This is a genomic window from Nanhaiella sioensis (genome assembly GCF_046557775.1).
Classification (GTDB): domain Bacteria; phylum Bacillota; class Bacilli; order Bacillales; family SM2101; genus Nanhaiella; species Nanhaiella sioensis.
Genome location: NZ_JBKAEG010000001.1, coordinates 57,672 through 173,014, shown reverse-complemented (window position 1 = coordinate 173,014; position 115,343 = coordinate 57,672). Strand labels below are relative to the sequence as shown.

94 protein-coding genes and 1 pseudogene (2 of these 95 cut by a window edge) are annotated in these 115,343 nt (G+C 33.6%); 64 read left to right on the top strand and 31 right to left on the bottom strand.

Annotation, left to right across the window (positions count from 1 at the left end; all coding sequences use genetic code 11):
- Both V1503_RS00760 and V1503_RS00755 read left to right on the top strand, forming a co-directional pair.
- Nucleotides 1-1,151: the 3' portion of an amidase gene (locus V1503_RS00760; protein ID WP_410624064.1), read on the top strand. It extends 337 nt beyond the left edge of the window; only the last 1,151 of its 1,488 coding nucleotides appear in the window; its start codon lies off the left edge, out of view; the stop codon is at nt 1,149-1,151.
- A gap of 317 nt (nt 1,152-1,468) precedes the next feature.
- Complete coding sequence (locus V1503_RS00755; protein ID WP_410624062.1) at nt 1,469-3,436, top strand: GTP-binding protein; 1,968 nt, start codon at nt 1,469-1,471, stop codon at nt 3,434-3,436.
- Between the two features lie 206 nt (nt 3,437-3,642).
- Here V1503_RS00755 and V1503_RS00750 read toward each other — a convergent pair whose 3' ends face one another.
- A complete protein-coding gene (locus V1503_RS00750; protein WP_410624060.1) occupies nt 3,643-4,647 on the bottom strand; it encodes a cytochrome D1 domain-containing protein in 1,005 nt (334 codons plus the stop codon).
- A gap of 1,031 nt (nt 4,648-5,678) precedes the next feature.
- Here V1503_RS00750 and V1503_RS00745 point away from each other — a divergent pair.
- Together V1503_RS00745 and V1503_RS00740 are read left to right on the top strand one after the other, a co-directional pair.
- Nucleotides 5,679-6,146, top strand: coding sequence for a hypothetical protein (locus tag V1503_RS00745; RefSeq protein WP_410624058.1), 468 nt, complete (start codon nt 5,679-5,681; stop codon nt 6,144-6,146).
- A 283-nt stretch (nt 6,147-6,429) separates the two neighbouring features.
- Nucleotides 6,430-6,618, top strand: coding sequence for a hypothetical protein (locus tag V1503_RS00740; RefSeq protein ID WP_410624056.1), 189 nt, complete (start codon nt 6,430-6,432; stop codon nt 6,616-6,618).
- A 410-nt stretch (nt 6,619-7,028) separates the two neighbouring features.
- Here the strand turns inward: V1503_RS00740 and V1503_RS00735 are convergent, their stop codons facing one another.
- From V1503_RS00735 to V1503_RS00715, 5 genes and pseudogenes are all read right to left on the bottom strand, one after another.
- Complete coding sequence (locus tag V1503_RS00735) at nt 7,029-7,547, bottom strand: hypothetical protein (RefSeq protein ID WP_410624055.1); 519 nt, start codon at nt 7,545-7,547, stop codon at nt 7,029-7,031.
- 130 nt (nt 7,548-7,677) lie between these two features.
- On the bottom strand, nt 7,678-8,706 hold the full coding sequence (locus V1503_RS00730) for a cytochrome D1 domain-containing protein (RefSeq protein WP_410624053.1): 1,029 nt from the start codon (nt 8,704-8,706) through the stop codon (nt 7,678-7,680).
- 497 nt (nt 8,707-9,203) lie between these two features.
- Nucleotides 9,204-10,082, bottom strand: a pseudogene (locus V1503_RS00725) (IS3 family transposase).
- A 403-nt stretch (nt 10,083-10,485) separates the two neighbouring features.
- Nucleotides 10,486-10,623, bottom strand: coding sequence for a hypothetical protein (locus V1503_RS00720; protein WP_410624051.1), 138 nt, complete (start codon nt 10,621-10,623; stop codon nt 10,486-10,488).
- A 506-nt stretch (nt 10,624-11,129) separates the two neighbouring features.
- Nucleotides 11,130-12,158, bottom strand: a complete 1,029-nt coding sequence (locus tag V1503_RS00715) for a YncE family protein (RefSeq protein WP_410624049.1) — start codon at nt 12,156-12,158, stop codon at nt 11,130-11,132.
- Between the two features lie 472 nt (nt 12,159-12,630).
- On the opposite strand from V1503_RS00715, the gene V1503_RS00710 reads away from it, so the two are divergent.
- Entirely contained in the window at nt 12,631-12,993 is a 363-nt protein-coding gene (locus tag V1503_RS00710) for a hypothetical protein (protein WP_410624047.1), read from the top strand.
- A 219-nt stretch (nt 12,994-13,212) separates the two neighbouring features.
- On the opposite strand, the gene V1503_RS00705 is transcribed toward V1503_RS00710, so the two are convergent.
- Nucleotides 13,213-14,247 (bottom strand): cytochrome D1 domain-containing protein, encoded by a 1,035-nt coding sequence (locus V1503_RS00705; RefSeq protein WP_410624045.1) that lies wholly within the window; start codon nt 14,245-14,247, stop codon nt 13,213-13,215.
- A 1,147-nt stretch (nt 14,248-15,394) separates the two neighbouring features.
- Between V1503_RS00705 and V1503_RS00700 the strand changes: the two genes are divergently transcribed.
- Nucleotides 15,395-15,781, top strand: a complete 387-nt coding sequence (locus tag V1503_RS00700; protein WP_410624043.1) for a hypothetical protein — start codon at nt 15,395-15,397, stop codon at nt 15,779-15,781.
- Nucleotides 15,782-16,442: 661 nt separating this feature from the next.
- Nucleotides 16,443-16,874 (top strand): hypothetical protein, encoded by a 432-nt coding sequence (locus tag V1503_RS00695; protein WP_410624041.1) that lies wholly within the window; start codon nt 16,443-16,445, stop codon nt 16,872-16,874.
- A gap of 86 nt (nt 16,875-16,960) precedes the next feature.
- On the opposite strand, the gene V1503_RS00690 is transcribed toward V1503_RS00695, so the two are convergent.
- Nucleotides 16,961-18,081, bottom strand: a protein-coding gene (locus V1503_RS00690; RefSeq protein WP_410624039.1) for an IS3 family transposase whose coding sequence is annotated in 2 segments (ribosomal slippage) — nt 16,961-17,832 and nt 17,832-18,081 — 1,122 coding nt in all. Because the reading frame shifts where the segments join, the coding sequence is not laid out codon by codon here.
- 531 nt (nt 18,082-18,612) lie between these two features.
- On the opposite strand from V1503_RS00690, the gene V1503_RS00685 reads away from it, so the two are divergent.
- The 4 genes from V1503_RS00685 (at nt 18,613) to V1503_RS00670 (ending at nt 23,229) form a co-directional block, all read left to right on the top strand.
- A complete protein-coding gene (locus V1503_RS00685) occupies nt 18,613-19,068 on the top strand; it encodes a nucleoside deaminase (RefSeq protein ID WP_410624037.1) in 456 nt (151 codons plus the stop codon).
- A 989-nt stretch (nt 19,069-20,057) separates the two neighbouring features.
- On the top strand, nt 20,058-21,092 hold the full coding sequence (locus V1503_RS00680; protein WP_410624035.1) for an alpha/beta fold hydrolase: 1,035 nt from the start codon (nt 20,058-20,060) through the stop codon (nt 21,090-21,092).
- A 597-nt stretch (nt 21,093-21,689) separates the two neighbouring features.
- Nucleotides 21,690-22,514 (top strand): pyrroline-5-carboxylate reductase, encoded by an 825-nt coding sequence (gene proC, locus V1503_RS00675; RefSeq protein ID WP_410624033.1) that lies wholly within the window; start codon nt 21,690-21,692, stop codon nt 22,512-22,514.
- A 313-nt stretch (nt 22,515-22,827) separates the two neighbouring features.
- Nucleotides 22,828-23,229, top strand: coding sequence for a hypothetical protein (locus tag V1503_RS00670; protein WP_410624031.1), 402 nt, complete (start codon nt 22,828-22,830; stop codon nt 23,227-23,229).
- A gap of 290 nt (nt 23,230-23,519) precedes the next feature.
- Here V1503_RS00670 and V1503_RS00665 read toward each other — a convergent pair whose 3' ends face one another.
- Nucleotides 23,520-23,951, bottom strand: coding sequence for a hypothetical protein (locus V1503_RS00665; protein WP_410624029.1), 432 nt, complete (start codon nt 23,949-23,951; stop codon nt 23,520-23,522).
- Nucleotides 23,952-24,864: 913 nt separating this feature from the next.
- Between V1503_RS00665 and V1503_RS00660 the strand changes: the two genes are divergently transcribed.
- From V1503_RS00660 to V1503_RS00640, 5 genes are all read left to right on the top strand, one after another.
- Nucleotides 24,865-25,800 carry a metal ABC transporter solute-binding protein, Zn/Mn family gene (locus tag V1503_RS00660; protein ID WP_410624027.1) on the top strand — a complete coding sequence of 312 codons (936 nt, stop codon included), beginning with the start codon at nt 24,865-24,867 and terminating at the stop codon, nt 25,798-25,800.
- 20 nt (nt 25,801-25,820) lie between these two features.
- Nucleotides 25,821-26,567 (top strand): metal ABC transporter ATP-binding protein, encoded by a 747-nt coding sequence (locus tag V1503_RS00655; RefSeq protein WP_410624025.1) that lies wholly within the window; start codon nt 25,821-25,823, stop codon nt 26,565-26,567.
- 12 nt (nt 26,568-26,579) lie between these two features.
- Nucleotides 26,580-27,962, top strand: a complete 1,383-nt coding sequence (locus tag V1503_RS00650) for a metal ABC transporter permease (RefSeq protein ID WP_410624023.1) — start codon at nt 26,580-26,582, stop codon at nt 27,960-27,962.
- A complete protein-coding gene (locus V1503_RS00645) occupies nt 27,959-28,843 on the top strand; it encodes a metal ABC transporter permease (RefSeq protein ID WP_320257352.1) in 885 nt (294 codons plus the stop codon). Before V1503_RS00650 ends, V1503_RS00645 begins: the two co-directional genes overlap by 4 nt.
- Before the next feature lie 255 nt (nt 28,844-29,098).
- Nucleotides 29,099-29,743 (top strand): hypothetical protein, encoded by a 645-nt coding sequence (locus V1503_RS00640; RefSeq protein ID WP_410624020.1) that lies wholly within the window; start codon nt 29,099-29,101, stop codon nt 29,741-29,743.
- 182 nt (nt 29,744-29,925) lie between these two features.
- Here V1503_RS00640 and V1503_RS00635 read toward each other — a convergent pair whose 3' ends face one another.
- Nucleotides 29,926-31,191: an S-layer homology domain-containing protein gene (locus V1503_RS00635; protein WP_410624018.1), complete on the bottom strand. Its 1,266-nt coding sequence runs from the start codon at nt 31,189-31,191 to the stop codon at nt 29,926-29,928.
- A gap of 20 nt (nt 31,192-31,211) precedes the next feature.
- Complete coding sequence (locus V1503_RS00630) at nt 31,212-31,799, bottom strand: TetR/AcrR family transcriptional regulator (RefSeq protein WP_410624016.1); 588 nt, start codon at nt 31,797-31,799, stop codon at nt 31,212-31,214.
- Between the two features lie 389 nt (nt 31,800-32,188).
- Here V1503_RS00630 and V1503_RS00625 point away from each other — a divergent pair, with 389 nt between their 5' ends.
- From V1503_RS00625 to bioC, 8 genes are all read left to right on the top strand, one after another.
- A complete protein-coding gene (locus V1503_RS00625) occupies nt 32,189-33,154 on the top strand; it encodes an NAD(P)H-dependent flavin oxidoreductase (RefSeq protein WP_410624014.1) in 966 nt (321 codons plus the stop codon).
- Between the two features lie 820 nt (nt 33,155-33,974).
- Nucleotides 33,975-34,382, top strand: coding sequence for a thiol-disulfide oxidoreductase DCC family protein (locus V1503_RS00620; RefSeq protein WP_410624012.1), 408 nt, complete (start codon nt 33,975-33,977; stop codon nt 34,380-34,382).
- An 884-nt stretch (nt 34,383-35,266) separates the two neighbouring features.
- Complete coding sequence (gene bioA / locus V1503_RS00615) at nt 35,267-36,628, top strand: adenosylmethionine--8-amino-7-oxononanoate transaminase (protein WP_410624010.1); 1,362 nt, start codon at nt 35,267-35,269, stop codon at nt 36,626-36,628.
- A complete protein-coding gene (gene bioD / locus V1503_RS00610) occupies nt 36,621-37,322 on the top strand; it encodes a dethiobiotin synthase (protein ID WP_410624008.1) in 702 nt (233 codons plus the stop codon). The genes bioA and bioD overlap by 8 nt, the downstream gene beginning before the upstream one ends.
- A 283-nt stretch (nt 37,323-37,605) precedes the next feature.
- Nucleotides 37,606-38,604, top strand: coding sequence for a biotin synthase BioB (bioB, locus tag V1503_RS00605; RefSeq protein ID WP_410624006.1), 999 nt, complete (start codon nt 37,606-37,608; stop codon nt 38,602-38,604).
- Between the two features lie 71 nt (nt 38,605-38,675).
- On the top strand, nt 38,676-39,881 hold the full coding sequence (bioF, locus tag V1503_RS00600) for an 8-amino-7-oxononanoate synthase (RefSeq protein ID WP_410624004.1): 1,206 nt from the start codon (nt 38,676-38,678) through the stop codon (nt 39,879-39,881).
- 1 nt (nt 39,882) lies between these two features.
- Nucleotides 39,883-40,620 (top strand): alpha/beta fold hydrolase, encoded by a 738-nt coding sequence (locus V1503_RS00595; RefSeq protein ID WP_410624002.1) that lies wholly within the window; start codon nt 39,883-39,885, stop codon nt 40,618-40,620.
- A complete protein-coding gene (gene bioC, locus V1503_RS00590; protein ID WP_410624000.1) occupies nt 40,617-41,459 on the top strand; it encodes a malonyl-ACP O-methyltransferase BioC in 843 nt (280 codons plus the stop codon). The genes V1503_RS00595 and bioC overlap by 4 nt, the downstream gene beginning before the upstream one ends.
- A gap of 83 nt (nt 41,460-41,542) precedes the next feature.
- On the opposite strand, the gene V1503_RS00585 is transcribed toward bioC, so the two are convergent.
- Both V1503_RS00585 and V1503_RS00580 read right to left on the bottom strand, forming a co-directional pair.
- The gene (locus V1503_RS00585; RefSeq protein WP_214482278.1) at nt 41,543-41,800 is read right to left on the bottom strand and encodes a DUF3006 domain-containing protein; all 258 of its coding nucleotides are present in this window, start codon (nt 41,798-41,800) and stop codon (nt 41,543-41,545) included.
- Between the two features lie 1,144 nt (nt 41,801-42,944).
- Nucleotides 42,945-44,318, bottom strand: coding sequence for a tryptophanase (locus V1503_RS00580; RefSeq protein WP_410623998.1), 1,374 nt, complete (start codon nt 44,316-44,318; stop codon nt 42,945-42,947).
- An 852-nt stretch (nt 44,319-45,170) separates the two neighbouring features.
- On the opposite strand from V1503_RS00580, the gene gshAB reads away from it, so the two are divergent.
- From gshAB to V1503_RS00525, 11 genes are all read left to right on the top strand, one after another.
- The gene (gene gshAB, locus V1503_RS00575) at nt 45,171-47,492 is read left to right on the top strand and encodes a bifunctional glutamate--cysteine ligase GshA/glutathione synthetase GshB (RefSeq protein WP_410623996.1); all 2,322 of its coding nucleotides are present in this window, start codon (nt 45,171-45,173) and stop codon (nt 47,490-47,492) included.
- A gap of 170 nt (nt 47,493-47,662) precedes the next feature.
- A complete protein-coding gene (locus V1503_RS00570; RefSeq protein ID WP_410629358.1) occupies nt 47,663-49,351 on the top strand; it encodes an AMP-binding protein in 1,689 nt (562 codons plus the stop codon).
- Nucleotides 49,352-49,499: 148 nt separating this feature from the next.
- Nucleotides 49,500-51,182: an AMP-binding protein gene (locus V1503_RS00565; RefSeq protein ID WP_214482281.1), complete on the top strand. Its 1,683-nt coding sequence runs from the start codon at nt 49,500-49,502 to the stop codon at nt 51,180-51,182.
- 250 nt (nt 51,183-51,432) lie between these two features.
- Nucleotides 51,433-52,962 (top strand): glycoside hydrolase family 30 protein, encoded by a 1,530-nt coding sequence (locus tag V1503_RS00560; RefSeq protein ID WP_410623994.1) that lies wholly within the window; start codon nt 51,433-51,435, stop codon nt 52,960-52,962.
- Nucleotides 52,963-53,096: 134 nt separating this feature from the next.
- On the top strand, nt 53,097-54,074 hold the full coding sequence (locus V1503_RS00555) for a LacI family DNA-binding transcriptional regulator (RefSeq protein WP_214482283.1): 978 nt from the start codon (nt 53,097-53,099) through the stop codon (nt 54,072-54,074).
- Between the two features lie 228 nt (nt 54,075-54,302).
- Complete coding sequence (locus tag V1503_RS00550) at nt 54,303-55,556, top strand: ABC transporter substrate-binding protein (protein WP_410623992.1); 1,254 nt, start codon at nt 54,303-54,305, stop codon at nt 55,554-55,556.
- A gap of 395 nt (nt 55,557-55,951) precedes the next feature.
- On the top strand, nt 55,952-56,860 hold the full coding sequence (locus V1503_RS00545; RefSeq protein WP_410623990.1) for a carbohydrate ABC transporter permease: 909 nt from the start codon (nt 55,952-55,954) through the stop codon (nt 56,858-56,860).
- 9 nt (nt 56,861-56,869) lie between these two features.
- Nucleotides 56,870-57,718, top strand: a complete 849-nt coding sequence (locus tag V1503_RS00540) for a carbohydrate ABC transporter permease (protein WP_320257333.1) — start codon at nt 56,870-56,872, stop codon at nt 57,716-57,718.
- A gap of 31 nt (nt 57,719-57,749) precedes the next feature.
- Complete coding sequence (locus V1503_RS00535) at nt 57,750-59,690, top strand: glycoside hydrolase family 2 TIM barrel-domain containing protein (RefSeq protein ID WP_410623987.1); 1,941 nt, start codon at nt 57,750-57,752, stop codon at nt 59,688-59,690.
- Between the two features lie 30 nt (nt 59,691-59,720).
- The gene (locus V1503_RS00530; protein ID WP_214482288.1) at nt 59,721-60,338 is read left to right on the top strand and encodes a YesL family protein; all 618 of its coding nucleotides are present in this window, start codon (nt 59,721-59,723) and stop codon (nt 60,336-60,338) included.
- Nucleotides 60,339-60,354: 16 nt separating this feature from the next.
- Nucleotides 60,355-62,496 (top strand): beta-galactosidase, encoded by a 2,142-nt coding sequence (locus V1503_RS00525; RefSeq protein ID WP_410623985.1) that lies wholly within the window; start codon nt 60,355-60,357, stop codon nt 62,494-62,496.
- 545 nt (nt 62,497-63,041) lie between these two features.
- Here the strand turns inward: V1503_RS00525 and V1503_RS00520 are convergent.
- Complete coding sequence (locus tag V1503_RS00520; protein ID WP_214482290.1) at nt 63,042-63,215, bottom strand: hypothetical protein; 174 nt, start codon at nt 63,213-63,215, stop codon at nt 63,042-63,044.
- Between the two features lie 581 nt (nt 63,216-63,796).
- On the opposite strand from V1503_RS00520, the gene V1503_RS00515 reads away from it, so the two are divergent.
- A complete protein-coding gene (locus V1503_RS00515) occupies nt 63,797-65,488 on the top strand; it encodes a phage head spike fiber domain-containing protein (RefSeq protein WP_410623983.1) in 1,692 nt (563 codons plus the stop codon).
- A gap of 465 nt (nt 65,489-65,953) precedes the next feature.
- A complete protein-coding gene (locus tag V1503_RS00510) occupies nt 65,954-66,742 on the top strand; it encodes a GNAT family N-acetyltransferase (RefSeq protein WP_410623981.1) in 789 nt (262 codons plus the stop codon).
- 128 nt (nt 66,743-66,870) lie between these two features.
- On the opposite strand, the gene V1503_RS00505 is transcribed toward V1503_RS00510, so the two are convergent.
- The 3 genes from V1503_RS00505 to V1503_RS00495 all read right to left on the bottom strand — a co-directional run bounded on the left by V1503_RS00505 (nt 66,871) and on the right by V1503_RS00495 (nt 69,547).
- A complete protein-coding gene (locus V1503_RS00505) occupies nt 66,871-67,314 on the bottom strand; it encodes a YtoQ family protein (RefSeq protein ID WP_410623979.1) in 444 nt (147 codons plus the stop codon).
- A gap of 373 nt (nt 67,315-67,687) precedes the next feature.
- Entirely contained in the window at nt 67,688-68,128 is a 441-nt protein-coding gene (locus V1503_RS00500) for an SRPBCC family protein (RefSeq protein ID WP_410623977.1), read from the bottom strand.
- Nucleotides 68,129-68,908: 780 nt separating this feature from the next.
- Entirely contained in the window at nt 68,909-69,547 is a 639-nt protein-coding gene (locus tag V1503_RS00495; protein WP_320257325.1) for a pyridoxamine 5'-phosphate oxidase family protein, read from the bottom strand.
- Nucleotides 69,548-69,834: 287 nt separating this feature from the next.
- Here V1503_RS00495 and V1503_RS00490 point away from each other — a divergent pair, with 287 nt between their 5' ends.
- From V1503_RS00490 to V1503_RS00480, 3 genes are all read left to right on the top strand, one after another.
- Complete coding sequence (locus tag V1503_RS00490; RefSeq protein WP_214482296.1) at nt 69,835-71,268, top strand: alanine/glycine:cation symporter family protein; 1,434 nt, start codon at nt 69,835-69,837, stop codon at nt 71,266-71,268.
- 720 nt (nt 71,269-71,988) lie between these two features.
- Nucleotides 71,989-72,927 carry a S8 family peptidase gene (locus V1503_RS00485; RefSeq protein ID WP_410623974.1) on the top strand — a complete coding sequence of 313 codons (939 nt, stop codon included), beginning with the start codon at nt 71,989-71,991 and terminating at the stop codon, nt 72,925-72,927.
- Nucleotides 72,928-73,378: 451 nt separating this feature from the next.
- Nucleotides 73,379-73,594, top strand: coding sequence for a DUF1272 domain-containing protein (locus tag V1503_RS00480; protein WP_214482298.1), 216 nt, complete (start codon nt 73,379-73,381; stop codon nt 73,592-73,594).
- 74 nt (nt 73,595-73,668) lie between these two features.
- Here V1503_RS00480 and V1503_RS00475 read toward each other — a convergent pair whose 3' ends face one another.
- Nucleotides 73,669-74,400, bottom strand: a complete 732-nt coding sequence (locus V1503_RS00475) for a WecB/TagA/CpsF family glycosyltransferase (RefSeq protein WP_410623971.1) — start codon at nt 74,398-74,400, stop codon at nt 73,669-73,671.
- A 742-nt stretch (nt 74,401-75,142) separates the two neighbouring features.
- On the opposite strand from V1503_RS00475, the gene tagD reads away from it, so the two are divergent.
- The 11 genes from tagD to V1503_RS00420 all read left to right on the top strand — a co-directional run bounded on the left by tagD (nt 75,143) and on the right by V1503_RS00420 (nt 90,240).
- Entirely contained in the window at nt 75,143-75,538 is a 396-nt protein-coding gene (gene tagD, locus V1503_RS00470) for a glycerol-3-phosphate cytidylyltransferase (protein WP_410623969.1), read from the top strand.
- A complete protein-coding gene (locus tag V1503_RS00465) occupies nt 75,538-76,710 on the top strand; it encodes a CDP-glycerol glycerophosphotransferase family protein (protein WP_410623967.1) in 1,173 nt (390 codons plus the stop codon). Before tagD ends, V1503_RS00465 begins: the two co-directional genes overlap by 1 nt.
- Nucleotides 76,711-76,779: 69 nt before the next feature.
- Nucleotides 76,780-77,586, top strand: a complete 807-nt coding sequence (locus V1503_RS00460) for an ABC transporter permease (protein WP_320257320.1) — start codon at nt 76,780-76,782, stop codon at nt 77,584-77,586.
- Between the two features lie 240 nt (nt 77,587-77,826).
- Nucleotides 77,827-78,543 (top strand): IspD/TarI family cytidylyltransferase, encoded by a 717-nt coding sequence (locus tag V1503_RS00455; protein WP_410623964.1) that lies wholly within the window; start codon nt 77,827-77,829, stop codon nt 78,541-78,543.
- On the top strand, nt 78,536-79,561 hold the full coding sequence (locus tag V1503_RS00450; protein WP_320257319.1) for a ribitol-5-phosphate dehydrogenase: 1,026 nt from the start codon (nt 78,536-78,538) through the stop codon (nt 79,559-79,561). Before V1503_RS00455 ends, V1503_RS00450 begins: the two co-directional genes overlap by 8 nt.
- Nucleotides 79,562-79,590: 29 nt before the next feature.
- Nucleotides 79,591-80,769: a CDP-glycerol glycerophosphotransferase family protein gene (locus V1503_RS00445; protein WP_410623962.1), complete on the top strand. Its 1,179-nt coding sequence runs from the start codon at nt 79,591-79,593 to the stop codon at nt 80,767-80,769.
- A gap of 28 nt (nt 80,770-80,797) precedes the next feature.
- Nucleotides 80,798-82,819: a CDP-glycerol glycerophosphotransferase family protein gene (locus V1503_RS00440; RefSeq protein ID WP_410623960.1), complete on the top strand. Its 2,022-nt coding sequence runs from the start codon at nt 80,798-80,800 to the stop codon at nt 82,817-82,819.
- A gap of 503 nt (nt 82,820-83,322) precedes the next feature.
- Nucleotides 83,323-83,598, top strand: coding sequence for a hypothetical protein (locus V1503_RS00435; RefSeq protein ID WP_320257316.1), 276 nt, complete (start codon nt 83,323-83,325; stop codon nt 83,596-83,598).
- A gap of 211 nt (nt 83,599-83,809) precedes the next feature.
- Nucleotides 83,810-84,631 carry a teichoic acids export ABC transporter ATP-binding subunit TagH gene (tagH, locus tag V1503_RS00430; RefSeq protein ID WP_214482307.1) on the top strand — a complete coding sequence of 274 codons (822 nt, stop codon included), beginning with the start codon at nt 83,810-83,812 and terminating at the stop codon, nt 84,629-84,631.
- Nucleotides 84,632-85,026: 395 nt separating this feature from the next.
- Nucleotides 85,027-87,381 carry an RNA polymerase recycling motor HelD gene (gene helD / locus V1503_RS00425; RefSeq protein WP_410623957.1) on the top strand — a complete coding sequence of 785 codons (2,355 nt, stop codon included), beginning with the start codon at nt 85,027-85,029 and terminating at the stop codon, nt 87,379-87,381.
- A gap of 924 nt (nt 87,382-88,305) precedes the next feature.
- Nucleotides 88,306-90,240 carry an endonuclease MutS2 gene (locus tag V1503_RS00420; protein WP_410623955.1) on the top strand — a complete coding sequence of 645 codons (1,935 nt, stop codon included), beginning with the start codon at nt 88,306-88,308 and terminating at the stop codon, nt 90,238-90,240.
- A 48-nt stretch (nt 90,241-90,288) separates the two neighbouring features.
- Here the strand turns inward: V1503_RS00420 and V1503_RS00415 are convergent, their stop codons facing one another.
- The 5 genes from V1503_RS00415 to V1503_RS00395 all read right to left on the bottom strand — a co-directional run bounded on the left by V1503_RS00415 (nt 90,289) and on the right by V1503_RS00395 (nt 94,428).
- On the bottom strand, nt 90,289-90,564 hold the full coding sequence (locus V1503_RS00415; protein WP_410623953.1) for a hypothetical protein: 276 nt from the start codon (nt 90,562-90,564) through the stop codon (nt 90,289-90,291).
- A 447-nt stretch (nt 90,565-91,011) separates the two neighbouring features.
- A complete protein-coding gene (locus V1503_RS00410) occupies nt 91,012-91,464 on the bottom strand; it encodes a GNAT family N-acetyltransferase (RefSeq protein ID WP_410623951.1) in 453 nt (150 codons plus the stop codon).
- 257 nt (nt 91,465-91,721) lie between these two features.
- Nucleotides 91,722-92,639, bottom strand: coding sequence for a DMT family transporter (locus tag V1503_RS00405; protein WP_320257310.1), 918 nt, complete (start codon nt 92,637-92,639; stop codon nt 91,722-91,724).
- Between the two features lie 176 nt (nt 92,640-92,815).
- Nucleotides 92,816-93,259 carry a DinB family protein gene (locus V1503_RS00400; RefSeq protein WP_214482312.1) on the bottom strand — a complete coding sequence of 148 codons (444 nt, stop codon included), beginning with the start codon at nt 93,257-93,259 and terminating at the stop codon, nt 92,816-92,818.
- A 248-nt stretch (nt 93,260-93,507) separates the two neighbouring features.
- Nucleotides 93,508-94,428, bottom strand: a complete 921-nt coding sequence (locus tag V1503_RS00395; protein ID WP_410623948.1) for a PhzF family phenazine biosynthesis protein — start codon at nt 94,426-94,428, stop codon at nt 93,508-93,510.
- A 107-nt stretch (nt 94,429-94,535) separates the two neighbouring features.
- On the opposite strand from V1503_RS00395, the gene V1503_RS00390 reads away from it, so the two are divergent.
- From V1503_RS00390 to V1503_RS00375, 4 genes are all read left to right on the top strand, one after another.
- Nucleotides 94,536-95,411 carry a LysR family transcriptional regulator gene (locus V1503_RS00390; protein ID WP_410623946.1) on the top strand — a complete coding sequence of 292 codons (876 nt, stop codon included), beginning with the start codon at nt 94,536-94,538 and terminating at the stop codon, nt 95,409-95,411.
- 550 nt (nt 95,412-95,961) lie between these two features.
- Nucleotides 95,962-96,384 (top strand): hypothetical protein, encoded by a 423-nt coding sequence (locus V1503_RS00385; RefSeq protein ID WP_214482315.1) that lies wholly within the window; start codon nt 95,962-95,964, stop codon nt 96,382-96,384.
- Between the two features lie 427 nt (nt 96,385-96,811).
- Complete coding sequence (locus tag V1503_RS00380) at nt 96,812-97,390, top strand: DUF6944 family repetitive protein (protein ID WP_214482316.1); 579 nt, start codon at nt 96,812-96,814, stop codon at nt 97,388-97,390.
- A 331-nt stretch (nt 97,391-97,721) separates the two neighbouring features.
- Nucleotides 97,722-97,886, top strand: a complete 165-nt coding sequence (locus V1503_RS00375) for a hypothetical protein (RefSeq protein ID WP_320257305.1) — start codon at nt 97,722-97,724, stop codon at nt 97,884-97,886.
- Between the two features lie 137 nt (nt 97,887-98,023).
- On the opposite strand, the gene V1503_RS00370 is transcribed toward V1503_RS00375, so the two are convergent.
- The gene (locus tag V1503_RS00370; RefSeq protein WP_410623943.1) at nt 98,024-98,194 is read right to left on the bottom strand and encodes an aspartyl-phosphate phosphatase Spo0E family protein; all 171 of its coding nucleotides are present in this window, start codon (nt 98,192-98,194) and stop codon (nt 98,024-98,026) included.
- Between the two features lie 239 nt (nt 98,195-98,433).
- Between V1503_RS00370 and V1503_RS00365 the strand changes: the two genes are divergently transcribed.
- The gene (locus V1503_RS00365) at nt 98,434-99,144 is read left to right on the top strand and encodes a DNA alkylation repair protein (RefSeq protein WP_320257579.1); all 711 of its coding nucleotides are present in this window, start codon (nt 98,434-98,436) and stop codon (nt 99,142-99,144) included.
- A 473-nt stretch (nt 99,145-99,617) separates the two neighbouring features.
- On the opposite strand, the gene V1503_RS00360 is transcribed toward V1503_RS00365, so the two are convergent.
- From V1503_RS00360 to V1503_RS00350, 3 genes are all read right to left on the bottom strand, one after another.
- Entirely contained in the window at nt 99,618-101,744 is a 2,127-nt protein-coding gene (locus tag V1503_RS00360; RefSeq protein WP_410623940.1) for a HelD family protein, read from the bottom strand.
- A 195-nt stretch (nt 101,745-101,939) separates the two neighbouring features.
- Nucleotides 101,940-102,146, bottom strand: coding sequence for a zinc ribbon domain-containing protein (locus tag V1503_RS00355; RefSeq protein ID WP_214482319.1), 207 nt, complete (start codon nt 102,144-102,146; stop codon nt 101,940-101,942).
- A gap of 177 nt (nt 102,147-102,323) precedes the next feature.
- Nucleotides 102,324-103,124, bottom strand: coding sequence for a DUF6597 domain-containing transcriptional factor (locus tag V1503_RS00350; RefSeq protein WP_410623938.1), 801 nt, complete (start codon nt 103,122-103,124; stop codon nt 102,324-102,326).
- Between the two features lie 129 nt (nt 103,125-103,253).
- On the opposite strand from V1503_RS00350, the gene V1503_RS00345 reads away from it, so the two are divergent.
- The gene (locus V1503_RS00345) at nt 103,254-103,712 is read left to right on the top strand and encodes an SRPBCC family protein (protein ID WP_410623936.1); all 459 of its coding nucleotides are present in this window, start codon (nt 103,254-103,256) and stop codon (nt 103,710-103,712) included.
- A 105-nt stretch (nt 103,713-103,817) separates the two neighbouring features.
- On the opposite strand, the gene V1503_RS00340 is transcribed toward V1503_RS00345, so the two are convergent.
- Nucleotides 103,818-105,044, bottom strand: a complete 1,227-nt coding sequence (locus tag V1503_RS00340) for an MFS transporter (protein WP_410623934.1) — start codon at nt 105,042-105,044, stop codon at nt 103,818-103,820.
- A 198-nt stretch (nt 105,045-105,242) separates the two neighbouring features.
- Here V1503_RS00340 and V1503_RS00335 point away from each other — a divergent pair, with 198 nt between their 5' ends.
- Nucleotides 105,243-106,823, top strand: a complete 1,581-nt coding sequence (locus tag V1503_RS00335; protein WP_410623932.1) for an FAD-dependent oxidoreductase — start codon at nt 105,243-105,245, stop codon at nt 106,821-106,823.
- A gap of 331 nt (nt 106,824-107,154) precedes the next feature.
- Here the strand turns inward: V1503_RS00335 and V1503_RS00330 are convergent, their stop codons facing one another.
- On the bottom strand, nt 107,155-108,597 hold the full coding sequence (locus tag V1503_RS00330; RefSeq protein WP_410623930.1) for a flavin monoamine oxidase family protein: 1,443 nt from the start codon (nt 108,595-108,597) through the stop codon (nt 107,155-107,157).
- A gap of 412 nt (nt 108,598-109,009) precedes the next feature.
- Between V1503_RS00330 and V1503_RS00325 the strand changes: the two genes are divergently transcribed.
- The 4 genes from V1503_RS00325 to V1503_RS00310 all read left to right on the top strand — a co-directional run bounded on the left by V1503_RS00325 (nt 109,010) and on the right by V1503_RS00310 (nt 112,049).
- Nucleotides 109,010-109,732, top strand: a complete 723-nt coding sequence (locus V1503_RS00325) for an AAA family ATPase (protein ID WP_410623928.1) — start codon at nt 109,010-109,012, stop codon at nt 109,730-109,732.
- A 628-nt stretch (nt 109,733-110,360) separates the two neighbouring features.
- Nucleotides 110,361-110,993, top strand: coding sequence for a phosphoribosylglycinamide formyltransferase (gene purN / locus V1503_RS00320; protein WP_410623926.1), 633 nt, complete (start codon nt 110,361-110,363; stop codon nt 110,991-110,993).
- 50 nt (nt 110,994-111,043) lie between these two features.
- Nucleotides 111,044-111,211, top strand: a complete 168-nt coding sequence (locus V1503_RS00315) for a hypothetical protein (protein ID WP_214482325.1) — start codon at nt 111,044-111,046, stop codon at nt 111,209-111,211.
- Between the two features lie 613 nt (nt 111,212-111,824).
- The gene (locus tag V1503_RS00310; protein WP_214482326.1) at nt 111,825-112,049 is read left to right on the top strand and encodes a hypothetical protein; all 225 of its coding nucleotides are present in this window, start codon (nt 111,825-111,827) and stop codon (nt 112,047-112,049) included.
- Nucleotides 112,050-112,083: 34 nt separating this feature from the next.
- Here V1503_RS00310 and V1503_RS00305 read toward each other — a convergent pair whose 3' ends face one another.
- Nucleotides 112,084-112,605 carry an ABC transporter substrate-binding protein gene (locus V1503_RS00305; protein ID WP_410623923.1) on the bottom strand — a complete coding sequence of 174 codons (522 nt, stop codon included), beginning with the start codon at nt 112,603-112,605 and terminating at the stop codon, nt 112,084-112,086.
- A complete protein-coding gene (locus V1503_RS00300) occupies nt 112,592-112,978 on the bottom strand; it encodes a TroA family protein (RefSeq protein ID WP_410623921.1) in 387 nt (128 codons plus the stop codon). The genes V1503_RS00305 and V1503_RS00300 overlap by 14 nt, the downstream gene beginning before the upstream one ends.
- Before the next feature lie 284 nt (nt 112,979-113,262).
- Between V1503_RS00300 and V1503_RS00295 the strand changes: the two genes are divergently transcribed.
- Together V1503_RS00295 and V1503_RS00290 are read left to right on the top strand one after the other, a co-directional pair.
- Entirely contained in the window at nt 113,263-114,654 is a 1,392-nt protein-coding gene (locus tag V1503_RS00295; RefSeq protein WP_410623919.1) for a hypothetical protein, read from the top strand.
- Between the two features lie 326 nt (nt 114,655-114,980).
- On the top strand, nt 114,981-115,343 hold the 5' end (the start) of the coding sequence (locus V1503_RS00290; RefSeq protein ID WP_410623917.1) for an esterase/lipase family protein. 975 nt of this gene lie beyond the right edge of the window; 363 of the gene's 1,338 nt are visible here — the first part of the coding sequence; the start codon lies at nt 114,981-114,983; its stop codon lies off the right edge, out of view.

Sequence of the window (115,343 nt, the reverse complement as noted above, 5' to 3'; positions counted from 1 at the left end):
GGTTAAAAGAAGCAGGAGCCATTATTATAGGTAAAACAAATGTCCCACCTTTACTAATGGATTTACAAACAGATAACGATATTTACGGAAGGACCAATAACCCTTGGGACTTGGAACGTACCCCTGGGGGAAGTAGTGGTGGTGGAGCTGCCGCAGTGTCAGCTAGTTTTAGCTATTTAGATATTGGAAGTGATATAGGAGGGTCTTTAAGAGTGCCTGCACATTTTTGTGGAGTGTATAGCTTAAAACCTACAGAGCACTCAGTGTCAGCTTTCGGCCACTTACCAATGGAAAATGTAAAAACGCAACCAAATTATCGTTCTTCAAGGCATTTAGCGTGTTACGGACCGATAGCAAGGTCTATTGATGACTTAATTTTATCTTATGGTATTATTGCTGGGACAGACAGTAATGACGTGAAGGTACCCAATTTAGTTACTGAAAAACAGGTTGATGTAAAGCTAGCAAACGTTAAGATAGCCTGGATGGATGAACTACCAGATGTTCCTGTCAGTAAGCAAGTGAAAACTTCCATCCATCAATATGTAAAAAAGCTAGAATCCGTAGGCATACAAACTGTTAAAATAGAGCAGTTTCCAGTCAGTACTATAAAAGTTTGGGAAACGTGGGGTAAAATCATCGATGCTGAACTGAATTCAAATCAACCTGTTTTACTAAGGATGCTTGAACACGTAATTACTAAAAAAATTCAACGGAAATACCCGACATCTAGTAAGTTGATGCCACTAAACTTTAAAAACTATATGAGAACGTTAACTCAAAGAGAAGATCTCATTACATCATTTGATATGTTTCTTGACCCTTATGATATGTTTATTTTACCTGTTAGTGTTACACCAGCATTCCAGCATATCACAAAAGAAAAAATGATAGGGTATCAACCGATATATAAAACACCTGTGTATGTTGATGACAAACCGATGGAATATTGGCAAGCAACAACTGCATATACGAATTTATTTAATGTTTTAGCAAATCCAGTAGTTACGATTCCTCTTCAGTTAAGTGATGAAAACCTACCGATAGGCGTACAGTGTGTGGGGAAAAGGTGGAATGATTATCAATTATTACACATCATAAAACAGCTTGTGATGGAGTTAAATATAGATATTCCCAGAGTTTCATTTTAGAACAAGGGATACACAGGTTAGGTTAATAGGAAGTTTAGAAGAGAAAAAATACCGATATGAAGCTGTTTCACAATGACATTGTCTACTAACTGCTGATACAATATGAAATGAAGATATATTAGTCAAAGGCTCTTTTCGTAAACTTTGTAGCTCTTGTTTCTATATTATAGGATTTGATGCAAGTTTCATCGTTTTAATGAAGAAAAGAGTCCACGATTTCTATTAAAGTATACGCTTTATACATTAATTTTCTTTTAAGAACAACGATACATGTGATAACAACGAAGTAATAAGATGATGAAATAGGTGATCTAGAATTGTTAACCTCTCAGAAAAGAAGAAATATCGGTATTTTTGCACACATTGATGCCGGGAAAACAACTACAACAGAACAGATGTTATATCAAAGTGGTCAAATCCGCTCCTTAGGGAGTGTTGATACAGGCACAACCCAAACTGACTGGCTAGAAGTTGAAAAAGCAAGAGGTATATCAGTTACTGCTGCAGCAACGGAATTGACTTGGAAAGATACGGTTATAAATATTGTTGATACTCCAGGTCACGTTGATTTTTTGTCAGAGGTTGAACGTAGCCTAAGAGTTATGGATGGAGCAATACTTATCATTTGCGCAGTAGAAGGTGTTCAACCTCAAACAGAAGTTGTTTGGCATGCACTTCGGAAGCTTAACATTCCAACATTAATTTATGTTAACAAACTTGACAGAATTGGAGCAAATCCTCGTCGAGTTATGGCTGAAATTCAACGTAACTTAACTAATTCTTGTGTACCTATACAGTTTGTGCAAGGGTATGAACACACTTTTACAGGTATCACCTCTTTGCTAATTAACCATAAACATGATTTTTATGAGCGGCTTGTTGAAGCAGTATCAGAACATGATGATTCGATCTTACATAAATTTTTAGAAGGAGAAGAAATAACAAACGACCTTTTAAAAGAGAAAATCAATTTGTTATCTGCACGCTGTGATTTATTTCCTATTTTGTTTGGTGCCTCAAATAAAGGTATTGGGATAAAGGAACTGATGGATGCCATGGTCGATTACCTACCTCAGCCAAAAGGATCAAAGGATGCCCCTTTGGCTGGGGTGGTATTTAAAATAGAAAGAGATAAGAAATTAGGCAGACTAGCGTACGTTAGGCTTTTTGAAGGAAGTATACAAAATCGGAATACGATCACAAATGTTACTCAAAATATTGAGGAGAAAGTGACTCAAATTCGTAAAGTCAGAGGTAACAAAAGTGAAGATTTACGAGAGCTTCAAGCAGGTGATATAGCTGCGCTCACTGGATTAAATCATGTGATGATAGGTGATATATTAGGGGATACAAAAGGGATTCCAGAACATCCTCGTATGGCGGTACCTCTTCTGACTGTAAAAGTTGAATGGGAAAAAGCGGAGGATTATCCTGCTGTTGTAAAAGCGTTTCAGGAACTTGTTGATGAGGATCCTTTATTAAATCTACAGTGGCAACAAGAGGATCGAGAGCTACATATTAAAGTGATGGGTAACATTCAGCTCGAGATACTTAAATCTATTATGGAAAACCGATATCAGCTGAAAGTTGGATTTGGACAGCCTGCTGTTATTTATCAAGAGACACCGAAAAATTCAGGTGAAGGACTTATACGCTATACGATGCCTAAACCATGCTGGGCTGTATTGCGTTTTAAAATAGAGCCAGGCGAAAGAGGAAGTGGGGTAACCTATCATTCAGTTGTGCGAAAAGAAGAGTTATTAGAACGCTATCAAAATGAGGTTGCCAGAAGAATTCCAGAGGCTTTGGAGCAAGGGTTATTTGGTTGGAATGTAGTGGATCTAAAAATTACCTTAATTGAAGGAGAACATCATGTTGTTCACACACATCCTCTGGATTTTGCTGTCGCGACACCTATGGGTATCATGCAAGGGTTAAGTAATACAGGTACGAAGTTACTAGAACCTATGTTGAACTTTAGAATATCTGTGCCAGAACAATTTGGAGGGAAGGTTCTTCATGATCTATCATTAATGCGTGCAACATTTGATTCACCAGATCAACTTGAAGATCGAATGATCATAGAAGGAATAATACCTTTGGCAACTTCTATGGAATATGCGGTTCAATTAGCGTCTTATACAAAAGGCCAAGGGACAATTACGACTAATTTTCATAGTTATCAAGAATGTCCCGAAGAAGTGTTAGCTACAAGAACTCGAAGAGGAGTCAATCCATTAGATCAGTCCAAGTATATTTTAAGTGTAAGGAAGGCATTGTCGTAACACGAAAAAGTAAGTTTCTTCTGCACAAGAGCCAGGTCGTAACAAGTATTTATTAATCATTTTGTAGATTTAAAATTGCAGGAATGTTCCTAAACCTAGACATGCTTAATTAACGTGCTTACACTTAAATAAAAAATTTCAAATCCCCTCTCCGTTACAGGAGGGGGATTTTAAAAATTCTATAAGACACAAGGACATTGTGTTCATTATTCAGTTACATAAGCGATTTTTCCGTCAGGTGTAAAAGCGACAATACATGGAAAAAGCCCAACTTGTATTGTGGCGATCACACTGTGTGTTTTCACATCAATGACAGAAACAGTGGCATCACCAGTATTCGTCACATAAGCGAGTTTCCCGTCTAGCGTGAAAGCGACATCGTTTGGATCTTCTCCAACCTGCACTGTATGAATAACAGAATGAGTTTTTACATCTATAACCGATACAGTAGCATCCCCAGAATTCGTTATATAAGCGAGTTTCCCATCTGGTGTGAAGGTGACTGATTTTGGTTGGTTCTCAACCTGGACAGTAGCAATAACGGAATGAGCTTTTACATCTATAACCGATATATTGGCATTACCTTCATTCGCTACATAAGCCAGTTCTGTGTTCGGAGTGAAAGCAACATCTGTTGCACCATTCCCAACCTGTACAGTAGTAATCACAATATGAGATTTTACATCTATAACCGATATTGTGGCATCATCAAAATTCGTCACATAAGCGAGTTTCCCGTTTGGTGTGAAAGAGATATTTTGTGGATTTACCCCGACTTGGACGGTAACTATAACAGAATGAGTTTTTGAATCTATAACCGATATAGTGGGAATATCAGTATTCGTCACATAAGCGAGTTTCCCGTCTGGAGTGAAATTCACATCGTTTGGAACTCCTCCAACCTGCACAGTAGCAATAACAGAATGAGTTTTTACATCTATAACTGATACATTAGCGATTGCAGTATTCGTCACATAGGCAAGTTTCCCATCTGATGTGAAAGCGACACGATTTGGAAGACCTCCAACTTGCAATGTAGCAATAACAGAATGAGTTTTTACATCTATGACTGAAATATTGCCACTAATATTTATCACATAAGCTAGTTTCCCATCAGGTGAAAACGCAACAGGAAAGGATTCATCTGTATCACCTACAGGCAACGTTGCAATCACGCTATGTGTTTTTACATCAATCACTGTTGTTGTCAATCAAAACCACCTCTTTTCAATACTTGTTATAACAAAGATATGGAAAAGTGAACTAGTTAATTCGCTCACTATGAAACTTAGGAATAATGTGATTACAACTTATTTAAAACCAACGAATATTTTTATAGAATACAAGTGAATTTAATGATGATGTAACTTCGATTACACGAAATTTATCAAATCCGCAATGAAATATGGATGCTTTCTAAATTCCTATATTTAAGAAGGGGAAATAATACGAGTTGTGATCTAATTACGTAAGATTAAAGAATGTATTAATGAGGGAATTATGGAGACACCTTCTGCAAAATGGCTCTGTTAAGTTAATATGGAGTAATACTAGATAAATTCATATCAGATATACAGTGTAAAGGATTTGATTTATATGTTTTTGACTGTTCAAATTGAGAATATAACGACTATCATAATGAACTTGCATAGACCCTAGACTATATGGGGGAATCCTAAATGCATTTAATGAGGGTTTATCAGAGATAGTGCCTGAAAGGACAGCCTTTTGAATAGAATAATGAAAAGTGGCTAAATAAAAATAGCGCATTATAAGCCATTCCTTATAGAGGGATATATAAAAGTGGATTATGTTCTATATACATCAACCATAGTTTATTTAAAATAGCTCCATTATCTAGGATTAGAGATTCTTCCCATAATTAATACACTCACGTATGAAAAAATAGTTCTTCTACAGAGCAATTAAAACTAGTGGATTTGCAATTATTACAGCTGCTACCAGCTTGTCTGGGAATTCTTCGTAGTCGTATACGTTATTTAAATCTACTTTAATGTTATCACTCATATTTCATTTTCAGCTTAAATTAACCTTTTTTTATCTTATTAGATAATTAAAGGTTAAGTGAGTTTCTTTTCTGATATTTTTCCATTTATGATCTAAGAAGTTAATCCAAGCATTGCGTATTTCTATGAATATCATATTCTGAGAACCTTTTCCAATGAATCAGTTTATACACTATGGAAATTTGTAAATTTTGAACGGGACAGGGGGTGGAAAAATGACAAAAAATCATTGTACAGAATTTCTCTCTACACAAGAGACCAAGCCCATAGAATTACCATTAGACGGAACTAGAGTTGAGTTACTAAGGTTAAGAATACCTAAATATTTATATGGAAGACAGACAAAGCTTGATGGTTTTTTTCAGTCTAATTTCTTTGTAGTTGGTTTGGAAAATACAGAGCAGTCAAGTCTATCATACAAATATGAAGTAGCTTATCAAGTTATGGTTGAATCAACTGAAGCAAACTATACACCGGCTTCTCCTTTATTATTGGACACTGTAAGTGGAGTACAACAGCCTGCTGAATTTAATGTAGAACATAACACAAATCCAAATTTTACAGTTTCAGTACCATGTGCAGCAGGAGACCTTGTGCTTATGGCATCTGTAGTTGAGACGCAGGGTGGTGTGGCTGGAGCATTTGTAAATAGTAGATCAATGAATGCCTTATTGCTTAATTAACTTTGTGATCAAGTGTAGAAGAAAAAACCTCATATTATTATAACTTAGGGAAAAAAGAAGAGGATTAAAAAATGAATAATCATCACATTATTGACCCTGCACAGTAAATTAAACATGCAATTTCAGCCTCAGATAAACAACTTACCTACCTGACCGATTAAGTTCATTTCACCTCTCTGATCAATTCTATAAAGAATTCTTAACAATCTAAATTTCATTTGAGCACACAACATATATTAACTTTCAGGATATCTTTGGTGAGGGCAAAACAGGAATGGTCTCTATGAAGAAAGATGGAGGGGATGCTATAAATCTAACTTTTGTCCCGACTGTTGGAATTGAAATACCTGTACGTTTAGCTAATGGTCAGTCAATAACAGTTCCTTTTGAAAATATAAAGGAAATCATGGTGTTTAATAACTCAGGGGGTAATGTAGAATTTAGGTACTCCATATGTTATGTGCTTTATTAGATCCCAACAAATCAATAAATAAACCATAAAAGTTTTTAATGAGATAAAGAAGTATACTATTGTATTAATTACTACTAAACACAAGTTAAGTTCTGTTTACTAATTAACTCAACAGAACTGGCGCATTTCTCTATGAGATGCGCCGTTATTTATGGTTTGGGCCATATTGTGGAATAATAAGTTTCTTTGATTAATTATTTTCTAGGTTATAAATTGCAGTATATTTAGCAGGATAATTAGCTTGTTCAGACTATAAAAAAATCAAATCCCATCTCGGTAATAGGGGGGAGGATTTTTAAGTTCTTTCCTCAGATTAAGCAGTCAAACTAGGTATATAAGTAACAGCTAAGACTTTGTGGATGAAGCCCTGAAGGATATGACTCATTTTGTATTGTGGTTACTAACAAAATTTATGTTTGGTGAGTAAATACCGAAGCATTTAGAGAACGGGTTCTAATCATGCGGGAAAGATCGGCGGGGGCCTGGATTATAAAGGTTTGTGCTGGTCCTTTGTCTATAAGAATTCTATATATATAACAACCTATTTCTGGTTTATCTACCCATGTAAGATTAGTAACTAGAGATCCACTATAGTTACTTGGTCCGGCGCCCGAAGCAGGTATTACATTGAGACTCTGTGCGGGAGTCATAGTTGCAAGGGTTGTGAAGTTACCACCGTTTGTTGATCGTTGAAGGATATATTCGTAAGAGAAAGATGCAAAACCGATATTATCTCGGTCACGATTGATAATACTTGTGAAAATTTCAACAGTTGAATCAAGTTTTACTTCAGTGTTCTTAGATTTAATCAATACGGGTAATTGGAGTAAATCAATTGGATCTATGGCCTCTTCGTAGTCAATTTCTTGATTGGATTGAACTTTAAATAACTCTGGGCATTTATCGTCTTTACATTTACAGTTAGTCATAGTTAATCAGTCCCTATACAGAATTAGTTGTTATTAGTAAATGCAGAAAGTATGAAGATGAAACTGATAAATGACCATTACAACAAACCTATTTATTTAAGGGTACTTGTGAGTAATTAAGGTTAAAAAACTAATTTCCTTCAACCACATAAGCAAGTTTACCATCAGGAGAGAATGCAATAGCTACAGGAGTGTTTACAATAATAGAGGAAGTTACGGAATGAGTTTTGGTATCAATGACCGAAATAGTGCTATCGCCAGAATTAGTAACATACGCCAATTTTCCCTCATTGTTGAACGAAACATCAATAGGACTCCCGCCGACTATAATAGTGGCTATCACGGAATGAGTCTTCACATCAATGACCGAAACAGTGCCAGATTCATTAGTGACATATATGAGTTTACCATCAGGGGAGAAGGCAACATCACGTGGAAAGCTTCCAACTGAAATACTAGTAATTAGAGACTGTGTTTTCGTATCAATAACTGAAACTGTACCAAGGTCATCGTTATTAACCGTATAAGCAAGTTTTTCTTTTGGAGATAACGCGATAGCAAGTGGAAAGTTTCCAACCGAAATAGTAGAAATTATTGAGTGAGACTTGACATCAATGACCGAAACAGTACCAAGGTCATCATTATTAGTGACATAAGCAAATTTTCCGTCATCTGAGAAAACTACATCTACTGGGGCATTATCAATCAATATAGAAGAAATAATAGAATGTGTTTTGGTATCAATGACCGAAACTATTCCACTTTCGGGATTAGTCACATAAGCGAATTTCTCTTCTTGGGAGAAGGATACAACAAATGGACTATTTCCCCCAACCAAAATGGTAGTAATAACGGAATGTGTTTTGGTATCAATGACCGAAACAGTACCAGGGTTATCTCCAGTATTAGTTACATAAACAAATTTTCCATCAGGAGAAAAGGAGATACCAGAGGGGTTGTTTCCGACAGAAATAGTAGCTATCACGGAATGAACTTTGACATCAATGACAGAAACTGTACGATCGTCATTATTAGTGACATAAACGACTTTTCCATCATGGGAAAAGGCAACAGACTGTACGAAAGAAAAGTCTGCAGTTCCAACTGGTAAAGTTGCTATCACATTATGGGTTTTTGCATCTATCACAGTAGTAGTCAAACCAAATCCACCCTCTTCAAAGTAATTATTAATACAAAGGTATGAGGAGTTTATTGGGATAATTCGAAAATATATTTTTAGGAAAAAATTTTATGAAACACAAGAGTAAATGGAGGTTACTTGATAACAAGCATGTATAACTGAATATGAAAAAGCCCATAAAATCAAATTATAGGCTTTTTAGTTCCTTGTCTTTTTTAACTAACAACTTTTTTATTTTTGAAAATATAAAAACCACTAGAAAAAATAATGAAACTAAACCAAATATGGGGTTAACGAATATAGGATAATTTGTTATCCCTAGGTTGAAAATGAATCCAATAATGATAACAATTCCCCACAGGCTAAGAAAAATGGTGGCTACTTTCTCGAGAGAATTAAACATTTTATAAAGTCCTTTCTTTACATTCATCACTATATAATTCTTTAAATGTTAAGAAATTCCTTTGAAATATTTTGGACTTGAGTCAATATCTTGGACACAAAAAGATTAAGTTTTATGCAGAGTCTTTGAATAGTTCTTCTATTGCTTGAGGTGTTTTATAAGCAATGCTACTATGCTTTCTTTTTCTGTTATACCAAGCTTCGATAAATTCAAAGATGGCGATATTGGCAGTATTATAGTCTAGATATTGAACATGATTTACTTCTTCTTTCTTCAATATAGCATGGAATGATTCAATACAGGTGTTATCATAAGGGCATCCTTTCTACCCACTTTTCATTAATTGATGAAGTTGAAAAATCTCTTTTCAAGATGTTTTCTCGATTTACAACTTTCTCATTTGAACTATATGGACGGAATTTCTTATTAACAATAGAGTGGATATCAGCTTTTTTCATTAAACCTTGGACACGATTCAAACTGATATGTATTCCTTCTTCTGTTAGTTGATGGTGAATTTTTGGAGCCCCATAACGTCCTTTACTCTCTTTATGGATGGCTGTCATTCGCTCAGTGATTTGTCTATTTTCTTTTTCACGTTTTGATTCAACCTTATTTAATGATTGATAATATGTACTGCGAGGTATATTCAATACCTCACACATAAGTGACACTGGATGTTCTGTCGTTTTCTCTTGGATGAAGCCCGTTAGCTCGTCTGGATTTACTTTTTCGCGAATATGGCCATAGCCTTATTTAAGATTTCATTCTCCTCTTGAAGACGAAGCATCTGCTTTTGCATCTTTGAAGTATCATCAGCCGTAAGGCTTGAACCATCTTCTGTTTCAATAGGAGAGTACTTCTTATTCCAGTTATAAAGGGTTACTTCCGATACGCCATATTCATTACTAAGTTCTTTGATTGAGCTACCAGAACGGTAAAGTTCAACAATCATTTTCTTGAAATCTTGGGTGTGTTTTTTGCCTTTTATAGGGTGTTATATGCAAAATTTCAATAAGTTGGAATAGGCATTTGTTAAAAAAACTATTAACTAATCATAATTAAAAAATACTCTCTACTCTGGACGCGGAAGATGAGTAGAGAGATGGTGTCCAATAAAAAGGACTTACTACACTATATGAAACTGTGCTAAAAAACAATTGTATTTATGTCATATCCCTTTTAAAAATATGTAACCTCCCTATTCCGGTCTGAGAAAGGAGGCTTGCCTTAGGGAGGTTCATATATGAGTGTAGATGGCCTTACAATATGTTATGCAAATAACTTATGTATGTACTAGATGAAACACACAAGTTTTATCAGACTTAATAGCAAAAATGTTTGATAAAAACACCTAAAAAAAATCTGAAGGTGAAAAAAACGCTACTTGTTTTCTATTTATTAATTTTTGATTCATTGATGGCGTTCTTAACAGCAAGTTTAATCACCCAATATAAAATAACCATTCCGACTATAAAAGAAAGGAAATTAAAAAAAAACCCAATCATTGGTGTAAATGCATCAAATCTCATTTTAAAACACACTCCTGTTAAAAAAGTTGATGTGAAAAATAAACATATTGTCTATTATAACAAAAGTACACTTGAAAAAGATGTACATTGAGTATACAAGCGCGATAATCCTGTATATAAAACTATTATTTTAATGGTTATGAAATTACCTACTCTCTAACATGAACTAAGTCAATTGTTGATGAAAGCCATACTGATCCTTACAAAAAGCTATGCTTCCTAAACAAAAAAATACACTAATGATTAATCTTCATAAACCTAGTCACTCAAAAGGAAAAAAATCAATAAAAAGGAAAAAACTAGAATCAAAACATAAGAAATAGACGAAGTGTTTGTAAGTTCCTCTATGTTAAGGTTCTAAATTTCTTTGTTAGGAGGTTTTTCTGACATAATACACCGCTATATGGATATTCATAACATGTTTAATAACACTTAGTAATTATAAGTTATTTCTAATTTGTTGATGGTTAGTCAACATAATGTAAATTATACCTGTTATTTATTTACTATGCTTCATCGGATAGTTCGACGACGTAGGCTAATTTATCGTCAGGTGTGAAGGAAATAAAACCAGATAATTCATTAAAAGGCATGTTAATGGTGGCAATAATTGAATGTGTCTTAGTATCAATGACAGAAACTGATTTACCTCTACTATTACTTACGTAGGCTAACTTGCCATCAGAAGTAAAGACGACAAATATCGGTTCGGTACCAACAGGTATTGTAGCAATAACAGAATGAGTTTTGACACTAATAACAGAAACAATACCAGTAAAATTACTTACAACATAAGCAAGTTTGCCATCCGGAGTAAAAGCAACATCGGTTTGATCACCATCGATTTGAACAGTAGCAATAACAGAATGAGTTTTAACATCAATGACATAAAGATTTTCATTAATGTTAGAAATAGCAATATAAGCTATTTTTCCATTGGGAGTAAAAGCAACTACATTCGGTTGCACACCAACAGTGGTAGTAGCAATAACCGAATGAGTAGTTACATTAATAACGGAAACTGTATTGGAGTCACGAATAGTCACGTATGCTAGCTGTCCATCAGGAGTGAAAGTAACACCAATAGGAATGTCACCAATAGATACAGTAGAAATAATAGAATGTGTGCTAACATCCATGACAATAATGGTACCGGCTGGATTAGAGTTAACAATGTAAGCTAATTTCCCATCTGGAGAGAAAACAATACCTTCAGGCTGTTCATCGGTTAAAACTGTAGAAATAAGAGAATGAGTTTTCAAGTTAATAACAGAAAGAGTATTATCGTCACGGTTAATAACATAAACCAGTTTTCCATCTTTAGTAATAGCTACTACTATTGGTATACTACCGATTGCAATGGAAGCAATAATTGAATGAGTTTTTGTATCTATAGCTGAAACAGAATTTGAATTAGAGCCATTAGCCACATAAAAAATTTTACCGTCAGGTGTAAAGGCAGATGAAGAACTAAACCCCGTTGGTATTGTAGTTATCAAACTATGGGTTTTTACATCAATTACAGCGGTTGTCAAAATAAAATCACCTCAATAAATTAATTCGTATAACAAAAATATGTAAAAATAACTCGTTTGATACAACGTTTTTAATAAACTAAAGATTATTGTGTTTGATAAGGGGATATTTAGATGATAAAAGAAGGGGAAGTATATCACGCAAAATGTCCATCATGTACATACACCTTAAAGTAATAAAATAATCGGATATCAAATTTGATGTAATTACTTTGATTGTATATCATGACTGTACAGTATAGCAGTATGTTATTTTCTAGTATTTATAATAGGAACCTCTAACAATTCCGAAAAAGTTTCAAGAGTTATACAACAATTATTTTATAAATGAAGGTAATTATGATGAATTTATGGAAGTTATAAAACAGCTAAATGAATCAAAAAGGATTCCTTTTCTGTGTATTAATTTAATACAGCAAATAGTGGTAAGACATCTGTTAGCTAAACTAATTATTAAAGGAGGAATTGAACTATGGCTTCAGAAAGTCATGTTCTCACACAAAAACAAATTGCAGAGTCGTTTTCTAATGGTAATTTTGAGCCTGCTTTTCCATTTCTAGCGAAAAAAATTGAATGGAATATCGTAGGTGACAAAACCTTGGTAGGTAGGGAGGCTGTATTAGATGAATGCAAGCAAACTTCAAATTATTTCAAAACGATTACCACTAAATTCACTACATTAAATGTAATTTCTGAAAAAAATTGCGTTGCAGTGAATGGAACAGCTGAATTTATTCGTAATGGTGAACAATTATCTTTTGTTTCAGCCTGTGATGTGTATATTTTTAATGATAAAAATGAACTGCAAAGAATTGATTCTTATTGTATCAAGTGAGAAGGTTGGATTTCTCCTGTAAATATACTGAAAAATAATGAAATCCCATCTTCGTTACAGAAGTGGGATTTTTAAAATTCTATACTTAGGAAAAGCAGCCAACACGGGCTATAAGAATTAGCTAAGACCTTGTGGATGAAGACGTGAATGATTTAGTTATAAGTCTTATTTTGTTTATTGTTTTAACAAAAATCAAGAGCAAAAAACAATAGCATTTAATTAAGAGGAACCCTCAACTACATAAGCCAGTTTTCCATCTGGAGTAAAGGCGACAACTCCTGGATTTTCTCCAACCTGAATAGTAGTAATCACACTATGCGTTGTTACATCAATAACCGACACAGTGCCAGGATCATCGTCCCGGTTGATTATATAAGCAAGCTTACCGTCGGGTGTAAAAGCGATAACACCAGGTTCTTCCCCTACCCTCACTGTAGTAATCACACTATGAGTTTTCACATCAATGACAGACACAGAGACATCGTCTCGATTGGCCACATAAGCAAGTTTCCCGTCTGGTGTTAGGGTGACAGTTCTTGGTTCTTCCCCAACCTGCACAGTAGCAATTACACTATGTGTTTTTACATCAATGACAGAAACAATGTTATTATTGAAAAGGCGGTTAGTCACATAAGCTAGTTTTCCATCAGGAGTGAAGGCGACATCTCTAGAGTCTCCCGCAGTTTGTACAGTAGCAATAACGCTATGCGTTTTCACATCAATGACGGAAATAAGTCCAGGATCTTCGTTCCGGTTAGTTACATAAACAAGCTTTCCATCAGGTGTTAGGGTGACAGTTCTAGGTTCATCCAAAACCTGAACAGAGGCAATTACACTATGTGTCTTTACATCAATGATAGAAACAGTGTTTTCATCCATGTTAGCCACATAAGCAAATTTACCATCAGGAGTGAAGGCGACATCTCTAGGTTCTTCTCCAACCTGCACCGTAGCAATTACACTATGAGTTTTCACATCAATAACAGAAACAGAGTTCCCCCGCTCATTGATTACATAAGCTAGTTTTCCATCGGGTGTAAAGTTTACAAGTTCTGGATTCTCTCCAACCTGCACCGTAGCAATTACACTATGTGTTTTCACATCAATGACAGAAACAGTTTCTAAATCATTATTAGCTATATAAGCCAGTTTTCCATCAGGAGTAAAGATAGGTTGGGCAGATACAACATTATCTCCAACAGGTATAGTAGTGATCACGTTATGTGTTTTGACATCAATTACCGTTGTCGTCAAAAAACCGCCTCTTTCTCATCGAGTATACTTTCTATATAGATATGAAAAAAGTTAGTTTGGGTGATACTTTTTATGAAACAATGGTGATATTATGTTTATAAAAAATTATAGAAAACATGGTGGTGCCAACATACAAGATAAGCCATTAAAGGTGCATTGGTATATGCATGAATTACCACTTCAATAAACAAAAATATTGATCCATTATTTTATCGTAAAAGAGGGATGTAAAATGTCAATTTTACATAGCAGACACATTATAGGGTTATTAATAATACTAGTAATCCTCATATTGGTAGTATCTTTTCTAATTATTTCATTTGGTTATTTTAATAGTAAGGAAATAAGTTTACTGACTTCAAAGTGCTATGAATCTGGTGGAGAAGTGGTACTAGAGATACACGAGTACATAACAAGTAGTTATTCTTTTGAGTGTAAAAAATAAAATGAAAACGGTTAAAAAATTAGGAGAATTAATTGAATTGTAAAAATAGAATTATTAATTAAGCACAATAGAAAAAATGTGTAACAGTAGAACTAATAGGGAGAGATGACATAAAGTATCATAGAAAAGATCAATCAGGTCAATCAGTAGAATTTGTAATACGTCAAAACGGGATGGCAATTCCTGAATCAGAAATCCAAGTTACTATTTAGTATGCTGAGAATTAATTCACACACATACGACTCATGTCTTTTCTTTAGCCGTGAGTTTTTTTCTTCTTTTGTATATTAATGAATATAAAATTTAAATCTAGTTTACATAATAGCAGCTAGAACCAATCAATTTATACAAACGTTGATATAACAGCACTCTTTTAGTTGGAATTTATGGAATATGAATGGCTGTGTATATTGTTAATATTTGATGATTCCTTGTATAAAATTAAAATTATATCCTCGTTTTTTTGTATAAAAACGTTATTGTTAAATTGGGTAGAAGTAAACACAAGTTGTGTTGTGTGTAATAATTAAATGCTACTTAATACTATGGATGGTGTCTGTAAAAAAGACGTGTTCTTTCTTTTCAAAAAGTGTCAATCCAACTTAATAAGCTGAATTGTTACTGGAATTTGTATTATTTTAGTCTGCCGGCTGAAGAATCTGAGTATTATAGGAAGTATAATATTTGGAGGAGGCGAATTTTATGGACGGGGATATTTTCTACGTATTATCCATTATTGTTGCTATAATGTTTGCTTTTATTGCTGTTTTTCAAGTGTTACTTGCACTAGGGGTACCGTTAGGCGAATTTGCGATGGGTGGATTTTATAAAGTTTTACCAAAAAAATTACGTTTAATAAGTTTTATCAATGCTATCATTCTTTTGTTTATGGGAGTTGTTTTTTTACAGCATACTAACTTTTTAAACTTTAATTTTTTACCTACAAGTATTTTAGTTTGGGTAATAACAGTTTATCTTGGCTTAAATACGATAAAAAATCTAATATCTAAGAGTAAAAAAGAAAGATATGTAATGACACCTTTATCAAGTATTGCATTTATATTATGTTTAATGGTTTCTTTGTCATAGGATAGGAGATTACCATATTTATATTTTGACAGTGTTGAAAAATATAATGACGTTCAATTATCGTGCACAAGAATGTAATACTATCTTGGCTACTTTTAGACTAATAGCTTAAAAGAATTTATAAACAGAAATGACTGACAGGCCTCATCTATTTAGTACTAAAATGAAAAAAAGTAAGCCTCTTTTTCATTTTAGTGATACATATGGGGACAAGAAGTAATACACTGTTTCCAATGAAGCATACTTAAATTTAGGTATAGATAATAGCCCAATATTTATTGAGGATGGAAACTGGATAATGAAGAACCTTAGAGTTCTATGAGAAAGAATAAATTATTAAGATATTTGGTTTTTTAGTAGAACGTTTGATTATGGTCTATTAGTTTGACGTTATGGAGGATATTTAGAGCACGACCCAAATACGAAAGAAATTTCTTTTACCGTAACTAAATGGATTGATAATTGAGTTTTAGCAAAATGGAAGGAATGACCTAACATTGCGCTTTTTACGAAATGGCGTCTTTTTTGGAGAAGGGCGTCTTTATATATGGTGGCAGTTTGAATAGAAATGTTCCTAGAAAGACTACATTTAAATTTTCATCGGAGCTGAAGATACAATAGAATAGTTGGGGCACTATATAAAATGTTGAGGGAGAATAAAATGGAGTTAAAATATAAAGAAAATACATTATGGAGAATTGCTGGAATTGTGTGGTTGATAGTTGCGGTGATGAATTTGGGGTTGATGATCTTTTTGATAAATGGCATTTCTGGTGGGTTTGGTTTTTTGATTAGCCCTGTTTTATTAATCAACATCATACTAAGTTTTTTATTGGCTGTGTTTTACTTTAAAATTACTGCCATAGTTTATCTTAGGTTAAACGACAAGATACTTTCTATTTATAAAGGTTTAGTTTTACCAAGAAAAAAGGTAATTCTTTCAGAGATTGAAGAAGGGCGAGTGATAGGGAATAGATTCATATTAATTTTACAAAATGGTAAAGAAGTCGAGATAAATCTAAAACTTTTAACCATTAGAGATTTTGAAAGATTAAGAACGAAATTAGGTAACTCCTTTTTGATCATAGATTAATTGAGTATTTCAAAAGGTAAATGTTATAACTACCTCTTTCTTTGAAGAGTTTTTAGGTGGTAAAGATATGGACTGTCAACACCAAACTAGACAATTTTTTTAAGGTGTCTATTTTTGTACTCAATAGGACTGGCATATCTTAGTGTGCTGTGAATACGAATATGGTTAAACCAATGCACGTAGTCATGGAATTCTCGTGTTAATTCTTCTAAACTTTCATACTGCCTCCCTTTGACAAATTCTGTCTTAATAATTTTAAATGTAGCTTCTGCAACGGCATTATCATAGGGGCATCCCTTCATGCTTAAGGAGCGTTTAATAGAGAACGTTTTTAAAGCTTCATCAATTAACTTATTTTTGAATTCGTTTCCTCTATCAGTATGAAACAATTGGATATGATGAAGGTCTTCCTTTATTGAAGCGAAGGCACGATAAACAAGCAACGCATCCTTATTGGATCCCGTACTATATCCAATAATTTCTCGGTTAAAGAGATCAACAAATACACATATGTAATGCCATTTTTTATCAACCCTTACATATGTTAAATCGCTTACGACAACGGATAACGCTTCGTTCCGCGTGAATTTACGGTTTAGTTCATTGGAATAGTGGTCCTCATTTGGCTTTTCTGAATGGGGTTTAAACTGTGCGACAGTATATTTAGAAACCAGTCCTTGTTCTTTCATGACTCTACCAATGCGCCTTCTAGAAACAGCTTTCCCAAGCTTTATAAGTTCATGTTTAATTTTGCGTGTCCCGTAATTCTGTCGACTCTCATGAAAGATTCGAACAATATGTGACGTGATATCATCCTCATGAGTTCGCTGTTTTGCTTCATAATAAAAAGTGCTTCTTGGGAGTTGTAGGACTTGGCACATTGCTGATATCGAGTATTTGTGTTTGTTTTGCTTAATCACATTTACTTTTGTCCTAGTATCAGCGCGGCTTGCTTTAAAATATCATTTTCCATTTCTAATTGCTTGTTTCGCTTACGTAATTCTTGCAGTTCCTTTTGTTCAGGAGTTAGGTTGTCCTTCTCTTTGAATGACCCGGAATTTTTAAATTGATTAATCCATTTATCAAGAGAGGAAGGTGTTAAGTCGTATTCTCGAATAATTTCTTTCCGTGGTTTTCCGTTTTCATATAGTTGTACAATTTGTTGCTTGAATTCTTGGGTAAAAGTACGGCGTGCTCTTTTTGTCATGTAGATTCTCCTCATTATTTATATAGTAAGTTCATTCTACTTGACCTTAAAATTTCTGTCTAACTAAGTGTAGCCGGTCCAGATACTTCTTTTTCAGGTTTGGTTAATAATAAAAGGAATAATACAAATATATACGTAATCGATTGTAAAGGATACGAAGTGAATTGTAGTACAAAAACCCATGGGCTTTTCTAGAATAAAACGCTGTACAATTCGAAAATTGACCTTACCTAAGCTGTAGCATTTCAGTAAGGAAAAGTTTTTTTTGGAAAGGACCTAGGATGTTAATAATGATATTTATGATGTATGGGTATTTAATAAAAGCTATCATATTACACAAACCCTACATCAGGAGGTCATGTGAGCGAAATTTTTGATAAGATAAGAGCTTGAAGAACTATATAATTCTAATCTTAGAGCCAACCCTTAGTTACTTTACATATTCTATTAATAAATCTTAAGTAAAAATTGATGTTGGAAACCATAATAGAAAATAAGTAGTTCTAAACATTTGGATGGAGGTTTAATAAAATGACGAAAAATGATGAATATTTTATGAAACAAGCACTGGATATCGCTTTTCAAGCTAGAACGGCAGGAAATGAACCTTTTGGAGCTATATTAGTAAAAGGTGATGAAGTAGTGATGATTGGGGAAAACAAAATTAATACTTTGTGTGATCCTACTCACCATGCTGAAATTGGACTTATTAGAAAATTTTGTTCTGAACATAATATTTTTGATCTAAGTCAATATAGTCTTTATACCAGTTGTGAACCTTGTGTAATGTGCTCTGGAGCTATGGTTTGGTCGAATCTCGGAAAAATAGTATACAGTGTATCTCATGATCAATTAGCAAAAATAGCAGGTAGTAACATTATGATATCATGCAAAGAAGTATTTGATAAAAGTCCTCAAAAACCAGTAGTGGTAGAGAAAATATTAAATGAAGAGGGATTAAAAGTATTTGAAGGATATAAGTTTTAAATTAGAAACATCTAAAAGAAAGATACCAGAGTGACCTACCTTCAAAATATGGATTTGTTTTCTACACGATACATTATTGTATGCGCACTGTATAACTATATTGTTACTAGATAGGTGGCAAATAACAATCTAATTGTTAGGGTCAGTTATTTTTTAAAAATTTGCTATGGCTATATCAATTCTATATAGAAAATGCATTCTTGATAAAGTGGAATTAGTAACGTTCTTATTGCAACTTCCATAAAAATAATACATATTAATACGTCAACCAGAAATAACTAAACTTTTTCTTTAGTAACGAAAAAAGTCCATTTTCTCATTTTTAATACTGAGAGATTGGGCTTTTTAATATTGTAATTTTATTAACGCTTTATAGCCACTTTTGCTTATCCTACCCATAGTATGTAGCTGCATCATTGGATAACAAAGCAGAAGGGCAAAATATTCCCAGATTACATTCTGAAGTATGATAACTATTAATGCAGGGATATATGGAAGATCCTAGAATAGATAATTATTAACAATAATATAAAAGAGGTGAAAAGGTAGATAGCAAATTACTAAAGGCTGTTTTCGCATTGATTATTGTTTTTCGTATTAAGAAATAAAACAGTACACAACTAGAGTTCGTGGCATCTTTTTTTCAGTACAACGATGACTAACAATATAATAACCACTTTTTTTGTATTTAATTGATAATAATAGCAACAAAGTTTACGAAAAGAGCCTTACTAAAAGAAAGGGTAGGAACGATTATTTCTTAAAAGGATTATGGTGATTTGAAACTTTACGATTCTGTTCGAAGAAATAAGTATTAGCCATCGAAAGAAGAGTGTAACAAGGCGACAATTACTTATTAGTATTTTTGCAACTGTACATAGGAGCTTTTTCTAACGGAAAGTGAAACAAATAGTGGTTCAGAAAAGTTATGAAATAAGAGACATAATAAGCTATAAAATAGTAGCTTAGTTAAGGGAGATGTAATAAATTTGGAAATTAAATATAGGAATGCTACTAAAACATTTAGAAAGTTAAAATTAATAGGTATAACTTTAATTACTATCATTCTACTTACATTGGTAGCAGGCTTTTTGTATGAATATACGAGTTACAAAAATCTTAAAAACAACTTTCCTCCAGATGGAGAAATGGTTGATGTAGGAGATAGAGAAATACATGTGAATATTCAAGGGAAAAAAACGAATCTACCATCTATTGTTATTGAAGCAGGAGCTGGTTCATGGTCCTATGATTGGTCATACGTCCAGAAAGAGCTAGCAAAGCATACTGAAGTAATTACTTATGACCGAGCAGGGCTTGGGTGGAGTGAGCCACATCCTAATGGATACAATATCGATACGACGATAGATGATTTAAGTGCAATTATTGAATATTCTAATATTGATACCCCAGTAATATTAGTGGGTCATTCACTTGGAGGGCTTTATTCTCGTCTCTTTGCAGATAAATATCCTGAAAAGGTTTCAGGCTTAATTCTTGTTGATGCACGAAATGAATATTTTACAGAAAAAGCTACAACATTTAATGATGTGTATTTTGAGTCACAAGATCAAACAGTATATCGTATATTATCTCAATTTGGAATTATACGCCTATTTGGGGAGGCAATGCTTGGCGATGCAATTCCCGATTACCTTTCAGCAGAAAAGCAGGTCAATGTTCAATACGACTCTGATTTTTTCAAAATAACCGATGAAGAATTCAAACAATTAAGATCATTAGAGAAGCTATTGAAGGATACTCAACACCTAGATGATAAGCCCCTACTAATTATTACACCAAGTGATATAGATAGAGAAATGATATTAGGTACAATCGGATTAGGATTTTCAGAAGAAGAGGCGAATATTATTGATCAGCAATGGAAAGATGCTCAAAAACAACAAACCGATTTATCAAATAATAGTGAGCTTATTTTAGTTCCGAATAGCGGTCACAATATGATGTTTGACCAACCTGATGCAATTATTGAAGCTATTTTGAAAATGGCTGGTGAAATATAAACTATATAAAGGAGTTAGCTTTATTAAATGTACAGGTTTAAATTTGCATTAACCATAACGGAGCTCTTTAATGGATTTATAAAAGTAGCCGTTCCATATAGGGATGGCTTTTTCATTCCGTAAATTCTTTTGAATTGTTAATAAAAAGAAAATCATTGGTAGACTTTAAATTTTGAAGGTCTGCTTTTTAGTTTAGACAGTTTTTATACAAAAAAATAAACTCGAATACAACTAGGTTTCGTGGCATCTTTACTTTTATAAAACGATGACAGTTGAGTAAAACGACGTTTTTATCTATATAGCAACAAAGTTTACGAAAAGAACCTTAGTTTATATAGAAATTTAAAACATTTATATGGCATATAGGTGATATAGAGCGTTTACAATATATGTTTGGTAGGATGTTGAAGCATTTGCTAGCAATTGTAAGAATGGCTCATATGAGTATTAATGATCGTATTCAATTCAATGAGGTTGCTAGTTAGGCGTGTAAATAGCGTTTTCTCAAACTTAAGTAGTTCTGTAGACTATTAACTGTATCTTTTGAAAGAGACCTAAAATAAACATTTTTAATAAAAACTGGAGTGGTAAGAGTAGATGTTACAAAACAAAAAGGTTGCATTTTTAGGCGCTGGTTCAATGGCGGAAGCTATGATATCAGGGCTGATTTATACAAAGAAGATTCCAAATAACCATATCATTGTAAGTAATAAAAGTAATATGGAAAGACTACGCACACTTGAGGATAGATACGGGATTCGTGGAGATACAAAGGATGATATCAATTTTTCTGAAATAGATTTTTTTGTTTTAGCTATGAAGCCAAAAGATGCGGAATCAGCTCTAACATTTTTAAAGAATAAAATAAAACCGAATCAAGTTATTTTATCAGTAATGGCAGGTATCACAACAGCTTTTATAGAGGAACGATTAAATGAAGGACAGCCAGTAATAAGAGTAATGCCAAATACTTCTAGTATGGTAAGAGAATCGGCAACAGGAGTGTCTACTGGATCTAATGTTGAAATGGACAAAGTAATGATAGTAAAGCAAATATTAGAGTGCTTTGGTGAAGTTTACTTTATTGAGGAAGAGAAAATGGATCTATTTACTGGAATTGCCGGCAGTGGTCCAGCTTATTTTTACTATTTAATAGAACAAATTGAACGAGCAGCAGTTGACGGGGGTATAGAAGAAGAAACAGCACGAAAAATTAGTGTTCAAACAATGCTAGGTGCTTCCAAAATGATTATGGAACGAGACGAATCTCCATCAAAATTAAGAGAAAATGTAACATCTCCAAATGGAACAACACAAGCTGGGTTAGATGCGTTACAAAAATTTGGCGGGGGCAAGGCAATTAAGCAAGCAGTCAAAACAGCTGCAAAACGATCAAAGGAAATTAATAAAGAGTATCTATAAATGTAGGAGCAGTTCATCTTTTCATAAACATGGTTCGCAAATTAGAAAAAAGTGATACTGAGGAATTTAAAAAGAAATGGGATGAATTATCCGACTCAGAAAAACGAGGATAAATTAGAGTATTAAGGGGTCTTATTATACCTTGTAATCGCGTAATTGTATTGTGGATTATTGTGACTCTTATTAAGTAAACATATTAAAAACTGTGTTCAATGATAAAACATGAAAAAAGTATTGACGCATCATACACCCAGTCAAGTTATGAATATAGACATAAGATATCATATTAATCTGTGAATTTGGAGGTTAAATGATGAGTCAATATAAGAAAGTTAGTTCTTGTTGTGGAAGTTCAATTCAAAAAGAAAATAAGTGTGATTGTCCGTGTCAGTTAATTGTGGAAGATGCTGTTATAATGTACATGCTACAACAAGGACAAACAGCTCAAATTTACGATGGTAGGACGGTAGACCTTCATGGTGAAGTCTGTTTCAATTTGGTGAGTAATGTAGTACAAGGAGGAGAATTAGACGTAAATTTTACTACAAACGGTATAGTACAAACCGTAACGCTAGATACAGTTAGTTTTAACAAACTTTTTTCCTTTGAAAACGTAACGACAGTAGAAGCGACATGTAAAGTACAAGGGCCAGATGGTATGTGTATGGGGCAATTGATTATTGATGGGATGACAGTTCCTTGTAAAACACATTAACTTACAATTTTATTCAACACAATGATTATTGAGAAGAATAGTTCCCGTTTTTCAGAAATGAATAATTGGAACTATGTTTTACTTTTTATAGATTGTTTGCTTTCAAAATTGGGAATACTGTAACAAATTAAGAGGAGAAATTGGGCCTTCCGGTAGTAAAGGAAAGTAGTTATGAATTAAACGAGTAGAACAAGTGCTTATTCATTGTGTCAAAAATCGAGCCATTATACAGTTGAGATGTTAAGGAGTGCTAAAAAAAGACCTCAAATATAAATAATGATACGAAAATGTTATTTTGTATCTTTTATTAATGAGTAAAACCTGACTACTTCATCTACTCCCCAAAAACATATAGAAGTGACTAACGAGGGGAATAAAAACACTTCATACTTTCGCCAGAATTGGATGAAATCCCATATTAACATTTCAGTTTCAAATATTAGCCCAGCGATAAATACAAATCCGAAACCAAAGACAACGTGGATAACAAGAGCCCAAAATATTCGTTTGTTATTTGTAAATTGTTTAGTTAATTTTTCTGACAAAAATGATACAGGAAGCCCATAAATTAATATTACAGGAATTGCAATTAAACTAATCCAAAGCGCTAATGGAAAAAAAGCTATCAGTTCTTCTCCATCTGTGAATACAAACCAAAAAGCGATAAGTGAAATAGATAACAATGAAGCAAAAATCAATGTTAAAATTTTTCTTTTTAGCATATCAACGCACTCCTTGATATTGTTTTACCAAATTATACAAAATAGAGAACTTACATAAAAATAACAATCTTATCGAAAAGAGTCTTAAAGAAAACAATTAACTATTTCCTAATATTTTGAGTAAAAGGTTATTACAAATTGAGTACCCCAAAACACAAGTTGAGTTCTGTTTATTAATTAAATGCTATTCAACAAACAAGCGCTATTTTCTGATTAACATAATTTTAACAACTTTATGATTCTATTTCTATAATCTTGATTATTCCTATAATGAAACAACAATTGATCTCACCCTTAAATTAGGACGAGGTTATACGAATTTGAGGACTAGAAATAAAACGACTATATTACAACGATTGTTGCTATTGTTACCAAATATCAGTGTTAGAAATTGTATTTAAATCTTCGTTTTGCATTGTATATAAGAGAAAAATGCCCTCATATAGTTGTGTACGTTTAGTACCTATTGGGGAACAACAATCGAATACGAAAACAGTTATTAGAAACAACAAGGTTAATTAGTAATAATAATAAATTAATGAGAGATGTAGAATTATAGACATGAACTTTATTAAAATAGTTTTTTCTAGTACATAGCTATTAACTTGCTATAATCATACGATACAGATATGAAGACCTAGCATTATCCATGATCCAGATGAATATATGTTGTTCATTGATTAATAATGAATTTCATTATTGACAAATGGGCATATCTTTTGATAAAGTTTCCTTAGGGAAAAACAATTGTCTTTGACTATTTAATTGGCGGTAATGAAAAATGTATTTTAAACTTCCTATATTATTGTCATGATATACAAAAGTAGATAAAGAACATTATTTTTTTGTTCAAAAGTTGCACTAGTCCAATAAAATAGCGTTAATCAAAAACAGATAAAGCGGAGGGTTTAATATGAAGAAAAAACTAATGTTATTGCTTACTAGTTTGTTAACTTTTATCATCTTAGCTACTGGATGTAGTGATGATACATCACAAACTAATAAATCAGATAGCCTTATTACGGTTACGACGACAATCGGTCAAATCGCAGATATTGTTGAAAATGTAGGCGGTGAGTATGTGGAAGTAACACCACTTATGGGGCCTGGGATAGATCCCCATTTATTTCAAGCTTCTCAAGGGGATATTAAGAAATTAAGTGAAGCAGATATTATTTTTTATAACGGACTACATTTAGAAGGGAAAATGAACGAAATATTTGAAAAAATGAGAGCTGAAAAGCCTACGTATGCTGTAAGTGAGACAGTTCCTGAAGATATGCTGTTAGCAAAACCTGGAGATACAAAAGCTATAGACCCGCATGTTTGGTTTGATACTGAACTTTGGGCATACTCTGTAAAAGCCGTTAGTGAGGGGTTAGCTCAATTGGACCCTGAGCATGCTGATACTTATCATGCCAATGCTGAAAAGTATATTGACACTTTAAAAGAAATAAGGGCATACGCTGAAGAACAGCTCGCTCAAATACCTGAAGAAAGTCGTGTTCTTGTTACAGCTCATGATGCATTTGGCTATTTTGGCGAGGCATATGGTATTGAGGTAATGGGTTTACAAGGGTTAAGTACTGATTCAGAGTATGGTCTAAAAGATGTTCAAAATTTAGTAGATTTATTAGTTGATAGGAAAATTAAAGCAGTATTTATTGAGAGTAGTATTTCTGAAAAATCAATTAATGCTGTCGTTGAAGGTGCAAAAGAAGAAGAACATGAAGTAATAATTGGGGGATCATTGTATTCAGATGCAATGGGGGAACAAGGAACTGAAGAAGGTACGTATGAAGGAATGTATATGCATAATATTGATACGATTGTTTCAGCGTTGAAATAATGTGTAAAGGAGTATAAATGATGAATCCAGTACAAGTAGAAAATGTCACAGTTGCATATCATCGCAAGCCTGTATTACAAGAAGTGAGCTTCACTGTTCCAGAGGGAAAGCTTATAGGTGTAATCGGTCCTAATGGAGCTGGGAAGTCGACGTTGATTAAAGCAATACTGGGGTTAATTCCTAAGGCAAGTGGAGACGTTCAAATTTATAAAAAGCCGTATAAAGCTCAACGCAAGCTTGTAGGGTACGTACCACAAAGAGGCTCTGTTGATTGGGATTTCCCAACAAATGCATTAGATGTAGTTTTAATGGGGAGATACGGTCACGTTGGATGGTTTCGCAGGCCGCATAAGAAGGATGTAGAGTTTGCTCTTTCTTGTCTAGATAAAGTTGGGATGAAGGAATTTGCTAATAGACAAATTAGTCAGTTATCAGGTGGACAACAGCAACGTGTGTTTCTTGCAAGAGCTTTGGCCCAAGATGCAACAGTCTATTTTATGGATGAACCTTTTGTTGGAGTCGACGCAGCTACTGAAAAAGCAATCATTGCTTTATTGACAGAATTAAAATCACAAGGAAAAACAGTGCTCGTTGTACATCATGATTTACAAACAGTAAAGGAATATTTTGATTGGGTGCTGCTTTTAAACATGAGGAAAATCGCAATTGGTCCTACAGAAGAAGTATTTACAATGGATAATTTACAAAAAACATATGGTGGACGATTGGCATTTCTTGAACACGGAAATGCATTAGTTGAACAATAGGAGTGAAATATTATGTGGGCTACACTCATTAGCACGTTATCAGATGCAAATACTCAATGGGTGTTAATAGGAACCGTTTTATTAGGGATAGCTAGCGGTGTGTTAGGGAGCTTTGCATTACTTCGAAAGCAGAGCTTACTAGGGGATGCGATGGCACATGCTGCTTTACCTGGGATATGTATAGCTTTTTTACTTTACGGTTCAAAGTCAATTGTGTTATTTCTAATTGGTGCAGCAATTTCAGGCTTAATAGCAACTTATTTTATACAGTCTATTATATCCTTTTCGAGAATTAAGGAAGATACGGCGATTGGCTTAATTCTATCTGTGTTTTTTGGTTTTGGAATTGTCTTATTAACATTTATTGCACAAAACAGTTCAGGGAATCAAAGCGGTTTAGACGACTTTATCTTTGGGCAGGCTGCATCGCTAATAGGTACGGATGTAAAAGTTATATCTGGTGTAGCTATAACGATGCTCGTTATTACATTACTATTGTTTAAAGAATTTAAGCTTCTAACATTTGACCCTCAGTTTGCAAAGGGGATTGGATTACCAACAGGTGTTTTAAATGCATTACTCATGGTACTAATAGTTGGGGCAGTTGTCATTGGTTTACAAGCAGTTGGAGTTGTCCTCATGGCAGCTATGCTTATTACACCTGCAATAGCTGCGCGTTATTGGACAGAGAGGCTTGATTACATGGTCATTATTTCTGGAGCAATAGGTGCAGTTTCAGGTATATTAGGTACTTTAATTAGTACGACAACAACAGGTATGCCTACAGGTCCGTTAATTATCGTCGCGGCAACTATCATCTTTCTTGTTTCAATGATTTTTGCACCAAATCGCGGCTTATTAATGAAAGGAATTCGTTTGCTAAAGCTTAGAAAACTCGTAGCGAAGGAAAATATATTACTATCTTTATATGATTTTGCTGAAGAAATGATTAATACTGACAATAGTCATTATCTCCGTGCAATTGAAGAAAGAGAGATTAACAAAAAACGGCCTCTATCGAGTCGACAGTTAAACAAAGTATTATTACAATTTTCAAAAGAAGGTATTGTGAAAAAAGAACATAATCTTTCATGGCGTTTAACCGAAAAAGGTTTATATGAAGCTTATGATGTAGTATTGAAACATAGATTAATGGAAATTTATTTAATGCACGAGATGAAATTTGCAGCATTTCATGTAAAGCATGATAACCATTCATCAATATTAGATTTACCGAAAAATGTAGTTGACGAGTTGAAGAAATTATTAATTCAATACGGAAGGCAACCAAAGCTAGTGCCTAGTTCGGAAGGCAGCTTACACACTGTTTTTAGCCCTACATCAACAGAAACGCATCGACAAAAGGTAAAAGGACATGGAGGGGCAAGCTCATGAGTTATGCAGCTTGGATAATAATTACAGGTTCACTTGTAGGTATTACTTGTGGCATGATCGGATGTTTTTTAATATTGCGTAAAATGGCTATGCTTGCAGATGCAATTAGTCACACAGTTTTATTAGGGATTGTTGGAGCTTATTTAATAAGCAATAGCTTAGACGGAATAAATATGCTAATAGGGGCTGTTATAGTAGGCTTACTTACTGCTTTTTTTGTTCAGCTTCTTGATTCAAGTGGAGTACAATCAGATGCAGCAATTGGTGTTGTTTTTACTTCGCTGTTTGCAGTCGGCGTCATTCTACTCTCATTATACGCTGATAATGTGCATCTAGATGTTGATCATGCATTGATGGGTGAGATCACATTTATCCCATGGGATACAATTGAAATAGCGGGTTACAATTTAGGTCCAAAGGCAGTATGGATGTTAGGTTCTGTATTTGTCATAAACCTCATTTTGATTATTTTATTTTATAAGGAAATAAAAATAGCTTCCTTCGATCCAGAAATGGCGTTAGCATTAGGAATTCCAGTTATGTTTATACACTATTTACTTATGGGGATGGTATCCATTTCAACTGTTGCATCCTTTGATAGTGTAGGGGCGATTCTTGTTGTTGCGATGCTCATCGTCCCTGGAGCAACAGCCTATTTATTAACAGAAAGGCTTAGTATCATGCTCGTCATAAGTGCTCTAATTGGTGTGCTAGCTGCTGTGCTTGGCTACTATGCAGCCGTCTTATGGAATGTATCAATCGCTGGAGCAATGGCAACTTCTGCTGGGATTATCTTTGCTATCACATTTTTCTTATCACCCAAGCATGGTGTACTGTCCAGGTGGTTAGCGAGAAGAAAAGTTACCATTAAGGATTTTTGATAAAAGTGTCTCAAGCTTTCACTTTGCTAAGTGTAGGGTATGAGGCGCTTTTTTTATAGAAAAGTATTGGTGAATTTTCTGCGAAGAACGTTACACGTGTTTTATAAGAGGATGAAAATACCTGTATATATTTTGCTTATACTACATTAAAGCATAAAATTGATGTGAAATAAATAGCCATATTAATAATAAGAATGGAAGTACATTTAATAAAATTAATAACTTGATGTTAATTTCTTAAGAGGTGATAGGCGTGTGAATGCTCGAAAAATCTTTGGAATATTACTAATTCTATCTTTAATGGCTGTAACTTCATGTTCAAAGAAAACAACAATTGAGGAAAATATTGACTATGTCGCATATATTTCGAAAAAAGAAGATTCAGATTCATCTTATCAGAAAATCTTTATGGAGCTAAATCTAGGTTGGTTACTTGATTTTGAACTTGAACTTCCGTATGCAGATCAAAGCTGGGTTAATATTTGGCTTGAAGGATATGAGGATGGAGAAAAGATAAAAGCTTCTCCGTTAATACAGTTATCCTATGGGAGGGCTCCACGTAATACTTCTACAGGCTCAATGGGGTTTGGTATGATTGAATCCGCAGATCAAGATTTGTTCTTTCTATATTCTCCAGCGACAATGCAGAGACCACAAGCCCTTGAAGTAAATGATTCATATTTTTCTACAGGTGCTAGTCAATTCTATTATGCTTTTTTAGAAGATACGATTCGATTACAATCGGGCGAAACAAGAGTATTAGCATTCTTCCGGCATAATAATGAAACAATTTTACGCCCCTATGACTACTATACTCAGGCTGGAATTGACGAAATGATCCAAGAAGAGACTTTTGTCATGGTATTAAAAATTAAAGTAGAGAAAGGCATAGGTAAGTAAGAGGCTGTCCGATCGGACCTCTAAAAAATAAAGCATCCAATGAAAAATGTTATCTTTTTCATTAAATGCTTTTTCTGTGCAAACTGCTGCTTTCAGGAGGTTGTTGCTAATGCAACATTCCTTCACAAATTTATGACCGAAATGTAGTTTGGACCTTTACAAGTTCATGTTTAATCATTTTCTTACTTAAATCTTTCGTCAAGTATTCTAGCAAAAAACACTGAAAACTGTGCTCTATTGACTACACTTTCTGGTTTAAATGTGCCATCACTATATAAGTTAGTGACTTGATTAGCAGCTAATGTATTGATATAGAGGTAATTTGGCTCTGCCTTATCAACATCAACAATGTCCCCGTTAAAAGTGCCTTGCAAATCATAAGCATTTACTAGAGCAAAGGCCATATCACTTCGTTTCAGTGGATCGAAAGCATTGAATTTCTCTCCCTTAGGGAAGATTCCTTCATCAACAACTGCTGCGATTTCTTTGTAATAAATATGATCAGCTGTTATATCTTCAAACCCTGGATTAGGACGGTTATCCAAGTCAAGATTCAGAGCTCTTACGAACATAAGTGCTGCCTGTCCACGTCTAACCTCATCATCAGGACCAAAGTTACCATTTTGATAGCCTTTAATAATATTAAAATCTGATAAAAATTGAACTTCCTTTACTGCCCAATGATTTAAAGCTAAGTCTTTAAAATCACTTGTTGTTACCTCAAGGTCGTAATATCCTTCTGGAGAAGATCCCCACACATCAATAACATATGTTCCTTCGCTTAATTCAGCTTCAAAAAAGCCGCCTTCAGGTGTAGCTAAAGTATAATTGATAATATTGTTTTCTTCGTCTAGTAATTTAAAAGTTAAAGAATCATACAAGGTTGCATTAGCGTAAGTTCCTTTTATACCAACTCGTTCCTTTTGAGTGAGTTGAAATGTGAAGTAGTCATTCTCGTCTGCATAATGAAAACCTTGATAGGTTGTATTTAATGCAATTGGTGTTGCGCTTGCTATTTCATTTGTCCCTAAAGAGTTTTTGAAATATTTGTCTATCTCAAAATTAAATTGTAAAGTAAATGATTCGACATTTGTAGCTGGATTTTGTTTTGTAGAAACTGCTAAATAATATGAGCCCTTAGGTAATCCTAAAATCCACGTTGAGGGTGCAGGGTTTGATAGTATTTCTTCTTTATTCTGATCTAGGATTGTATATGTATCTAATATTTCTGTCTCAGTTAGTAGTTCCAGTATGAATTTTCCATGTTGTTCAATTGAAAATGAATAATAGTATACTGACCCATCTAATTCATGAATCGTTTCAATTTCACTATTTAAGTTTATGATTTTTGCATTTTCAATTTTATCAATTTGAGCAAATACACTATCATTCCAAATGAAAGTGGAGATCAAAACGAAAATGAGAGCCATTAGTATCGATTTGTTCATTGCCCGCCTCCTTCATATTTTTATTTACTTCTATAACCGTTTAATAGCAATGAAGACATCATTTCTGCTATTTCTTCTTTTGAAAGGTGACCGTTAGCATCGTACCATTGATAAGCCCAATTACATGATCCGAAAATCGTTTGAACTGCGATAGACGGTGGGATATCTACGAAATCACCTGATGCTACAGCATTTTTATATAGTTCAGTAGCATGTTTATAATACAAACGTATATGCTGTAATGAGTTATTAATTAAATCATTTGATAAATTCTTTTTTTCATCAAAAAACAAACCAATGTCCATTTTGTTTTCCAAGATTAATAAAATATGTTGTTTCACGAGCAGATGAAATTTTTCATGATCCTTTATATCTTCTCTTGCTAAGGTGATTTTTGCAAAATCAGTAATTTTCCAAGTAACCTTATCAATAATTGAAAAAATAATTTCATCTTTACTTTTAAAATAATGATAAATTGCTGGTCGAGTCACATTGAGAGCATCAGCTACTTCTTTTAAACTAGTCGTTTTATATCCATTTCGAAAGAATAATTCTTTTGCTACATCTATAATTTTTTCAGGAGTTACGTCTTTTGATCCTCTTTTCAAATTTCTCATCCTTCTTTATAATTTCTCTTCTCCGGTGTTTCGTGAAGAACTGTAAAATTTAATAACTCTAAAAGGGCAATTTACGAAGTAGGCAAGCTTATCCACAACCCATTTGCCCAAAATCTATTGAAAAATACTTTTATTCCTATTGTACATGAGATTACTAAAAATGGGACAAAAATTTTCATGGCATTTGTCCAATTTAGCACAATTACGACCTAATTACCATTCGAATATCTCACTGGTCTAATTTTAATTGCAGTGAATAAAAACACTATAGATTTTTTAATATGAAGAACTAATAATTGCACAATAATAATAATTATGTTAATCTTCTGAATAATAACAAATTTACTTACAAGTAAGTAAATGATAAAGGAGTGATTAAAATGAAATTACCTAACGAAATTAGCTCACAACTAAAACTACCAGTAATTGGTGCGCCTATGTTTTTAGTTTCTGGACCTGAGTTAGTTTTAGCACAGTGTAAAGCAGGAATAATTGGATCATTTCCAGCACCTAATGCTCGTACAATTGACATATTAGAGAAATGGATGGCTACCATTACGATGGAGTTAAGTGACTATAAGACTGCAAATCCTAATAAAAAAGTTGCGCCTTGGGCAGCGAACTTAGTTGTTCATTCGACATACGAACGGTTGCATCAAGAATTACAATTAATAAAAACATATAAACCACAAATAGTTATAACGGCGCTTGGTAATCCAGCTGCAGTTATTGAAGCTGTTCATTCATATGGAGGTAAAGTTTTTGCGGATGTTAACTCTATAAAACATGCTAAGAAAGCAGCTTCTCTTAATGTGGATGGACTTGTACTTGTAAGCTCTGGTGCTGGAGGACATACTGGCGAAATATCTGGATTTGCCTTTGTTCAAGCGGTTCGTGAATTTTTTGATGGTATTTTAGTACTAGCAGGATCAATTTCTAATGGGAAGGCAATTTTAGCATCACAGGTTCTTGGAGCTGATCTCGCTTATATGGGGACAAGGTTTATTTCCGCTAGCGAAAGCATGGCGACAGAAGATTATAAGGGCATGTTAGTCTCCTCTTCATGTGAGGATATAATTTGTACGGACGCATTTACAGGTATCCCTGCAAATATGCTAGCACCTAGTATTAAATTAGCAGGTCTCGATCCAGATAAACTAGCAGCAAAAGCAAGTGTTGACTTTAATAATCCACAATCTGATAAAAAAGCATGGAAGGATATTTGGTCTTCAGGTCATGGTGTAGGGTCAATTAAAGCTGTTGAATCAGTAGATACGATTGTAAACAATATGTATAAAGAATATGTCGATGCCCAAAACATCATTTCTGAATTAAGTAAACGATAGCGAAAGATACTATTACGGAGAAGGTTTTAAGTACAGAAGAATATTGACAAAGTATATAAATAAAAAGGGGTATCCAAGTCGTTAATAATCAACTTAAGGAATACCCTTTTTTACGTTTTATGAGTATATATATTATAGGTGTTATTAATTTCGTATATAAATCGAATGATAATACATTATGTTTAAGCATTATCTAAGTAAAATAACTATGATAATTACAACAACAATAGTAACGATCAAGCTTACCGTATTCTTCGTCACAATTTTTCCCTCCATATTTAAATAAATCATCCACAATCATCAGTCTAAGTTGTAGAAGTATTATTTAGTGTATGGACATATATTACATTTAATGTATAAAGTATGTATTGTAGATATTCATCCTTTTTTTCGATAGGAGTTATTTTAAGGTGGTTTTCGTATTGATTGTTGCTTTTGTTCTAACGTATTAGCACGTATACAACTAGCGTTCGTGACATCAGGTCTCTCTTAAAATTATGGAGCTCTATTAAAACTCATCATAATGCCCATTTTGAAAATAACAATAAAGTTTACGAAAAGTACTTAATAAAAAGTTAAACAATTATCTGTAAAAAATGCCATTATGAGCTAGTTCTCTTATTGCTTATTTCAATACGAAGTACATAACAACCATAGTGAAAACAATCTGTTTCATGAATTGTTTCAAGAAGGATGAGATTCTTGGAATTAAGCATTAAATTTTATTTGCTGATTAGAACTTACCATTTGAGAAAGATCCCGTTATCTAATCAGAAGAATAATAAGTTCAACATAATAAACAACTAGGTGGAGAGTAATGATGAATAATGACAACACCACTCCGATTATTATTTTTGATGGGGTTTGCAATTTATGTAACGGAGCTGTCCAGTTTTTACTAAAGAGAGATAAGAGGGATGCATTGCGTTTTACTGCTATGCAATCAGAAGCTGCAAAGGAATTGTTAGTCACATATCAAATTCCAACCAATGTTGATAGCTTCGTTTTGATAGATGGGAATAACTTTTATTTAAAATCAACTGCAGCACTTCAAGTGTCTAAATATTTGCCGGGTTTATGGAAGGTGTTCTATCTATGTAGGATCATACCTGTACCAATTCGTGATTATGTTTACGATTGGGTAGCAAAAAACCGCTATAAATGGTTTGGGCGTAGAACAGAATGTATGTTACCTACACCAGAAATCAAAAAGAAATTCCTTAACTAATTTGATGAACAAATAAAAAGACCTCCCCAGAAAAATATGAAAAAAATTTAGGAAGGTCTTAAAATGAAAGGAGATGTTATATTATATGCCAAATATTTTTGTTAGTATGTATCTCTGTCCTAGGGTGTTTATATCAATTTCATGAAGTATGTCAAATAATTTATGAAACGGTTTGATTTAATTAACCGTCATACAATGCATGTTTTTTAAAAAAATGAGGATGAAATTATTACATTTATTTCAAGAATTCCCTGCATAAAATATGATGAAAAATTGGCTAATTTTTTCGTTATGAAAAAGAAAACGTCTGAGAAAATCAGTTGCGACCATTTCAACACCAATCCACAAGGGAGAGGTGCGATTCTTCCTTTTCTACTAGTAGCTGTGTAAACGTGTTAAAGCACATTTATCATCCAATAGATGGTCATTTTTGGATCATTATGTCTTTTTCCCCCTTATTCTTTTAGATAAAGCCATAAAACTGGCTACGATACTATTATAAATGGTACTTTATACATTTATTACCATACCCTTACCACTCTCTTCGTTTAGCTGCTAGCAATCATTTTTTTGAACAATTACTGCTTATGTTATTTTAGAAATTATTTAAACTTTGAATTGTATCATACTAAAAATGTTCTACTAAACCACAACTATTAACATGAGCCTCAAAGCAATAGAACATATCAGCTGCTCAATGTTAATTTACTATCTAATAGCGTTTTAGGAAGGGTTCAGTTTAAATAATCGTAGTATATAAACGTATGTTGTCTTCCATATAATTGTAAGTAATCTTGACAGATTTATTGCGACATGGTTAGATTAAAATAGCTATATGTTAACTTGATTTTAATTTTAGTTAACAAAAGGGGTGGGTTTTTTTAATGAATGATCATGAGCAATTAATTGAAAAAAGCAAAAAGCATTTGTGGCTACCTTTTACACAAATGAAAGACTATGAAAGGGATCCTCTCATTATTGAAAGTGGAGAGGGGGTTAAGTTAAAAGATACTGAAGGAAAGGTCTATTATGATGGTTTTTCTTCTGTATGGTTAAACGTTCATGGACATAGAAAAAAAGAGCTAGATGATGCCATTCGTGCGCAGCTAGACAAAATAGCACATTCAACCTTACTAGGAATGACAAATGTACCAGCGACGGAGCTTGCTGAACAGCTCATCAACCTAACACCTCCAGGACTTGATAGAGTTTTTTATTCAGATAGTGGTGCAACATCAGTTGAAATTGCTCTAAAAATGGCTTTCCAATATTGGAGAAACATTGGTAAAACATCAAAGCAAAAGTTTATTACAATGAACAACGGATATCATGGTGATACTGTTGGTGCTGTAAGTGTTGGCGACATAGATATATTTCATAAAGTGTATAAACCATTAATGTTTGACAGCTATAAAACACCGTATCCATACATATATCGTCATCCATCTGCAAATGCTGATGTTTGTCGTGACGAATGCTTACACAAGCTGCAATTACTACTTGAAGAGCGTCATAACGAAATTGCTGCTTTAATAGTAGAACCAATGATGCAAGGTGCTGGAGGCATGATTAACATGCCAAAGGGATTCTTAGTAGGAGTCGAAAAACTTTGTAAGTTATATGATGTACTCCTCATTACTGATGAAGTTGCCACTGGCTTCGGTAGGACTGGAGAGATGTTTGCTTGTAATCATGAAGGGGTCGTGCCAGACATTATGACAGCTGGTAAAGGGCTGACAGGGGGGTATCTTCCTATAGCAATTACGCTGACGAGCGAGAAAATTTATGAGGCTTTCTATGATGATTATACGAAAATGAAAGCATTCTTTCATGGTCATTCTTATACAGGAAATCAATTAGGATGTGCTGTAGCTTTAGCGAACCTCAAGTTATTTGAGCGTGAAAATATAGTTGACAATGTTAAAAAGAAATCTGCAGATGTCCATCAAATGTTTGAAGAATTTTATGAGTTAAACCATGTTGGGGATATTAGGCAAGTGGGCTTGATGACAGGAATTGAACTTGTAAAAGACAAACAAACGAAAGAGCCATTTCAGTGGGAAAAGCGCATCGGCTACAACGTAACATTGAAAATGAGGGAGCTAGGAATGATTACGAGACCACTAGGAGATGTCGTCGTATTTATGCCACCATTGGCGAGCACTAATGATGATCTTCAAGCGATGATGTCAATTATGAAAGAAGCAATTTATATGATTACTGAGGGGTCTCAATTTAATGAGTAGCGGTATTTTTGTAACGGGAACAGATACAGAAGTAGGAAAAACTTTCGTTACGGGTGCTTTAGCAGCTGTATTAAAAGATAAAGGTCAAGACGTCGGTGTGTTTAAGCCAATGCTTAGTGGAATGAGTCGTGATGATCCACAAAGTGACGCAGCAATTTTAAAGCAGATGTCACTTGATGGCAATTCATTAGAAGAAATTAATCCCTATCAATTCGAAGAACCACTTGCACCGTATGTTGCGGCAAAGAGAGAAGGAAGACATGTATCGATCGATGATGTAATTGCAGCATGGCATAGCGTAAAAAAAACACATAGTACTTTTTTAATTGAAGGTGCTGGTGGTTTGGCAGTTCCTCTTGGCAAAAACTATTTAGTGTCTGATGTTGCAAAAGAGATTGGTCTGCCCTTATTAATCGTCGCACGACCCAACCTAGGTACTGTCAACCATACGTTGCTAACAATAGAATTTGCCAAAAGGTCTGGGCTTCATGTTTTAGGTATTATTATTAATGGTTTGAAAGAAGATGAATACGGCATTGCTGAAGAAACGAACCCAGCTTTAATTGAAGAGTTTACTGATGTTCCTGTACTAGGAGTTATACCTTGGATGGAGGGGGCCACTCGAAAACAAGTTGTGGACATGGTAAATGAAAAAATAAAGGTTACTAGTTTATTAAATGCAATAAATTCGTAATCAGTTCAAAATAATCAAGCAAGAAGTAAATTCATTCAATTGTTACGTTTATAGAAAAGGTTACAAACATTCGACGTACGCGTAAATTACTTAATAAAAAAAGGCTGTTCATTGTTTTTTATACTAAGAAATCAACACGTATAAATCAAGCGTTTGTGGCATTATTCTCATTTGTATAAATTTAATAGTTAATATCCTAATTTAGTCTCAAAAGCAATACATTTATGAAGTCTATAAAAATGTTAATTATGATAAAAGATAAGGGTAAATAGGAGGACATTATATGGAAAATCTAGTTCATGTTACACAATGGGATAAGTTGGCAGAAAAATCGTTAGCAGGGGAATTAATTACGAGAGACGAGGCACTAAGTGTACTATCGGCTCCAGATGAAGAGCTATTACCTATTTTACAGTCAGCATACAAAGTTAGAAAGCACTTTTACGGTAATAAAGTGAAGTTAAATATGATTATTAATGCTAAAAGTGGGTTATGTCCAGAAGATTGTGGTTATTGCTCTCAATCTATTGTTTCTAATGCACCAGTTGAAAAATATACACTTCTTGATAAGGATACGCTTGTAAGTGGAGCTCGTGAAGCTATGGCACGAAAAGCAGGAACATATTGTATTGTTGCGAGCGGACGTGGTGCAACAGATAAAGAAGTAGAACAAGTAGTTGCTGCGGTACAGGAAATTAAGGAAGATATGCCACTAAAGATATGTGCCTGCTTAGGTATTGTTTCTAATGATAAAGTGGACCAATTAAAGGAAGCGGGAGTAGACCGTTACAACCATAATTTGAATACTAGTGCTGGGCATCATGAAAAAATAACAACAACTCATACATATGATGATCGAGTTGAGACCGTGGAAAATGTCAAAAGAGCCGGCATTTCACCATGTTCTGGATGTATTATTGGTATGGGAGAATCACATAACGATTTATATGACATAGCTGTAGAGCTTCGTAATATTGATGCTGATTCAATACCAGTTAATTTCTTAAATGCTATTGAAGGAACGCCACTTGAAAAAATGGATGAACTAAATCCACGCTTTTGTTTAAAAGTTCTTGCCTTGTTCCGTTTGATAAATCCATCTAAAGAAATAAGAATGTCAGGTGGAAGAGAAATTAATTTACGTTCTCTTCAAGTAATGGGATTGTATGCAGCGAATTCAATCTTTGTAGGTGATTATCTAACGACAGAAGGGCAGTCAGCGACAATTGATCATCAAATGATCGAAGATCTAGGCTTTGAAATTGAGGAAGGTTCCTTTTAGTAGCAATATAGAATATTAGAAAAGAAGAGGCGAGCTCAGGTATTCAGAGTAAGCCTCTTTACGTATATGGTGTGGGAGGTAGAATAACGATCGAACACGTAAGTAGTTGGGAAAAAGACATTACAGATGAATTATTAGCATTAGATAACGAATCAGCGAGAAGGTCTCTCGTAATGACAGAAAATGCTGATCAAGCATGGTTAACGATAGAGGGGCAAAGAATGTTAAACCTTGCCTCAAATAACTATCTAGGACTAGCTGGAGACGAACGTTTGAAACATGCTATGATTGAAGCTATTCAACATTATGGTGTAGGCTCTACATCGTCACGATTAATAGTTGGTAGTCATCCCCTTTACGATAAGGCTGAAAAAGAACTCATAAAATGGAAACACACTGAAGCGGGAATAATTGTTAATAGTGGATATGTAGCAAATATCGGAGTTATTTCAGCCTTGACCGGGCGAGATGATGTAGTGTTTAGTGATAAATTAAACCATGCAAGTATAGTAGATGGAATTGTTTTAAGTCGAGCAAAGCATAGACGTTATCGACATAAAGACTTAAATCACTTAGAGGCTTTATTACAAAGGGAACCAATAGAGAAAAGGAAATTAATAGTTACAGATACGGTGTTTAGTATGGATGGGGATATTGCTGACCTCAAAGGACTTGTTGAATTAAAAGAACGCTATAATGCATTGTTAATGGTTGATGAAGCTCATGCAACGGGTGTTTATGGGGAAAATGGCACAGGTTATGCGGAAATGGAGCACCTACAAAGTAAGGTGGACATCCAAATGGGGACCTTTAGCAAGGCACTCGGTTCTTATGGTGCATATGTTGTTGGTGATAAGTGGTTAATAGACTATTTAATCAACCGAATGCGCAGTTTGATTTATACAACTGCATTACCACCTGCTGTGCTAGGCTCGATAATTAAGTCAATTGAAATTGCTCAACAAGCAGGTCAGAAGCGACAGTCGTTACACGACCTAGCTTATCATTTTCGTAGTGAATTATTTCGAAATGGATTTAATATTTGTAGTAGTGAAACACAGATTGTGCCGATACTTGTTGGGGAAAATGACCTGTCAATACATTTTGCTAGATTGCTTCAACAAGAAGGTATTGCTGCAATCCCGGTTCGACCCCCTACAGTTCCTGAGAAGGAGTCGAGAGTCCGTTTTACTATTACTTCAGCTCAAGCACGCGAAGATATTAAATGGGCTTTGGATAGGATAATTTATGTTGGGAAAAGTCTAGGGGTGATTTAATATGTCAAAAAAACATCTTGTTTTGTTACCAGGTTGGGGGATGGAAAAGGAAGTATTTATACCATTGACCCATCTTTTAGAACCATTGTTCCATTTTAATTTTATAGACTGGCAAGACATCATCTCTGGAGCAAACCTGGAAGAAAGAGTGGGCTCTTTATTAAATGATAAAACTAAAGAGGTTTATCTCCTAGGATGGTCAATGGGCTCAATAGCTGCAATAAATATTGCTACTAAACATAAAAATATTGATGGTTTAATTTTAGTAGGAGGAACGAGTCGTTTTACGATTATGGACAATTATCTCTCGGGGTGGAATCCACGAATTGTAGAACGTATGAAGAAGCAACTGAGAAGAGATAAAGGCAGAACATTACAGGCATTTTATCACTCAATGTTTTCTGTACATGAGCATGAAATGGGAGATTATGATAAATTTTTACGATTGTGTATAGCGGGTGCTCTTGATAACGACTTAAATACTCTCATAAAAGGGTTAGATTACCTCATTGAACAAGATGTTCGGGAACAATTAGCAAGCATTGATGTCCCGAGTTTATTAATTCATGGGGTGGAAGATAATATATGCCCAGTCGAAGCTTCCAAGTATATTCACACGAAGATAACAAACTCAATTCTACACATTCTTCATCATTCTGGCCATATACCATTTTTTACCGAGGAAGAAACTTGTGCAAATTTAATTAAGGAATTTATAGAAGAAAGGGAAAGACGATGATTGATAAGAAGCTATTAAAAAAGCGCTTTAGTCAACGAGCAGAAACCTATGATAATTACGCAATCGTACAGAAAAAGATGGCACAAAAATTAATGAATAAGCTTTCATCATTTACATATGGGGATAGGTTAAATATTTTAGAAATTGGTTGCGGAACTGGCTATTTAACAAATTTAATATATACCAATTTTCCTCATGCAAAAATTACAGCTGTAGACCTAGCTCCAGGTATGATTGACATAGCGAAAAAGCGATTGAATGGCAAGGCCGTCACATTTCTATGCGCAGATATCGAAGACATAGAAATGCTAGAAGGTTACGATATAATTATTTCGAATGCGACCTTCCAATGGTTAAATAATTTGCCTCTTATGTTAACAAAGCTGAGAAAAGCATTAAATAAAGGAGGAGTAATCTCATTTTCCACCTTTGGAAATCTTACTTTCAGAGAACTTCATTCAAGCTACGATAGCGCAAAACAGGTATTAAATCTTCAAATGGAAACTGCACCAGGGCAATCATTTTTGACGATGTTAGAGCTATCAAACCTCAGTAAGGGAGCGTTTAATAATAGTCATGAAATACCTAGTGAAAATTTTCGGGTCGAAGAAGACCTTGAAATAGAATATTTTCAGACAGTGCATGAATTTTTTACTGCAATAAAGAAAATAGGAGCCAATAATAGCAATGCGGGAAAATCCTGTCAGAGACCATCGTTTTTTAAAGAAGTAATTAAACAATATGATAATAATTATCGAGATGAGCATGGAGTAAGAGCTACGTATCAATGTTTATTTGTAACATATAAAAAATTTGAAGGTAATTTGGAGATAGGTTAAAAGATGGAAGAAAAATGTATTGGATGTTTCCATATATTTCTTGAAGCTAGCATGAAATATTAACGATGCTAGCTTGTTTTAATTCAACCTCTTAACTTCTGTAGTAGTGCTTCTACACTCTTTCGTACACTTTCTGTCTCTTCGAGAAATAATTTAATTTGTACATGATCTTGGTTATCAAGAGATAATTCCAACAAACTTCCTTCCACTGCATCAACTGGTAACATTGTACATGGTAAATTTATTTCTTTAGAAGTATCTTCCCTATATAATAGGACAGCTATCGCACCTTCGATTCGATCAATCGTATAATTTCCACAAGGTTTGTCATTAAAAAGCATACATAACATCTCCATTCGTTAAGAGTAAAATAATGTGGCTCTTTTCGTATACTTTGTTACTATTTATTAAAATACGTTGGATAAGGGCTATAATTTTTGTTTAGGTATTCGAAATACAAACTTCATGAGAAAACAGCGAAAGAAAATAGAACATATAAATTTGATGCTTTATCAAAGGCTCTTTTAGCATTTTTGTTGTTATTAACATAAAAATTCCACAAAAAAACATCGTTTTATACAATTGTCACCGTATATCATAATTCTTTAAAATTTGTACTCAATTCTTGAACTCTAATAGTTCATCATAATTGTGCATCTTTTTAATTGTAATACGACGTAATGGCATTACATTCTGGTGTTTGGCTACAGAGACGCTTACTTCACTGGGAAATATTTATTCACAATTCATTCAAGGAACACGATCATTCATGCAGCATAAATAAAGAAATAGACCGCTTTCACATGTAGGTATCCTTGAATTTACTTTATTTTGTAATTTTCTTAAAATTTATCATTCTATCGGTTGAGAGTCAACACTACAATTTCCTCATTTTATGAATAAATAGCAAAGATTGCTCATAAATCCTTAGGTTTTTATAACTATTTTAAATATTTCTACTTTTCTAATAATTTAAACTATTTATAATCACTAACCTTTTAATATATAAACTCTTACTAAGGGGAAGGCACTTACATTATGAATATAACTGGGACCTTTCATTCTTCTTTAAGAAACGGTAATTGAGTCCAATTAATATGAGAACAGTGAATTGTATTTATACATTTACTGTATAGGGTGGTTAACATCAGGCAAAAATTTTCATGCTTAGATGAATAAAAATGTCAGCTGTTCTAAATAGATCAACGTTCATTAGTTGTGTGTGGGAAGAGAGGCTGTTCTGCCTTTATTCAAAGGAGGGATTACATGAAAGTTTTCGTATACTTTGCTGCTTTTTTTACTTACATTCGAAGGAGATGATTTTTATATTCTTTATAAAAGAGAAATTGCCGAGAATGTTAGTTATATTTGTATTTAGATATTGTTACGGATAGCTTAAATTAAGGTGAAAACATCCAATAAAAAAACCTTTTTCTAATGAATGGATCATTCATAGAAAAAGGCGATTATCGTGTTATGTTGAGGCTAGATAGGTTTAAAGCGAGCAGTAAAGTGACGAAGTATAGTTGGTTCATAAGTAAAATGAACACCAGTTATTTGGGAACGTTTATGAGACAGCTTTCCAAACGATTCTCCTACATATTGAATATGATTATCAGTATATACTCTTCTCGGTATTGTTAATCTAAGTAATTCTAACTTTGATAACCCGTCCTTTCTAGATTCGCTATCTCTTCCAAATAAAAGAGAGCCGATTTCAACACCTCGAATACCACTTTCAATGTATAATTCACAAGCCAACGCATGAGCTGGGAACTGGCTAGGTTGAATGTGTGGTAACAGCTTTTTTGCATCAACAAAAACAGCATGGCCTCCGATAGGCTCTTGAATGGGGATATCATAACTTACTAATAGTTTTCCTAATAACTGTACTTGGCTTATGCGATGGTGTAAATAATCAATTTCAACAACTTCATTTAATCCAACAGCAAGAGCTTGCATATCTCTACCAGTTAACCCTCCATATGTCGGAAAACCTTCTAATGGCACGATTGTTGATGTACACTGTTGAAATAATTTCTCATCTTCCTTTATTACAATGAGTCCACCAATGTTGACAAGCCCATCCTTTTTGCCACTCATCGTTAAGCCATCTCCGTATGCAAACATTTCTTTTACAATGGCACGTATATCTTTGTCTTTATAGCCATCTTCTCTCATTTTGATAAAATATGCATTCTCTGCAAAGCGAGCTGCATCGAAAATGAGGGGTATGTGATATTTATTAGCGATTTTGGAAACAGCCTTTATGTTTTCCATAGAAACAGGTTGTCCCCCAGCACTATTACACGTAATCGTCACATTAATAAAAGCAATACTTTCCTCACCGTGCTGTTGAATATAGGATTCTAATTTATTTGTATCAAAATTCCCTTTAAAAGGATGCTGATTTGATGTATCGTATGCTTCAGAAATAACGAGGTTCACTGGCTTTCCACCATTCAACTCTATATGTGCTTTTGTTGTATCAAAATGCATATTTCCTAACACAGCTTGCCCTTTCTTAATTAATTGTGAGAATAGAACTTGCTCTGAACCACGACCTTGATGAGTGGGGATGACATATTGATAATTTGTCAATTGCTGGACTGTCTCCTTTAAGTAATAGAAGTTACGACTCCCGGCATATGATTCATCCCCAAGCATGAGTCCAGACCATTGTCTGTCACTCATAGCACCTGTTCCACTATCTGTCAACAGATCAATATATACATCTTCACTTTTTAATAAAAAAGGATTGTAACCAGCTTCTATTAATTTATGTTTTCTTTCTTCTCTAGAAATCAACCGAATTGGCTCTATCATTTTTATTTTGTATGGTTCAGGTAATCTACTCATAAGAAATTATCCCCCTTCAAAGATAGTTAGGCTCTTTTCGATAAATGTTATTTTTAGAAAATGTTAAATGCTAGGTCAAGCTACAGCGAATATTATAGGTAGACAGGTTGAATGAAATACTTGCTAGGTGGGAGAAAAACGCTTCATGCGAAAACAGCCAATAGATAGATAACACTAGATTGTATGCCCAGCAATTTGAAATATGTATTTAGTATCGGAACATCAGTACGGTAGTGTGTTAAAGTCATCTAGTAATTTAAGTTGAATTATAGTTGACTATTTGAGGTTATCATAATAAGATGAGTACATACATCAAAAATATTTGATTAATTTAGATTAAAGATTGCAGTGTTTTTATACATATGAAATGGTTAGGATTTTAAGGCTTGAATCCTCGTCAGTACCTGTCAGTTTATACATCAAACAGACGGTTTAGTTGATCATAATCGACTTTGATAACCTAAGTGTACTAAACTTGAGGGAACTTAAAGTTTTGGGATGATCATCAAATATTTTTGATTAATATACAGGATTTTGTATTAAAGCTGATGTGCATTGATTGTTTTTTACTATGAACGAGCTGCACGTTGCATTTTGCTTCGTTACAATGTTGTCACCATAAAAAAGTTTACAAAAGTCTCTTTTCGTAAACATTGTTGCTATTGAGATACATTTAGGGCTGACATAAAAATTAATTTATGCAATGGTTCTCATTTTAAATGAGAAAAGGTACCACGAACGCTCGGCTTATTCGTATTTACCTTTTTATTACGAAAAACGACAATCAATGTGAAAACAGCCTTACTAAAAGAACAACATATATAGATGTAAAACATCAGAAGGAGTATGAGGATGTTAGAAACGATAAACTTGATAAATAAAATAAAAACATTGGGTCTTGAAAAAGATGTATTTGAAGGGAATTTTGGATTAGAAAAGGAAAATGTCAGAGTCGATCGTACAGGTAAATTAGCTTTATCACCTCATCCAATAGGATTTGGAAATAAGCTTCAAAACCCTTTTATCACAACTGATTTCTCTGAAAGTCAAATAGAAATGATTACACCTACATGTAGCACAATACAAGAAAGCTATAACTTTCTTGAAAATATTCACCATATCGTCTCACTTGAGCTTGAGGATGAATATTTATGGCCTCAAAGCGCTCCGCCTCTATTACCTAATGAAGAAACGATTCCTATAGCTCGATATGATTCATCTGCAAAAGGCCACCAAGCTGAAGAGTATAGAATGAAGTTGGCTGAAAAATATGGTAAGAAAAAACAGCTCATTTCTGGTATCCATTTTAACTTTTCTTTTACAGAACATTTTCTACAAATGATACATCAACAATTAAGCACTGGGCTCTCATTTAAAGAGTTTAAAAATGAGGTTTATCTAAAAGTCAGTAGAAATTTTTTGAAATATAGATGGCTTCTTATCTATTTATTTGGGGCCAGTGTGTCCGAAAAATGTTTTGACTCGACATGTGATGATCGTTCACATAATAATTTAGAATATGGAAGCTCTTTCAGAAATGGGCTTTGTGGTTATAGAAATAAAACAAACTTTCATGTTTCTCACCGTAATGTTGAAGAGTACTTACGTGACCTGAATAAGTTAATTAAAACCGGAGAGATAAGTAGGGTTGAAGAATATTACAGCCCAGTAAAATTAAAACCCCATGATAAAAAAAATTATTTAAGTTCATTAAGTAAAGACGGCATTGCTTATGTAGAATTTAGGATTTTAGATCTTAATCCATTGCACAAAGTGGGAATAGATCTTAATACATTAGAATTTTTCCATCTTTTTATCCTGTTCACACTCTTTATCAATGAAAAGGAAACGAAGGGCATTGATCAAAATATAGCGTTAAAGAATCATAATCTCGTTGCAAGTTTAGGTAGAAAGCCACAGTTAATGTTGCTAAAAAATGAACACGAAAAAATAAGTATGCATGATTGGGGACATAACATATTGGATATGATGTTAGATTTAGCTCTCCAACTTGGAATAAAAGAAAATAAGTACAAAGAAATCATTAGAAGCGCCAAAGAGAAGATTGATAATCCAGAAATAACTATTTCTTCTGTGATATCGAAGGGGGTAAAGGAGCACTCGTATATTGATTATCATTTAAATTTAGCAGAAGTTCATTTGAAGGAAAGTAAAATAAAGAAATTTAACTTATTGCACCATGAAGATCTTGAATTGTCCACACAAATACTACTAATGAATGCGCTTAAAACGGGCGTTAATTTTGAGATTTTAGATAGACAGGAAAATTTTGTATTATTGGACGATGGATTTAAACAAGAGTATGTGAAGCAAGCAACCAAAACGTCTTTGGATTCATATAGCACAGTCTTAATTATGGAGAACAAACTAGTGACTAAGAAAGTACTAAACCATGCGGGGATAAAGGTTCCTAATGGTGAATACTATAATAATATAAATGAGGCAAAAAACGCGTATCGTTTATTTTGCAATCAAGAAATAGTTATTAAACCAAAGTCAACAAATTTTGGACTAGGAATTACAATTTTAAAAAACGGGTTCACACGACATTTATTTGAAAAAGCAGTAGAAATGGCTTTTACACATGACGGTTCTATCCTTATTGAAGAATTTGTTGGAGGAAAAGAATACAGATTTCTTGTTATCGGTGATGATGTTGTTGGGATACTTAATAGAGTTCCTGCTAATGTAATTGGAGATGGATATAGTAACATAACAGAATTAGTCGTAGAAAAAAACAAAGACCCTCTGAGAGGAAAGGGATATAAGACTCCATTGGAAAGAATGGATTTAGGGGAGCCTGAAAAGATGTTTTTACGAGAACAGGGAAAAGACTTTATGTATATACCTAAGTATGGTGAACGAATATTTTTAAGAGAAAATTCTAATATTAGCACGGGCGGTGACAGTATTGATTACACTGATGAGATTCCAGTCGAGTATAAAACGGTTGCAATAAAGGCAGCAAAAGCAGCTGGTGCAACTATTTGTGGTGTTGACATGGTGATTCCTGATATAACTGAAGATAAAATTGAAGAAAACTATGCAATCATTGAATTGAACTTTAACCCTGCTATACACATCCATAGCTTCCCGTATAAAGGAAAGAATAGAATGCCTGGACAAAAAATTATAAAAGCTCTCGGGTTCTAAAGGGTAGTCCCTCATCCCACTAAGATGTTTTCACACCAGTGAGATGGGGGATGTTAATTACTAAATAATTAAAAAATTCAAAATATAATAGACAACTTTCAAATTTCATTTATACTTAAAATAAGGGCCTAATTGAAAATAGGTAAAAAGGGGGATGAAATGTGGAGAATATAGAACAAGTTGAAAAGATTTGGACTGAGCATTACCCTAAGGAAGTACCAAAATCACTTAAATATGAAGAAAAAACGATGCAGGAATTTTTAAAGGAAACTGCTAGTAAAATGCCAGAAAAGAAAGCGCTTCATTTTTTAGGGAAAGAAATGACATTTGCTGAACTGTATGAACAAGCGCTTAAGTTTGCTAACTTCTTAAAAGAAAAGGGCTTTAAGAAGGGTGACACAGCTTCCATAATGCTTCCTAATTGTCCTCAATCTGTTATTGGTTATTTTGGAGTGTTTTTGGCAGGTGGAGTAGTTGTCCAAACAAATCCTTTATATATGGAAAGAGAGCTAGAGCATCAGCTAGTAGATTCTAGTGCAACTTTTATTTTATGCCTTGATTTACTATATCCTAAAGTAATGAATGTAAAAGGTAAGACAAAAATTGAACACATCATTGTAACTTCCATCAAAGATTATCTGCCATTTCCGAAAAACCTCATCTATCCTTACATTCAGAAAAAACAACATGGAATTGTAGTTACTATAGAAGAAGATAGTAATACCCATAAAATAAAGAGTATTCTCAAGAACTATGAAGCCCATGAGTTGAGCATCGAAGTATCTCCAGATGAAATAGCTTTACTACAATATACTGGTGGTACAACTGGTTTATCCAAAGGAGTTATGCTCACACATAATAATTTAACGTCAGTTACAACTATGTGCCATCATTGGTTATATAAAAATAATGATAAAGAAAATATAGTTTTAGGTATTTTACCATTTTTTCATGTTTATGGCTTATCCACAGTCTTAAATTTTTCAGCATTATATGGAGCAAAAATGATTTTGCTACCTAAATTCGATGCTGGTGATGCATTAAAAGCAATTGATAAACATAAGCCAACTGTATTTCCAGGGGCACCGACAATATTTATTGCATTATTGAATCATCCAAAAATTAAGGATTATGATTTGACTTCGATCCAAGCATGTATATCGGGTTCAGCACCTCTGCCATTAGAAGTACAAGAACAATTTGAAAAAGTAAGTGGTGGAAGGCTTGTTGAAGGTTATGGACTGACTGAAACATCAGCGGTTGCTCTAGCAAATACCGTGTGGGAGAAACGCAAATTAGGAAGCATTGGTATCCCATTTCCTGATACAGATGGCATCATTTTTTCTATGGAGACAGGAGAACCTGCAAAAGTTAATGAAATTGGTGAGATCGCTATTAAAGGACCGCAAGTTACTCAAGGTTATTGGAACCGTCCAGAAGAAAATGAGGCTTCTTTCAAAGATGGTTGGTTTTTAACTGGAGATTTAGGATATGTCGATGAAGAAGGATTTTTCTACATAGTCGACCGCAAAAAAGATATGATTATTGCTGGTGGCTACAATATTTATCCTCGTGAAATAGAAGAGGTGCTATATGAAAATAGCAAAATATTAGAGGCAGTTGCCGCAGGAGTTCCAGACGCTTATCGTGGTGAAACGGTGAAAGCATACATTGTACTTAAAGAGGGTGAAGAGTGTACCGAAGAAGAACTAGATGCATTTTGTCGAAAGCATTTAGCTGCTTATAAAGTACCGAGAATCTATGAATTCCGTGATGAATTACCGAAAACAGCAGTAGGAAAAATACTCCGTCGTGCTTTAGTTGACGAAGAAAAAGAAAAACAGAAAAAAGTTAATTAAGAGTCTGACCCCCAGTACGTTAATGTGATAAAGTACTGGGGGTTAGTTCTATTATATTAAAAAAATTCAAAAATATATTAAAAAACTAACAATTTTGTTTTATACTAGTAATGTGTGTATGTCTTGTAATGTCGAAAGGGGAAAAAAGATGGGAAAAGAAAAAGTCTGGTTTCAGCATTATCCGAAGGAAATTCCGACTTCTATTGCTTATGAGGAAAAAACATTACACCAGTATTTGAAGGAATCGGCATTAGAGTACCCAGAAAAGAAAGCGCTTCATTTTCTTGGGAAAGAAATGACATTTCGTCAAGTCTATGATCAGTCATTATCATTTGCAAATTTTTTAGTCGACAAGGGGTTAAAAAAAGGGGATCGAGTTTCAATTATGCTTCCGAACTGTCCCCAAGCGGTTATTGGATATTATGGAGTACTACTTGCAGGGGGAGTAGTAGTTCAAACAAATCCTTTATATATGGAAAGAGAACTAGAACATCAGCTTATTGATTCAGGTGCTACGTTCATTTTGTGTCTTGATTTATTATATCCAAAAGTAATGAACGTAAAAGGGAAATCAAATATAGACCACGTCATTGTAACTTCCATCAAAGATTATCTTCCATTTCCAAAAAACATGATTTTTCCTTATATACAAAAAAAGCAATCAGGAATTGTAGTTAAAATTGAAGAAAATAGTAAAACAAATTTATTTAAGAACGTGTTAAAAAATTATGATCCAAAAGAAATCAATATTAAATTCAGCCCTTACGAAGACTTGGCATTACTACAATATACTGGAGGAACGACCGGTTTATCTAAAGGAGTAATGCTAACACATATGAACTTAGTATCTGAAACAACAATGTGTAATTACTGGATATATAAATCCAAAAAAGGAAATGAAAGCGTTTTAGGTTTACTACCCTTCTTTCACGTTTATGGAATGACAACCGTTATGAATTATTCGATAATGTATGCAGCTAAAATGATATTATTACCAAAGTTTGATGCTCAAGATACACTTAAAGCTATTGATAAACACAAACCTACAATCTTTCCAGGTGCTCCAACAATTTATATAGCTTTATTAAACCATCCTAAAATCAATGAGTATGACCTATCATCCATTGAAGCGTGTATAAGTGGTTCTGCACCATTACCAGTTGAAGTTCAGGAACAATTTGAAAAAATTAGTGGAGGACGTCTAGTAGAGGGGTATGGACTTACTGAAACATCACCTGCTGTTATTGCTAACATGGTATGGGATAAGAGGAAAGTGGGGAGTATTGGTGTGCCTTGGCCAGATACAGATGCAATGATACTTTCCATGGAAACTGGCAAGTCTGCTGAAGTAAATGAAATTGGTGAAATTTTAGTTAAGGGACCTCAGGTCATGAAAGGGTATTGGAATCGGCCAGAAGAAACTGAAGCAACGCTTAAAGATGGCTGGTTATACACTGGAGACTTAGGCTATATGGACGAAGATGGATTTTTCTTCATTGTCGATCGTAAAAAGGACATGATCATAGCAGGTGGTTATAATATTTATCCTAGAGAAATAGAAGAGGTTCTATATGAAAATGAAAAGATCCAAGAAGCGATTGTTGCTGGTATACCAGATCCGTACCGAGGTGAAACAGTAAAAGCATATGTGGTAATTAAAGAGGGTCAACATTGTACAGAAGAAGAGCTGGATGCCTATTGTAGAAAGCACTTGGCAGCTTATAAAGTACCTAGAATTTATGACTTCCGTGATGAACTTCCAAAAACAGCAGTTGGAAAAATCTTACGTAGAGCGTTAGTGGACGAAGATAAAGCAAAGCTACAAGCCTAATTATTAGAGTCGGTCTACCATTAGTTTTGGTAAGTACCGGCTTTTTTTACTCAATACGTATATTTCTAAAAATGAAAGTAAAACTTAGAACTATTGAATTCCATAGTCAAAAAAAGATTATTAGAAAAAATATGTATTGACGTTGTGACATCCATTTTATAAAATTCAAATGTAATAAAATCGTGTTTTGCATACACATTTATTTAATTATGATAACGTTATCATAAGGTGAGTCGAGGGAGGATTATTGATGATAAAGAAGATGAGAGGTTTGGTTATAACGATCCTACTTACTTGTATTGTTGTCGGTATAGGTGTAGTGATTGTATCTGGTAATAATATGTTTAGTAATAAAAAAGCGGAACCTGCTGAAGTTTGGCTAACGAAAGGTGATGAAAGCACCCTATTAGAACGTCAAGAAGACCTTGCGTGGGGTAAAGGTTTATCGAAGGGGGATAATGATTACACAGAAATCCTTGTTGATGATAAAAAACAATATCAAGAATTTTATGGATACGGGGCTGCTGTATCACATAGCTCTGCGTACAATATAGTGAATTCCCCCGAGCGTAATGAAATATTAGAAAGTTTATTTTCAATAGAAAATGGAATAGGGCTTTCAGTTGTTAGAGTGCCTATGGGCTCAAGTGATTTTGTAGGACCTGTATTTGGAGAAAGAAAGCATTATACTTATAATGATTTAGAGGATCCATATGATACTGACAATGAATTATCAAATTTTTCAATTGAACCAGACAAAGAATTTATCATTCCTGTTCTCAAACAAATTAAAGAAATCAATCCTAATGTAAAAATAGTATCTGTTCCTTGGAGTGCCCCTGCTTGGATGAAAACAACGCATTCGTTATTAGGTGGAGCTTATTTGACAGAATTTAATAATGTTTATGCAAATTATTTTGTCAAATATATTAAGGCATATGAAACTGAGGGGCTTACGATCGATTATGTCTCTGTTCAAAATGAACCTCATTTTATGCATGGAGATTACCCAACTATGTATATGGAGCATTTTGAACAGGCTGATTTTGTTGGGAATTATTTAGGTCCAGCCTTTGAAGCAAATGGGATTAAAACAAAAATTATGGGCTGGGATCACAATTTTACAGATAACAATACTAGAGCTGAAGAAGACATCGCGAATTATGGTACGGTTCTCCTTGAAGATGAATATGCATCAAATTATATTTCTGGTATCGCATTTCATGGTTATGAAGCTGATGGAATTAAAGATTTCGGTAAAGCCTTTGATAAAATAAGCGAACAATTTCCGAATGCTGAACTATATATGACAGAAATAACAGGTGGAGGTTGGGCTACGAATTTTAAAGACAATCTTCTGTGGAATATGGAAAATATCATTTTAGGTACTCCGTTGCATAATTCTAGTATGGTATTATTATGGAACCTAGCATTAGATGAACAATCTGGACCTCATTTAGGAGGCTGTGGTAATTGTCGTGGTGTGTATACGGTTGATAATGATGAGAGTATAGTAAGGAAAGAAGTCGAATATTATGCGCTTGGGCAAGTAAGCAAATTTGTTCATCCGACAATTGAGGGAAACCCTATTCGAATAGACGCAAAAAATGATAATACACAATTAGATGTAGTTGCCTTTATGAATGCTGATCAATCAATAGTAGTTACAATTGCAAATAAGAATTCAGATAATGATCAAAATATATCAATTCGTTGGAGAGGAAACATAGGAGAATATAAAGTTCCACCTGCAAGTGTTGTTACGGTAAAATGGAAATGATATATGTCGATCAGGTGAAAAAGAAAATTCAATTCATATAATTGTATGAAAAAAACGAGTGAAACTTATTGACGTCAATTATCGCCAGGAGTATAATATCAATGTAAACGTTAACAGTCACATAGGGGGAAAACATGGCCACAATGAAGGATGTGGCGAAAGCCGCGGGTGTCTCGATAATAACCGTTTCAAGGGTGATTAATACACCTGAGAAGGTGAAGCTAGAGACGAGAGAAAAAATAATGAAATATATGAAAGAACTTGACTTTAAACCGAATCATGCTGCGAAGGCTCTTGTATCTAATCGAACAAAGGTGATTCACGTATACATTCCAATTAGGCTTGAGGCTGCTAATCCATTCGTAATGAATGTGATTGCCGGTATTAGTGAGGAGTTAAGTAAATCTTACTATTCATTCCTTTTGAGAAGAGATCGTGACATCCCTTTGAAATGTGATGGTATTATTGCAATGGGTTTAGATAAGACAGATGACGATTGGCTCGCTAGTTTGATGGATATACCTATTGTTTTATTCGGACACACCGACCTTGATATTGATTGGTTAGATGTTGACAATAAAAAAGGGTCTTATTTAATGACTGACCATATTATTAAGCAAGGTCATCAGCGAATTGGTTTCATTGGTATTAATGAAAACAAACGTTTTGCAACTGATCGATTGCACGGTTTTTGCGAAGCACTCCATGATCATGAAATTAAAGTCGAGAATAAATTTATGAGATTTACAGCTAATGAAGAAAATTGCGGATATGAAAAAACACTCGATTTACTTACAAAAGAAAATGTAACCGCACTCTTTTGTTCAAGCGATGTACTCGCATTAGGTGCGATGAGGGCAGCTAGGACATTAAGAAGGAAAGTTCCTGAAGAAATATCGATTTCAGGGTTTGATGGGTTAGGTATAGATTTATTATCTTATCCATCACTAACTACGATTGAGCAGCCTGTTTATGATGCTGGAAAACAACTGGCTAGACTGGTCTTAGAAAGAATTGAGAACCCAGAAGGTGAAGTCGTACAAAAGATGATGAAGCCGTCATTAGTTAAACGAAATTCTGTTAGCAGTATTAACGAGAGTCAGTTAGATTAAAGATTCATCATTAGTAGATACTTAATAGTTACTGAAAAAAAACTTTTGGATTCATGTTATGAGTCTATAAAGTTTTTCACTAAATGTTAACGTTAACACCTTAAGGAGGTGGATAACATATATTTTGGTAGGACGTCCTATTAAAGATGTTTGTCACATTTGTGAATACCATTAGTGAAATCTCTACAAACTAATAGAAAATATTGAACTATAAGGAGGAACTTAACAATGATTAACATGAAAAAATTCATGCCATTTGCGTCAGCTGTCGCTTTAACAATTGCTTTAGCTGGTTGTGGTACTGCTGATGAAGGAGATAAAGCTGGAGGTGCCAAAGGAGGCAATGAAATTGAATTTTGGGCTTATGAGCCAGGTTCAAAAGAGCATAAAGACTCTTTAAATGCACTAATTGACGAGTATGAAGAAGCAAATGACGTAACGGTAAAAACTTCATATATTCCAAAGGATGATTTTAATACGAAGTTAAATAGTTCAATTGCTGTTGGGAAAAACCCTGACGTTTCATACTTAGACCAACCGTTAGTGCCAAAGTTTGCTGAAGATGGTACGTTACTTCAACTAGATGAATATGCAGATGGTGAAAATGGTATTGATCGTACGCAATATTTCACAGGCGCATTCGACACGAATGTAGTAGATGGAAATTTATTTGGATTACCACTTAACCAAACGACTGTAGCTCTTTTCTATAATAAAGATTTAGTACCTACACCACCAGCAACTTGGGATGATTGGGTAGCAATGGCCGAAGAGGTGTATGCGAAGGATCAAATCGGTGCTTATGAAGGAGTCGGTACTGGTGGCTGGGCAGCTTGGTTATTCCCTGCTTTTGTTCATAGTGGTGGCGGAAGTATGGTAAATGCAGATGAAACAGAAGCAACGTTTGGTGAAGAGGCAGGAGTTGAAGCTGCTGAATTGTTGAACAGCTTATACAAATACTCGGATTTAGCAGTTCGTGACAGCCAAGATGCTTTCGGAAATGGTAAACTAGCAACGAAAATTAGTGGCCCATGGGAAATTGACACATTCAAAAACAACTTCCCAGACTTAAACTTTGGTGTTGCATTAATTCCTTCTAAAGAAGGAGTTCAGTCTTATTCAAATATCGGTGGAGATAACATCGTAGTATATGAAAATAGTGATAGCCCTGAAGCAGCATGGGGATTAGTGAAATTTTTAACATCTAAAGAACATTCAATTGCTGTTGCTGATATTACAGGTAATTTCCCTGTTCAATTAGAAGCAGCTGAAGACCCTAAGTATGCAGAAGATGAAAATCTATCAGTATTTTTACAACAAATGGAAACAGCTGTTGCACGTCCACGCTTAACAGATTGGTTAAAAGTTAATGATGAGGTTATTGGTACTGCTTTAGAAGAAATAACATTAAGTGGTAAAGATGCAAAAGAAACGTTAGGTGCAGCACAAGATAGAGCCAACGATATTCTATTTAGCGAATAATATAAGTTGTTTATTGGTGCGATATACCAATTGATAAAGAAACACTGATATATCCATGCTCTACACTTTTAACTAGGGGCGTCTAAAAGTCGTGAATTGATTTTTGGACATCCCCTTCTTTTCAAAAGACTCATTTTTGTAAATTGGCTTGATATTTTATGATCATCGAGGGTAAGTTATATTTGTTTGTTGTAGTGATATGGCGAAAACAATCAATGCAAAAACGTTATAGTTATACTTAACAAAATTTAGTAATGTAAATAATTAAATTGTTTGTATGATTAGTTCACAATTTAGGAAAAGTTCTTGGCATTTTCCTAAATTGCAAATGAGATTCATGTGAACATAAGACAATTATTAATTAATTTACGGGGAAAAAGAGGTGAATCTAGAGTATGAGTACGTCTAGAAAAAAAGGTAAAAGCATCAAAAAAGGTTCCCTTAATGATCAAACTAAGATTGGTTATTTATTCATTTTACCAATGATCATTTATTTTAGTATATTTTTATTACTTCCTATTTTATTATCATTTGTGCTAAGTTTCACAGAATGGAACATGAGAAGCACACCTAAGTTTGTTGGCTTTGAAAACTATACGAATTTACTTTTTGATTCGGTGAAATATCCAAATTTCTGGCCTTCATTACTGGTAACGTTAAAATATATTCTCTTTAGTTTACCAATTGGGATACTTCTTGCACTCATTTTGGCATCTGCGTTAAATTCCAATGTAAAAGGAGAAGGCTTCTTTAAAACAGCATATTACGTTCCTAATGTAACTTCATTTGTTGCTGTCGCAGCTATGTGGGTGTTTTTATTGGATCCCCTCATTGGGATGGTTAACCAACTATTGGGAATCAATCATAGTTGGTTGGGTAGTGTAACAACTGCGTTACCTGCATTAGCGGTGATGGGCATTTGGACAGGATTAGGTTATAACATCTTGATTATTATTTCAGCGATGAAAGGAATTCCAGATAGTGTTTATGAAGCAGCCAAAATCGATGGAGCTAATCCAATACAACGCTTCATTTATATTACATTACCTATGATTCAACCGACGATATTCTTTTTACTTGTTACAGGACTAATTGCAAGCTTTCAAATTTTTGACCCGATGTATTTAATGACAAAGGGTGGTCCTGATGGGTCAACGATGTCGTACATGTTGAGTTTATACAACCATGCTTTCCGATATTTTGAAATGGGAACTGCTTCAGCAATGTCTTACATTTTATTAGTAATTATATTATTCGTAACTTGGATCAACTTTAAGTTTGTTCCAGAAAAGATGGATGAGTAGGTGAATGTGATGAAGATTAAACTTGATAGAATATTTTTGTATATTTTCCTGTCAATATTCGCAGTGATTCTTGTGGGTCCATTTATTTGGCTAGCCTCCTCGTCTTTTAAAGAAAGTAAAGATATATTTTCAACTACTTTTTCTCTTTTGCCAAGACACGATGATGGCAGTATATATTTCAGCTTTGATAACTACAAGTACGCTTTTGAATATTTAAATTTAGGTACGCTATTTTTTAATACACTGTTTGTAGCGGTTATTGCAACTTTCGTTAACATAATTTTAAATTCTTTAGCTGGTTATGCTTTTGCAAGACTGAACTTTAGAGGTAGGGAAGTCATTTTTAAAATTCTACTAGTTTCGCTAATGATCCCTGGTACAGTTCTACTTGTGCCAAATATGATCATTGTAAACCAATTGGGTCTATATGATACACTTTGGGCGCTTATCTTGCCGTTTACGATGAGTGTATATAATGTATTTTTAATGCGCCAACATTTCTATAGTTTATCTAAAGAGCTTGAAGAAGCAGCAATCATCGATGGTGCTAGTTGGTTTACTATCTTCTGGAAAATTGCAATGCCATTAGCAAAGCCGATTCTTGTTATTTTGGGGATCTTCACATTTATGTGGAATTACAATAACTATATGTGGCCATTAGTAGTTATAACAACACCAGAAAATTACACATTATCTCTCGGTTTAGGCGCACTTATAAGTGCAGCAGATAAAAATGCCGAATTATATCCTGTAATGATTGCAGGTTCGGTTATGGTTGCATTACCACTCATTATTGTTTTCTTATTCTTACAGAAGCACATCATGAAGGGTATTAATATTGGTGGAGTAAAAGGTTAATTAATTTGGTATATGAAAAGGTTGGATAATGATGTATTTACAATCAACGTTGTCATTTAAAACGATCAATGGTCATGAAGTTCCATTCCAAAATGGAACTGTATTGCCCTCATTTGATCCACAAAAGAGGCAATCAATTTCTTTAGCAGGTGAATGGAAAAAAGAGAGGTTTCAAGCCAATCATGAACATACGATGGCTGAACGAACGGCTGAGTGGGTCAAAACTACAGAACAAGATGCTCAAGGTATCACAAACGTACAGTTTAATGATGAACGTTTGAACACCCACAGCATACCTTTGCCGGAAAATGCGATGACAGGAGAATCCAGTATCCACGGTGTGGAAACGTATGAGGATGGTGTTTGGTATCGTCGAACTTTTTCTGTCCCTTCGGATTGGGAAGAAAAACAAGCAATATTAAAGGCATACGCTATCAGTTATGTTGCTGATATTTGGATTAATGGTAAGTATGTAGGTGTTCACGAAGGTGGTTATACACCATTTGCATTTAATATTACAAATTTTGTACGAGCTGGTGAAGTTAATACAATAGTCATTCGAGTTGATAACCCACCTTGGGGGAGTCGCTATGACATTATTCCAGCTACAGAAGGAACTGATTTCTTCAATTATACAGGCATTATTCATGACTTATTTATTGAAGCATCTTCTCCGGTACAAATCAGCAGGTGTGATATTGTACCAGTTGATACATCAGGAAAAGTAAAGGTGAAACTAGTTGTTGAAAATCATAGTGAAATAGCAGAAAATATATCAGTTTCATTACAATTCTTTCAAGGTAATGAACAAGCGCCATCCTATTTGCAATCGCCGTATGCAGAGGATATAAAAGGTGAACGCCAGCATTTTGTCGGTACGAGCGAGCAAACCTTGCACGTTGAAGCGAATGGTGTGGCGATTTGGACGACGGAAATAACTATAGACCATGCAAAGCTGTGGGATATTCGAAAACCAAATTTATACGTTTGCCAGGTTGAGCTTACTAAAGAGCATTCTATTGTAGATCAGTTTTTTACCCAGTTTGGAATTCGTACGGTTTCCACTAATGGTACAAAGATTACATTAAATAACAAACCTATCTTTCTTGTAGGTTTAGCAAGGCATGAAGAATGGCCTAATTTTGGAAGAACTGCTTCTTTTGATCGTATCGTTAATGATTTATTACAAATGAAAGACCTATCAATAAATTTTGTGAGAACATCACATTATCCTAATCACATTTACACTTACATTATCCTTGATCGATTAGGTCTTACAGCAAAGAGTGAAATACCATTATGGCAATTTGAGAAAGAGCATTATGAGGCTGAAGAAACAAGGCTTCATGCACAACAAATGTGGCGCGAAATGGTGTTGTCAAACTATAATCGTCCATCTATTATTTTGTGGAGTACGCAAAATGAATCTGTTGAGGTCGTATTAAGAAAGAAGCATAATGCACGATTAGTGAATGACTTACGTATGAAGTATAACGATCATCGACTCATTACCCAGAGCGCTGCAGCAGACCAACCAGGATACTGGGATGAATCCGTAGAACCGCTCGACGTAGCAGGGTGGACGATGTATTTTGGTGTATTCCATGGCAGTACACCGTACGAAGGTACGAAAAACTTTTTAGAACAGGCTCATAAGGCATGGCCAGACAAACCTATTTTAAATACTGAATACGGATATTGGTCCAGGGAAGATGGCAGTGAGAAGGATAAACAAGTACACATTTATACTGAAACATTGCGAGCTTTGCTCGAAAAAGCTACCGTTACACCAGATGGTCATGAAAATAATGAGGGTTTTTTAACTGGTATTAATTATTGGACTGTCTATGACTGGTATATAAACCATAATCAATTTTATCAAACGATGGGCCTATTTGAAATGGATCGCAAAACAACAAAGCCTGTATTTGATCATTTAAAACGGGACTACAAAAAACTAACAAACTTATAAGTTGAATGGTGAAAAAAGGGGAGAAAACAGATGCTTAAATCTTCAGCTGGGCGACGACTTTATTTTATTACTGATATGATATTTCAGTTCATCGTTCTGAATTTACTATGGTTTCTTTTTACAGTCGTTGGTTTAGTTGCTTTTGGAGTTTTTCCAGCATCAATAGCTGTTTGTTATCTTATGAAAAAACGTATTGTTGAACAGGATAACATCCCTATTTTTTCAACATTTTGGGCAATATATAAACAAAACTTTGTTCGAGGAAATATCCTTGGCGTTTTAACTGCAGCTGTTTCATTTATGTTGTATCTCGATTTTCAAATCATACAGCAATTTGACAACATGGTAGTGACGATCTTTGGTATAGGGCTAGTAATTGTCAGCATGTTCTTATTAATAACGATTTTTTATTCACTTCCATTAATATCAATCACGACAGATTCAGCCTTTAAAGTAATAAAAAATGCGTTTTTATTAGGGGTTGCCAATCCGGTAGTAACATTAATGATATTTATCGTAATATTATCAATACGAGTTATCTATGGATATTTCCCGACCATAATACCACTGTTTGGAATTATGCCTTTGTTACTCACCTTTACTGTAGCTTTTCATAAAAGCTTTAACAAACTAGAACAAACAATATAGAATGGGGGATACCCAAATGATTAATGTAAAAGATGGAGTTTTATATCGCGATGGGAAACCATTTGTGTTTATTTCAGCAGATTATCCGTACTACCGAGACTATCCAGAGAATTGGTCAGATCGACTGGATAAATTAAAAGAAGCAGGAATCGAAGTCGTTACATTTTACGTTCCGTGGAGACACCATCATTTAAAGATTGATGGAAAAGATGTGATAGATTTTTCTGGGGAAACTCAAGGGAATCGCGACGTACTTTCATTTATTAAACTAGTTGAAGAAAAAGAAATGTTTGCAGTTGTGAAACCGGGGCCTTTCATTCATGCTGAAACTGATTTTGGTGGACTACCTGATTTTGTTGAAGGTGGTAAAGAGTTTGAAGCAATGCTAGATAATGAAGGAAATGAGCGAAAATGGCATAAAAACCTACCTGCTGCTTTTGATGCAGCTTTTACAAATGCAGTGCAGGATTGGTATAAAGTATGTGATGAAACTGTAATTAAGCCATTTACGTACCCGGCAGGACCTGTAATCGCGTTACAAATTTTAAATGAAGGATTATATTCAGACGGACAACATAGTGTTTTAGCATATGATTACTCTCCAAGTGGATTGGAATATCATGCAGAAAGACTACAAAAACAGTTTGGCTCAATTGACAAGTATAATGACATGTTTGGTTCAAGTTATACTTCATATCAAGATATCCCTGTGCCTAGGTCTTTTGATATTCATACGAAAGAGAACGTTAAAGAAATTTTACCTTATTTACACTGGGCTGAGACACAAAATCGTTATTTAGGTGATTTATACACAAATTGGGGTAGTGCAATTGATTCAACATTACCTGTTTTCAACAATATAAACCCTCCGTTAAATGAGGCAAAAGGCTTTGATTTTTGGTTAACACGTGTAGTACCTGAACATTGGGATGTTAGCTATGGTTTTACAAACTGGATTGGTGTCGTTTCTCATGATGAAACAGCATTTTTACGATACTTACTTCTCGTAAAACGTGATAGAGGTATAAATCTAGAGGAAAACTGGGGCTTTTCAGATCCACTATATGATTGGCGATATATTTATCATCATGTACCATTTTACCAAACAGTGTTAGCTATGGGACTAGGTGCTACAGGCTTTAATGTATATACTGGTATTTCCACTGACGGGTGGACTGATGAGCTTGATTCAATTCATGCACGTCCATACCCCGACTGCTCACCTATTTCAGAAAAGGGTGAAACAGGTGAGAAATACGAAGCGTTAAAAGTGCTAGTTTCGTATTTAAAAGAAAATGAACAGCTAATTACCGAAGGCAAGCGCGGACATGAAAACGCGTGGGGGTTATATGCACCTTATAGTTACTTAGCTTCATTTGGTATTGAGGATCGTGATTTTGAAAAATTGGGCGTGAAGGCACCACATTCAGGCTATAAAGCAATGGAATCATTTATGCTTACAATGTTAAAAGAACAGCGTGAATTTGGGATTGTTAATATAGAAACAGCTTCTTTGGAAGAATTACAACAGCAAGGTGCAATCTCAATTGTAGGTGGCTTCTTTATGCACAGGGCTGTACAGGAGAAGTTATTACAATATGTAAATAACGGTGGTAAACTATTCTTCTTCGGTGAAGTTCCACAATACGATGAAGCAATGGATAAATGTGATATATTAGCAAGTGTAATTACTGATTCTAAACGATACAATACAGTTGAACATGGAGATGGAATTGTTGTGTATTATCCAGAAAATCCATTCTCATCATGTGGAATCTCACCTACATTTGCACATTTAATGAATATTCATATTGACAAGTCGCGTGTCGTTGGAGACGAATGTTATACGTTTTTATATGAGCTAGACGGTAAAAAATCATTATATGTCTTAAGTAATTCACAAATTGAAAAAGAACATAACCTGAGCATAGATGGTGAACAAATATCTATTTCACTTCCTGCAAAAGGTTGTGCAATAATCACTTTAACAAGCGAAGAAATTACATCATGTGTAGTAAAAGGAATTAACGATTACGATGAGTCATTCGTTACTCCAGCTGTGTCATACCGAGGACAAACTGTTAAAGCTGATGCACCTTGTGATTTTTATTACAGCAAGCATTCAAACATTAGCTCTCAAGTCAACAAAAAGGGGTAATGCAATAATGTGACATTTGTTACTTTTTTGTAACTAATTGTCGATGTTAGCGTGTTAATATGTAATTACACACTACTTATTCCTCTTTGGAGGGTGACGAAAAGTTAACAGCTTTTCGTCACCTTTTTTTTTGCTTTTTGCTTTTTTGACATTAATTGTTCCATTTTATAATAAGAAGCTAAACAGTATAAAAATTATAACATCCACATCAGTTACTCCTACCAAGGTAAAAAAAGAATCAAAGTTTATAAAAGGCTGTTCTGGCACAGATTGTTGCTTTTCGTACTAAGGTATAAGCTCGTATACATCTAATGTTTGTAGCATATTAGCCATTATTGATAATATTTAGTGATCGAACTTAGGATAAATAGCAATAAAGTTTATATAAAACCTTTCTTTTAAACCATCCTTCTATAATGTATCTTTTTTAGTAGTTTAATAGAAATACGAACGAATGAACTAGCTAACTTGACTAGCCACTATCTAATGCTCAAGGTAAATATAATGTACTTAATATTGTTTTTATTTAGCACACTGTTACAAAGTTATTCGGTGTTTCTAACCAAAATATATCCAATGACTGCAATCGGACCTAACGTGAGTGCTACTAATGACCATAAACAGCCTAGATTTTGCCCTCTCTTATAGGATGCATCTACTAGAACAAACAATGAACCTAATATCCAAACAACAGCAAGCATGACATAAGTCACCGACATCTTTTTGCTCCTTATCCTCTTAAGAATTAGTTAATAATAGCAATTACTACTTATATTTGAATGTTATTGTTACCAAATACTCTGTTCATATACTTCTGTTGCTACTGTTACTTTGTGCGAGTTGTAGTCAATGATTTAACCACCTAGCACCTTTATAAAAAAACAAAATCCATAAAACATATTTGGAAAAAAGATAATACGAAAAAAATAAGACTCGTTTTTTAGAAACGATAAACATAGATTTGAAGAAAAAACTTATTCGTCATATATTCATTAAAGTAGATCTTGAAAAGTAGTTAACCTTTACAATGAAAGAATTTATGTACTATTAATATATTTATTTAAATATTCGAAATATTAAGTATTATGAAGAAAAAGCGAATATTTCTATGGATTTTAGCGGAAATATACCGATTTCAGAATTTTCCATATATATGTACATAATGGTAGGATGTAGTTAATTCTCGAGAATTAATATTTTTTATCAAAATATAATAGGAATTAGCGAATGAAAGTGTTTATGCGGTACTTTATCTCATTTTCTTAACACGCCTACTAAACTATTAAAAGGGTGATTTTGTATGAAAAAGCTATTAACTATTCTTTTCTTATCAATGCTCATTAGTTTATCATTTTTTGGTCAAAAGAATATAGTTGTAGGAGCTAGTAATAACACAGGTAGTTTTTCGCTGTTAACTTATAACGTTGCTGGATTATGGGATCCTGTATCATCTTCTAATCCCGCAAATAACACAGAGAAAATCAGTCCTAAATTAAATGATTATGATGTTGTATTAGTTCAAGAGGATTTTAATTATCATAGTGATTTGATTTCAGCAGTCGAACATGAATACCTGTCTTCACATTCAGGGATTATGGGATTTGGAGATGGTTTAAATCGAATGTCAATTTACCCATTTACTAAATTTAAACGTGAAGATTGGAATGACTGTCATGGTGTGTTTGGGGACGGTTCTGACTGTTTAACGCCTAAAGGATTTTCATTTGCTAGGCATGAAGTTGCAGAAGGCGTATTTATAGACATGTATAATGTTCATGCAGATGCTGGTGGTAGTAATGATGATTATACTGTCAGGAAGAAAAATTTTCAGCAATTATTGTCAAAAATTGAACAATGGTCAGAAGATCATGCTGTCATTGTCACGGGTGACTTTAACAGCCATTGGAAAGATTCAGATGGAGTAAGGCAATTTGTTGATGCTAATTTTTCAGATGCTTGGGCGGAAATAAAAAATAATGGTGAAATACCTGATATTGGTGAATCCGGTGGACGTATTGATAAAATTTTGTTTCGAGGCAGTGACGGTCTTACACTTAACGTAACTGATTATGATGTTCCTCATGATGATTTTTTAGATAGCAACGGGAAAGGTCTATCAGACCATAAGCCTGTGTCTGCTATGTTTGAATACAGTGTAAATAATCTATGGGAACAGCCTCTAAATACATTTAGTCCTCATTCATGGAATAAAGGAAATAATACATCGTTTGAATTTGATGAAAACGTGAAATATCTGAATGGTGACGGTGTTGCAAAACTAGTTGCAAAGGACGAGAATGGTTATGTAAATAACACAATTCAGCTTAATCCAAACAACCGCACGTATACTTTTAGCGTTTGGCTAATGTCTGAACAAGACCAACAAGTGAGTGTGCGCTTGAGAAGTCAGGGTAATTTAAATGGAGGTAACGGAGATAATGATAGTGTTCAAACTGTAAATCTTCAAGCTAATGAATGGCAACGTGTTGAAGTTACCCAAGCTTTTGATATAGAAGCAGAATGGTTAAGAGCAACTATCTATCCAGCGGGTTACCAATCGGGTGAAACAGGTACTATTTACATGTGGGGGAGCCAGGTGTTTGACACGACTAACAGTGTTGTAGAGCACGGCACTGATAATGGAGAGGCAATGTTAAAACTGACAGCCACAAGTAATGGCGGGTATGTTAACAATACAATTAATTTAAATCCGAACGGCCATACATACACTTATAGTATGCTCGTGAAAAGTGACGTGGAACAAGCGTTAAGTATTCGTTTAAGAGCTAAAGGTTATAGTGGGAATAATGGAAATAATGATCAAGTCAAAACGGTAAATGTGGCATCAGGTCAATGGCAACGGGTAACTATCACCCAAACATTTGATGATGATGCTGATTGGCTAAGAGCAACTATATATCCTGCAGGCTTTCAAACAGGTCAAGCTGGTTCTATTTATGTAAAAGATGTAGTGGTGACTGAAGGAAACTGAATAACAATGTATTGAAGAAACTGTTGTGAAGTCACAACAGTTTTTTTATGTTTCGTTAAAAGACTTGGTTGAAAACTATAAATAGAGTAACTAATTAAAATACATAAGAATATTGATCATGATCAAATTGTATACACTGTTAGAAACAGTTTTACTTTATAGCTAGCGAATGTGACTTTGAGATCAAAAAAAAATATAAAGTGTGTTGGCATCCTAGTAGCCCTTGTATACATGGTTTTTTATATTCATAATGGTGGATGTTAGCTCTAAATTTTGTCAGTAGTTTGTAGCTATTAAATATACCGTTTAAGCAAGACAGTAATGAATACGATAGTTAGCCATTATTTTTCAGTTTGGTATAGAGACTCGAACTTTATTAAACTGTCAACTAGTTCTTTCTTTCGAAATGTGACATACTATCCATAAAACCTTTTGAAATTCATAGCAGTCAAATGGAGGAAAATGATGTTAGAACAATTACACAAGAATCAGTATGAAATAGTCGAGCATTTCTTTCGAGGTCATAAACAATATATTCCAGCACTTTCTGTTATCTACGGAAATTACCCTGGTAAGATATTCGTTGATTCAGTTATCCAACCGAATTTTGCAATTGTTTGGGCTCTTGGAAGATGGCTATATTGTGAGGGGGACATTCCTAAAAATCATACTTATGGAAGCATAATTGATTCGCTTTGGCAGTTTCTTAAAATAGAGGGAAAAAGCATTTTTGAAATTTATAAAAGTGAAAATCAAGAGTGGGAGAAAGAGTTTAGCGCAAATTTATCTAATCTCGATGTGAAAAAGCATTGGGAATCTCTTTATACATTAAATATTGGTAAGTTTAGAGAGCTTGATACGAGGCAAATAGAATCGCAGGTTGATTGTCAAATTGACCAATTTCCTATTGTAACATCTAGCTGTAAAGAAGAGGACTGTGAATTAATAAATGAGACACGTTTTGGATCAAAAATTATAAAGAATAATAAAATCATTGCCGTATGTAAAAATAATGGTTTCGTTCATAATGAATCATATTTTATAAGTGTTGAAACTTTTGATAAAAACGAGCAAGGAAAAGGTTATGCGACCGTTGCAGGAGCAAAATTAATTGAGTATGGATTGGCAAGAAACTTTATTCCGTTATGGGAAACTACTCACGATAATATTGCGTCACATAAATTAGCAACAAAGTTAGGATTTGAAAGAAACTGTTCATACCCTGTATACGCTTTTCACCATAATAGCATTTGACCTAAAAGGTAAATAACAACATCGCTTGGACCTACTAAAGGAAATAGACCCTTTCGATCTTTGGGTCTATTTCAAAATCAGTTTTATGTTATAGTGCAAATGGTGTAGAAATACGCTTGAAACTCATTCTATGATTCAAAAACATAAGAAAGTGTTTTTAGAGCTTCATTAACAGTTTCAACAGTTACATTAGCTTTATTAGATAGCTCTTTTAAAGGGTGGTGAAATGATGAAGGGCGTATAAGAATAAGTGGTTTATGTAAAGTGATTGCCGCACTTGCATCCATTGCTGTATTCCATTGTCTATATTTTTCTCCAAATAGTGCAATGACAATGTCAGCTTTATTCATTAACACTTGTGTTCTGAAATTGTTAAAATCAGAGGCAGCATCATCTTTAAAAATCGCATTTGGCTGTTCACCTAAAATGTCCTCTCCTATATTGTCAGAGCGGTCATGATTCTCCATTGGGCCAACAAATGTTAATGGAAGCTGTAAAGCTTTTGCTTTTTCCTTAATTTCATCTCTCCAATTACTATGAATTTCTCCTGCAAGATAAACAGTTAATTCCATATAAATACCTCCGTTGATCATTTTAATTTTTATAAGGACTTTTTTTGTAAACTTTGTTGTTATCGTTTTTATACTAGAAGATAAAGATGTCATTTTACGTAAAAGTCATCGATCAATTGAAAAAAAGATGCTACGAGTACTAGTTGTATACATGTTTAGTACAAACAACAACAATCTTTCGCAAACAAGCTTTTATAAAAGAATATTCATTCACAGCTTATTGCATGTAATAACTGTTAATAATTTAGTGCTTACATTGTTATTGTGATGTAATTAAGCTATTTTACATAATGATTTTACTGCGCATTAAATAGTCTTGGCAGTTTTTCCATTAAAAAGCTCCATTACAGCGTTTTGCTTGTCTTGGTTTTTATTAAGAATTAGCTTCAAGAGCATCTTTTAATTTTGTTAAATGTTGACGGTCTTCTTTTTTTAAAATTTTTATAAAGAAAGGGCGTATAATTCGCATTTTTAAGCCTTTCGTGTTAACTTCACAGGAAAAGTCTATTCTAGTACCACCTTCAGTTTCTGAGAATTCATAATGATAGATGGTTTCAAGACCTTGTAGGGCACTTCTAGCAGAGTAAGATTTATTCTTTGAAAAAGATATGTATTCTATGATAGCCTCTGCCTTTTTTCCTCGAATTTCTCTAACTTCCTTAAACTTAGTATGCTGACCAATTGGTCCATCAGTCATTTTTGTTACTTCAACTACATTTGCTAATATTTTAGGTGAATTTTCCATATTAGATGCATAATCAAACGTTTCTTCAATGGATTTACTCACTACAATTTGATCTGTAAATGCAATCAACAACGCTTCCTCCTATACAATTATTTGCTCTTTTCACGTTGATTAGTGTTTTTCATACAAACCTCAATTTTGCTACAAATATAAAAAAGTCTGTAAGTTTGTTCTCATCTTTTAGAAGTAACTCTACTTCATAATGAATGTTATGCTCAACATATATACCATAGTAACCTATAAAAATTATGCCATGCAACAAATAGCTTGTTTAATTCTAATATATCACAATTTCAGAAGCAGCAATTGTTTGTAGTGAATAAGTAAAAAATTCAGAATGAAAATGATAAATAAATCGAATGAGATCATGAGTAATATAGATGTAGTTATTCAATCGGGTGGGGGAATAGCATAACATATGAACAACTAATCAATTGTAGGCGTCCATATTAATCGTATAATCATGATGAATAGTATATCTTCCTTTGTAGCTATAGGGGCATAGTTTTGGTTTCTTTCATTACAATCAAGAGGGTAAAGTCTAATAAATGGTAGAAAGTTGTATGAGTATGTCGTTTAAGCAAGCTACTAGAAGAAAAGCTAGAGCAGCCATTGCAAAAATAAATTTAAGAACATGTTAGGGTTTATTGCTCGGAAGTTACCAACCTTCGTAAAAAGGTAAAAGTAGTAAAAAGTATTGCTGTTTCAGAAACAAGGAAAATTTTTGACTAGGCAAGACAGAGAAGAAGCTGTTTACGGTATTCAACATAGTGAGTGAGCATTGTATTCTCCAAAACTCACTCACGGTAATAGCTTGTTTTAAGTTTTAGTTTTATGTATGAAATAGAGTTAATATAGCCGTTTCGCATAAGCTTCATCAAGGTTACTTTGTAAATCATCAACTGCATCTTTTGGTAGCTGTAAATGACCTGCAAGTATTTTAGCTGCTGATGGTAATGCATCTTTCATAGGGTAAGATTGATGGTCCCATATTTTCGAACGTATCATAGCTTTAGCACAATGTATGTATAGTTCCTCAACCTCAACACCAATACCTAAACTTGGTATTACACCATTCACTTCCATCTTTTCTAGCAAAACTTGATCTTTAACAATAACAGCTTTACCGTTCACACGAAGAGTTTCTCCTAAACCAGGAATAATAAAGAGAAGACCAATTTGATTGTTTGAAAGAATGTTACGTAATGAATCTATCTTCTTATTTCCTCTACGTTCAGGAATAAGGAGTGTTTTATTATTAATAACTTGAACAAATCCAGCACCGTCACCACGGGGAGACACGTCACAGGAGCCATCAGCGTTTGCAGTTCCTATTAATACAAAAGGGGATAGTGAAATGAACTTTTTACAATTTTCATCAACAAAAGATATGACCTTATCATTAATCATTTGTTTAGGTTCTCCAATGATTGTACGTAATTCCTCTTCAGTAGTAATGGTATCTTTAAAGTTTTTTAATATTGTCATAATACAAACACCTTCCTTTGTAAACTAATTTTACTATATTAAAGATAATTGTAAAATTAGGAAATATTGTTTTGATTAATAGATTTGTAGCTTCTTTATACAACGCTTATACACTATTTATGTAGGTGTTTACTTATGAAAGTACTGTAAAAATAATAAATATAAGAAATCACTTTAATAAATATAATTTTTTGATATATTAAAAAAATTATTGCAATATTCTATTTCGTTGTTTATAATTTAGTACATAACAGCGGAGAAGTGATGCATCAAGAGGAGGAAAATAAGTGGGACAGTTATTCAATACCATTGTTACCGAACTAAATAATTATCTTTGGTCTTATATTTTAATAGGTTTATTAATCGGTTTAGGTGTATATTTTTCTTTTAGAACGAAGTTTGTACAATTTAGACTTTTAGGTGAAATGTTTAGACTGTTGACAGATAAAGCTACGGTCTCAGCAGACGGTAAAAAAGGGATTTCATCCTTTCAATCGTTTTGTATCGGTGCGGCAACAAGAATTGGAACGGGTAACTTAGCCGGTGTGGCCATTGCCATAGGACTTGGGGGCCCTGGTGCAGTTTTTTGGATGTGGATCGTTGCTTTAGTAGGTGGTGCAACAAGCTTTATCGAAAGCACGTTAGCACAAATATACAAAGTTAAGGATAAAAATGGTTTCAGAGGCGGGCCTGCTTATTATATTGAAAAAGCTTTAAATGCACGTTGGTTAGGGATTATCTTTGCGATATTCATTACGATTAGCTTTGGGTTGATTTTTAACTCAGTACAGTCAAATACGATTTCAGTTGCATTTGAATCAGCCTTTGGCACAAGTCGTCTCGTAATGGGTTTAATTATAACTGGGGTATCGGCACTCGTAATATTTGGTGGCATAAACCGCATAGCAAAAGTGTCTCAAGTTGTTGTACCAGTTATGGCGGTATTCTATCTTCTCATCGGCTTATTTATTATTGTTACAAACTTCCAAGCAATACCTGGAGTATTTAGTTTAATTATATCTAGTGCATTCGGCTTCAATGAAGCTCTCGGTGGTACAGTTGGTGCAGCTATTTCTTATGGGGTTAAACGTGGCTTATTCTCTAATGAAGCTGGAATGGGTAGTGCTCCAAATGCAGCAGCAACAGCTACAGTCTCTCACCCTGCAAAACAAGGTCTTATTCAAACATTAGGTGTTTTCGTTGACACATTATTCGTATGTAGTGCAACAGCATTTATTATTTTATTATCAAATGAATATCAAACAGGAACTTTCGAGGGAATCAACTTACTGCAAGCATCGTTAGTTTCACATGTTGGTCCTTGGGCAAGCGTATTTATTGCGATTTCAATTTTCTTATTTGCATTTAGTTCAATTATCGGTAGTTATTACTATGGTGAAACGAACATTGAGTTTATTAAGAAAGATAATACGGTATTATTCTTATATCGCATTGCAGCGTTAGGAATGGTATTATTTGGCTCGTTAGCAAGTGTACAAATCGTATGGGATTTAGCAGATTTATCAATGGCATTAATGGCTATAACCAATTTAATTGCAATCGCATTTCTAGGCAAAATTGCTTTCAAAACATTGGATGATTATGTCTCTCAACTCAAAGTCGGTAAAAACCCAGTATTCCACGTATCAAACGTAGATGGTTTGCAGAATGTTGAGTGTTGGGGAGAAGAAGAGAAAATTGACAAGAAAAAAGCTGTGTGATAATTAAGTAAAACGAAACATTAAAGCGGAGACAGGATTTTATTCTGTCTCTTTTTTGTGTAAAGTTATCTATTATACAAATTGTTGTTAGCTATTTAATGAGAGCAGTCAATATGCTTAATTTAAACCATTTTAGTGAGCTACTAGAAAATAGCTGCTATGTGTTATACACTGAAAAAAGTAAGCAAAGCACCTACACCATGTTAAAACTTCTTTCTATGAAGGTGGTAGTTTCATTAGCCAAATTGATTGTATCAACCTTAAGATTTTTACACATCCTAAATTCCGTTGTAAAAAGAGCATTTATGTGTAAATCTTAGAAGTTATTTAATAGCAAATAATAGGTAAATATGGTATATTGTTAAGTGTATCCAACTTATGATTTGTATAAAATAAGAATAATTCTCGTTTTAATTATCTGAAAATTCAATAAATAAAAAAATCCCAGCTATGGTTACAATTCCTTTCAGTCCATTTTTATCTCAATATGGGGGCTTACATTTATAATTAGGGTTGTTTTCGTATATATTGTTGTTTTTCATCCTAATCAATAAACACGAACACAACTAGTACTCGTAGCATCTTTTTCTTCTATAATATGATGATAATCATATAAGACCTCTTTTTACAGTCTGTATCAATAACAACTAGCACTATTTACGAAAAGAGGCATAATAAAAAAAGCTAGGCAAGTGCTATTATCGATAGGAGGTACTTTCAATGAGTCAAATTCGACTAATACCTTATAAGGTTGACCAAATTGTTGACAAAACAACCGAAATACCACAAGGAGTAGCATTAATAGAAGCACCAAGTATGTGGGAAAAGGGATATATGGGAAATGATGTTGTTGTTGCTGTATTTGACACAGGATGTGATATTGAACACCCTGATTTAAAAGATAGAATAATAGATGGAAGGAATTTTACTAACGATTATGGTGGAGATGTATCAAATTTTGATGATAACCAATATCATGGTACGCATGTAGCCGGTACAATAGCGGCTACATTAAACAATAATGGCGTTGTTGGTGTTGCACCAGAAGTAAAACTATTGATTTTGAAGGTATTATCCAAAGATGGATCTGGTAGCTATAAGGGATTAATTGATGCATTGGATTATGCAATAAATTGGCGTGGACCCTATGGTGAAAAAGTTCGTGTTATATCCATGTCTCTTGGAGGGCCAGAAAATGTATCTAGTCTACATACCGCAATAAAAAATGCAGTCAATAACGATATTTTAGTCGTATGTGCAGCGGGGAACGAGGGGGATGGAAACGTTGATACAATAGAAAAAAGCTACCCAGGTTATTATGATGAAGTCGTGTCGGTCGGAGCTGTCGACTTTGACAAAAGACTGGCTGATTTTACGAATACACATGAGGAAATTGATTTAGTCGCACCAGGAGTTAAGGTTTTGTCAACATATCCAAATAATAAATATGCTAGGCTGTCTGGGACATCGATGGCTACACCACATGTTTCTGGTGCAGCAGCCTTGTTGTTAAATGAGAAAGAAAAAGAGTTAGGTAGAAAAATATGTGAAAACGAGTTATATGATATTTTAATTGAGCATACTCAACCAATTGGCTATAGCAGACATGCGGAAGGGAATGGGCTTCTTTATTTAGGAAATAAACAACTGACTGAATAAGATACTTTGTATTCTTATGTTTTGCTTTTCAAAGTTCAACTGCAAGTAATAACAACCAATGATTTCGTTGGGACTTTTTGTAGAGCTTTTGGTGTTGCAGAAATTATGAATTTCAACTGTAGTTTGATAAATAGCAAAATCTAAATATTTGCTCGATGACTGACCTTATTAGTTATTTAATAAAGGCTGTATTCACATTAATTGTTGCTTTTCGTAATGAAAACTAAAAATGGATACATTTAATGTGCGCGGCATCTTATCATTTTTCAAGACTATAAAAATCATATAGTAGGTATCAGTTCTCTCAAATTTAAGTAAAAAGAGCAACAAAGTGTACGATAAAGCTTCTCATAAACTTTATGATAGGTGAGTATGTTTATTGTATGCAAAGTAACAAGCTATGTAACCCAGCGAAATTGAATGTAAAAAGAAAAAGAGAGGATGAAGCAAGATGGGGTTAAAAATGAAAAAAGTTTGCCAGCGGTGTGATATTTCGTTAAAGAAGGATGCTGATGCTTATATTTGCTCTTATGAATGTACATTTTGTCCTCAATGTAGCGCTGAAGTCAAAAATATTTGTCCGAACTGTGGAGGTGAGCTTGTCAGTAGACCGAAAAGAGATGGGAAATTAAGAACTGTTATGAATGTGTTGAACAACTCAAAATAATGAAGGGTAGCAGAAAAAGAAAAATCTTAAAATATGAAGTTTAATACGAGGGAATATTCGCTAACAATCTTACTTTATCTTCGATGATATTTCTTTTTAAGTACTCGCACCATAAATTTCGGAATGGCAATCATTCTTTTTAACCTAGATGGTTCTTTAATTAATCGATATAGCCATTCTAAATTAGTATCCCTCCATATTTTTGGTGCTCTTTTGACTACACCAGCCCATACATTAAAACTTCCTCCGAGCCCGATGAAAACCCCTTTATTAAAGTTATGCATGCTTTTTGCAATCCAATTTTCCTGTTTTGGAAACCCGAGACCTACTAACACAATATCGGGCTCAGTTTCCTTAATGTGAGAGATGATCGTCTCATCATTATCATCAAAATAACCATGGTGAAATCCAACGATATCTACATGTGGGTATCGTTGTTGAATGTTTTTCGCAGTTAGGCCAATAACGTCAGGTTTTGCACCTAAAAGATATATTTTGTAACGATGGTCGTTTGCAATATTTAAGAGCTTCTCCATAAAATCTATACCCGTTAATTTTTCTTTGAGAGGTTTACCTAAGATTTTGGAAGCAATTACAATGCCTGCTCCATCCGGGATAATGTAGGTAGCTTTTTTTAGGGTTAAATCGTATGATGGATTTGATTTAGCATATGTAATAATTTCAGGATTTGCTGTAACGATAAAGGTTTTTTGAGAAACTTGCATTCTATTGTGAACTTCTTTTAAGAAGTTTTCCATTCGATTGTTAACAAATTCATATCCCATAACCTCATCAAAGTTAACCATTTTTAATATCCCCCGATATATTTACATAATAATTATCCAATAATTGTATCCCTTAAAACTGGTAGAAAAAAATTTATAATATAGATACACTAGAATGTTATTTTCGCATAAATTCAACTAAAAATATAGTGTTATTGGCATGAAAGTCATATTTTTGCTTTCATCAAAATATTTGGAATTGAGTGAAGCTATTAATTTCTTTACATATATGAATGAACTATATGTTTGTATAGTTAAGGGGATATCGGATAAATATACTAGTATTATGAGTATATTTATTTTGGAAATCCCGCTAATCAGTAGAAAATAATTAATATATACAGCAACCTTTGGTAAAATAGATGTCATAAACAATAATGTAAGTATTGGTGAGAGAGGATAATTATTCATGTTTTAACAAAATTTAAAAATTATGATATTGAGTCTAGATGTGTAATTGTTATTCTATACAAAGGAATTGCCCTAGATACTAAAAAGCTGTTTTTAAGGTTTTAATTTTTTATACCAAAAAATAGACAAGCATATTAACAATTGTAGTTATCATCTTTTTCTCTGTATACAAGATGCCTCAGCTACCTGCGAAAAGAGCCTACTTCAATAAGCACTTGATAATATTTGTATTGTTGTCAAGCGATGTTTATCTTATAATTAGTTTTTTATGCTAGTGGAAACCTGTTCATACATTCATTTGCAATACTAGCATCTATATTATGCCTTTTAAAAAGAAGGGACGTAAGACGTTATGAAAAAAATTATTACCTATGGAACGTTTGATTTGTTGCATTGGGGGCATGTTAACCTTCTGAAAAGAGCAAGCGAGTTAGGCGACAACCTTACTGTTGGCTTATCAACTGATGAGTTTAATAAAATGAAAAATAAGCAATCCTATCATAATTTTGAAAATAGAAAAAAAGTAATTGAAGCAATACGTTACGTTGACAAAGTAATTCCAGAAAAAAATTGGGAGCAGAAAGCTGATGATATCATTACTCATAATGTAGATATTTTTGTTATGGGAGATGATTGGAAGGGGAAATTTGACTATTTAGAGGATTATTGTCATGTTATTTATTTGCCAAGAACAAAGAGTATTTCTACAACTATGATAAAAAAAAATATGGAGTTATTTACTGAATAATGGGTAAGGAATTATTAATTTCGAGTTATTTACTACTATTTAAGCTGGTCTTTAATTTATGTAAACAATTCAAGCTGAAGAAAAAAATTACATTCGTTATTTCGTATGAAGAAAATGCTCATTTTTTATATAAAGAATTGATAAAACAATCTATGTCAATTGACATTATCATTTTGTGTAAAACGTCAGCAAAAACAGACCTTCAACATATTTTTCAAGAAGCAAAAATATATACGTTTGAATCAAAGAATTTAATTCATTGGCTTTTGTCTATTTATCATTTGGCTACATCCAAAATAATCATCATAGATAATTATTTTGCATTTTTATCGGCAATTACATTTAAGAACAATGTTGAGTGCATTCAAATTTGGCATGCCGCTGGAGCGTTAAAAACCTTTGGCTTACAAGACAAATCGGTTCGTAAAAGGAGTAACAATGCTCAAAGAAGGTTTCGACAAGTGTATAAGCAATTCCACAGGGTAGTTGTTGGTTCAGAGGAAATGGCACAAATATTTATGGAATCATTTCATATTCCAGCTAATCATATACTCCCAACTGGAATTCCAAGGACAGATCTCTTTTATGATGACCAACTTACAAGTCAAATTAAAGAAAAACTCTATTCTAGATTTCCTCTGTTAAAACATAAAAAGATTATATTATATGCTCCGACTTTTCGGCATGGTCAATTAAATAATTACAATATTAAGCTGGATTTGGACAAGCTTTACGAAAAGCTGCAAGAGGAATATATTTTAATATTGAAGCTACATCCAATGGTTAAAGTAAATGTGGATTATGAGGAAACATACAAAGGTTTCGTTGTTGACTTATCTTCTTATAAAAGTACAAATGAGTTATTGATGATCACTGATTATTTAATTACTGATTACTCATCCATTCCTTTTGAATATGCAATTTTACAAAAGCCAATGATTTTTTACCCCTATGATTTAACAATCTACCAACAGGAGCAGGGTGTTATTCAAGATTACGAAACTACTGTCCCTGGGCCTGTAGCGAATGATACTGATGAAATTATCGGTATTATTTTAACCCATCAATTTAATTACGAGTTGATATTAAGATTTTATCATCAATGGAATGAACACTCAAAAGGAAATTCATCAAACAGACTTGTTCAGTACATACTAACCAAAATAACCTAATTTATTCGACAATCGTGGTTGTTCATGTAAGAACAAAGTTAAAATGAGCTTTATGGAAAGGATTACAGCATGAAATCAGTATTGACGATTATTAATGAACATATAAACAATTTCTATTTAATTGTACGTTTATCTATATACGAATTAAAAAGTACCAATAATAATAACTACTTAGGTATCCTGTGGGAGGTCTTAAACCCAATGATTCAAATTAGTGTCTTTTGGTTTGTCTTTGGGTTAGGTATACGAGGCGATAAAGGAGTGGGTGACATCGCTTACTTGCCTTGGATGCTTTCGGGTATTAGTGTTTGGTTTTTCATCTCTCAATCCATTTTACAAGGTTCGAGATCTATTTATTCAAGAGTAAGGATCATAGCAAAAATGAAGTTTCCGATGAGTGTCATACCTACATTTGTTATCGCATCTAAGTACTACTCTCATCTTATACTTACTGGCATTATTATGGTGATATTGTTTTTCTACGATTATTCAATATCGGTATACTTTTTACAGCTACCTTATTTTATGGCTGCTACGATAGCTATTTTAATTGCTATATCTTTAATAACAGCCACACTAGCAACGATTGTTCGTGACGTACAAATGGTTGTTCAATCAGTCGTCAGAGTTCTATTATATTTAACCCCGATATTATGGACAGTAGAGAAATTACCAGAGTTTATTCAACTAATTATGAAATTAAACCCATTTTATTATATTGTTGAAGGTTACCGATCGTCTCTATTAGGACTAAACTGGTACTTTATCGACAATTTAACTTACACTTTATATTTTTGGGGGGTTGTTTTCATACTATTATTAATCGGTTCTGTATTACATGTAAAATTTCGAGATCGTTTCGTGGACTTTTTATAGAGGTGCTCCTTATGATAATTGCCAGTTTCACGCATAGAACTTGTTTCGAAATATTTGGTTATATTGATTAATTAAAGTAAGTGGAAAGATTTACTTTTATAAGCATTTATTATAAATTAGTAGAAGAAATTATAACCTAGATATAAGCATTTGTCAGTTTCGTGGGCATGAATGCTCACAGAGTGATTGAAAGCGTTAGACGAAGATCTATTTTAAATGAAAGGAGTTGTTGTTTCGTATATGATTTATGCAGAAATACTTGCAGGTGGAAAAGGAACTCGCATGGGTAATGTGAATATGCCAAAACAATTTCTACCATTAAACAAAAAGCCGATATTAATTCATACACTTGAAAAATTCATCTTAAATTCAGATTTTGAAAAGATATTAGTCATGACTCCTAGAGAGTGGGTTCATCATTCGAAGGACATTATAAATAAGTACATTGGTGATAATGATCGAGTTATAGTCTTAGAGGGTGGTCAAGATCGCAACGAGTCAATTATGAATGGCATTCGTTATATCGAAGATACGGTTGGGATCTTTGATGATGACTATATTGTTACACATGATTCTGTACGTCCATTTTTAACACATAGAATCATCAAAGAGAATATTGAACAAGTTAAACACTATAATGCTGTTGATACAGTAATAGAAGCAATTGATACAATTATTCAATCTGAAGACGGAAACTTAATTTCTGATATACCAAATAGAAGTATTATGTACCAAGGACAAACTCCGCAAAGCTTCCATATAAAAACACTTGTTGGCTATTACAATAAATTAACACGAGCAGAAAAAGAACAGCTGACAGATGCTTGCAAAATATGTTCACTGTATGGTGAAGATGTAAAAATAGTTAAAGGTGAGGTTTTTAATATAAAAATTACGACTCCATATGATCTGAAGGTTGCTAATGCAATATTACAGGAGAATATTGAGCATGATTAATCAAGTATATAGATTGGTATCTCCAAGGCAATTTGAAATTTCATATAAGGATAGTTCAATTAATTCAGATCGTTTAATCGTTCGTCCAACATTTTTATCGATTTGCCAAGCAGATCAACGGTATTATACTGGAACTAGGGGGGAAGCTGCATTATCTAAAAAGCTACCCATGGCATTAATTCATGAGGCAGTGGGAGAGATCGTGTACGACCCTTATGGTGAATATCGTCCTGGGACGAAGGTTGTTATGATTCCAAACTCTCCTATTGAAGAGGATGAAATTATTGCTGAGAATTATCTACGTTCAAGCAGGTTTTTGTCAAGCGGTTATGACGGTTTTATGCAGGATTATGTTTTTCTGAAAAGAGATCGCTTTGTAGTTCTGCCTGACAATATTAATGAATTTGTTGCTGCTTTTACTGAATTAATAACAATTGCGATGCATGCCATGTCAAGGTTTGAGAGGTTATCGCATACTCGTCGAAAAAGGTTTGGTGTGTGGGGAGATGGAAATTTAGGTTATATTACTGCACTCCTATTAAAAAGAAAATATAGAGATTGTCATGTCATCGTAGCTGGAAAAACGCAATATAAGTTAGACAACTTCTCATTTGTAGATGAAGTATACAATATTAATGACATACCAGATGATGTTCAGTTCGACCATGCCTTTGAATGTGTTGGTGGAATTGGTAGTCAATATGCAATTAACCAAATTATTGATTATATTATTCCTGAAGGTTCCATTTCAATCTTAGGAGTTTCTGAATATCCAGTGGAAATTAATACGAGGATGATTCTAGAAAAAGGTATTACAGTCATTGGAAGCAGTAGAAGTGGTTATATTGACTTTAAGAATACAGTTGATTTTTTAGCAGCAAATCTTGACATCGTGGATTATTTAGAAACACTTGTAGGCTCTGTTAATGAAGTTAGATCCATTAAAGATGTTATCAATGCCTTTGAAAAAGACTTAACTACATCTTGGGGCAAGACTGTACTGGAATGGAAGATATAAATGTCTAATATTCAAAGAAGGATATTTCAATGATAAATGTGAAGCTTTTGCCAACATTATTAGTGAAAATTTTTTTGGGTAGTTTGCATCAAATTTTTGCACTGCTTTATGCGATCAATCCCAATAAAATAACCTTTGCATCTAGTCGTTCTGAGGAGATTAGTGGAAATTTAAAATTTGTTTATGAAGAGCTATTAGCTAGAAACAAAGGAATCTCTTATGTATTGTTATTTAAAAGGAATTCAGCAAGTAAAATAGGGAAGTTGACATATTTAGTACATATGACTAAGGTAATGTATCATCTGGCTACTTCAAAATACTTTGTAATAGATGATTATTTTTTTCCTGTGTATATTATAAGCCCTAGACAAGGTGTGGATATTATTCAGCTATGGCATGCAGCAGGTGCGTTTAAGACCTTTGGACATAGTACAACTAGTAAGAGTTATGGCCCATCTAAAGAATATTTAAAATACATAAAAGTACACGGCAATTATACTAAAGTATTAGTTAGTGCGGAAGAGGTTATTCCATATTATGCTGAAGCATTTAATATGTCTGCAAATAAAATATACCCCATAGGTATACCAAGAACAGATTATTTTTTTGATTATGCAAAGCATAGGCCAGTTTATCAAAGATTTATCGGTGAATTTCCAGAACTATCAGGAAAAAAATTGATATTATATGCTCCTACTTTTCGTGGAAATGGTTATCATCAGAAATCATTGGACTATTTAATTGATTTCCATGCATTACATTCAGTTTTAGGAGAGGACTATGCGGTTCTCGTGCACCTGCATCCTTATGTACAGGAAAAAATAGCAATAAATCCAAAACATTCTTGTTTTATTTATCAAATTGAGAAGAATTATAGTATTGAAGAGCTATTATTATTATCAGATATGTTAATTACTGATTATTCTTCTATTATATTTGATTATAGTATTTTACAACGTCCAATCTTATTTTATGCGAACGATTTAGAAGAGTATAGGAAAGAACGAGACTTCTATTATCCTTATAAAAATTTTATCCCTGGTCCGTTTTTCAATAACTCCGAAGAACTGGCTTACTGTATTAAAAAAGGTGAATTTGATTATCAGTTAATATCAACGTTTAGACAACGCTTTTTACCAACCAGTGATGGTCATGTATCCAAAAGGGTGACTGATTTCATATTTTCGGTTGATACACACTCAGGATGATTACAGAGAAAGAAGGGGGTTTACTTTAATGAACTCACCAGGCTTAAAAGAGAGTAATTTACATAAAAAAATAGCACCTAATGAGTTAAAGATAAATGATGACAATACAAACTATAATGAAGAAGTTGGGGTTATCAAAACCAATGAATATGATGAAGAGGTAATACGTGCTGCAAAAGAGATGATTGCTGCGGGAAAAAATCTTCCTACGGCAACTTCACACACACATATTAATGATGAGAATACAACATATACCGAAGATTTATTAGTAAAAAATATTGATCATGCTGAAAATATGCTACCATCTGCAAAACGTATGATAGATGCAGGAAAAGAGATTATACCTAAGAGAACCATATCACATTTAAGTTGGAACGGTGCAATTATGGAAATTAAGGGATATTATTATTTGCAGGATATTCCTTTGCGTGATGAAGATTTAGTAAAGAAACGTCTCATTTTAATTAACGAAGAGAAGGAGAAAATAGCGATTCCTTTAAGAGATGTTTTAGTTGAATTATTTAACGATGATAAATCAAAAAATATTGATGTAGATGTATACAAATGGGCAGGTTTTGTTGGGACGGTAAATTTTGCGACGATTTCTAAAAATGCACACCCTCTTCCTGCGTCATTATATAAAATGTTTATTGAAATAGAGATTCAAGATTATAATGGTAAAAAGTACAGTAGAATGTATCCGTTAGGTAATATAGAAAGGTTTTTACATCATCAGTTTTATACAACTAAAATGGAGTATTTTTCTAACAGAAAAGAAATGAGATATAATCTTTTAGCATCTTATGATGAACATGAAAAGACGTTGACATTAAGATCAACACAGTTAATGGATATCGACCCCTCTAGGCTGATTATAGAAAAAAATAAGAGCAATGGCTTAATATATAAAATCATAAAAACAATTGGTTTTAGAGGGCTGTATAGCATTTTTAAATTGTTACCAATGCAGAAGAATAAAGTGCTGTTTACATCAGATAGTCGAACTGAAATGAGTGGTAATTTCGAATTCGTTTATGAAGAAATGCAAAGTCGAGAATTTGATTGGAAATACAGATTTTTATTTAAAGAAGGCATTACTGATAAAAAGACAATAGGAGAAATAGTTGAGTTAGCTTATCATTTGGCAACATCGAAAGTTATTTTACTTGATGACTTTTACCCGATGGTTTATCCTTTGAAAATTCGTAAAAATGCTGAACTCATTCAACTTTGGCATGCAGTGGGTGCTTTCAAGAAATTTGGTTTTAGTCGGATAGGTCTACCTGGTGGGCCTTCACCAAAATCAAAAAATCATAGAAATTATACTAAAGCAATTGTAAGTTCTGATCATATTGGGAAATATTATGCTGAGGGTTTTGGTATTGATAGGGAAAACGTTGTAGCAACAGGAATCCCTAGAACAGATGTGTTTTTTGATAAGTCTTATCAAGAGGAAGTAAAAGAACAATTATACAATGATTATCCATTTTTAAAGGGTAAAAAAGTCATTATGTTTGCACCAACCTTCAGAGGGAATGGTCAACAATCCGCTTATTATCCTATGGAAGTATTGAATTTACATAAGCTATACGAATCATTAAGTGATGAATATGTTTTTCTGTTTAAATTACACCCCTTTATAAAAAATGACTTTAGTATACCTTATCAGTATGGTGATTTTTTCTATGACTTTTCATCGTATCGGGAGATCAATGATTTATTATTTATAACAGATGTGTTAATAACGGATTATTCTTCAGTATGTTTTGAGTACGCATTGCTTGATAAACCTATGATTTTCTTTTCTTATGATGTTGAAGAATATGTGCAGAAAAGAGATTTTTACTTTGAGTACCAATCATTTATTCCTGGTCCACTAGTACGCTCTACAAAAGAACTAATTGAGACAATTATAAATGAAAATTTCGAAATGCATAAAATAAAACCATTTGTAGAGTATTTCTTTGATGATATAGATGGGATGTCTAGCACAAGAGTGGTGGACCAATTGATTTTAGGGCTTGAGGAAGAAGTTATTGAAGAGGGATAAATTAAGGAGTTTTATTTACAAAGGTTTGCTGTCAGAAAGCAAAATGGACGAAACATAAATAACTGATTTCATGCTATTGCAGGAGTATTTGCTTAGGTTTATATATCTAACAAAAACAATCTTGCAATGGCATTTTTAATTTATATGAGCTTTTGATGTATTTACAAAAATTTATCAAAATCTTTAAAAGCTTACTGTATTTTTCGCAAATCAAATCCGTATAATAAAGTAAATAGTTCGATAATCACACTTATATTTATATTGTCTGTGTGGAAAACTTAATATATGCCAATTGTTCATTATTACTTCGTTCAGGTACAGCGTAGCATTCACCACGAAGATTTATATTGCTTGTGCTTACCCTAATTATTGTTTTCGTAAGAAGAAATAATATGTAAAAACAACTAACGTTCATGATACTGTTTCCCTACAGTTCGATAGCCTGATATAAGAAAGTAATTGATTTGTTCATGAAGACGTAAGTTGGAAAAGGGGGACTATTAATGAGGATAAAAGTTATAAATTCTATAACTGATGAAAATGGTATCGCTACACCTAACGACATGATTGGCAAAGAATATGATGTAATAAAAAAAGATCAGGCTGGTGTATGGGTGAGAGCTCAAGGTAAGCTAGATGCATTTTTATACTACGAAGAATTAGAAATTTTAGAACTAAGTGACAATTTATCTAATCCTCTTAGTCATTATTTTAAGGGATTACCTAAGGATAAATATGAGGAAGAATTAGCATCTTTAGGGTGTTCGCATTTACTATAATATGTACAAAATTCATTTACTTTAAGGTCTGATGTATGATCAGTTTATTTTATGATCTGTTTGCAGCACGATACCTAGCTAATATTAATCATGATGGTGAGTATGTTGTTAATGAATATCTATTCATAAAAATTTATGTTAATATGGATATAAAAATTGTGAATAGTAAAAGTGCCTATATTCATTTTTATGGTTAATAGAAGGAGCAAATATGAACAGTACTGTTATTTTTAACAATGTTGCAAAAAAGTATAAAATGTATAAAAAAACTTCAGATAAGCTGTTAGATATCGTCCTCCCTAAAGGCTATGGGAAGGATTTTTATGCGTTGCAGGATATTAACTTTAAAGCTGAAAAGGGAGATACTATAGGTATTGTCGGTATTAATGGTTCAGGAAAATCGACATTATCAAATTTGATTTCAGGGGTAATACCACCATCTTCAGGAGGTATTGAAATAAACGGTGAAGCCTCTCTTATAGCAATCGCATCTGGCTTAAACAATGAATTAACTGGGAGAGATAACATTGAGCTGAAATGTTTAATGTTAGGCTTCTCGAAACAAGAAATAAAAGTGTTAACTCCTGAAATTATTGAATTTGCTGAACTCGGGGAATTCATTGATCAACCCGTTAAAAAATATTCAAGTGGTATGAAGTCTCGTTTAGGATTTGCAATTTCAGTGTCAATAGATCCTGATATATTAGTAATTGATGAGGCGCTATCAGTAGGTGATAAAACATTTGCTGATAAATGTTTAGAAAAAATGAATAGCTTTAAAGAAAAAGGAAAGACCATCTTTTTTATTAGCCATTCAATGGGTCAAATAAAAGACTTCTGTGAAAAGGTTCTTTGGTTAGAAGCAGGTGAAATCAAAGCATATGGTTTAAAAGAAGAGATTATACCTCAATATGAAAAGTTTATAAAAGATTATAAGAAGATGACGAAGGAAGAAAAGGAGCAATTAAAACATAAATTCAATGAAAAACGTAGTGGAAAACAAATCCAAGCGCAGACATCACCTACTGGATAACCTAACAGCCATAATATTTACTTCTGATACATAAGGTTGTTTTCGCACTGATTGATGCTTTCGTTCTAGGATAAAAGCACGTATACATCTAGCATAGTATACATTATGCTGTGCATTTTTAGTAACAAAAGCATCGATGTTTTTGAAAAAAATCTTATTAAATTACATCGATACTTTCTATAACAAATTAAGGGGCACTTCTATGTCTTATTTTGACTTAGAAATGCCCCTTTTTGTATGTAAATTTATATTGATTCGAAAATAAGGTTGTGTTAGAATAAGATTTGATCAGAATAAAAAATAAATATAATTACAATTACCCAATTTAATATTAACATTTATTTAGATTTCTGTCAAGCTTTCAGTGGAAAATATCTAATTTGAGAGGTGCTTATATGAATAAAGTTAACAAGGAATGGCAAGGAGAACAGCATCGTGTTGATTTTGTAGTCGAAAAAATCTCGGCAGAACTTGGATCTCTTAAGAAAGATATAGGTGGTGTTAAAGCTGAAATTATTAATATGCGTAAGCATTTTTGGGATGATGTGACAGTTAATTTAGATGATACAAACGAAGCTACTGAAACAGCTATTAGTGTTAAACAACAGGCGGAGATGCTTTCTGAAAGGGAACGGAACCACAAACAGGCCTTTCAACAAATAACAACCTTAAATAAATTAAAAGATTCCCCCTATTTTGGAAGAGTTGATTTTGTTGAAGATGGAGATTGTAAAATGGAAAACATTTATATCGGTATTCGTTCTTATTACGATGAAGAGTCGGAACAATTTCTCGTTTATGATTGGAGGGCACCAATTTCAAGTTTATATTATGACTATTCATTAGGAAAAGCTCAATTTTTAACCCCTAAAGGTGTAATCTCAGGAGAGATGAACCTAAAGCGTCAATTTATTGTACATGAAAGCCAAATCGTAAGTATGTTCGACACAGGTGTTACGATAGGTGATAAACTATTGCAAGAAGTGCTTGGTAATCAATCTAACTCTCAGATGAAAAGTATTGTCGCAACGATCCAGAAAGAGCAGAACTTAATCATTCGTAATGAAAACAGTCGCTTACTTATTGTTCAAGGTGCAGCAGGAAGTGGAAAGACATCAGCTGCTCTACAACGTGTAGCTTTTTTATTATATAGATATCGAGAAACATTGCAAGCAGAGCAAATATTGCTGTTTTCTCCTAATTCAATGTTCAACAGCTATGTTTCCACTGTACTACCAGAGCTTGGTGAGGATAATATGCAGCAAACAACTCTTCAAGAATATATAGACCATCAACTTGGTGAAGAATTTGACTTAGAAGATCAGTATGAACAGCTTGAATATACATTGACAGCTACAAAAGATTCAATATATTCGGTTAGGATGAACAATATACGATATAAAGCCAGTTTGGAATTTATGATACTAATAGATCATTATATTAATCAACTGAAAAAACGAGACATGGTTTTTAAAGATATAACATTTAGAAATAAGGTTGTTATTTCAGCAGATCAAATAAAAGAACAATTTTATTCGTTTGATCCATCTATGCGGATTCCTAACCGTTTAACGCTAATGGTGGAATGGTTGCTTAAAGAGCTGAAAAAAATTGAAAAAGCAGAACGTAAGAAGCCGTGGGTGGAAGATGAAATAGAATTATTAGACCGTGATGTGTATGCTCGGGTGTACCGAAAACTTCAACGAGATAACAACAAGTCTAATAACACATTTGACGATTACCGACGCGAGCAAAAGCTACTTGCAGCAATAGTTGTTAGAAAACATCTTAAACCTTTGATGGCTGCAGTTGAACATTTGCGTTTTGTTGATATCCGTAAAATATATATGCAGTTATTTACAACTAATCAATTTATGAATATGCCGAAAGCGGAAAAAAGTATTCAGTATCAGTGGGAAGAAATGTGTGATCAAACAGTCGCACGTATTGAAAAATTCGAATTAGCTTTTGAAGACACAATACCATACTTATATTTAAAGGAACAACTTGAAGGCTTCAAAAAAAATATGGCTGTAAAACACATTTTTATTGATGAAGCTCAAGATTATTCACCTTTTCAATTTGCTTATATTAAATATTTATTTCCAAATAGTAAAATGACCATTCTTGGTGACAAGAATCAAACAATTCATTCTCAAGCTTCTCAAGATGGATTTGCATTATTGACGAAAATGATCGGAGAAAATCAAACTGAGTGTATAGACTTGACACGTAGTTATCGTTCAACTCGACCAATTATAGAATTCACGAAAGAGATCCTTGTTGGAAATGTAGCGATTGATGCCTTTAACAGAGAGGGTGAAAAACCTTTCATGACAAAGGTCGACAATGACACGAGTCATATTGATAAAGTGAAACAACGAATTCACAAGCTTCAACATGAAGATCATAAAACGATAGCGGTTATTTGTAAAACCGCTGATGAAAGTAAGAAGGCATACGATCGTTTGAAAAATGATTTGACTCTCCGCCTTATTAATAAAACAACTAGTTCATTTGAAAGTGGGGTACTTGTCATTCCATCCTACCTTGCGAAAGGTGTTGAATTTGACGCTGTAATTATTTTTAATGGTTCTAGTTCTATTTATGTCGATGAAAATGAGCGTATGCTATTTTATACTGCATGTACTCGTGCAATGCACAAATTGCATATTTTTTTCATTGGTGAGATGAGCCCGTTTTTATCGTGCATTTCACCTAGCAAGTATATAATTGAACATAGCAATTAGAGTATATCTTCATAGTCATGACTTTAACTTTAAGTAGGGGTGGTTGTCTTCTTTAATATAGGAGATAATCATTCTTTTCCTTTGGGTATATTACATTTATTGTTGTTTTCGTATTAATAATTAAAAAATGAAAATTATTAGTATGTGTAGCATCTTTTCTACTACCTTGTTTTAACCGTATTCTTCAGTTTTAAATTCTGTAAAACAGAATATTAGGTGGACACACAACTATTGTTTTACAATACTAACACGTGTATTTAAAAATTTCTTGATGCCTTTCTAGAAATCCCTATTTTCCATCAAACAGTTAGTATAATCAGTCCTGTGCTTAAAAACACACTTGACATTATTTTAACCAACATGTATTATTTATTTGATTAAATTACAAATAATAAAGGAGTTCTGTTTATGTTAGGGGTCGTTCTTAACTAATCCGTAATTTCATACGGTCATTCAAAAAGCCTAAGCTGAAAATGAATTTTCAGCTAGCTTATTTAAGTATGCTTTTTGGATGAAATGTTAAGGACAATGGTCATAGCATACAGTATCCGTTTATTCGTTTAGCTGTGTCTTTTGGCACAGCTTTTTATGTATATTAAAGTTAGGTTTCTTTGTAAGTTACTGTCTAAACATATAAGGTGACATGTTGATGAGATGTGTAATAATAATTATTATTATTGTTCATTCATCTATGTGGAACGTGTACTTTTAGGAAACCATTACAACTTTAATGTAAGATAATAGACGAATTGGATTTAAGGACTCGTATGAAGTTAGACCACAATGAACATTGTTCGTTGTGGTCTTTTTTGTGTAAGGAAAGGGTGAGTTTATGAAGGTGAAGTGGTTTTTATACCGTGAATCTACGATTGAAGAAATTGCTATAGGGATAACAATAAATAAATTTATTTGGAGGAGAATACATTGAACGAACAAACATTTCAAGCATTACAGTTTGATTTCATTAAAAATGAGTTAGCACAATATGCATTAACAGAGGAAGGTAAGCAACATTTATTGGAACTATCTCCTTCGATATCTTTGAAGCAAGTTGAAGCTTGGTTACATGAAGTAGAAGAAGCTGTCTATATTTTGCGGAAAAGTGCATCAGTCCCAATTCATGGACTAAATGGTATTACAAAGGTTATTGAGCAGATGAATAAGGGTGTTGTGTTAAAAACTGAGCAGTTAACGAAAATTTATTCATTTTTAGACAGCAGTACGAAGCTTAAACGTTTTATGAAGGATAAGGAATTTATTGCACCACGAGTCACCACATATGTGTATGCGATGGAGGATCTGCCTAACTTAGCTGATGAAATCATTCGGTGTATAAAGCATGGGCGAGTCGATGATTACGCAACAAAGCAGTTGCAGAAAATTAGAAAGCAATTATTGATTGAAGAAGAGCGATTGAAAGATAAGGTCCAACACATTTTACAATCAAAAAAATATCAACCTTATCTTCAAGAGCCAATTGTGAGTCAACGTGATGGACGATATGTTATTCCAATTAAAAAAGAATACAAAAGGAAAGTTGAAGGGAATGTAGTAGATGCTTCTGCTTCAGGTTCAACAATTTATTTAGAACCAGCTGAAGTTGCTAATATTCAAGAACGTATCGACAGTCTGAAGTTTGAAGAAGATATTGAAATAGAGGCTATATTAAGTTATTTAACAGGGCTAGTTGAAGCACATCAACAAGAAATAGGCTTGGCTGTAGAAACGATGATTCATTACGATGTTTTATTTGCAAAGGGGAAATATAGCGAAGCAATTGGGGGTAACAAAGTTCAACTAAATGAATCACATTTTATCAATTTAAAAAACGCTAGACATCCAATGCTTGGAGAAGATGCTGTTCCTTTATCTGTCCAGCTAGGAAGTGGTTACCACGCTCTTGTTATAACAGGACCAAATACTGGTGGAAAAACAGTATCGATAAAAACAATTGGGTTGCTTACATTAATGGTTCAATGTGGGTTATTCATTCCAGTTGATGAAGGTAGCCATCTAGCAATATACCAACAAATGTTCGTTGATATTGGCGATGGTCAAAGTATCGAACAAAATTTAAGTACGTTTAGTTCTCGGATAACAAATGTTATTGACATTTTAGCAAATGCCAATGATCGAAGCTTAGTGTTAATTGATGAACTTGGGTCTGGTACAGATCCTGGTGAAGGTATGGGATTATCAATTTCTATCTTAGATGAATTATACGAAAAAGGAGCTACTATTTTTGCAACTACGCATTTTAGTGAAATGAAGGAATTTGCGACAGAGAGAGAAGGCTTCCGTAATGGTTCAATGGAATTTGATATCGAAACACTTCGTCCAACTTACCGTTTGCTCATTGGAGAAGGTGGTGACAGCCAAGCATTTAGCATTGCACTAAAGTTAGGGATGCACCCGAAAATTATTGAAAAAGCTCATTCTATAACTTATAAAGAACATAAATCCTACGAGATTCAACAACCATCACTGTCAAAAAAACGAGAGCTTGATAAGCAAATTGCATCAAATAAATATGTAAGAAGAGATAAGCAGGAAAACACGCAACAAGCTAAGGAAAAATTTACGCTTTTTGAGATGGGAGATAATGTGAAAATTGGGTCAACAGGAGAGCTTGGTATAGTGTACAAAGGACCTGACCAATATGGGAATTATATAATTCAAGTGAAGGATGAAAAAAGAAAAATTAATCATAAACGTATGCAGTTGTATATAGCAAGAGATGAACTATATCCCGAAGACTATGATTTTGATATTATTTTTAAAACAAAAGACTATCGAAAGAAAGATAACCTCCTAAACCGTAAACACGTAGAAGGAATAGTTATCGAAACAGAAGAATAAAATGTGGGGTCTGACTACCAGTAGTGTAACGCGTTAAAGTGAAGGGAGTCAGACTCTCTTATCTTGTTCTTCAATTATTGTGCCACCAATCATGGTTAGGTGAACAATAATAGTCATTGCAAGGATATAGCAAACGAGGCCTATCTTTGAAAATGAAACGCCAGTAAAGGTATTATTGAGCCAAATAACAAATAGTGAAAATACTGCTACATTTACTAACAATCCCAACAATTTTACAAAGTCATTAATTTTTTTATTTGGTGTTGATACATTAAATAGGCTGCTAATGATATCAAACGGTAGTAACCAGAAGAAATTTAACAAAGAAATTAACATCATTGAATGCCAATTATAAATTTCAATTGCCAATGAAGAAATTAAACTAAGTAAATAGATAACGAGACAACTAATGCCTACATAGAAACTAATTGTAAATACAATAATGAATAAGATAATAGCAAAACTAATTGACTTGTGCAGACCAAACACCCCTATAAATTATTTTATATTTAAGAAAGGGATAAATATGTAAATGTAAACAAGTGTAATAAAAAAAATCTATCAGGCATCGACAAAGTTTACAGCTTGAAAAGCTATTTTCATGAATATTGTTGCTTCCGATCTATGAACATGTATGAAATTATCGTTTGAGGTATTTTTTCTCGGAAGCATGAAATCTAAAAAAACCACCATATAGCTTTTCCAATTTTGTTACAAGATTTCTACGAAGGCCCTAAAAACAATTGGTTCCTTATACCTCATATTTCATAATTAGAAATTCAGTTTCATAATAAAAAATGTCTGCTCTTTGTGGAAACCAATTCTACTATAAACCGATATGGCTCTGATATTAAAAGTAGCAACACTTAACCGTACGAATTTAGGTTTAAAACGTTTTATGGCAAATTCTAGTCCTGTTTGCACAAATGACAAGCCGTTTCCATGTCCACATAGCTCTGGTTTCATACCTAGCCCGAAATCTATAAAATTTTTTCCATTATCATTATATAACCCAGCAGCTCGTCCATCTGGTACTTGGGCATTGTAACCGAAACATAAAAACCCAATTAATTCGTTGTTCAATTGAACTCTGAAATATGATCCATCCATCAGTTCTTGTATATCCTCAGGACTATCATCGAAATTGTAAAGTGTGAATGGTTCATCATATTCCCATTTACTTATATGATATGCATCATTTAACAACATTTTGTTAATAATCAACGTATTGTCCTCCAAAAGTATACCTCTTATAAAGTTCATCATAACAAAAAATGTAAGAAGTTATCTTGCTATTCATATTCCCATCTACAAGTATTATTGCTTGGATTTGAAAAGTAGATATTTAAGCCCCCACAAACAAGCGTGGGGGCGATATTGCTCATAGCAAATAGGGGTTTACTAAAACCAAAGCATGATCTAGTAGAATCTCAATACTACTGATTAAATAATAATTGCAGTTGTGTTTTATATTTGTTATATTATGAGCTTTTGACAACATTTCTTTCATTAGATGTAGCAATATAAACACCTAAAATTACGATAAACATACCAATAATTTGTTGCAACGTAAGTGTAGAACCATACAAAACTACACTTATCCAAGCGGCATTTATAGGTACGAGGTTCATATAAATACTAGATTTACTAGTTCCAATTCGTCTGATTCCTTCATTCCACAATATAAAGGCAATGACCGAAGCAAAGATACTCATGTAGCTTATTTCAATCCATGATTGTGCTGACATAGTTGCAACGTATATCCAACCACCTTCAATAATAGAAAAAACCGCCAGTAAAATAGTGCCAATTAACATCGTTATACATGTTGTGAGAGTTGATGAGACGTCTCTCATAACAACTTTGCCGATTAACCCGTGAATGACCCAACAAATTAAGCCACCAACAAACAATAAATCTCCTTTATTAAAAGAGAGAGAACCAATTGTATCAATCCCCTTAAAGATGACGATTAGAACGCCTGATAATGATAGAAATAAGCCTAACCCTAAACGTCTATTAAACTTTTCATTTAAAAACAATACAGCCCCCATTGTTAAAAAAGCAGGGGTTGTAGCCATGATTAATGCGCCGTTTACTTCCGACGTATATTTCAAGCCTACTAAAAAGAAAAGACCGTTATATAAAAATATACCAGTGAGGGCCATACATGTTAATCCGAACCAATGTCTTTTGAGCTTTTCTGTATTCCATTCTGATCGGTAGATGACAAGTAATAGTAAGATGATTGCTGCTGAACCAAAACGTAACGTACCAGCAGTCATAGGAGGTATTTCTGTAACGACATGTTTAGATGCACCGAAAGCCCCTCCCCAAAATAGGGGAACTAACAAAAGTAAAAAATATATCGATGTTGAATGATATTTAGATGTTTCCAATTTTCCACAACCTCTCTACCTACAAATAGTAGGTTATAGGTTTTGTCTTTAGGTGTATTAAAAGGTATATGTCGTCTCATTTATAATTACAAAACTTTCCGCTAAAGTCGACTTCTATCGTAGGAGAAGCAATTGACTTGGTTAACCAATGTTTTAGTATATTTAACATGAGCAAACTATGAAAATATCTGTTCCAAGTGATGGCTCAAATGGTTTATATAGTCATTAACTAACCATTTTAAAGTTACAGGTTGTTTATTTTCTAATAAGCATGGTAATTCCCACTGTTCTTTCGTAACATGTTTTAGGAGGTTGACAATTTGTGTATTTAAACCAACCCAAACTATAATGAGGTCATCTGTTTTGAATGAATGCTGATAATTATGAACCTTAACCAATAAATCTTGGTTATAGTTATTGATAGAAACTGAAGCTGTCGTTGCAGATAAAATTTCAACAAACCGTTGGTGATTTATATTGGCTGAATCACATAAATGCCCTAATATTTCTTTTTTAGACCATTTTGATTGTATAGGTTTATATTCCATATTTGAAAGAGATTTAATTTTTTGTGGAACTGATAATAAATAATTTTCTAATTGTGTAGTTGTAGAAAACATAATTTTCCTCCTATTTATAATATTTAGAATACTATACTAAGACCAACTTCGTTATAGGTGTTGTTTTTCATGTCGGCATTGGGATTCTTTGCATTATACTTTCGAAAAAATCCTCACTTAACTATATTAGTTTTGTACAATAAGTTTTCGTCCTGATTTTGTGCATACTTTCTTAAATCTTGAATAACTCGGGTATGCGTGTATTTATAACCTTTGTATAATATTCATAGGTATTGTGTTTCCGTATTTTACACTTCAAAAACAAGTTGACCAGAACCCATCATTACTGAACTACCTCCAATTGAGACGTTTTCATATACATTTCCTTTTTTACTAATTGATATGTCTATAAAGCTCGGCCTTTTCATTTCAATCCCTTGTTCATTTCTAATTTTATACGTTTGTTCAGATTTTGGAATTACTGAATATTCAACGAGATATGCTCCTAATGGGCCATTTGCATTACCAGTTGCAGGGTCCTCTGTAATACCCATTGCTGGGGCAAACATGCGGCTATGGACATCTGAACTCTCATAAATAGTCTCAGTTGTAAAAGCATAAATATGTTTTATATTTTTATCTTCACTAAAAAACTTATTCCAAACGTCTGTTTGAAGGCTTATTCTTTCCATTGCAGACAACGTACGGATGGGAATTAACAAGAAAGGTACACCCGTTGATATTGATTGTATAGGAAGGTTTGAATCAATATCTTCTGAAGAGATTGCTAAAAGTTCAGCAACGCGCTTAATATTATGAAAAACAGGTCCAAAAACCGGTGTTTTTTGATTCATTTCTACGAAAGAAATCATATCATTTTCTTTTTTTACTGTTACATTAATATTGCCAACACCCGTTTCGAATACTAATTGATTAAGTCTACTTTTCATTGTAGAAATGCGGTCCATCCCTAAAACGTAACCAGCTCCAATTGTCGGATGACCTGCGATAGGTAATTCGATTTGCGGTGTGAAAATACGTAATTCTTTATCAGCTGCTGCACTTCTTGAAGGCCTCATAAAGACCGTTTCAGAAAGATTTAATTCCCTGGCGATTTTTTGCATCATCTCAGTTGATAGATTGCCATTCTCTTTAAAAACAGCTAATTGATTTCCTCCAAATGCTTGATTTGTAAATACGTCTATTAACGTGTAATGTAAAGTTTGCATTGTTTATTGCCCCCCTTTGCTGTAATCTTATTACAACGATTAGGATTAATCAAACGAATGTTTATAATGATATGTATTAATTATATTAATAGAAAGGGGTTTGTTTGATGACATTACTTCAATATGAAGTGTTTCATACAATTGTTGATACAAAGAGTTTTACGAAGGCTGGGGAAAAATTAGGTCTCACACAAGGTGCTGTTAGCCATGCCATAAAAGGCTTAGAATCAGAACTTAACTTAACCCTTTTATATAGAAATCGGTCAGGGATTACTTTAACGAAAGAGGGAGAGGTAATCATTGATTACATCAGACAGATTTTAGCTAAAACTGAACTAATGAAGCAAGAGGCAGGGAGAATGAATGGCCTTGAAATAGGAACCATTCGTATCGGTACTTTTAGTAGCGTATCTGTTCAATTATTACCGCTTATTATTAAAAAATTTCACAAGTTGTATCCAGCAATCCGAGTGGAGTTTTATGAGGGTGGGTATGATGAAATTAGAAAAATGATTCTACAAGGAGAGGTGGATATCGGTTTTTTACCAGCAACAGAAATAGATAATTTAGACTTTATTAACCTTGTTGATGAACACCTCTATGTCATTGTACCAGCTGATCACACATTTGCAAAAAAGAAGAACATTAGTATACATGATATAGCTACTAATCCGTTTATCATGCCAAAGGGTGGGTGTGATGCACTGGTTAAAAGAGTATTTAAAGAAAACAATGTAAAGCCTTATATATATTGTGAAATTGAAGATAATCCTACAATAAGTGCAATGGTTGAACAGAACCTAGGAATAAGTATTGTTCCAAAAATGGTTTTATCCGTTTGTATTGGAGAAATAACTTCAGTAAGGTTAAAAGAAAATTACTATCGCTCTATTGGTTTAGTAGCAAACTCGTTTGAACACGCTCCACCAGTTGTACAGGCGTTTGTAGACTTGACTAAGAAGTGCTTAGAAGAAACCGAGTAACCTCGGGTACGATAGAGCTTTTGAAGATATTGTAGAGGTCGAGAACGCTTTAAAAGAAGCTAATCAGTATAGTATCCATTAGATCAGATGCAAGGTGAGATAATTCGAACTTAATTCTATTAATAAGTTCAGTTTGTTAATTGATTCTATCACACGATATTCAAGGACATTAGTATTACGAAAAAAATGGTTATCTATCCATTAATTCTATATTGTTAACATTTGTAATCTTATGATATGTTTTTTATTAAGAAAGATATATTACAACAATTTGGACTGGGCTACCACTAGTCCTTTTTTTATTGTATATGTTAGTCTTCAACTATATTTCACACTTCTAAGATTTTAACTTCCCATTCAATGTTTAGTTCGTAATTTCAAGTAAGTTAAGTAAACTCTTCTCCAATTATTATTCGTTCATCTTTTTAGACGATATATAGTGGTACTTATAAGTTGAGCGACTAATTTACAAAAGGGAATTTGTTGAGGGTATATGGTAATAATAAGGTTCATAGTATTGTATTCAACTATGAAAGGGAGGATTAAGGGGATGAAATCTATAATATTTGGTCTAGGGGTAATCATTTTAGTAAGCATGATTGTTCTGTTAATTAAAAAGAGAGTATTAACCAATGATAATGAGCCATTATTATCTGATTTTAATTGTGACCCTGAAGACATACAACCTTTTTTTATGCAATTATCTTCATCAATCTTTGATAGAGGTTTTACTGAAGATGATATTAATTTAATCAATAAAGAAATACATATGATGAAAAAAAGACATGAGGATAAAAAAATTGGTACATTTAATGTTATTTTTAAAGAGGAAAAAACTAGGATAAGTGTTGAAGCAGAAGTCGAAAACGAAGATGGCTCAAAAGGTGTTACTTTATTTATGTACGCTAATCCAGAAGTAGTTAAAGCGATAGATCAAGAAGTTGAGAAATTTTATGTAGAAAATGACATGTGAACTAGGATTAACAGTGCAAATAAAGTTCGATAAAATGAAATGGACTTTATGTATACATAAAAAATCTCCATTATTTCTTGTTAGTTTTAGTAATTTTAATGTAGATTATGTTCAACAATAAGCTGATTTACTTTAGGAATCAGCTCTTTTTTGGATTGTTTTGACCTTTAGTTATTGAAGAATTTATTGTATAAATAATTAACAATTCTTCGCATTCGTACTTAATGAAGTTAATGTAAATTAAGGACATAAAATTGCTTGGTGAATCAGAAAGACATATTAAGCGTGTTGAAGTAGGTAATCGCCATTAGCGATAATGAACTATATTTATAAATTGTAAATAATTTAGGCTTTTTCACAAAATTATATCTCTCCAATTGAATACAATACCTTAAATAACTAAAAGCAGGATTGGTGGGATTTGGAGGTGATAAGGACAGGAACTGACTTGCAATTAATTGGTTCATGGCTTCAGTCTATTGGAAACATTATTGCGGCAATTGGCAGAACTGAACCTATTTTAAATGATAATGAATTATCTAATCAGTTCATTAGAGTTGGAAATAGTCTTCAAGCAGTCGGGAACACATTTAAGCCGATAGGGAGAACAATGAATATTCAGGGTGATGGGACTGAGGCGGATTCTTTAATTATTTTTGGAAGTTGGATACAGGCATCCGGTAATACAGCAAGTGCTGTAGCAACCACTATTGAAGAAGATGAGGGAACTCAACTTGGTATTTTAGGTGGTTCATTTCAATCTCTAGGAGCTGCTTTTGCGGCAGTTGGATCTAACATGATTAAGGCTCCTCTACAAGACTTTGCAGTTGTAGGAAATATATTGCAATCTTTAGGGGCTGGGCTAGGAGCGATAGGTGGCATATACTTATTAGTTAGTATGGATGAAGTTGGTTTACAAATATCTAAGATTGGAACTTGGATACAAGCAATTGGTGCCACACTTTCTGCTATCATATTTACTAAGCAAATAGCAATTAAGGATTGAAATGTATAAAAGCTGTTGATGTGTATTCATACTAGCTATTCATATGAGAGAAAACTAATTTTTATTCTAATGATGCTTTCTAGGAAGGAATTTTGTTCTAGTCATAGAGAATATATAAGCAATAGCTATACATAAAATAAAGCTATTTTTGCATAGATTATTGTTTTTTGTAAGAAAAAATAAACACGTATACAATTAGATTTTATATAGTCTTACTATAAAACGATAAATGTTGAGAAAAATGACATCTTTATCTACTAGTTTAGATACTATAGCAACAAATTTTACAATAAGAGTCTAAAAGGAAGACTTATGATGGAGGGAGTTAGCCATGGAAATTTTTCTAACAGCACTAGTAACGGTTTTATTGTATTCGCCAGTTTTGATAAGGATGAATAACAGAATTTCTTCAGTTGAAGATAAGTTAATTAACATAGAAAGAAAATTGTTACAAGATGAGGGGAAGGTAATAAATATTAATCAAAGAGATTCGTAGGTATTATGTTTCATGACATCATGGATAACAGCCAAGGTGGGCATATTTTTTTGAAGGAGAAATCATACTAAAGTACTAAATGTAGCGCATGATAAAAGGTAAAAGGTGGGTAGAATTGTTGAGAAGCATTTCTTTCATCATTTTTGAATTGATAATGTTTGATATAAATTTAATAGCAAATCTAAATGTTTACTAATGTATATCGTATCATCATGATGAAGTCCTTTTTTTAGGCCCATAGTAATCATTTTAATCCTCAATTCCTCTATTTCCTGCAATAGTTCAGTTTGGTAATTTGATATATTCATTTAGTATAGGAACTCCTTAAAAGTTAGATTAGAGCAATAATGGATAATACTGTATTATGCAAGATATATTATATATCCAACAACTAGGAATTTAAAGAGATTTATTAAAAAAATATATGGGAATAGTTGGTTTTGATGTTGATGTGTTAGGTTAACATTATTGATTATGAACAAAAGTGAATGGTGAAGATTCTGGTGTAATTGAGCTATCTTAAATTTCAAAAGGAGGTTATACGTTGATTACATATGAGGAAGTAATGACAAAGCTATCGGAACTTGGAAATGAACAAACGAAAAATACGTTGCTAAGACATGGAGCAAGCGAGCCGTTATATGGAGTGAAAATTGGTGACTTAAAAAAGCACCTGGTGAAAAAGGTGAAGAAGGATCAAGACTTAGCATTAAAACTATACAATTCGGGGAATAGTGATGCTATGTATTTGGCGGGTCTTTCTGTAAGTCCTCAACAAATGACGAAGGAACAACTACAGAACTGGGTGAAGCAAGCAAATTGGTATATGATAAGTGAATATTCAGTAGCCCAAGTTACAGCGGAGTCTCGGTTTTCATTAGAACTAGCTAGAGAATGGATTGCTTCCACAAGTGAAAATGTTGCTTGTGCAGGGTGGAGTGTTTTTTCAAACTATTTATCAATTACACCTGATGAACTAATTGATCAAGATGAAATAATGAGACTATTAACAAAAGTGGAACACACGATACATGATGAAAGAAATCGAGTTCGTTATGTGATGAATGGATTTGTTATCTCAGTTGGAGCATATTATGAGCCACTTCATGGGGAGGCAAAGCGGATAGCAGGAGTAATTGGTAAGGTTAAGGTGAATATGGGGAACACAGCTTGTAAAGTTCCACTAGCTAAAGAATATATTGAGAAAATGGAGAAAAAAGAGTTAATAGGGAAGAAAAGAAAAACGTGTATTTGTTAGACTTAGCATTTAAGGAGCTTTGACGCTAAATAAAGGATCTTTTAGTAAACTTTTAGTGTTTTTTTCTTTAATATGAGCAACTAATATGTATGATCATTTTTATCGTCTTTTGAGGTGGAAAATGTGGAACGTGTTTAGCACTTATTACGAAAAGCAACAATCTAATGTGAAAACAGCTTAAATAAAACAGAAATATTTTTCGTCTTATTAAATGATAGTCTCGAGTATGAACTTTATAATTCTTTTGTTTCTGAATAAGTAGCTGTTATGGCAGCTTGAAAAAAAGAGAGTCCCGAGGACTCTCTTTTTATAAATGTATTAAGGTAACATATTTTTAATTCTGACATTTGTCGGATAAACGTATATATGAACTATTGAAAAAATAATTCGTCCTCGGTTGGTAGGTTCGGAGTATTTATTTTTTCATTCGGTTTTGGTAGCCCATTAAACTTTTTACTTTAAAGTGGTGGGGGTCAGTCCCCCAACAAGGGTGATTTAGTTTTTGAATATTGGATGCTTAGCTTGTGTAGTGCACGGGTACAGCCCACATAAAGCAGTTTGGCATCAACATCATTTAAGCCGTAATTTATTTGATCCACATCGGTGATAAGGACTGCATCAAATTCCAAGCCCTTTGTTAAATAAATAGGGATAATTGAGATGCCACCTTTGAATTCATTTTGTTTTGTCGTAATGAGTGTCATTTCTTTTTTAGATATATTAAGATTTTTATATAGATGCTCACAATCCTGTTCGGTTCTCCCGACAATGGCAATTGATTTTACTTTGTCTTCTTGATATTTTTGAATTATATTTGTGATTACTTTGATACGGTTTGATGGTGTTGTATTTATCAATTTGACTTTATCACCGCTTCGAAATACTGGAACAGCGTCATTAACGGCTTGAGAATTGTTAGCTTTAATTTTATTAGCGAACTGAATAATTTCCAGTGTTGATCGATAACTTTTGTTTAGTTCAAAATAGCCTTCCTTGCTCTCTTCACCGAACAGCTGAAAGATTTCTTGCCAGTCATTTAGCCCTTGATAACTGTGAATACCTTGTGATAAATCACCTAAGATTGTAAAAGCATTCTTTCTAGTCATTTCCTGCAAAACAGCTACTTGAAAAGGAGAGAAATCTTGTGCTTCGTCTAGTACAACATGGTGATAGCGTTTTTGTTTCTCGATCCCGTTGAAATAGTTGTAAATATAAACAATCGGAGCAAGGTCTTCAACTTCAACTCGTTTTTTATTAAGTAATTTGTTGGTAGTTTTTCGAATCTCATCAGGGATATCCTCAAAAATATTTGCAGGCAAATAGTTTACATGTTTTTGGTTGAAGATTTGTTTGTAAAATGATAATGGCGTTTGGATGTTCCAACTCTTTGTATATGTCTGTAATGCTTGAGTCGCTTTTCTTTTTACCTTAGCTCTGACATTTTTGTCAGCAATGTGCTGAAGCTCTGTCTCAATCCAACGTTTTATGCGGGATATCGTACGTTCTGTTCTTTTCACTAGTGGGTATGTTATATATTCTTCGTAAAACCATTGTTTAATCGTTTCAGCTTTAAGTAATGAATGTTCTAAGCCAGTAAAGTCTTTATTTGGGATGACGTTTTTTTCATAGAATTGTAGGCAGTGTTGAATTTTATTTAAAAACCGAACCGAACCTTTAAATCTACCTGGTGTATTTTCATTAATTGCTTGCCTTGAATCGTGGAGAGTGAACCATTTTGAAAAAGAATTGGTTTCATCTAGTAATTGCACTTCTTGATTTAGCATATTTAATGCCCAATCAGTAAATGTAGTTTGTTCTATGTGTCCTACACCAAGTTCAGGAAGCACATTTGAGATGTAATCGAGAAACATATTATTAGGAGCAAAGATGATCATTTTTTCAGCTTGAGTATTATGTTGATATTGATATAGTAAATAAGCTAATCTGTGTAATGCGACCGTTGTTTTCCCACTACCAGCTACTCCTTGAATAATAAGAGGTAAATTAATTTCTGATCGTATAATGGTATTTTGTTCAGCTTGAATTGTTGAGACAATATCTCTTAAACGATTATCCTTTTGTTCACTTAACTTATAAACTAAAAATTCATCGCTTCCTGAAAAATTAGATTGTCCCTTTACATAAGTATCAACAACACGACCAAGTTCCTTGTTTCTAATAGCAATGTTTCGCTTTAAATAAATAATACCTTCAATTAGCCCTTCCGGTGCTTTGTATGAAGCGATGTCATCACCACCAGCAAACGAATAAAACATGCTAGCTACTGGAGCTCTCCAGTCAACAATAAGAACTTCTCCAGTTTGTTCATCAGAAATACCTATTTTCCCGATGTAATATTCTTCTAGTTTTGGGCTGAGTTCCTCCTGGAAATCTAATCTTCCAAAATAAGGTTCATTGAGAGACGCTTGAAGGTTTTGTCGGTTAGTCTCTCTTGCATACTCTAACGCTTGTTCTGTGATATCACTGCCATGATATTGAGGTATAGAGTTGAGTAAGTGAAGCTGGCGCTCAATCTCTGCAGCTATTGTACTGAGTTGCTGCTTCTCTTTATCAAAGGCACTTTGAGTCTTTTTAGTCAAGATCAGTTACCTCCTTGTGAGAATATTCGCCAATTTTATTTGTGGCGAGATTACAAAATATATCATAACAATAGCGTAAATACAAGAGAAATTTAAGTGCAGATCCACAACTCGTTAAGTTCTTGTTTATGCAGTGCCACGAAAACAATAACCATCACAAAAGCAGTAAAAAAAGAGTCCATTATAGACTCTTGCTTAACCTCCGAAAAATAAATCAATGATATTCATTCCAGTAGAAGAATTTGTGTTATATAGCTCAGAATAGCCACAGTTTTTACAGTAAACAACTTTAAACGTATTGTGTTGAACATCAAATAATTTGGAAAGTCCAGTCCCAGAGGTAGCAATCTCTTTTGATCCTACCTCAGTTCCTCCGCATTTAATACAGCCTTTATTATTCATAGCGTTAGCCCCTTTCATATACATATATACGTATGATCCAGAGAATAAGTTTCACTATTGTTTTTTCTTATAAATATTGTTACTAAACAAAATAATAGAACAGTGAAATGAGAGGGGATATATTTACAAGTTGTAAAAGGAAGAAATAACATTCCAAACTACAACGAACATATGTTACTAAGATAATTTGGCAAATTCATCTGGTGTGTTGCCAATGATTGCTTTGAAATCTTTAATGAAATGCGATTGGTCGTAATATCCTAAACCATTACATAGTTGTAGCCAATTTAGATTTGGGGTTTTCTCAATCATCTCTGCAGCATTCTGTAATCTGTATAGTTTAATAACCCATTTAGGACTAACGCCAACATATTGTTGGAAAAGGCGTTGTAGCTTTCTTTTGTGAATGTTGAATTGATGGCATATCTGGTCTACCTTAGTAATTTCATGATTTGAGATAATGTGATCAATAATTTGATTTACGAGTGTCACATTATTATCTTGTTGCGGCAGTTTTTTTCGTATTATGTTTTCCACAAATTTAATCATCTCAAGTTCTTCTTTGCATGAAAGAACAGTTTCCTCAACCAACTCCTGTTCAATATCAAAAACATCGTGAATTTTCAAAGGTTTGTTCGTTAACTCAGCCACTGATCTTGTTGTAAAAGGATAAAATCCACCTGGTTTGAATTTTACCCCAACAACACGTCCTTTTCCTTTTACTAGGTAAGAGAATTTACTCGTTGTTGGAGCAAAAATACCTGTTTTATGTTGCTCAACAATCAAATTTACGCAAGGATTCGGAATAACATCTTGAAAGAACTGTTCATTTTCCTTTAAATCCCAACTAACGATCCAAAAGTGTTTAACAAAGAAGCTAGTTTCAAGAGAAGGTGGATAACGTGTAAGTGTATAATCTTTCACACTGTCATTAAACTTTAAAACACCCATACTTGGTTTAGGTGAATTTGCTTTCAATTAAACCCCTCCCATTTCTTTATTATGTCGTGTTTTTACAATACTTGTTATGTATATACGATTATAATCCATATTAGCATTACTTAAACGTTTGCGTAAATGCTAATACGAAGAGTTAAGGAGGAACATATGAAGTTATCATACCAGTTTTATATTGATGCATCACCAGTGAAAGTGTGGAACACACTTGTATCACCTGAAGGGACTCGAAGTACGTTTTTTGGAAGTGAACTTAGATCAACATTTACAAAAGGAGAGTCTTTTGAGTATGTGGGACCGGGTAATGATGGAGAAAAAACAGTGCATGTATATGGTGAAATTTTAGCATGTGAACCAAATAAGTTGTTAAGCTTTATTGAACACCCTGGTCCATCATATCATCAAAATCATTCAGAACTTGAATCAAGAGTATCCTTTTCATTGCAACAAGTTGGAAAATGCACAAAACTAACATTAGTTAATGATCAATGGACAGAGAATCATCCAGCATATGAAAATGCACAACAACACTGGTGGATGATTTTAAGTAATATAAAAACATATACAGAATCAGGAAAAACACTAGATTTTGGTGCACAGGAAATATAATTTACTTCAAAGGAGCTGTTTAATAAGTCTGATTTCTGACTTATTAAACAGCTCCTTCAGTTATTCAATATTATTAAGATTAAAATTAGCTTAAGCCTTAGCTATTTAAATAGATTGATTTATCTCACGAACCTTACTGTCATTAGGTAACAACATAGCTATAATCCCGATTATTGGTAGGAAACTACAAAATATCATGACAACTTTAATATTAAACATATCAGCAAACGTACCTAAGAAAACAGAGCCAATCGCTCCCATTCCAAATGCAAGTCCGACAATTAAACCAGAAGCCATTCCGATGTTTTTTGGCATAAGCTCCTGCGCATAGACGACAGAAACACTAAAGCTTGTCATCATAATAAATCCAACAATTAAGAACATAGGCATAACAAACTGTATAGGAACATACGGTAATGAAATAGTAAACGGAACGATGCCTAGCATAGAAATCATAATAATATTCTTATTTCCAAACCGATCAGCTAGTGGTCCTCCAAATAAAGTGCCAATTGCACCTGCAATCATAAATGTGAATAAGTAAAACTGTGCTTCAGTTACAGACAAACCATAGTCTTCAATAAGGTAGAACTGATAAAAGCTTGAAATACCGGCGTGGTACCAAGAACGAGCAAAGACAAAAAACACTAATAAAATCATAGCTGTTTTAATTTTGCTATTTAATTTATGCTTCTTTCGTTTAGCTTGAGTTTTTTTCATTGTGTGATAATTCATATGGCTTAACTGATTTTTATACCATGATGAAACAAGAAAAAGTATACAAATCCCTATTATTGCTAAGATAGAAAAGATAAGACCACCTTTTTGACCGAAAGGAATAAGTATAAATGCGGTATATATAGGTGCCATTGCTTGGCCGGTATTTCCCCCCACTTGATATATTGACTGTGCAAGTCCTCTTTTACCTCCAGCGGCCATCGAAGTTACTCTTGACCCTTCTGGATGAAAGATAGCTGATCCTAAGCCAATGAATAGTGCTGCGATTAAAATAAAGAAAAAATTTGAAAAAAGTGCTAGCCCCACTAATCCAAGTAAACTTAGGAATGTACCAAAGGGTAATAAAAAAGGAACAGAACGTTTATCTGCGAACGATCCAAATACTGGCTGCATGATCGAAGATGTCATATTTAATACGAAGGCTACCCAGCCAATTTGCGTATAAGTAAAATGTAAATTTTGTTCTAAGATAGGAAACATGGCGTAGACAACTGCTTGTAGTGAGTCATTAATAAAATGTCCAGCGCTAATTGCAAATAATACCCAATAGATGGGTGACATCATCATTGTTTTTGATTTAGTCAAGGTAGTCAAAATGTTCCACTTCCCGAATAGTATGATTGTCTACTTTACAGTAGATTGCTATTACCGTCAATGTATTCTAAAAATTAAAACATTCATTACAAAGCATATTTTATTTGGTTAAAAATAGCATCAGTTGTTGTATTTTTAAGAATAGTCATCAAATGGTAGGTAAACCTAATATTAAAAATAGTAGTAGGAGGATTCAAATTGACTTACAATGATGAAAACACAAAACTTCCTAAGTCTTCAAAGTCATTATGGATGAACTTTAATGATATGGAGGATTTTCCAACATTAGATGAACATACAGAAGTTGATGTTGTTATCGTAGGTGGTGGTATAACAGGAATTACATCAGCTTACCTATTAGTGAATGAAGGCTTTAAAGTAGCTATTTTAGAAGCAGATAAATTATTTACTGGTACCACTGGGCATACAACAGCAAAAATTACTGCACAACACAGTTTAATATACGATAAGTTTATACATAGTATGGACATAGGGATGAATAAAGCTAAATTATATTATGAAAAGAACAAAGATGCTTTAGCTTTTATTAAAGAAACAGTAGAAGAAAACAAAATCGATTGTGATTTTTGTGAGCAAGATTCATACATATACGCTACAACTGAAGAATATAGACGCAAACTTGAGAAAGAGGCGCTAGCATATGAAAAAATTGGCATTGAGGGTGGATTAGTTGATAATATACCTTTTAATATAACAATTAAAAATGGGCTTGTCATGAAGAACCAAGCACAATTTCATCCTGTGAAATATTTAACTCATCTAGTACAAGTTATCATCGAAAAGGGTGGACTTATTTTTGAAAACACTACTGCTGTCAATATTAAGACAGGGGATAAACCATCAGTTCTTACTCGGGAAGGGGCTAGTATAACAGGAAACTATATTTTGTCATGTTCGCATTTCCCGTTTTACGAAGGTGCTGGTTTGTATTCTACGAGATTACATGCTGAACGCTCGTATATCATAGCTGTAAAAGCTAAAGATGCATACCCTGGAGGCATGTATATTAGTGCTGATCAACCAATACGTTCACTTCGTTCGGCAACTATAGCTGGGGAGGAAATGATTCTAATTGGTGGAGAAGGGCATAAAACGGGCGAAGGAAAAAGCACGTTAGCACATTTCAATGCCTTGGAGAAGTTTGGGAATGATGTTTTCGACATAGAAAGCATCGCTTACCGTTGGTCTGCACAAGATTTATATACATTAGACAATATTCCATACATTGGAGCTGTAACTTTAAGTCAGCCAAATATTATGATTGCAACAGGTTATAGAAAATGGGGCATGACAAATGGAACAGTTGCAGCTTTGTTATTTAAAGATATACTCTTGAAGAAAATAAGAGTCGATGAGCATATGTTTGGCCCATCTAGATTTCATTTAAATCCTAGCTTGAAAAACTTCTTAGTTGATAATGCGAATGTTGCAGGTCATTTAATTAAAGGTAAACTTGAAATCTTATCTAAAGATGCTAGTGATTTATCTACAGGGGAAGGGGCTGTCATTACAGTCGACGGACATAGAAAGGGAGCTTATAAAGATGATACAGGTAAGCTACATATTATAGATACAACTTGTACACATATCGGTTGTGAAGTTGAATGGAACGATGGGGAGCGTTCATGGGATTGCCCATGTCATGGCTCGAGATTCTCATATACTGGTGAGGTCATTGAAGGACCAGCTGAAAAACCGCTACAAAAGTATGATTATAAGATGATTGACAATCTCACATCAGAGGATTCTGGTTATTAATTTTGACATGCAGTGCATTATGCAATCGTGGCTATCGATTTATTGCGCTTAATCTAAGGCTCTTTTCATAGGACTTGTATTTGAGTATGTATTATATGACTTTATAGACTTTAGAGTGGAAAAGATATGATGAATGTTAGTTATATTTGTGTCCAGCTCTCATTAAGAAAAGTAACAATAACTGTGAAATCAGTCCACTTGAAAGACGGTAATAACCTGTAATTATGTAAGCAGATCAATGAAAGGAAAACTTCTTTAGAATATTCATATTATATCAAAACGATTAAATGAGGGAGTAAAAATAGAGCTTATGCTAGAAGGATTGTTGTAACTATTTAGGTAAATCATTCACTTCGTGTGCGACCCGAATTCCAGATTCAATTGCTCCTTGCATCCAACCGACAGTTTGGGTCGTATGTTCACCAGCAAAGTGTACTTTTCCTTCGGGTGTAGGGATAGAGGGTGCCAATGAATATTCTTGGCCAGGATCAAATGCTGTAAAAGCTCCTGAAGAATATGGATTCTGGCTCCAGCTAAAGGAAGATCCAGAAACGAATTCAAGGAAAACCTGTTGCCCATATATTTTTGCTAAATCTATTAAAGCATATTGAATCCGTTCTTCTTCACTTAAGCTATCCCATAGTAATGCCTCATCCGCCCATGTATAACTCGCTAAAACAACTGCATTCCCTTTCGTTCCAATACCATAACTGGGGTAATACGAAAAGCGTATTGGTAAATCTGTAATCGACTTACCTCCATATTGAGCTGCATATTCCCAAAATCGACTTTTAAACTCAATAGCGATTTTTGTTGAAGGCATATAGTTAAGTTGCCGAATGGCTTTTCTTTTTTCATAGGATAAGGAATCATAAGGTTCAACCTTCACAAAGCGTAAGGTTGAAAAGGGTACAGTCACGATTGCAAGATGACCTGTAAAAGTGCTTAGCGTTAAATTTTTTTGATGAAGAGTTTCAATACCTACGTTAAATTTTCTATTAATGATTTTTATCATTTTTTGATTAAATAGAATATCGCTTTTTAATTGTGTCAGAAATGCTCGTGGTAAATAATCCATTCCACCAGTTATCTCATAATAACGTATGTTTGCGGTGAAGAAACTCATTTTTCGTAATACTTCGATTAAAGATACGCCAGAAAATGCTTTTAAATCAAGCATGGTATCAATCATATCAATTGCACCATATGAAAAATAAGATTGTAGGAGGAAACCAAATGAATATTTTCGGTATTTTTTTTCTGCTATTTTCCAATTTTTCTCTGGATTTTGCTGAATAAAATTGACAATTGGTTGAAGGGCTGAAAGCAACAGTTCTACTACAGTTTTACCACTTTCAGTTTCATCCAAAGGATAGTTTAAAATATGTGGGTTACACTTAACCGTACTCAAGGTAGTATGGGTCCCATTTATATAAATTTTGTCCAACGGGGTTTGATTTATAAATAGATTTGTAGGCAATTTAAACTTGTTAATATAGCTTAAGACAAATCGATGATTTTCAGGAATCCGCATAGAACCAGTATTAAAATATTGAGAACTACTAAATGGGGAACGTAACGTATGTACACGACCTCCAACTCTATCATTTCCTTCTAAAATGGTCACTTTATGTCCTGCATTTTTTAATAATGATGCTGCAACAAGCCCTGCTAACCCTGCTCCGATAATAATAATGTGTTTAGGTATATGTGATTTTTTTAATCCAGCTGATATAATATGAAGCATTTGATCGTCAGATAATTTGGGTTTCATTTATTCGCATCCCTCTCTCCTTAGTGTTTTATTTAGAGTTCTTTCGTAAGCTTTGCTGCCTCTGTTTCTTATTTGAAGAGAAAGTTTGCCACACTAGTCACCTTTGAAAGGGTAGAGAAGTAAGTGTGCGTTTATTTCTTAGAACTATAAATAACAATCAATTGGAAAACAGCGGTATTTTATTGAATAGGATGCAACAATGTACAAATGTGTAAAAGCACCTCTTAGCGCAACAAATTCTTTCTTAATAAAAAATAGTTAAATGAACAATAGTGTGCCAACATCAATGTGTACCTTCCTATTGTTACTAGGTTTATGTATCTTGAAGCCTTGTCTCTGTTCATTTGATACTGCTGACTATGGTAAAATGAACTCTCACATATATAATGGAATAATTAAAAGGGAGAATATCATGTATCTAAGAGAATTAACTTTCTTAAAAGAAAAAAATGGAGAAAAAGCTAACTATCCCCTTAACATACAAGCATTTCGATCAATGGAACAAATCCGTTTTGAGAGTAATGTCACTTTTTTTGTCGGTGAAAATGGGTCAGGAAAATCAACTTTGCTTGAAGCAATTGCTGATAAATGTGATTTTCATACTGCAGGTGGGAGTAGGAATAATATATATGAGGTAGATGCATCGCAGTCACATTTAAGTAAATACATTCGTCTTTCTTGGCTTCCGAAAATGACTGATGGATTTTTTTTAAGAGCAGAAAGCTTTTATCATTTTGCAAGTTACTTAGATCAATTAGCAAGAGAGGATAGAGCTTATCATTATCAGGGATATGGGGGGAAATCATTACACGAACAGTCTCATGGTGAATCATTTCTTACTCTATTTACAAATCGGTTTGATCGTAAAGGGATCTATTTGTTAGATGAACCTGAAGCAGCTTTATCTCCTACACGGCAGCTATCATTATTAAGTATAATTCATGAACTACAAGAATATTCTCAATTTATCATTGCAACACATTCTCCGATATTATTGGGATTCCCAAATGCACAAATTCTTTCTTTTGATACTTCACCAATAAGCACAATTGATTATGAACAAACGAGCCATTATCAAATTACGAGAAGATATATAGAAAATCGAGAGTTTTATTTTAAGGAATTGTTTGATTAATAGCTAATAAAGGGGTACATCTATTGGATGGTCTAAAAACTGCAAATAATAAATACGCTAATTTATCATGACACGAATATCGCATTTCACCTGATTCCATCACCAATATCGTATCTTTCTTTTATTAATGAACTAGTGTTTTAACAAGAAGCTTTAGACAACGGATCAAGTGTTTTTGAAGTTGGTTATTATCAAAAAGTACTTGTTGAAACTTAATGAAGCAATATTAAAAGTGTATATAAATATTTATTTAAAACCGATAAATAGCATTTATGTTCAAAGCACTTATTATTTACATAAGCTTTTATCGTAAATTTTGTTGCTGCGGTTAGCAAAGTTGAACTGAAACATATGGTTATATACCTTGGTCACCTTTTTAGAAAAGTGTAAATGCCACGAACTCAAGTAGTGTAGCTGTTTAAATCTCAATAAGAAAAACAATAATTGATGCCAAAACACCCTTTACAAAAAACAACATGTTATTTCTATAAATATACCAATAAAGGTAAAAATACCCTGTTAATACTAGGATATTGCTGGTAAACTAACAGTGGAATGATATAGTCAATCTCATCATTGTAAGTTCGTTATGAAATTAAGTGAAGTTTCTATATGGGGTGTATCTAACATGCAAATTAATCAAGAGCCGAAGGTAGAAAAGAAGTTATTACAGGTAGGGTTTTTAGCTTCTCACGGTGGTAGTAATATGAAATCGATTGTAGAAGCGATTAAAGTGGGGAGCTTATCAGCAAATGCGAGTGTTGTAATAAGTAATAATAGTAACTCAGAAGCTTTGAAATTTGGAAGGAGAGAAGGGGTTCCGTCATATCACATTAGCAACAATACTATTAACGACTCAACAAAGCTGGATTTACATATTAGAGATACCTTGGTGAAGCACGGTGTAGACCTTGTCATTTTAAGTGGGTATTTTAAAAAAATAGGTCCAAAAACATTAGAAGCTTTTTCAGGAAGAATTATTAATATTCATCCATCTCTATTACCGAAATACGGTGGAAAGGGTATGTATGGGAATAACGTTCATAAAGTGGTATTAGAGGCTAGAGAAACGGTTACAGGGGTGACTGTTCATATCATCGACGAAGTTTATGATAAGGGAAAAATATTAGCACAACGTAAAGTTGATGTGTTAAAACACGATTCTGTCCATAGCTTGGCTAAGAGAGTTTTTCATTGTGAAAAACAATTTCTTCCGGAGGTCATACAAAGCATTCACTTTGGCAACATAAAATTACCTTAATCCGAACTAAATCGTATCGTACAGGATTTAAGAAAGGAGAAGTGAATATTGTGGAAATAGTAATATATGTACTATGGCTAGTTATTATATTTACTGTCTTATCTTTTATGGGTAATGTTCAAAAGCACTTAATGACAATCATTGAAAAGCAAGAGGAGCAAAATAAATTGTTAAGTGAACTAAACAAAAAGCTAGAATATGAAAGACTCAATGAATAGCGAGATTTTTCTAGTACTTAAATATCCTTCCTTTCATTAAATAGAAAAAAATATCGATATCAATACGTTATCATACTGAATTAAGAGTAAGTGCTACAGTTATTCCTCTCGAAAAAGTTGTAGATAGTTAGTGTCAATATATATATAAAAGTAAGTTATGGATGCATTTAAATTTATTTCCTACTATAAAATTACCATTCAATTGTAAAGATCCATAAGTTGTCCCCAATGAGAGTCAACAAACAGTAATTGTAGCTTTGAAAGTATTGTTACTTCAATATAAATATATGATCCCCTATTTTTTGAATATAATAAGGTTTTATGCTCAGTTTTTGAGTATCCTATTTGATTTATAGCTGTTTGCGCATTAATGTTGCTTTTCGAAATATGAATACTCCTTTATCCGATGATCATTCCAGAAATCTTTGCTTCTATAATATGATATTAATCTTCTTTTTTACTGTGGTAAATTTGTATACATATGAACAGAATTTACGAAAAGATTTGTTTTTTAACGATTGGAAACGAATGTCTTTTTAACTTGCTTCCTTTATATATTATTTTGTATAGATTTGCCTAGAACACAAATGATATACGTAAAGGAGGTGGGTCCATGCCTAAAAAAGGAATGAGTTTTGAGGAACATTCATATCATACAAACCCTACTAGCCAAGATGGAATTCTAAATGATACAACGACCAACTCTGGTGCCTCAATTGGAGTGAGTATGGAAGTCGATAAACTGAATCAAAATAATAAAAATCCGTTTCATTTAGACCCTAAAAAAGAAGAAAAGGCGGAAATACAGCAAGAGGGGGTCAGACCCCCAGTGATTTAATGTGGCGAACAGTTGGGGGATAAACCCCAACTATTTATATCTTAATATATTTTCTTGTAAGATGTTTAGGCATTGAGATTATGTCTGAATGAAAAAGAGCTGCCAAAAGCTCTACACCATCTATTACACCGATGCTAGGTTGTGTAAATAGATTTGGGTCAACTAGGTAAACATTATTGTTATTTACAGCTCTCAGCTGTTTCCAACCATCTAGTTGTTGGAGTTGTTTTACTTCTTCAACGGCCTTTTTCCGATCATATCCGCACGGTGAAATAATTATTATTTCGGGATCATATTGTTTTAGGTCCTCCCACTTTATGGGGTTAGAGTGCCCTTCATTCTTTGCAAAAATATCATCTCCCCCAGCTAGGTGTAATAAATCTGGAATCCAATGACCCGAGTTATAAATTGGATTTATCCATTCCATGAAAAAAACTTGACTATTTCTTCTGTTACTTTCCATCAATTTTCTTTGAATTTGATTAAGCCTATCCTTATAACCTTTAACTGCATCTATTCCTTTTTGTTCAGAACCCAGCTTCTTAGCAACTGACATTGTCAAAAATATCGTTAAGATTTTTTGGAATAAGCGGTACAATTTTTGGCTGCTTCGATAATTGGTATATAGCCTTTTCTACATAGGATGTTCCGATTTGGCAAACGTCACAAACGTGTTGAGTGAACATGATGTCGGGTTCAATTTGTTCAAGTAATTCTTGATCTATATAATAGAGCGATTTTTGTTCTTCCATATATTCAGAGACAGTTTCATTAATTTCTGAAGAGGTCAATTGGTTATCTTCTAGTACTGATCTAACTACTTTTGGTTTAGAAGATGGGCACTCAAACGTAACCCCGCTTAAAAACTGATCTAAGCCTAAACTATTAATCATATGGGTTGCTGCTGGAACACAGGATACAACTTTCATAAATATCTTCCTTTCAAAATACTACTATTGATTAGTAAACTTTATCGTATTTAGGCAATTAATGCTGAATTTAAGCATTATTTAAAATAGCAATTTTTTTTCGACAAGAGATTAATAAATTCTATTAGGATAATATGTAACAAGTTCTAGTTGATGAGGACTACATCTCAACAGAATTTGTGTATTATTATACTTTATTTTATCACTATTTATAAGAATAATCCCCATACCAAAGAGCACCTTAGAGTCATAGAATACATTATGACATAAATGGGGGGAATAAAATGAGAAAACAAGTATGTAAGTGTCTACAAAACGTTGAAGAGACTTTAATTAAAACAAAACAATTTACATTAAATCCGAATACATCTGGCAGTGTTGAGAAAGAGATCCCTTTGTCACCACAATTTCTCCAATTAGCAGAGCTGCAGCTAAAAGATGTAAGAATGACAGACAAAGTATCTATTCATGCAACTGTTGGTTCTAGAGTAGAAGAGGGAAGTGGAGACACAGATATAATTTATAAAGTTTATAGAAATGTGATTAGTGAAGCCAATATTATATTTAGTGGTAGAGTTGAATTAGATGATAATCAGAATGATTTTAGCATTGATAGCTTTTTTCATGTGGATATAAATCCGTCATTGGGCAATGTGAAGTATATCCTTACCGTTGAGCTTATAGAACAAAGCCAAGAACAGGTTTTTGTAGTTGGTCCTATTACTTTCGTTATAGAGCAAATTAGAGCAGAACTAAAAAGCAAATGCATGTGTACTCAAGCTGTTAAACAGACAGTTGTAGATTTAAATCACATAGTTTTATCACCGAACGAGTCTGGAAGCTTCAAAGATGGGATGATTCCTGTAGGACCAATGTTTTTAAGGCTGGCAGAGTTATCTTTAGATCAAATAAGACCAAATGATATTGTTCTCTTGAAGACTACCGTAGGTACAGAAGCGCTTATGCAAAGTCCAATATTGTTGTATAAAATATTTCGAAATTCGGTTAATAATGCTAATCTCATTTTTAGTTCAAGAACGGAAATAGATGAAACATTTCAAGATGAGTTTAGTATTGATAGCTTCATTCATGTAGATCTTAAACCAACATTAGGAAAGGTAAAATACATCCTAACTGTTGAGGTTGAAACATCTTTTAATGACGAAGCTTCTGTAGTAGGACCACTATCTTTTGTGATTCAACAAATTAGAACAGAGCAAAGTGGTAAATGCACATGTAACCTAGCTTCCAATATAGAGCTAGTAGATGTGAATCAGTTCGTATTACCAACAAATGTATCTGAGAGTATTATGATGGACATAGGTATGGACCCACTGGAATTAGCACGTTCATCTTTTGAAAAAATAAGACCGAGCGATATGATCGTAATAAATGCTACCGTTGGAGCAAAAGTTTCAGATGGTGGAGGTAATCCTGATTTGTTATATAAGGTGTATAGGAATTCTATCGTTGCTTCTAATCTTATCTTCAGTGCTAAAAGTGAACTAGATGAGGGTGGTAATGATTTTGCGATAGATAGCTTTACTCATGTAGATACAAAACCGACGCTAGGTAAAGTATCATATATACTAACAGTTGAAAACATTGAAGCTAATACACAAGCACAAGTCATTGGACCTATCACATTCAAGTTAGACCAGTATAGGAAAATATAAATTTGTAATTAATGATATCTTAGACTAGTATTTAACAATTCTAGTCTTACATAACAACTACTAGTTCGAAAATAATGTTTGACTTGTTACATCAATATCTACAATTCTAGTATAAATTGGACAAACATAACATTATATACATAATGCAAACAGTTAAAATATAACATTAATGTAAAAATATAAAATATTGATAGTTGTATAGGACTACAAGTATTAAAAGAACAACTAGAACTATCGATTCTATAAAGGAAATATTTAATATAAATATTGACTATAAATTTCAAAGATGTTAAATTTTAAAAAAATTCAAACAATAGAGGTGTGCGATGAAAATATTTAGAATGATTGTTTTATTTGTTATTAGTGTCGTTCTTTTTGTAAGCCCTTACAATGTTGGCGCTGAGCAGATTTCCTCATTCAAGAATAGTAATTTTACAACTCTTAGTGATCAATTAACTGACCCACAACCATTTCCTCAGAATCTATTACCAAGTGAGAAAAGCTTAGCTAGGATTAATCATTACCCAATTGTACTAGTTCATGGATTAGTAGGGTGGGGACGTGATGAGTTATTAGGTTTTCGATATTGGGGTGGATTAACGGATATTGAAAAAGATTTAAATTCCTATGGTTATGAGACATACAGTGCAGCAGTTGGACCATTTTCAAGCAACTGGGATAGAGCCTGT

Bases quoted from the DNA above. Each gene is read 5' to 3' on its own strand.
- bioB (WP_410624006.1), top strand. From the start codon at position 37,606: ATGGAAAATCTAGTTCATGTTACACAATGGGATAAGTTGGCAGAAAAA.
- V1503_RS00485 (WP_410623974.1), top strand. From the start codon at position 71,989: ATGAGTCAAATTCGACTAATACCTTATAAGGTTGACCAAATTGTTGAC.
- V1503_RS00655 (WP_410624025.1), top strand. From the start codon at position 25,821: ATGAATCCAGTACAAGTAGAAAATGTCACAGTTGCATATCATCGCAAG.
- V1503_RS00555 (WP_214482283.1), top strand. From the start codon at position 53,097: ATGGCCACAATGAAGGATGTGGCGAAAGCCGCGGGTGTCTCGATAATA.
- V1503_RS00530 (WP_214482288.1), top strand. From the start codon at position 59,721: ATGCTTAAATCTTCAGCTGGGCGACGACTTTATTTTATTACTGATATG.
- V1503_RS00515 (WP_410623983.1), top strand. From the start codon at position 63,797: ATGAAAAAGCTATTAACTATTCTTTTCTTATCAATGCTCATTAGTTTA.
- V1503_RS00580 (WP_410623998.1), bottom strand. From the start codon at position 44,318: ATGAGTAGATTACCTGAACCATACAAAATAAAAATGATAGAGCCAATT.
- V1503_RS00565 (WP_214482281.1), top strand. From the start codon at position 49,500: ATGGGAAAAGAAAAAGTCTGGTTTCAGCATTATCCGAAGGAAATTCCG.
- V1503_RS00635 (WP_410624018.1), bottom strand. From the start codon at position 31,191: ATGAACAAATCGATACTAATGGCTCTCATTTTCGTTTTGATCTCCACT.
- V1503_RS00540 (WP_320257333.1), top strand. From the start codon at position 56,870: ATGAAGATTAAACTTGATAGAATATTTTTGTATATTTTCCTGTCAATA.
- V1503_RS00385 (WP_214482315.1), top strand. From the start codon at position 95,962: ATGAAATCTATAATATTTGGTCTAGGGGTAATCATTTTAGTAAGCATG.
- V1503_RS00510 (WP_410623981.1), top strand. From the start codon at position 65,954: ATGTTAGAACAATTACACAAGAATCAGTATGAAATAGTCGAGCATTTC.
- V1503_RS00450 (WP_320257319.1), top strand. From the start codon at position 78,536: ATGATTAATCAAGTATATAGATTGGTATCTCCAAGGCAATTTGAAATT.
- V1503_RS00560 (WP_410623994.1), top strand. From the start codon at position 51,433: ATGATAAAGAAGATGAGAGGTTTGGTTATAACGATCCTACTTACTTGT.
- V1503_RS00330 (WP_410623930.1), bottom strand. From the start codon at position 108,597: ATGAAACCCAAATTATCTGACGATCAAATGCTTCATATTATATCAGCT.
- V1503_RS00345 (WP_410623936.1), top strand. From the start codon at position 103,254: ATGAAGTTATCATACCAGTTTTATATTGATGCATCACCAGTGAAAGTG.
- V1503_RS00460 (WP_320257320.1), top strand. From the start codon at position 76,780: ATGAAATCAGTATTGACGATTATTAATGAACATATAAACAATTTCTAT.
- V1503_RS00595 (WP_410624002.1), top strand. From the start codon at position 39,883: ATGTCAAAAAAACATCTTGTTTTGTTACCAGGTTGGGGGATGGAAAAG.
- V1503_RS00700 (WP_410624043.1), top strand. From the start codon at position 15,395: ATGGACGGGGATATTTTCTACGTATTATCCATTATTGTTGCTATAATG.
- V1503_RS00585 (WP_214482278.1), bottom strand. From the start codon at position 41,800: ATGCTTTTTAATGACAAACCTTGTGGAAATTATACGATTGATCGAATC.
- V1503_RS00435 (WP_320257316.1), top strand. From the start codon at position 83,323: ATGAGGATAAAAGTTATAAATTCTATAACTGATGAAAATGGTATCGCT.
- V1503_RS00375 (WP_320257305.1), top strand. From the start codon at position 97,722: ATGGAAATTTTTCTAACAGCACTAGTAACGGTTTTATTGTATTCGCCA.
- V1503_RS00400 (WP_214482312.1), bottom strand. From the start codon at position 93,259: ATGTTTTCTACAACTACACAATTAGAAAATTATTTATTATCAGTTCCA.
- V1503_RS00695 (WP_410624041.1), top strand. From the start codon at position 16,443: ATGGAGTTAAAATATAAAGAAAATACATTATGGAGAATTGCTGGAATT.
- V1503_RS00455 (WP_410623964.1), top strand. From the start codon at position 77,827: ATGATTTATGCAGAAATACTTGCAGGTGGAAAAGGAACTCGCATGGGT.
- V1503_RS00735 (WP_410624055.1), bottom strand. From the start codon at position 7,547: ATGACTAACTGTAAATGTAAAGACGATAAATGCCCAGAGTTATTTAAA.
- V1503_RS00665 (WP_410624029.1), bottom strand. From the start codon at position 23,951: ATGCTAAAAAGAAAAATTTTAACATTGATTTTTGCTTCATTGTTATCT.
- V1503_RS00370 (WP_410623943.1), bottom strand. From the start codon at position 98,194: ATGAATATATCAAATTACCAAACTGAACTATTGCAGGAAATAGAGGAA.
- V1503_RS00520 (WP_214482290.1), bottom strand. From the start codon at position 63,215: ATGTCGGTGACTTATGTCATGCTTGCTGTTGTTTGGATATTAGGTTCA.
- V1503_RS00710 (WP_410624047.1), top strand. From the start codon at position 12,631: ATGGCTTCAGAAAGTCATGTTCTCACACAAAAACAAATTGCAGAGTCG.
- V1503_RS00620 (WP_410624012.1), top strand. From the start codon at position 33,975: ATGAATAATGACAACACCACTCCGATTATTATTTTTGATGGGGTTTGC.
- V1503_RS00475 (WP_410623971.1), bottom strand. From the start codon at position 74,400: ATGGTTAACTTTGATGAGGTTATGGGATATGAATTTGTTAACAATCGA.
- V1503_RS00395 (WP_410623948.1), bottom strand. From the start codon at position 94,428: ATGCAAACTTTACATTACACGTTAATAGACGTATTTACAAATCAAGCA.
- V1503_RS00745 (WP_410624058.1), top strand. From the start codon at position 5,679: ATGACAAAAAATCATTGTACAGAATTTCTCTCTACACAAGAGACCAAG.
- V1503_RS00740 (WP_410624056.1), top strand. From the start codon at position 6,430: ATGAAGAAAGATGGAGGGGATGCTATAAATCTAACTTTTGTCCCGACT.
- V1503_RS00650 (WP_410624023.1), top strand. From the start codon at position 26,580: ATGTGGGCTACACTCATTAGCACGTTATCAGATGCAAATACTCAATGG.
- V1503_RS00355 (WP_214482319.1), bottom strand. From the start codon at position 102,146: ATGAATAATAAAGGCTGTATTAAATGCGGAGGAACTGAGGTAGGATCA.
- V1503_RS00645 (WP_320257352.1), top strand. From the start codon at position 27,959: ATGAGTTATGCAGCTTGGATAATAATTACAGGTTCACTTGTAGGTATT.
- V1503_RS00685 (WP_410624037.1), top strand. From the start codon at position 18,613: ATGACGAAAAATGATGAATATTTTATGAAACAAGCACTGGATATCGCT.
- V1503_RS00660 (WP_410624027.1), top strand. From the start codon at position 24,865: ATGAAGAAAAAACTAATGTTATTGCTTACTAGTTTGTTAACTTTTATC.
- V1503_RS00310 (WP_214482326.1), top strand. From the start codon at position 111,825: ATGCCTAAAAAAGGAATGAGTTTTGAGGAACATTCATATCATACAAAC.
- V1503_RS00390 (WP_410623946.1), top strand. From the start codon at position 94,536: ATGACATTACTTCAATATGAAGTGTTTCATACAATTGTTGATACAAAG.
- V1503_RS00325 (WP_410623928.1), top strand. From the start codon at position 109,010: ATGTATCTAAGAGAATTAACTTTCTTAAAAGAAAAAAATGGAGAAAAA.
- V1503_RS00545 (WP_410623990.1), top strand. From the start codon at position 55,952: ATGAGTACGTCTAGAAAAAAAGGTAAAAGCATCAAAAAAGGTTCCCTT.
- V1503_RS00300 (WP_410623921.1), bottom strand. From the start codon at position 112,978: ATGAAAGTTGTATCCTGTGTTCCAGCAGCAACCCATATGATTAATAGT.
- V1503_RS00480 (WP_214482298.1), top strand. From the start codon at position 73,379: ATGGGGTTAAAAATGAAAAAAGTTTGCCAGCGGTGTGATATTTCGTTA.
- V1503_RS00535 (WP_410623987.1), top strand. From the start codon at position 57,750: ATGTATTTACAATCAACGTTGTCATTTAAAACGATCAATGGTCATGAA.
- V1503_RS00525 (WP_410623985.1), top strand. From the start codon at position 60,355: ATGATTAATGTAAAAGATGGAGTTTTATATCGCGATGGGAAACCATTT.
- bioA (WP_410624010.1), top strand. From the start codon at position 35,267: ATGAATGATCATGAGCAATTAATTGAAAAAAGCAAAAAGCATTTGTGG.
- V1503_RS00295 (WP_410623919.1), top strand. From the start codon at position 113,263: ATGAGAAAACAAGTATGTAAGTGTCTACAAAACGTTGAAGAGACTTTA.
- gshAB (WP_410623996.1), top strand. From the start codon at position 45,171: ATGTTAGAAACGATAAACTTGATAAATAAAATAAAAACATTGGGTCTT.
- tagH (WP_214482307.1), top strand. From the start codon at position 83,810: ATGAACAGTACTGTTATTTTTAACAATGTTGCAAAAAAGTATAAAATG.
- bioD (WP_410624008.1), top strand. From the start codon at position 36,621: ATGAGTAGCGGTATTTTTGTAACGGGAACAGATACAGAAGTAGGAAAA.
- V1503_RS00445 (WP_410623962.1), top strand. From the start codon at position 79,591: ATGATAAATGTGAAGCTTTTGCCAACATTATTAGTGAAAATTTTTTTG.
- V1503_RS00720 (WP_410624051.1), bottom strand. From the start codon at position 10,623: ATGAGATTTGATGCATTTACACCAATGATTGGGTTTTTTTTTAATTTC.
- V1503_RS00625 (WP_410624014.1), top strand. From the start codon at position 32,189: ATGAAATTACCTAACGAAATTAGCTCACAACTAAAACTACCAGTAATT.
- V1503_RS00440 (WP_410623960.1), top strand. From the start codon at position 80,798: ATGAACTCACCAGGCTTAAAAGAGAGTAATTTACATAAAAAAATAGCA.
- purN (WP_410623926.1), top strand. From the start codon at position 110,361: ATGCAAATTAATCAAGAGCCGAAGGTAGAAAAGAAGTTATTACAGGTA.
- V1503_RS00505 (WP_410623979.1), bottom strand. From the start codon at position 67,314: ATGGAATTAACTGTTTATCTTGCAGGAGAAATTCATAGTAATTGGAGA.
- V1503_RS00305 (WP_410623923.1), bottom strand. From the start codon at position 112,605: ATGTCAGTTGCTAAGAAGCTGGGTTCTGAACAAAAAGGAATAGATGCA.
- bioC (WP_410624000.1), top strand. From the start codon at position 40,617: ATGATTGATAAGAAGCTATTAAAAAAGCGCTTTAGTCAACGAGCAGAA.
- proC (WP_410624033.1), top strand. From the start codon at position 21,690: ATGTTACAAAACAAAAAGGTTGCATTTTTAGGCGCTGGTTCAATGGCG.
- V1503_RS00495 (WP_320257325.1), bottom strand. From the start codon at position 69,547: ATGACAATATTAAAAAACTTTAAAGATACCATTACTACTGAAGAGGAA.
- V1503_RS00465 (WP_410623967.1), top strand. From the start codon at position 75,538: ATGGGTAAGGAATTATTAATTTCGAGTTATTTACTACTATTTAAGCTG.
- tagD (WP_410623969.1), top strand. From the start codon at position 75,143: ATGAAAAAAATTATTACCTATGGAACGTTTGATTTGTTGCATTGGGGG.
- helD (WP_410623957.1), top strand. From the start codon at position 85,027: ATGAATAAAGTTAACAAGGAATGGCAAGGAGAACAGCATCGTGTTGAT.
- V1503_RS00670 (WP_410624031.1), top strand. From the start codon at position 22,828: ATGAGTCAATATAAGAAAGTTAGTTCTTGTTGTGGAAGTTCAATTCAA.
- V1503_RS00550 (WP_410623992.1), top strand. From the start codon at position 54,303: ATGATTAACATGAAAAAATTCATGCCATTTGCGTCAGCTGTCGCTTTA.